Genomic DNA, 101,959 nt, shown 5'->3' on the forward strand with positions numbered 1-101,959 from the left:
TTGCTCCAGTAGCACCCGTAGGTCCTTGCGCTCCGGTTGCTCCAGTAGCACCTGTCGGTCCTTGTGCTCCGGTTGCTCCAGTAGCACCTGTCGGTCCTTGTGCTCCGGTTGCTCCAGTCGCACCTGTCGGCCCTTGTGCACCGGTTGCTCCAGTAGCACCCGTAGGTCCTTGCGCTCCGGTTGCTCCAGTAGCACCCGTAGGTCCTTGTGCACCAGTAGCTCCAGTCGCACCTGTCGGTCCTTGTGCACCGGTTGCTCCAGTGGCACCTGTCGGTCCTTGTGCACCAGTAGCACCTGTATTACCTGTTGGTCCTTGTGCTCCAGTGGCACCTGTATTACCTGTTGGTCCTTGTGCTCCGGTTGCTCCGGTAGCACCCGTAGGTCCTTGTGCTCCTGTTGCTCCAGTCGCACCTGTCGGTCCTTGTGCACCAGTGGCACCTGTATTTCCTGTTGGTCCTTGAGGACCTGTTGGACCTGTAGCACCAAATGTAGTTTGTGTTCCGTCTTCTGCGGTATATGTAAAAGTCCCGTCTGGGTTGGACGTTAATGTCGAGATTGTTTCTGTGAAAGAACCTCCTCCGTTGGATAAGGTAATCGTATTACCACTTTGACTTAAGATTTGTATTTCGTTGGTTGGATCAGCATCTGAATCATTAATTAAGGAAGAAAGATTAACTGCCCCACCATTTTCTAAAGTCAAGATGTTAGTGGTCGAATCGAAACTTAATTGTTGATCATCATTGCCTGTACAAAGGCTGCTCCAGCTATTATTGTTAAACTGGTAGATACAGTTATTATCTGTGTTGTATACTAAAGCTCCATTGAGAGGAGTGATTGCATTCATCTCAGTATTAGTAACTCTGGTCAGAACTAATGCTCTGTTAGAACTTTCTAATTCCATCAAAGAACTTGGGTCTATCAAATTGGGGTTATCACCAACTTTGACTTGTGCCTGGGAGGTAGCTAGAGATAGAAATAAGATGATAAAGAGTAGTTTTATCCTCATATTCATAGTTTATTTGCGGCTTACATTATAATTTAATGAATGGGCCATTACACTTGACGAATGCTTAGTAGGTTAACGTTAATTTCAATTCTTAAATATAAATTGTTAAAGCAATTAAAATCGATTTAACAAAGCAAATATACAATTTTTTCGATAAAATACAATTTTAGTCGATTAAATACGTTAATTCGTCGAATGGATGCGGTGGTTAGTCGCAATTAACTTTCTCTTCTTGTTAAAATTTTAGGAGTTCTAAAGAAATAAGAGATTAAGTTTTTTATTTTATTTAATTCTAATATATTTGCCATCACAAAAGGCGGGAGTAGCTCAGTTGGTAGAGCGTCAGCCTTCCAAGCTGAATGTCGCCGGTTCGAACCCGGTCTCCCGCTCTAGAGCTTCATCTTTATTGATGGAGCTTTTTTTATTTTGTATCTGATCCCTTGTAAATTATTCGGAGTGCTATCTGCCATACTTCCTAGTCCTTAAAAACAATCAACTTTGATGCTAGTATTCTAAAGGGCATTAAAAGAATAACTGTAAGTGCCGTAGCAACTAAATAATGGGTATTTAAATTTAATGCTATGTTGTAAAAGATATTGGCACAGGTATAAAAGAAAAGGATAAAACAAACAAAACGGAATAATTTTTTCTTGTTATGTTTGGTCTTAAATAAATATCTTAACTGAACCATGTATAGGAAGATATAATTGATTCCGTATACTATTATAAAGGATAAGGTTTGATTTACTTCTAACAAGTTTACCATAAATATTAGTCCCAAAAAAACAAATCCATAGCTCAATAGACTGATGAGGATATATCTAAAAGTCAAAGCTTTATTTTCTTCACTGAGTAATTTTTGGAACTTAAACATTTCTTGTAAATTGTTTACAAACCTGTTGGTGGTTCTTTTTCGGCTAAAACTATGGTCCAAGGGATAGGGGATTCGACAGCGATTACCTTTCCGAATTTTTTTTCAATAAGTTTTATGATAGATTTTTTTGACCAGTGATTTAAATGTCCTGGTGTATTGCCGAAGTCCTTTACATATTTCAATCTACACATATTTAAAAATCGCCATAAAGGTTCTCTTGGCACACCCAAGATCAAGTATTTTTGGGATACTCTTTTTATTTCATCTAAGGCAGTTTCAGGATAGTCGAGATGTTCTAATACTTCAAGTAAAAAGATTAATTCTACACTGGAATTATCATATTGAAGTTCGTAAACACTTTCTTGAAAAATATTTAAATCAGGATTATTTCTTTTTGCAACACCAACCAAATTTCCAACATATTCTGAAGCTGTTAAATTGGAAACGAATTGATGAAGCTCGATAGTAGATCTTCCTTCTCCGCAACCAATCTCATGAGCAGATTTAATTTCTGGTATTTTTTTTAATAATTTTTCTACAGATTTGAAATAACTATTTACCAGATATTTTGCAATGAAGCCTTCGTTCTCGTATTTGCCCGAGAAGTCTTCAGTTTCTGGAGTGGCTTTTAATTTGGAGTGGTCTATTTTTTTCAAAACTAGTCTTTTTTGAAATCTGTTTTTGATTGCATTTGATCAAAGATAATTATTTGAAAAATTATTTTGACAAGCGCTCATTGTCCTGAATATCCATCCACATTGCGAACAAAAAGGACTGAAAACCAGAAATAGTTAGAAAAATAAAAATAATCAGGTAGTCTGTTGGAGTCTTTACATTAGGGGTGAAAAAATTATACAACAAGTGGTAAAGGAAATAAGAGTTTATAATTCCTATGAGAATAGCTACCCAATACAAGACGAATAAAGGATGAAAACTTCTGTAGAGATATTTTATGGTTAATCTTTTAAAAAAGCATCGAATTAATAGGAACAGAATGGGAAATGTAACCTTGATGACGCTTAATTTAGATTGTTCTCCAACACCGTAAACAGGTTTTATTTTAACTTCTCTTATGGTACAGAAGGCAATATTAAGTTTTACGAGTACATCGTTTGGCATACCATACCTTTTGTAGATCTTATATAAAGGGATGGAGTTTAATGCATTATTTGACATTGCTGTATATCCACTTTGTGTATCAGAAATCCCCCAGTAACCAGAAACTATTTTTGTAAGAATACTCAATATAGAATTTCCGAAGAAACGTATTCTTGGAATAATCACCCATGCACTTTTATGAATTAATCGATTTCCTTTTACGTAGTCAATGTCTTCGTAAACAACAGGATTACAAATGGACTCTAGTTCATTAGGATCCATTTGACCGTCACCATTCATTACCACAGCACAATCAATATCATGATCTTTACACCATTTATATCCGGTTGCAACCGAAGCTCCTACACCACCATTTTTTAAGTGTTTGATCAAAATGATTTTGTCATTGTCGGGATCTTTGTTGACAATTTCGATAGGAGTAAACTTTTTTACTTCCTCTATGTTTTTTTGATGTACCTCTATATCTGCTTGATTATAGATCGTAGGGGTAATATTCTTTTTGAGATTTGAAGATATTTTAAGAGTTGAGGTATTGTCTCCTTTTAGATATTCCGTAACAACCTCTACGGTATTGTCTTTGGATACATCATCAATGACTATGATACGATCTACGAAATCGGGTAAACTATCAATGACCATAGCTATTTGTGTGCCTTCATTATAGCAAGGAATTACAATAGCGATTGTTTTGTTGTTTAACATTGTCTACTTTTTAATTAAGTGTCAATTTAAGTTGTCTGAAGCCCATTTAAGGTTATTCTTAGCTAATTGGTAATTTGGAGCGATATCTAAAGATTTCTTGCAGGCTTCAAATGCAAGCTTCCATTGTTTCATTTGGTTATGCGCCGAACAGATATTGTTATATGCAAAAGCATTATTTGAATCTATTTCTAGAATATTTCTACACACGGAAATAACCGATTGATATTCCCCTAAATTATAATATTTTAAACTTAATTCTAGTAATTTATTAATATCAGCGTTATGTATTGCCTTTTTTCGATCTGCCTCAATTTCTTGTTTTAATAGGGTGATTTTTGAAGATGTATTTTTTAATAAGCTTTTCGATTGGACATGATTAGGGCTTTTTTTTAAGGCTTGATTTAAGTATTTTTTTGCCTCTACATGTTTATTTCTTTCATATAAATATCTTCCATAAAAATATTCTGGAGTAGGAGAAGATGAATTTAGGTTAATGGCATATTCAAAATGTTCTTTTGCTTTTTGATGGTTGTTTTGAGCGCCATACAAAATACCCATATTAACATGTAGAACATAGTAGTTAGGTTGTATTTGATACGCTTTATTATAGTAATCAAGTGCAAGGTCGTAATTTCCTTTCTCCATCTGACTTAATCCGTAATTCATCAATCCTCGGCCATTTTTTGGGCTTTTAATGGTAACATCTTTCCATAAGGATTCTGTAGACCCCCAGACCTTATTTCTTTGAATGGTTCCATAAGCATGAGCACTAATTACTACCAGAAATAAACCTATGAGAATAGATGCTTTCTTTTTGTTCTGGATCAGCTTATATTTTTCGAATATTGTTAGAAGAGCCCATGGGATAGCTATGAATAAACCTATAAAAGGAAAAAAAGTGCGATGATCGTTGGCGATTTGAAAAAGAGGATTTAATGTAGTAGGTAATGAAGCAATAAAAAACCACGAGATTCCAAAAGAAATAGGTCTTAATTTCTTTTGAAAGGAAGTTTTTATCATGACTGAAACCATTATAAGAATTACAATAAGTCCAGATAAAATACGAAAATCATACCATGGTTTGATGATAGCAACATCGGGATCGGCACTTAAATTAATGGGTAAAATGAAGTTTCCTAGATAATGCAGAGTAACAAAAAACTGGGTGCTAATATATTCAAATCTAGTAATTGTGTAATTTGTAGATACTGTGGCCTCTGGTGTTAGATAGTACTGATTGAATATGAATAAGGAAGTTAAAACTATCGCAGTAGGCGCTACTTTTTTTGAAAATTTAATTAACTTTTTTTTAGTATCTGTTTTGAAATTAGTTAGCAGTGAATGTTCTTCAAATAGTAATATATACATAAATAATATAGGTAAAAACATTACCCCTGTTTGTTTTGTCCATACTCCAATTATGGCAGTTATTAGATACAAATGCCATTTTTTTCCGAAAGGATGTATATATAAAAGTAAAGACATAACTACACAAAGCGTGGAAAAAGAATCAGACCGTGCGCATATATAATTGATGGTTTCTGCATTTGTAGTATGAACGGCAAACCATGCTGTAGACAATAAAGCAGTTATGATTATCCCTTTGTTCGAGGATTCAGAGAGCTTATAAATCTTTTTGATGAGAATGAATACGAGAATAATGAGAACCAAAAACCAAAAAAATATGTGATAGTGAAAAAACTCAGGATTTAAACCACCTCCAAACTTATAGTCCAAAGCATTCATCAATGTTATCATAGGGCGATAAGATCGATTTGCGGGTAAGGAACTAAAAGTGTCGGCGTTGGTAAAGAATTCTGTCCAATTGTCTAAACTCTGAATGGACTCATTTTCGGTAATTGTATGAAAATCATCAAAGAAAAAAGGATTGTCAAAGTGATTTAAATAAACAACAAAAGTCACAATAAGTATTGTAGATAAAGCTACCGTTTGAAAAGTTCGGTTAGTGAAGTTGTTAAACATATACTTTTAAATTGTAAGCGTAATCCTTAATAAATATTGACTGCAATAATTACCAAAAATTATTTGATGTTAGAGTTAGCTCAAGTGAGAAATACTTTTATAGAAGCTAAATATAAGAGTTTTTATGATTTCGTTATGATTTTGAAAGTTCCTTTCTTCTCGGGTTAGTGTATAATCACAAATGGTAGAGAAGGATATATTCATAGTTTTTAGGAATATTTTGTTTATTTAAAAAATAGACAAACCCGTAAGCGTAGTTAGCCTTTCCAAAGCAAACATACCCAATTCAGAGTTGCCTTTGGGATTAAGAGGAGGGCTCCATACGGTTACGGTATATTGCCCAGGGTGTACAGCGGTTATTCCACCTCCAACACCACTTTTACCCGGTAACCCTACTCTAAAAGTAAATTCTCCAGCTTCATCATAGAATCCACAGGTTTGCATGATAGCATTAATTCGTTTTACCTTTTGAGGTGACAGGATTTGTTGTTCATCAGATATTTTTCTACCTTGATTGGCATACATCATAAAAGCCGTAGACAATTCTTTGCAAGACATTTCAACTGCACATTGAAAAATATAAAAGTCCAACACTGTTTCGATATCATTTTTGATATTTCCAAAGGACTTCATTAGGTTCAATAGGGCTGCGTTCCTGTGGCTATACTTTTTTTCAGAATAGAATACTTCTTTATTGATATCTATAGTTGTATTGTTTGTTATGTTATGAATAAAATTGAGGAAGTCTTTTTTAGGATTCTTCAAAAGTGAAATTAGAATATCTGAAATGACCAAGGCGCCCGCGTTGATAAATGGATTTCTGGGAATACCCTGTTCATACTCCAATTGAACAAGAGAATTAAACGGATCCCCAGAGGGCTCGACATCTACACGTTCAAACAAACTATCATCGGTTAATGACATTGCCAGCGTAAGTGCAAAAACCTTTGAGATACTTTGGATAGAAAATCGTTCCTGAGAATTACCAAAATGATAATGCCCGGAGTTGATGCAATACAAATTCATTCCAAATTTATCAGGACTCACTTTTGCAAGTTCAGGAATATAAGAAGCAACAGTACCTGTACTTTTTTTTAAGTTGAGTTCTTCTTGTATTTGATTTAGTATAGCCTGATAATTCATTATTGAGAATTAGTTAAGGTGACTTAGGGAGCTTCCTGGATCAATTTCATAAGGAGTTTTATCCTTTTCAAAAATACGAGCCGTTAGATTTCCTCCCAGTGTAATTTTATCTCCATCTACTTTTAACCAACTTCCTTCTCTTAAACCAACAACTGGTTGTGTATTGAGGTTGTGAAATTCTTTGATACGAGTCTCACGTGTTTCTCCTTTATGAGTAGAGTTGGGGTCCGGATCCAAATAGTGTGGATTAATGTTAAAAGGTACTATTCCCAAAGTTTTTAAACTTGGAGGGTGAACAATCGGCATATCATTGGTGGTTTGCATTGTTAAACCACAAATATTACTTCCTGCACTAGTTCCTAAATAAGGTGTGCCGGACATGACTGCATCTCTAATTAGTGGAATACATTCGTTACGATACAATTGATCTACCAACAAAAATGTATTTCCTCCACCTGTATAAATACCTTGTACATTTTTAAAAGCTTCTTGCGCATCAGAAAACATATGAATGCTAACAATACGTTTATTTATTTTCTTGAAAATATTATTAATACCAATGGTATATTCATCATGGGAGATACCTCCGGGACGAGCATATGGAATGAAAAGAACTTCGTCTCGGCCTTGGTACAATTCTTCTAATGTGTCTAGCAAATATTCTAATGGTTGGCTACCGTGCAGGGCAGAGGTACTAGCGATAATACAATTTGTCATTAGTTTTTCTTATAGGTGGTTTAACTTTTTCTTATAGAGAAATACCGAGGTAAGATAAAAAAATGTAGTATCTTTTTGAAGAAAATTAACCCTGTTTACAATGAAAGTGAAATTAGCCATCCTATTTATCTGTTTAGTAGTTACTCAATCTATTGCGCAAATTACTTCAAGAGTGATGATTGAAGGTAAAATCAGTGCTCCAATCGGTGATGATGTCGAAGGTGTAGTAATATATAATCGTAGTTCTAATAAAGGAACGATTACCAACCAAAAAGGAGAATTTAAAATCAATGCTGGTATTAATGACAAAATAGAGATTGTGGCAATGCAATATCAACACTTTTTAGTATTGATAGACAAAGGAGTAGTCGACAGTAAGAGGTTGAATGTTTTTCTGAATGAATCTGTCAATCAATTAGAAGAAGTAGTCGTTACTCCTTATGATCTATTGGGTAATGTATCTGTAGATGTCAAAAAAATTGGTTTTAGTGAAAGTGGAATAGGAGAGGTTGCTAAAGAAACTTCGACAAGAATTAATGACACTGACTATGATTTTAGACCAGATGAAGTGAGTGCATTAGAAAATAAAGTGTTTTTAGAAGATAGAATGATTAACGGTTTAAACTTTGTCAATCTTTTTAAGTTAGTTTATAATGATAAAGATAATTCAAAGAATAAAAAGAAACCCAAAGATATTGATGTGAAGATGAGAGATATGTACAATGACGATTTCTTCAGAAACTTTTTGGCTCTTGAGATGGATCAGATCAATGACTTTATCTTCTTTGCCGAAGATAATGGGTTGGATAATGCATATTTCGAAACCGGTAAAGAACTGGATCTTCTTCAGTTTTTGGTATATCAAAGTAAATTATACCGTCAGCGACAATAGTTTTGTAACGAACGGATTCAAGTAACGTCTTTTACGTAGCGCTTAGTGGATATTGCACTGGGGCTCTATTTCGTAATTGATGAAAAAAACTATTACTCTTTTTATGCTACTTGTGTTGTCTATTGGTTTTGGGTATGCGCAAATGCTTAAGGGTAAGGTGGTAGCAGATTCAATACAAGGGTATGCGATAAACATTGTTAACTATACAAACTTGAAAGGAACAACCAATGACGAGAATGGTTTTTTCAATATTCCTGCAAACGTTGGTGACTCTGTTGTCTTTTCTTCGGTTCAATACAAAGTAGTTACCCTAAAAGTCAGTAAAGAGGATCTTGATAATGAAAATTTAGAAATTGTTCTATCTGCCAAAGTTCAATTACTTGATCGTGTAAAAGTAAGTAATATTGAGCTGTCTGGATATCTTACTGATGATGTGGGTAAGGTAGAATTGTTACCTTATGTAGATAATAAAATTTTAGGGCTTCCTTTTAGTGATAAACCACAACCTACACAAATAGAACGAAGGATTTATACTGCAAAATCAGGGATTTTGGAAAGGCCTATCAATTATTTGAATGGTACTCTCAAAAAATTAAAAAGAATTAAGGCGCTTCAAGATCTAGATAAGGTAGTACATCAGGGTGAGACCTCTTTTGACACTTCTTTTTTTGTGATCGCTCTGGAGATTCCTGAGGAGTTAGTTACTGATTTTATTTATTATTGCGCAGAGGACGATTACTTCAAAGATTTGTTGGCAAATTCAAAAAAGTTGAGCCTGATGGATTTTTTTAAAGGTAAAGCAGTATTATATCGAGAACACAAAGAGCTGGATTAATTATTTTAAGTACATTTAACCCTTTATAATTTTTTATAAATATGAAAAAGAGCTTAAGTCTTGTGTTCTGTGTTATGGTGATTGCTTTGAGTTCGTTCGTTGCTCATAAGTTTTATGTCAGTGTTACACAAGTCGAATATAATAAAGAACAACAATCACTTCAGATTATTACCAGAGTTTTTATCGATGATATCGAAGAAGTACTTCGACAGCGATATGATGCAAAAATTCAACTAGAGCCAAATGCAGAAAGTCCAAATGTCGATGAATATTTGGAGAAATACTTCGATCAAAAAATCACTTTTATCATTAATGGAGAAGAAAAGCCTTTCGTATTTTTAGGAAAAGAATATGAAGATGATCTGATCCTCTTATATCTGGAAATAGAAAATATAAATAGTTTAGAAACTTTTGAAATATCCAATCAAGTATTAATGGATCTTTTTGAAGAACAACAAAATATTATTCATGTTAAAAATGAAAACATCCGTAAGAGCCTTATCCTAGAAAAAAGAAGGGATACAGGGATGTTAAAATTTAGTGAATAAATCTTTAAGCTTTTAAAAAACAACTATTTTGCAAATCATTTCAATTAACTCAAATTCATTCCAATGAAAAAGATTCTTTTACTTCTTTTGGGGGCTATGATGGTATCTGGGGCCTATGCACAAGACCAAGGGAACGATAGAGGTGCGCGAAGATTAGGGCACACAAATCAAAACAAGTTCAAACAAATGTATGAGGAGTTTGCAACTCCTAATATGTACCGTACAGCTTCTGGTGCACCGGGAGCAGCTTATTATCAGCAGCAAGCAGATTACAAAATGGATATCGAGCTTGATGATAAGAACAAAAAAATAACGGGTAAAGAAACGATTACATATACCAATAATTCACCAGATGATTTAGAGTTTTTATGGGTGCAATTGGATCAAAATATGAGAGCAAAAGATTCTAAAACTCCATTAATACAACCGGATGGAGTGGCAGGAGCAGAACAGCCTGGAACTTTTGCGGCAAAATACCTTGGAGCTCCTTTTGATGGAGGATTTAATATTACTGCAGTAAAAGATGCTAATGGTAGTCCTCTACAGTATACCATCAACGCTACGATGATGCGTGTAGAAATGCCAAAAGATCTTAAGTCTGGAGAGAAATTTGTATTTTCTATCGATTGGTGGTATAACATCAATAACCATGTCCTCAAAAGAGGAAGGTCTGGATATGAAGAGTTTGCAGATGGAAACAGAGCCTATGTAATCGCTCAGTTCTATCCTCGTATGGCAGTTTACAATGATGTAGAAGGATGGCAAAATCACCAGTTTTGGGGAAGAGGAGAGTTTGCATTACCTTTTGGAAACTTTGATGTGAATATTACTGTGCCTTCAGACCATATTTTGGATGCTACAGGAAAATTAACGAATAGAAAAGAGGTTTTCAGTAAGGAAATGATGAGTCGTTATGAAAAGGCTAAGAAATCCTATGATAAACCGGTAATTATTGTAAGCCAGAAAGAAGCTGAAGCAAAGGAAAAATCATTTGCCAGTGATAAAAAAACTTGGAGATTTAGTGCTAAAAATGTTCGGGATTTTGGATTTGCTAGTTCTAGAAGATTTATATGGGATATGATGGCTGTTAAGGTTGGAGGTAAAGACGTAATGGCTGTTTCTATGTATCCAAAAGAAGGAAATCCACTTTGGGAAGACTGGTCTACAAAAGTTGTAGCGAGTACTTTAAAGTCTTACAGTCGAATGACTTTTGATTATCCATATCACAAAGCCATTTCTGTGCATGCAAAAAATCAAGGTATGGAATACCCTATGATTTGCTGGAACTACGGAAGACCAAATCCTGATGGTACCTACAGCGATCGAGTTAAATATGGAATGATGAGTGTGATTATACACGAAGTTGGACATAACTTCTTCCCGATGATTGTGAATAGCGATGAGCGTCAGTGGACATGGATGGACGAAGGATTAAATACCTTTGTGCAGTACGTAGCAGAACAGGATTTTGCAGAATGGTATCCAGAAGCTGTAGCACCACTCAAAAAATATCCTTCAAGAAGAGGTCCTGCACAAAAAATCATTCCTTATATGAGTGGAAACCAGGATTTCTTATCTCCAATTATGACACAATCTAACAATATCCATCAATTTGGGCCTAATGCATATGCAAAGCCTGCAACTGGTTTGAATATATTGAGAGAAACGGTTATGGGAAGAGAGCTTTTTGATTACTCTTTCAGAACATATTCTCAAAGATGGATGTTCAAACACCCAACTCCAGAAGACTTTTTCAGAACAATGGAAGATGCTTCTGCTGTAGATTTAGACTGGTTTTGGAGAGGATGGTTCTACACTACCGATTATACAGATATTGGAGTGGGAGAGGTGAAGAAGTTTGTAGTGTCCAAAGAAGCTACACAACAAGCTAAAGACTTTGCAGCTGCTCGTGGAGTTAGAGTTGAAGATTTTGGGCCATTAGTATTTATGGTAGAAGAAGGTAGTGACGAATACAATACAATTAAGAGTAATGGAAACATTATTGATAATGCGAAGACCTTGAAAGAATATGTAATGGATAACTTCTCTGTAGGAGAAAGAGAGAAATTGAAAGAGCCTAAATATTTCTATGAGGTTACTTTTGAAAAGCCAGGAGGTTTAGTAATGCCATTAATTGTAGAATATACTTATGAGGATGGTACTTCTGAAACGATTACTTATCCAGCAGAAATCTGGAGAAAAAATGACACAAGAGTAAAACGTGCTATAGCTTCAGAAAAGAGTATTACCAAAATAGTGGTAGATCCAAATTTTGAGACTGCGGATATAGATACATCAAATAACAGCTGGCCTCAAAACAATCAAATTGGTAAGTTTGATAAATTTAAAAATAAAGTGAAGGGAAAATAATCCTGAACATAAAATTTTCATAAACAAAGCCATCACTAGTAATGTGATGGCTTTTGTTTTATGGATATTACCTATATTTGTACCCATATGATGACAATACCTTTGTTTATAAGTGGAGCCGAGATTGCCTTTATCGTTTTTATATTGGTAATGGTTTTTGGTGCGGATAAAATACCTGAAATTGCTCGGGGCTTAGGCAAAGGAATGAGAATCGTAAAAGACGCTACAAACGATATCAAAACCGAAATTACCAAAAGTGCAGAAAAGCACGGTATAGATACTGAGATTACTTCTTCTATTACTACAGATATCAAAAAAGAAATCGATCAGGTAAAAGACGATATCGAAGAGATTACCGGCCCGGTAAAACGAAAATTATGATTTTGATTTTCAATCAACTTACATTTTTGATCAATTTTCCTTGTAGATTTTAATTTTTTTTCAAAAAAAATACATTTTTTTTGCCGGTATGATATTTTTAAATATCAATCGGCAAAAGCTCCTGTGTTTATAGGTGTTTCGGGGAAATTTTAGCTTAACAACAAGGTACTATGCGAGCATAATACTGCGTTTTTTATTGCGATAACCGCAAAAAATCAATAAAATATTTAGAATATAATTAATATATTAGGAGTGAAATTAACTAAATGATAAATTTTGATTATTTTTTCGATAATCACAACATAGTAGTTTTTAACACACAAACTCATAAATCTTATTCTAAAAATGAAAAAACTAATCCTTCTAAGTTTTGGACTTCTTTTGGTGTTTTCTTGTTCCAAAGAAGATCCAAATTCAATTATTGATCCCATGGTAGAATCGATCGATTCTCAAAAGATTCTTTCTGTAGACGAAATCAACAAGTATATAGCTAATGAGCTAAAAACCACAGGTGATCTGGCTTGGCGAGATGCACCAGCAATGGTGTTATATAGTGCAGTAATGCATAGTGGCGGTATTTTAAGTGTTGGTTATGGAGAAAAGGGAGAAAGTTTTACTACACAGCAACGCTCCCCCAGATTGAACAGTGCTAAAAATAATATTATAGATATCGTTCAAGGTGCAGAACAGGCTACAAAAGCTAATGTTTTACAATATGAAGATGAGACTTTCAATTTTGTAGACTTTGAGATTTCTAGTTTGGAAACTGTGATTGCTTTACAACAAGCAGATCAAGTACGGTATATAGATACATTCTACACTTCTTATTTGGAACAAAACGATGTGCAACAAAAGGATTTTGGATGTGCACAAAGTGGAGAAAATATCAATGGAAATGATTATCGCGTGATTTCTCCTAATGCATGGTTACCGTGGAATTTTGATATTCATAACGTACCGCAAGCCTGGAATTACAGCACAGGAGCAGGAATTACCGTTGGATTAATAGATACTGGACTTTCTGCGAACCAAAGCTTATTGGGTAGTAATTTCAACGATGGTAGTTCTAATGGAAGATTCGTACAACGTTTTGGAACATATATCGATTCTCCTTGGTGGTGGTCAAATAATGTGGATGGACCAAATGACAGATGTGGTCATGGTACGTCTATGGCCTCAGCTATTGCTTCGCCAAGAAATGATGATGGTATGCCAGTAGGAGTAGCATACAATAGTAATTTAGTGTCTTATAGAGGAACTTCTGATGTAGTCCTAGAAGATTATCATGAGCGCAAAGGAGTTCGTGATGCTTTAAGAGCATTAGGGAATCGTAACGATGTGAGAATCATTTCGATGTCTATTGGATATCCTTGGTCTATCGGTAATGTAAAGGATGCTGTTCGTTATGCATATGGAAAAGGAAAAATGATTATTGCTGCAGGAGGAACATCAACTTCGTTTACCAATTGGTATGGAGTTATTTTTCCAGCTAGCATGAGTGAAACAGTTGCTGTTACAGGAATAAAAGATAATGGGTATAACCGTTGTAGCAATTGTCACGATGGAAATAAGATAGACTTTACTATCGTAATGCAAAGAGCAGGAGATTCAGGTAGAAATGTTCCAGTAGTTGGATTTAACGGTGGAACTAGAAATTATGTTGGAGGGTCTTCGGTAGCTACGGCTACAACAGCCGGGATTGCAGCCTTGGTATGGGCTCGTAACCCTAATATGTCCAGAGCACAAGTGCTGGATAAGTTAAAAAGAGCAGGAGAGTTTTATCCTAGTCGCAATAGCCGATTTGGATATGGAAATATTAATGCACTGAAAGCGGTGCAGTAAGTTGAGCGAGTAATGATTTGTTTTCTGGGTTAGGTCAGAAAAGAAGAGTAAGGCATCTCCTCTTGTACAAGAGGAGATGTTTTTTTTGTATATGTACTCTATAGTACTCGACTTATCGTAAGTCCATCTCGAATTGGAAGCAGTACTGTTTCAATACGAGTATCTTCAACTAATAGTTTGTTGTATTCAAGGAGTGCTTTTGTAGAAAGGTCATCCTCTTCTATAGCTTCTATTACTTTGCCACTCCATAATACATTATCAGATAATATAACACCTCCTGGTTTTATTTTATTAATGATTAATTCAAAATAGAGCGGATAATTCGGTTTATCTGCATCTATAAAAACCAAATCAAATGCTAAATCAATATTAGGTATAATGGTAGTTGCATCACCTATATGTTGATGTATCCGGTTCCCATAGGGTGATAAATCAAAGTACTTACGCTGAAAACTTTCCAACTCTTCGTTGATGTCAATAGTATGTAGTTGCCCATCTTTTTGCATTCCTTCTGCCAAGCAAATTGCAGAATAGCCAGTGTAAGTGCCTATTTCCAGAATATGTTTTGGTGATATAAGTTTAGAAAGCATACTTAATACTCTCCCTTGATAAGCGCCACTCAGCATACGAGGTTGTAAAATCTTTTGATAGGTTTCTCTGGTGAGTTGTTGAAGTAATTCGGGTTCCTGCTGTGTGTGTTGGACCACATAATTGTCCAATTCTTCTGGAATGAAGTGCATATATTAGTTTTTTGTAAAGCTTGATTATGATAATTCATAAAAGGCTTTCTTGTTGTGTATCACTTAGAAAGCCTTTTGTGTATTTAAATGTATTGTTGGAAAAGTTAGGATTAATCCACTTTTATGGTCTCTCCCAAAATTTTGTTTGTTAAGTTTCTTTTAGCTTCTTCGTTATCTCCAAATAACCAATTTAGAACATTGCATTCCCAAATTTCGTCGTATTCTTTTTCATTGATAATATCACGTTCTAAAGCCAAATCCAATATTTTTCCAGGATAAGAAGATTGCGGCTCGCTTTCCATTTCTCCTAGAGGATAGGGATCATCAAGCCCCATAATAACCTGTTTGCTACCCTGTCGTTCTACAGTAAGTTTTAACGAATCTGTATCATGTACCAAAGTGTCAAAATAGATGTTTGGATGTCCTACTGCTTTTCTTGGGTGTTGTTTCCCTTCAAAAAGATCAGGTCTACCATCAAAACCTTGAATACGTCGTCCTAGATTCATTTGCGCCAATTGCCCTCCGTGAGCAAAACAAGTTCTAATGTTTGGGTATCGATTTTGCATTCCGTTTAAAGTATAAAAATGATAGGCATCACCACATTGGGCCAGCATCCATACCAAATGAAAACGCCAGGCTACATTTTCAAGTTTTATCATTTTATCACCATCATAAGGATGTACTTCGATGGCAAGCTTGTATTTGTCAGCAAGCTCAAAAATAGGATCATTTTCTTCATCAAAAATGCATCGCCATTGTCCGATAGAATCCATAAAATGTGTGGGTAAGCATAATACATACATACCCAGCTCTTCTACACAACGTTCAATTTCCCATAGTGCTCCATTAATAAATCCAGGATGTACCACAAAACCACAAGAAAATTTGTCTGGATGATCTCTCTGTACATTTGCGTTGAAATCATTTTGAAAACGCAAAGCGTGCTTCATTTCCTCTAATCTTAAGCCATTTCCATACAATTGCGAGAGATTAAGGACCACCGCATGATCAATCTTGTTTTGTTCCATCCATTCCAGTTTTTCATTCAAGAAAAAGCTGGAATGTGTTACCGGCCGTTTCCAGCCTTTTTGTAACATATATTTTCGCTCATCATCAACCCAAAAAATCTCCTTTTCTTTCATGAACTTCGGAATCTCCTCGGGATAGGGCAGTAAATGCGAATGTCCGTTAATTCTAAGTTTTCGTTTCATCTGTTTGTTATGTTGTTATGTAAGTTATTTGATGAGTTTTTTGCTCATTAGCATGTGTGCATCAGGATTTCTTTTGAGGAGGTTCCATTACCGCTCCACAGTTAGAACAAGTACACTTTTCTTTGTCACTATAGTATTTGTCAAAAATGATAGGCATATCAGTTTCAATATTATCCAAAGCAAACTCCTCTCTGTATAAAGGGGAATTACAGTTTTCGCAATACCATTCTAAAGCATCCATCATGCCTTCACTACGTGGATATTCAATCACTAAACCTACTGTATTGGCACCACGTTGAGGTGAATGTGGTACTTTGGGTGGTAGCAAATAAATATCGCCTTCTTTGATATGAACATCTTTAGGTTCACCATTCTCTATTATTTTTAGTACAATATCTCCTTCTACTTGATAGAAGAATTCTGGAGTCTCATTATAGTGATAATCTTTACGATTATTAGGACCACCAACAACCATGACTATAAAATCTCCATTTTCCCAAACGCATTTATTTCCAACTGGCGGTTTTAACAGATGTCTATGCTCTTCGATCCAGGCTTTAAAATTTAATGGTGAAACTAGATTATTCATAATATTCGTTCGATTTTGTTAAGTATTCCTTTATTAAATGTAAGTATTTTGATTTGTATTTTATAATAACAAATGGTTAACTATAAGGACTTTGTCCTTCCTCCATCAACAGGAACATTAATCCCATTAATATACGATGCTGCTGCAGAAGCCAAAAAAGCAACAGCATTAGCAGTTTCCTCTGGTTGTGCAAATCTTTTGGCCGGAATATCATTCTTCATAGCATTTTCAACTTCTTCGATCGACTTACCAGTTTTTGAAGCTTTGTTCTTAATGATTTGTGATAACCTTTCGGTAGCTGTTGCTCCTGGTAACACATTGTTAACGGTAATACCAAATTGTCCTAACTCATTGGCTAGTGTTTTTGACCAATTCGCGACGGCACCTCGGATTGTATTTGATACACCTAACCCAGAAAGTGGCTGCTTTACAGAAGTAGAAATAATATTGATAATTCTACCATATCCTTCCTTTTGCATTCCCGGAACCAAAGCTTTTACTAAAATGTGATTACATTTTAAATGTTGCGTAAAAGCGCTTTCAAACTCTTGTGTCGTCGCGTCATATATAGGCCCGGCAGCTGGCCCTCCGGTGTTATTGATGAGTATATGATAATTCTTGGTAGTGTTTTTTGTTTTTTCCTCTAAGTCAGAGGGGTTTTGAAAATCTGCAACCAAATAATCATGAGATTGTCCTTGGGCTGTATCCAGTTCTTTTAGCACTTCTTGTAGCTTTTGTTCGTTTCGTGCTACCAAGGTAATATTCGCTCCCAAGTCTGCCAGTTGTAGGGCAGAGGCTTTTCCTATTCCCTGGGTGCTACCGCAGACTAATGCGTTTTTATGGGTAAGATTGAGATTCATCATAGAAACTTCTTATAGTGTTTTTTAATATTGTATACATACGTTTTTAGGTTCCGTAAAGAAGCGTAAGGCTTCAAAACCACCTTCTCTACCGACTCCAGAATTTTTGATACCCCCAAAGGGTGTTCGCAAGTCTCGCATCATCCATGTATTGATCCAAACAATACCGGCGTGGATGTGTTTGGCTAAATACATACTTCGATTTAAATTATTTGTCCATATGGTACTGGACAAACCATAACGAACATCATTGGCCATAGATAATGCTTGTTCATCATTATCAAAAGGTGTGATAGTTACTACCGGCCCAAAGATCTCTTCCTGCATTACGCTGCATTGCGTGGAATTAACTTCTATAACTGTAGGTTGTAAGTAATATCCATTTTCATGGCCTTCAACAGTAACATATTCGCCACCACACAAAATAGTTCCTCCTTCTTCTTTGGCTTTATCGATGTAGGACTTTACTTTTTCGAGGTGGGGTTTAGAAACTAAGGCTCCTACATTGGTCTCAGGGGCTAATGGATCTCCAATTTTTAATGCTTTGGTTTTTTCAACAAAATCGGATTTGAATTGATCATAAATACTCCTTTCTATAAAAATTCGAGAACCGCACAGGCATATTTGTCCTTGATTGGCAAAAGAGGACCTGAGTGTAGTACTTAACATTTTGTCGTAATCACAATCTGCGAATATTAGATTTGGGTTTTTGCCTCCTAGCTCTAGGGATAACTTCTTGAATGCAGGAGCTGCAACTTTTGCAATATGAGCTCCTGTTTTGGTGCCTCCCGTAAAAGAAATAGCTTTGATGTCTGGGTGTTGGATAATAGCTTGACCTGCACTAGTACCCAACCCATGTACAATATTTAAAACTCCATTGGGTAACCCAGCACTTGTACAGATTTCCCCTAATAAAAATGCAGTCATTGGAGTAATTTCACTGGGTTTGGCCACTACAGTGTTTCCCGCAGCCAGAGCAGGCGCGATTTTCCAGGTGAATAAATATAAAGGCAGATTCCAAGGAGAGATACAACCTACTACACCTATTGGGTGCCTCAACGTAAAATTGATCGCATCCAGACCACTGCTTTCGTGAGCTTCGCTTGCAAATTGTGTAATGGCATGTGCAAAAAACTGAAAATTAGATGCTCCCCTTGGGATATCCACACTTTTGGCAAGGCTAAGAGGTTTGCCATTATCTATTGATTCGGCTAGTGCTAGCTCATCTGCTTTTTCATTGATTAAGGTTGCAATTCTGGATAGAATTTCGCTGCGTTGTTGCAAAGTGGTGTTGGACCAATCGGGATATGCTTTTTTTGCCGCCGTGTAGGCCAGCTCAATATCTTCGGTAGTCGAATTAGGAATACGTCCATACACTTCACCAGTGGATGGTTTGTAATTATCTATCCAGTTATCTAGTACAGGAGGGATAAATTTGCCGTCGATATAGTTATGTATTTCTTTCATTCCTTAATTGAATTAACTGAAAATATATTTTAACTGTTCTGCTGTGTGCTTAAGATCTCCAGTATAGGTTTTGATTTCATTTTTGTTAAATCGTGCAGAAGGCCCCGAGGTGCTTATTGCTGCTAAGAACTTTCCATTGACACCAAATACCGGAACTGCAACACAAACCAATCCGATTTCATTTTCTTCCATATCCAATGCAAAACCATTTCTTTTGATGTTCTCGATTTCCTCAATTAACTTTTGGGTATTCGTAATGGTGTTTGAGGTTACTGTTTCCAATTCTAATTGTGCTACGGTTTTATGATAGTCCTGTATACCAAAGGCGAGCATAATTTTCCCCAAACCTGTACAATGCAAAGGTTTTTCGCTACCTATTTGTGAGTTGATTTGCAAATCATGTCTTCCTACCACCTTATCCAAAAAATATACCTTTTGATTTCTGCAAATTGCAAGATGGGCAGTTTCTCCTGCTCGTTTGACCAGCTCTTCCATAAAAGGTCTGGCTTTGGAGATAAAATTTTTATGAATACTTACTTTTTGGCCAAGCTCAAATAACTTTAATCCTAATCGATATTTTTCGTTTTCTGGATTTTGCTGAATTACATTAAGGGCTTCCATAGTGGCTAGCATTCTATATACCGCACTTTTGTTTGTGCCCATTAAACGAGCAATTTCGGTAACCCCCAATTCTATTTTATCAGTAGAAAAACAATCCAAAATCTTGAACGCTTTTTCTACAGAGGTGTTTAGAATTTTTTTGTCTACCGTATCACTCATTTCTTGTGGATTTATGGCGTTGTTGATTAGGCTTGTTTCTTGTACGCTACTGCTTTGATCTCAATGAGCAGGTGCGGGTGAGGTAGTTGGTGAACCGCTACCGTTGTTCGAGTAGGGCCACTGTAATCAAAATACTGTGCATACACCTCATTGTATCCGCCAAAATCATTCATATTTACCAAAAAAGAAGTAATATCAATCACGTCATCTAGACTAGCTCCCTCTTCTGTTAAAATGTCATTGATATTTTCTAACACTGCCTTTGTTTGCGCCTTGATATCTAGGTTTGTTGTGCCAAATTCGTCGACTTCAACGCCCACAAAAGTATTATCTGGTCGTCTGGAGCTTGTTCCAGAAACGTATATAAAGTCGCCCACGCGTTTTACATGTGGGAACTTTCCTCTGGGAGTTGCTTTGCCTTTTACTAGTTTTCCGGTGTTCATTTTTAATGATTGTTTTTTTTAGATTACTTCAATCTGGCTATTTTATCTTCTTCCAGAATTTCATCGGTTTCTTTTTGTACTTGTTGTAGGATTTGTTTCATATCCAGATCCGCATCGATTTCTTTATCAGCAATCAAATTGAGCAGTGCTTTATCTTGGGCCCTACCTATTTTCATTGCTTTTGCATAGCTGATATGTTCGTTGAAAGTAACCATAGAATATTTTGAAGAATATTCCTCTGGAAATGCTTTTTCCAGTTCCATTTCAAGTTTTCTTTTTTCTTTGAAAATAGGATTGGCAACATGGTCTCTCATCTCATAATAGTTGTCTATGGCTAGGTCTGCAATAGCATCGGTATCTTCTTTTCTTGCTTTTTGATACATTTTAAATACAGTATCCCAATCACCTTCGTATTGATCTAGGATCTCATCAAAAACAACCACATCTTCAAAAGAGGCGTTCATTCCTTGTCCATAAAAGGGAACAATAGCATGGGCAGCATCCCCAATCAACAAAGTTTTTCCTTTATAATACCAAGGAGAACATTTTACAGTTCCTAAAGATCCGGTTGGGTTATTAAAAAATTCATTTTTAAGATCCGGAATTAGTGGTAAAGTATCCGGGAATTGAGATTCGAAAAACTCTCGTACTTTTTCAATGGTTGTGAGGTTATTGAAATTATACTCGCCCTCATCATAAGATAAAAATAGGGTCACCGTAAAGCTTCCATCTAGATTGGGTAAAGCAATAAGCATGTACTGTCCTCTAGGCCAAATATGCAGATGGTCTTTGCTGATTTGGTGATTACCCAATTGATCCGCAGGGATTTCTAACTCTTTGTATCCATGAGTTAAAAAGTTCTGTGAATAGCTAAATAAGAATTTCTTCTCTAAATAATAGCTTTTTCGCAATGCCGACCCTGCACCATCAGCTCCAAAAATCACATCTGCATCTACAGTAAATTCTTCTTTGGTGAGATAGCATTGAAATGTTGCTGTGGGTTTTTCGATATCAACACCAATGCATTTTTTATTGAAATGGATGTTTACATTTTCGTGTTTCTCGGCTTCTGTCAGCAATAAAGCATTTAGATCTCCACGAGATACAGAATTGATGTACTCGCCTGTTCTTCCCGAGTAGTTGGAAGCAAAAGTGTTTCCCTCGGTATCATGAATTAGTCGGCCATGCATAGGAATGCATAATGGCAATACTTTGTCTGCAATACCTACCATATCCAAGGCTCTTAACCCGCGATCTGATAGTGCGAGATTGATGGAGCGACCTGCAGAAATATCGGTAGTTCTCAAATCCGGTCGTCCTTCATATAATGATATTTTGTATCCTCGTTGTGCTAGGCGTAGTGCTAACATCGAACCACAAAGCCCTGCTCCAATAATAACAATATGTTCCTTTTTGCTCATTATAGCAATGTTTTTAAAATTTCGGTCATTCGATATACATCTTCAAAAGTATTGTAAAGCGGTACAGGAGCACAACGAATTACATCCGGTTCTCTCCAGTCAGTAATGATATGGTGATCAGTGAGTTTTTGATGTAAACTCTTATCTGCATGTTTCACCTGAATGGACAATTGGCATCCTCGTTCCTCGGGGTTACTCGGAGTAATAATTCGAATTCGATCCGTATCTATTTCGTTGATTAAATATTCAAAATATCCAGTAAGTGCTTTCGACTTTTCTCTTAGGTTACTCATGCCTACCTCTTCAAAAATATCAAGAGAAGCTTTAATAGCGGCCATGGATAGGATAGGAGGGTTGCTGAGTTGAAACCCTTCTGCACCTGGCATCACATCAAACTCTTGACGCATATTAAACCGAGTGTCTTTATTATGACTCCACCAACCTGCAAAACGTTTTAAATCTTTATTATACGCATGTTTTTCATGTACAAATAAACCTCCAAGACTACCTGGTCCGGAGTTTAGATATTTGTAGGTACACCAAGCCGCAAAATCTACTCCTGAGTCATGAAGATTAGGCATGATATTACCTGCACCATGTGCAAGGTCGATACCTACCATACAATTTTTGGCATGCCCTAGGTCTGCAATTTGTTTGAGATCTAGGTACTGACCCGTATAATAATTGAGTCCGCCAATTAATAGCAAAGCAATTTCATCTCCTTGTTCATCCAAAATTGTCTCCAGATCTTCCATCCGCAAAAGTTCCTCTCCTTCTCTGGGTTTCCATTCAATCAATCCATCTTTTGGGTCAAATCCATGGAAATGCAACTGAGATTCTACAGCATAACGATCAGAAGGGAAGGCATCACTTTCTATCACAATTTTGTACTTTTTTGCAGTGGGCTGATAAAAAGAAACCATCAATAAGTGCAAATTGGTAGTCAAGGTATTCATGATCACCACTTCTATAGGTTTTGCCCCCATTATTTTTGCCATACTATCGGTCAAAAATTCGTGATAAGGCATCCAGGGGTTCTTGGCTTCAAAATGACCTTCGACACCAAAATGAGCCCAATCTTTTAATTCTTGCTGAATATATTGTTGTGTGGTTTTGGGTTGTAATCCCAAAGAGTTACCACACATATAGATCCAATCTTTTCCATTACTGTCTTTGGGAATATGGAACTTATCTCTATACGCCGCTAGCTTATCCTTTTGATCTTGTTCTTTTGCGAAATCCAGACTGGATTTTTGTAAGGTAGACATAAACGTGTTTTAATTATTGAAACAGTGTTTCACTAATTTACAAAAATCATTGAGCCCAAAAAAATATTTGGTTTAATTTTTTGGAAAAGAATTGTTAAATACGAATCACTTTACAACTGCAATAATCGTTTACGGTATTGAGTAGGAGTATAACCCATATATTTTTTGAATTGTTTAGAAAAATAGGAAGGGTCGTTAAAACCACATTGATACATAGCTTCTGAAATGCTTGTATCTTCATGATTATCAAAAAACTCTTTGGCTTTTTTTATTCTGAATTCATTCAAAAAGCTAATAAAACTGCGGTTAGTCGTATTCTTAAATAGTCTACAAAATGAATTTGAAGTCAATCCTAGTCGTTGGGCGATTTTCTCTGATCCTATGTTTTCTGCATAATGTGTATTCACAAACTCATATACCGTCGCAATTCTTTCTAAAGAATGGTTACTGATATCTATAAAGGATTTGTTTTTTAAGAGTCGACGTTGATTGTTGGCGACAGAAAGTTGGTAGAGAATATAGACGGTATTAAGAAGTTGTTCTGTAGGATTTTGATTTTTGAGTTTCAAAAATTGATTGGATAGTTTTTTGTGTGTTTCTGAAGAGAGTATAATTCCGTTTTTGGCGGAATCTATAAATTTTGATAATCCATTGAACTCTGGAAAATGAACTAGTTTTTCTTCTACAAAACTCTCTGGAAATTGAATTACAACTTCAACATTTGTTTTGAAATCTGTATTTCCAAATGGCATATGCGGGATATTAGGCCCAAGAAATATTAGTAAACCGTCATCATAGGTCTCTGCGTAGGTATCGAGCTGTACTGTTCCTTTTCCATTTCTTATAAATACCAGTTCATACTCAGGGTGTAAGTGCCAGCTTACAATATTACATTGAGATTTATTCTTGTAATTGTAACTAGCTACTTTTAGTGAGCTGGATTGGTTCAAATAAATTTGTTCGTATAATACTCCCATAAGACAAAATTATCACAATTAGATTTTATAGGTGTGTTTTAGGGATATTTTGTCTTACAATTGGAATAATTTGTTTCAGTAGTCCCTGATTTATGTTTGTAATTTTGAGATAGTTAATCTCAAGGTATGAACTCACTTTTTTTATTGTGTAGTAGATCAAGGTATTTGGCACCAGCAGTGGTGTTTTCTACAATAAATGTTTTGTTCGGTACCTGGGCCATATACATACCTACTATCAAAAATAAGTTGGATATTGATGAAGGGACTTTAGGGGTTGCCATTTTCTTTATGGCATTGGGTACAATAACGATGTTACTTAGCGCTCCAGGGATTATCAAAAAACTATATGTTGGAAAAGCGACGGCCTATGGTATTTTGGGATTGCTTTTGGTATTTCCATTATTATTTGTTGCATCTTCATTTTATATGCTATGCTTTGTGATGTTTTTTGTAGGGATTTTTTCGGGTTTTACAGACATAGCTATGAATACTTTGGTTACCGAAATAGAAAAAGAGGATGGAGTACATATCATGTCTGCTAATCATGGTTTTTTTAGTCTTGGCGGAATGGTAAGTGCAGGGATTGGGACTTTCTTTTTGACTTCAGTTACTTATCCTCTTTATCATGTTCTAGTTGTGGTAGGAATTATGATTATTGTCAATGCGCTACTGGTTCGAAACTATATTCATATCGTCTCTAAAGAGGTCGAAGAGCTTACCTTTAATATTCGTCATTTTATCCCTTTGTTTGGGCTCATTTTAATAGGGTTTTGTGTCATGGCTTCAGAAGGAGCAATTGTAGATTGGAGTGCGCTCTACCTCGAGAAAGTGTCAAAAGCCAAAATTTCCTGGACTGGGTTTGGGTACACCGCCTTTTCTGCAACTATGGCATTAGGGAGGTTTTTAGGAGATGCTATTAGTGCCAAAATAGGCGCAAAACGTACTATTACGTTGGGTACTTTTATTGGAGGACTAGGTTTTGTTATGGTATTACTAGTCAATCCAATAATCGCTATTATCGGATTCGGATTTGTAGGCCTTGGTTTTTCGGTGATTGTTCCCGAATTATTCCGAATAGGAGGTCGAACCGAAAATATCGAAGCTTCTCAAGGTGTTTCTGCTATCGCCGGATCAGGTTTTGTAGGTTTTCTGGTTGGACCTGTTTTACTAGGTTTCTTGGCAGATATGTCTTCCCTACGACTTAGTTTTCTGGCATTGCTGTTGTTTGCTGCAGTATCTTTTGCAACGTCTTTTTTGATAAAGAAATAATCAGCTCTTTTATAATTCTATTCGGTTAGCACTTCAATATTAGAGAAGGACAATGTCCAATTCCCTTCATTTCTTTTATGAGTTTTGGCAATTTTAATACCTTCAAAAGTTTCATAATCTTCCCAAGAGGTAATCAAAGAAGGTTCTTCGCTATTCTGTTGTCTAAACACCCATTCTTTGATTACAAAATCTCCTTCAAAATAAAAATCATAAGCATCTCCAGGAGTATATCCTCCTTGATTTCGATAAATAACGGTTAGTTTTTGCATTTCTTTTCCGCTAATAGGAGCAATGGAGGTCATATAGTGTTTGGTTGCAAAACTCTTTTTGTCCCAAACCAAATTGAAAGGGGCTAATAACCAATATTTATCATTGATAAAACTTTGATCTGCTTTTTGATTTGTACTATCTATTTTGGTGGTGTTATATGTAATCGTGTCTTTGGCAGTGGTCATGGTAACCAAATCTTCTTTCGGTTTCCAACTCCATGAGCGCTCGTAATGAACGGTGTCGCGATCTACATTAAATGTAAATTTTATCTCCCTTACTTTATCCCATTGCTTTAAACCATTGGCAAATGCAATGGATTCTGTAGTCGAATATATTTTGGGCTTGCTGGTAGTCTGTGCGGGTTTTGGATCTCTTACTTCTACATCATCTTCATATACATCGGTTTTCTTGGTTTCATTTTTACAACCAGAAAGAAAAATAGTAAATAACAATAAAATTGATAAATATCTCATGTTTGTTCATTTTCTGGCAAAAATATAAAAAGAAAAACCTTGTTAATCTAGATTAACAAGGTTTTAGAATTTGATATATATGAAATCTACTCTACAGTCAATGTGTATTGTGGAGTTTTATTTAGCGGACAAAAGTAAGTATAAGTACCTTTCTTCAATGTAACGGTGTTTGAACTCTCTGTCTTTCCTTCAGCAACTACTTTGGTTACATAAGCTTCTTTGATGTGATTTTTAGCATCTGCAGCGTCTTTTCCTGCAGGAACTAATACAAATCCAACATCAGTACCAGCATTGTTGTTTGAGATGTTAAATACGTAACTACCTTCAGATAGTTTGATTTCTTTTTGAGTGAACTCTCCTTTAGTTTGCTCTAAAGCTACAGTTTTAACATCTTGTGCTTGTGCAGTAAAGGTAATTGCTAAAATGAATGTGAATAATGTGATTAAATTTTTCATAGTTTTAAAAATGATTAATATAAATGTTTATTGATTTTTTCGTTTTATAAACCTGAAAAGAAGAGGTTGGTTATTTGTATTCTCCTTTTCAGGTCATATTATGTTTGGGGTAACTCTAGTGGTTACTACTTATATTGTTGTAGTTTCTAGCGGTTGTGCTACTGGAAAATCTACAGGAACTTGTGTGGTGCTATGGATATAGTTTGATATGGTTTTATCTCCAACCAAAACAATAGTATCGATTAAGCTTCCTTTTGTGTATCCAGCTGCCAAGAAGTTTTCTACTACTTGTTGATCTGCTCTACCTCTGTTTTCTGTAACATTTTTAGCTAATTTTGCTAACGCATCTAATTTTGCGTCAAAAGAAGCATTACCAGCTCTTAGCTCTAGGATTTGCTCGTCGGTAAAACCGTTCATCTTTCCTATCGCTGTATGTGCAGATAAACAGTAGATACACTCATTTACTTGGCTTACGGCTAAGTTTACTACTTCTTTCTCTTTGGCAGAAAGCGAAGTCTTTGCATTAGAAAAGTTTAAATAGTTTTCTAGTGCAGTATCGCTATGTGCGTAAGTTGCATATAGATTAGGTACAAAACCTAGTGCTTTATTTAAATTGTCAAATATCGCTTGGTTATTAGCGCTTACTTCTTCTCTGGTTGGTACATTAAATGTGCTCATAATTTTTGAATTTTTTTGATTATCTGATGTTTAAATCAGTGTGTGTTGATAATATATTTTATTGCTTTTTGTAATATGAAACAAAGGTCTTTTAATACGCGTTGCAAAAAAATGTTCGTTTTTCCCGACTACTTGTCAAAATTTCCCTTGTTGTTTTTTTTAAGAATTAATTTTTGACAAAAGGTTTTTCGGCATCACAATAAAAATCATGAATCCCTTTTTGCTCACAATGTGTTTTAGGGCTTATTGAATTGATAATTTGCTTTCTTCCTTGTCTGAAAATCTCTATAAGATTAAAGATTGATTTATTTTGAATTCTCATTTGATTATTGATTTAAATTAACAGTACAAAGATGAGGTATATAAGGAGGTAATAAAATGCTGGTTCTTCCCTAAGGCTTGTCAATACTTCCCGGTAATAAAAAAACCTCTGCAAAAGCAGAGGTTTGTAATAAATCGTTTTAATGGTAATTCTTTAAAAGAATTTCACATCTTTTCTGTTGATCCAAAGTATGACGCCGCTTAGTACGAAGGTAATTACCGCAGTAATAAAAAGTACACCGCCATCATTGTTAATTTCAATACCTAATTTGGTCAAATGCATCATTATTGCACCACCAATTATTCCCAACGTTAACATTGCACCGATCCATGTGGTTTTTGGAATAAGCAACAAAATACCGGCAATAAGTTCTGTAATTCCAGTGCCAATTCTTCCGTAAGGTTCTAAGCCTACCTTGGTAAAAATATAGACACTGTCTGGGTGTGCAGTAAATTTAAACCTGAGGGTTTGAATCAAAATTATTGCCACGATAATTCGCAGCAATAGGGGTAACATTTTTTTCATTTGTGGAGTTTGTGTTTACTTTTTTCGCTTCCCTTGTGTTTATAAAACACTTGGTAATGCATCTATTTTCCCATTAAAAGTATTCTTTCTAGAGATAATATACAATTCTTCAAGATTTTTATCTTTTTGAAATTGTTGGATTAACTCTGGAAGGCGATCTCTTAGGAAATCTGCAAAAGCCTCAACGTCAACACTTCTGTTTGCTCCTTTTCGCAATGTTTTTAAATAAGCAACATTCAAAATTTCTAGGTTACTTCTTTCAGAAAGGAACAATAAATAGTCTTTATTTTGCTTTGCATCTCTAATCGCAGACACAAAATGAATTTCATTCTTCGCAATGATCTCTTTGTTATAGTTACTGAAATGGTTGGTGTATACTACTTCCTCTTTTTGATCATTTAGATATACTGTTTCCAATTCATCTTCGTAAGTTACTTGAGCATTGCTAATAGTTATGGTCATTACAAGAAGAGTAGTAATGACAAATCTGATATGTTGTATTGAATTCTTCATGACTTTTATTTTTTACCCGAACTATTTCGGTGGTTGTTTTTGATTGTGATACAAAGTTGGGGCAAAAACTAAAATAATGACATAGCTCTAATTCCTTAAAGCTTGTCAATTTTTCCCTATGCTGGTTCAGGTTTTAATTGTTTTTTGAACTCTGATGGAGAAAAAGAGGTGTGTTTTTTAAACATTCTGCTCAAATGAGACGCATCATCGAAACCAAGTTCATAAGCGATCTCTTTAGCAGTTTTATCGGTGTAAATTAGCAAACGCTTCGCTTCTAAAACGATACGATCATGAATAATCTGTAATGGGCTTTTTTCAAACTTTGCAAAATTGTTGGATAAGGTCTTAGGCGACTTAAATAGCTTATCGGCGTAAAAACCTACCGAATGTTCTTCTCTAAAGTGAAATTCAACCAATGCATTAAATTGTCTGATTAGATCTATTTGATCATCAACCGCGCTAAAATCATTTTGTTGTTTGATTAGACGTGTGGTGGTGATGATAAACCTTGCCATCAACATACGAAGCATTTCTGCTTGTATTGTGTCTACGGTATCTAGTTCTTCTAGGAAGATGTTATGAAATAATTCTAATTTGTCCTGTTCCTTTTGGTCCAGATGTATAGTAGGAATAACACTATTACCATAGAACAAAACTCCCATACAACTTACTTCTTTGTCGTGATCTTTGATACAATAGAATTCCCGGTTAAATTGATATACAATCAAATCGGAACCACTGATATATTTAAAAAACTGATTAGGAGTTAAGACAACAATATTGTTTTCGTCCACAGCAACATCGATACCATCAATCTCAAATACTGCTTTAGAATTCTTCACCCATATAAAAGTATACAGCCCAATAACTTTGGATTGTTTAAAGGGTTGAAGGATTTCTTCGTTGGCCACATTGAGTAAGGCTGTGGTTGAAAATTCTCTAAACTCTTTGATCATACTATAAAGGTCGGATTTTTACTCTTTTCATTACAGTATAGATGTAATAATTTATTGTTAATCTTTATAAGGAATTCTAAATCTCTAGAGATTGGCTGTTTAAAGAAATAGATGTTTAGTTTAATCCTACCATTCCTTGAACAGATTCAAACATTTTTTTTGAATCATAACCGAATCCATCTTTAAAAACAATTTCCATTTCTCGGATATTTTTAGGGTTTTGTTTCAGGCTGCCATTTATAAGAACCAGATCTGCTTTTTTTCCTTTTTCGACAGTGCCAATATCTTTTTGTCTTTCTAGATAAATAGCACCATTTAAAGAACATATTTTGATAGCCTCCTCAATACTAAAACCTGATTCTACTAGTATTTCTACAGTACGCTGATTCGCATATCCGGCTACTGTTCTTCCAGCGCCTGTAGGGTCGGTTCCAGCAACCAAAAGACCTCCTTTGTCATTAAATTGTTTGAGCCATTTTAGGTTTTTCTCAAATCGCTTAATCGCCGAAGAATCTTTGTTTACAACTCTATCATAGCGTTCCTGTATTTTTTCCTGAAATTGAGGTGCCAAAGCTTTTAGACCTCCTCCTGGTACTACCTCATGCCCAGTAAATGGTTCGAAAACCACGGGAGTAGTGGTTATCGCTGTTTTATTTTTGATTAATAGATCGATAAGTGAGTGTATTCTTGGGTCGTCGAGAGGAGCCTGATCCAAAGCTTTGCGAGCTACAAAAGGATCGCAGTGATTTTCTTCCTTATCATTTACAAAATCACTGGACACCATAAATCCGTGCTCCAAATTATCTATACCAATATTTGAAGCTTCACGATGCGTCAAAGAACATAAATGCCCAGTTACTTTTAGTCCTCTTTTATGCGCTTCAGTAACACAAATTTTTAAATCTTCTTTGGTGATATGATTGTAAACCTTAAAAGAAGTAACGCCTCTATCAGCCCAATAATTAACCAATTTGGCGACATCACTTGTCCCATTGATAAAACCGAGTTCAGGTATTTGATATCCTTCACGTTCGATAAAAGGACCGGTAACGTCCATTTTTGGCCCAGTCATTTTACCTTCATTGATCCATTTTTTTACATTAAGATCGGTTTCCGGTTGAATACTTCCGGCTGTTCTCATGGTAGTAACTCCGCCAGCAAGGTATAACCTGGGGAAGGTGAAGGTCATTTGTCCAACACTAAACCAATTTTCAAAAGGTTTAGGATAAAACATGTGCTCATGAAGCATCACTAAACCGGGAATAACTGTTTTATTAGTCCCGTCAATTGCCAGAGCGTTTTCTGGGATTTTTATGGAGTCACTATCTCCTACGGCATCAATAATTCCATTTTTAATGACGATCGTTTGGTTTGATTTTACAGGGGCACCCGTACCATCGATAATCGAAACATTAGTGATTGCTACTAATGAAGAATCGACCGTGATGAATTTTTTTACTTGTTGCGTAAAATCTTGTGCACTAATATGTAGCGAACTAAGGATTAGAGTTAGAAGTACAAATAGTTTAGCTTTCATGATTGACTTAATAAAGTTTAGCAAAGTACTAAGATGCGAAATTCTTTTGAACTACCATTTTTGGTCCATCCAGGCTTGTTTGGTAATACTGAAAACGTTGAAAACTTCGTCTGTTATTTTTTCGAAGGTCATTCCGTTTTTGAGAGCTACTTTTTCAGAACCAATGTTATCGAAATGTACCACAGAAACCAGCGAATCTGCAAAGTTGTTTTCAAAAGCATAATTTTTACATTTCAAAGCAGCTTCGTAAGCATATCCTTGTTTCCAAAACTCTGGTAGTATAGAATATCCAACCTCGAGTCTTTCTTCGTCATCTATGGTTTGGACTAATAATCCGCTTTGCCCAACAAATCGATCAGTTTTTTTATCAATCAGTACATTCATTCCTCCTAATTGTTTGTTATATCTATTATTAGTTTTGTCATACCATGCTTGACAAAGCTGAGAAGGAGATAATTTGGGATCCAAACCAAGGAATTCTGCTACGTGATCCTCTTTGAATAAGTTGGTCCACTCATCAAAATCATTGTCTTGTAATAACCGAAATCGTAATCTTTCGGTTTCTTGGTCTGTGAGCAAATATTTCATTTAAAATAGAATTGTAAATTTTAGTAAAGAAAAGTAAGATGCTTATTGCTCTTTTAAAAGAGATCGTGTTTCTTCGTTAGGTTTTGCATACTGAAATCTATCCAATACCTGTGGTAATGCATAACCATCCAAGCCGATACATGATACTGTTTCAGCTTTGTCCAGTTGCACCCAACCATCAGGATGAATGATTTTTTCGTCCATATATATGTGTTCAATCCCACCAATTATTAATAAAGTATCATTTTCTTTGATATGGTATTCATTAACGTATTTACATCCTAGCTGTATAGGACTGTTTTGTACATAAGGAGCAAAAAAATCGTCAATATAGGCTTCATTAAGGGCGGTTTTGTCAAACTCAGAAACGTCTGCTTCGTATTTTGCTGCAGTATGATGTGCATCTTTAATGAAATCTTTATGGACCTGATTTACGGTAAAGAACCCGGTTTCTTTAATGTTTTTATAGGTGTTTCTGGGAACTGTTGTAGGTCGTAGAACAAAACCCAACATGGGTGGATTACTACCAATATGAATGATAGAATTAAAGATGGCTACATTAGTGTTGTCGTCTTTTCCTTTGGTACCTAGTAGATTACAAGATTTATAACCAGTACAGCTATTGATTAGATTTGCTCTAAATCTGGATGGCATAGCCGTAAGGTCTTGTAAGGTATAGTGATTCATGGTATATTGCAATGTGAGTTGATACTAAAAACTCAAAACTACTGAAAAAGTAAGTACAATCACAAGTTTGCCTGTATCGCTTTTGGGAGACGACAACCAATAAAACATAAAATTCAAGCAATCATGTCGGATACATTTGACAAGTATTTTGAAACCAACAGACAAACCTGGAATGAAAAAGTAAATGTTCATGCGGGTAGTGCATTTTATGATTTGGAGGGGTTCAAAAAAGGAGCAACTTCGTTAAATCAATTTGAAATCGATGCATTAGGAGATGTTTCTGGAAAATCTCTATTACATCTTCAATGTCACTTTGGGCAAGATACGTTGAGCTGGAGTAGGATGGGAGCAAGGTGTACAGGGGTAGATATCTCTGAAAATGCTATCGAATTGGCCAGAAAATTAGCTTCAGAATTAGAACAAGATGCGTCATTTGTATGTTGTAATGTATTGGATACTTCGTCACATGTCAAAGAAGTGTTTGATATTGTATTTACAAGTTATGGAGTGATCGGTTGGCTTCCCGATTTACAACCTTGGGCAAACATGATTGCAGAGCGTTTACGGCCCGGAGGAACCTTTTATTTGGTAGAATTTCATCCTATTGTGTGGATGTTTGATTATCTCCAAAAAGAACCTGTGATACGATATGGATACCATCAAAAGGAAGCAATTTATGAGGAGTATCAAGGAACGTATGCCGATACTGATTCTAGTATGATCAGTAAAGAGTATGGGTGGAATCATGGATTAGGCGAAGTCATTTCATCTTTAACCAAGGCTGGTCTAAAGATTGAGTATCTGCAAGAGCACGATGTATCTCCTTATGAAATTTTTCCAAATCTTATAAAGAATAAAGAGGGGATGTTTGAAATGAGTGAGAAACTCTATCCGCTTTTATTTTCGGTAAAGGCAACCCGTTAACCCACAAGACGCTTTAGCCACTTTAATTTTTTGCTACTATACGGAGCATATTTTAGGTCTAGTTCTACCCAAAATGGTTTCTGAAGCACACTTTTATAATGAGAAAAAGCTTCAAAACCATATTTGCCATGATAGGTCCCGATACCACTTTCTCCAACACCTCCAAAAGGAAGTGTCTGTTCGGTAAAATGCATAACTGCATCATTTACAGCTCCACCACCAAATGAAATTTCATTTAAGATCCTTTTTTTGGTAGCGCTATTTTTGGTGAATACATAAAAAGATAACGGCTTTTCAAATTTCTTTACACTCTCTATGGCTTCATCTATAGTTTCAAAAGTGAGTATGGGCATGATAGGGCCAAAGATTTCTTCCTGCATCACCTTGTCTGTATATGCCACATCAGTTAAAACAGTAGGAGGAATCACTCTTTCTTCTTTGTTTCCTTTACCACCAATAAAGATCTTATCCTCATTGATGAGGTCATTAAGACGATCCAGGTTTTTTTCGTTAATGATTTGAGTATAGTTATCGTTATCGACGTGATAATCTGATTTTTCGATATACTTTTTGATTGCCGCTAAGAATTTGTCTTTTATAGTAGCATCAACTAAAACATAATCTGGAGCAATACAGGTTTGTCCTGCATTGAGATATTTTGCCCAAACTAATCGTTTAGCCGTCATATCGATATTTACATCCTTTGTTATTATTGCCGGACTTTTTCCTCCTAGCTCCAAAGTGACCGGTGTTAGGTGTTTTGCAGCGGCTTGATACACAATTTTCCCTACAGAAACACTGCCGGTAAAAAACATTTTATCAAAACGAATCTCTAGTAATGCTGTGGTTTCTTTTATACTACCTTCTACAACTTTAAACAGTTTTGGATCAAAATTCTGATTGATTAACTGCGCCATTACTTCAGAAGTTCGGGAAGGCACTTCACTTGGTTTTAAAACTACAGTGCATCCCGCGGCAATGGCTGCTATTGCTGGGCAAAGAGATAATTGGTACGGGTAATTCCAGGCACCGATGACCAGAACAGTACCATAAGGTTCGGGAATAATATAACTCTTACCCGGAAGATTAGCCAAACCGGTAGAGGCTCTTTTCTTTTTTGCCCATTTTTTAACCTTTACCAGTGCGAGATCAATTTCATGATAAATAATTGATAGCTCTGTAAGGTAGGTTTCAAATTCGGATTTTTTGAAATCCTGGTATATAGCTTGATAAAGTAGCGTTTCGTTTTGTTTTAAAACGTTTTTTAATCTTTTTAACTCTTGAATTCTGAAAGAAATATTTTTGGTTGCATTCGTATTAAAAAAATTACGTTGCTGATCTACTATTTCTTGATAATTCATATTTCTACTTTTTCAAGGTTTTTATGACTCGCTTTTTCTCGAATTACTTCCTTTTTTGGTGAAGCTTGTTTCTTTTGAAGCTCAAGTTCTCGTTGCATTTCTTTTACAGTAAGAGTACTTCCATCGTGACTCCATCCCGGAGGTCCAAAAATGTACATGAATTTATGATACCAGTTTTTGGATTTTTTGGTGTCATTCCAGATGTCTCTATATTCATGAGTAAGTATTACCCATGGGTTGTAAGAGTTAGGTGCATGTGTTACTCCATATTGTACGTCAATATTTTCGTCTAATTCTTTCCAGGTATTAAACATTTTGTCAAAAATATTGAGAAACCCTCCGTGATTCTTATCCATGTATTCCACATTTTTGGCATGGTGTACTTGATGCATCGTATGTGTATTGAATATCTTTTCCAAAAAGCCAAGCTTAGGGATGTATACTGAATGCAGCTGAAATTGCCATAAAGCTTCAATTCCTAAACACACCACTACCATTTCTGGAGGAAAACCTATTGCAGGCAGCCACATATAGAATAAGGGTTTGTACAAAATAGTAAACCACCCATTGCGCACAGCGGTACCCAAATTAAAATTATCGGACGAATGATGGACAATATGTGCAGCCCAAAGCGCTCTAACCATGTGATTTTGTCTATGAAACCAGTAGTAGGTAAAATCATCTAGTAATTGACAGACTAACCAAACATACCAGGCATATCCAAAGGACTCCCATCCCATAATATTAGTTCGTACACCATCAACCAGTGGATTAAAAAAGTCATACACATAGTTGAAAATAACAATAGCCGAAATAGTTTTGATTAGTGGAGCAAGTAATGCAGATCCTACACCCATAAACAAACTGGCACCTAGATCTTTCCATTCATAGAGATCTTTTTTGCTATGATCATGAGTTTTGCTGTAGGTTAGCTCTAATAAAATCAATCCTAAGAAGCAGGGTACTCCATAGACTAAGGGGTTGGTAAAATCCATTCTTTTTTTGTTCTTATTGAATAAGGGCAGAATATAGTGAGATTTTTTAGCAATTCTTTAACATTTTTGAATGAATTGCTAAAAAGTTGTAGTTTTTTATCATTTTTAACCTGCTTTTTTGTTTTGTTTACCTTTATTTGGCAAAAATTTGCTCTTTATGTTTAAAGGCTTTGAACTCTAAAGCATTTCCACAAGGATCATACAAGAACATGGTAGCTTGTTCTCCTACTTCTCCTTCAAAACGAATGTAAGGTTCGATAACAAAAGTGATATTCTTAGAAGCTAACATTTTGGCCAGGTTTTCCCAAACATCCCACTCTAGAATGATTCCAAAATGGGGTACAGGAACGTCTTTACCGTCAACCTGATTGCTATGCGCTTTTTCTTCCTCAGATTTTGGCTTATAGTGTATCACTAACTGATGTCCAAAAAAATTGAAATCCACCCAGTGATCGCTACTACGACCTTCTTCTAATTCAAAAATATCATTATAGAATTTTCTGGCTTTCTGTAAATCGTCTACAGGGATGGCTAGATGAAAAGGAGATAAAGTATGATTCATAGTAAAAATTGAAGTATTTGTGTTAATCTTTGATGGTATTCCAGATATCGAGGTACATTTTCCACTGGTTGTTTTCTTTTTTCCATACCACCACGTATTTGCCTTGATAACTAATTTCGGTACCATCGGCTCTTTTGTTTTTTCCTTTGTAAATCCCATAATCATGTGCGGTATTATTCAAAATCACGATTTCTTCGGGAATGATTTCGTGTGCAATAGGAGTGTAGCTGTCGGCACCCCCAGACCATCGCTTTTTGATGGTTTCATATCCTTTGATAATAGGCGTGTTATTGGGAAATATTTTGGCATCTTTGGTATACGCATTCGCAATAGCTTCAAAATCTTTCTTTACATACGCAGCGGAAAAAGATTTTGCAGCATTGCGGATTTGGTCTTCATCAGATACCTTCTCAGTATCCTTTCTCTTTATACAATCAATTTTCCAGGTGGGATAAGAAAAGGACTCATTGGTATTTACCCATTCTCCTAACCATTTAAACCCTTCTTCGGTAATATCATAAAAATTGATTTTGTAATATCCCTCCATTCCATTAGGAGCTTTTTGTTCTTTGTACAAAATGATTTTATCATCTTTTTTATTTCCTTCCCAGGCAGAGAGCACCGGAGTAGGACCACTAGAAGAATAATAATGCACGTACCATTTGCTACTATCCTGGATAAATTGACGAATACTACCAGAATGTTTCCCATCTTCTTTTAGTGTTTCATCCTGAACGGCCATTCCGTTCATGATATATTTAAATTCCCAAGTCATTGTATTTGGAGCTGCCCAGGATTGATCTTTGTTTCTGGTTATCGAAGTACAATCACAAATCCCGATCATCGGTTGGAAATCCATAATTTCTTTAGGTGCATCAGGATGAGGTTTTCCAAATGGGTAGGCTTCAGAGGGTTCGTTTTCATATTGCCCCCAACAGGCTATAGAAATCAAACCAACAAATAGTATGATTAGATGTTTCATCGGTTAGCATTTTAAGTGCACAGATGAGTAATTTACTTAATTTATCAGCAAATTGTTTTTAGGAATCAGAAAATTAGGATTTTGTTAACGGCTATTTCTTCTGCGTTTTCTCCTATGGTCGCTGGAAGTATTTCTTTTGGAAGGAGCAGAAGCATTGTTTTTACGGTACATATTTCGTTTTGGCCTTGATTGCTCTTTGTTTTCCTCAAATTTTGAGGCTTCTTCTGTTTTGCTGGAATCCCCTACATCTTTGTTAATGTGTTGCAGTTCCTCTTCTGTAAAATATCTCCACTTTCCGACAGGAACATCCAGAGTAATATTCATGATTCGAATCCTTTTCAGGGATACTACATCATAGCCCAGATATTCGCACATCCGTCTAATTTGTCGATTAAGCCCCTGCGTAAGTACAATTCTAAAAGTAAACTTGCTAATCTGTTCTACCTCGCATTTTCGAGTAACTGTATCCAAAATAGGAATGCCATTTCCCATGCGTTTGATAAATTGAGGATTGATCAATTTATTGACAGTAACTATGTACTCTTTTTCGTGATTGTTACGAGCTCTTAAGATCTTATTTACAATATCTCCATCACTGGTAAGGAAAATTAGGCCTTCACTGGGTTTGTCGAGACGACCAATTGGGAAAATACGTTTTGGATAATTGATAAAATCAATAATATTATCCTTTTCATTTTGAGCGGTGGTACAAACAATCCCTACCGGTTTATTGAAGGCAAGATATACGTGTTTTTCTTTAGGTTCTGTTATAAGATCACCATCAACGCGAACTTCATCATCTACAGCTACCTTGGTTCCCATCTCCGGCACTTTGCCGTTGATAGTAACTCTACCTTGCTCAATTAATTTATCAGCTTCACGGCGAGAGCAATATCCTACTTCGCTCAAATATTTGTTTAGTCTGGTAAGTTTAGCATTTTCCACACGGCAAAGGTAATTATTAAATTCTATTACCGGTCGGATTTTGGCTTTGGATCAAAAAGATGTTTAGCTTTTTAGAAAAGTAATAATCATATCGTCTACTTCTTCGTAAAACAAAGAGTGGCCATAATTTTCGGTGGTGATAAACTGGGATCCTTTCCAACTTTGAGAAATAGCAACGGCTTCATTATAAGGAGCTATATCGTCATATTTGTCATGAATGAGCAATCCTTTTTTATCTATGGAAGTTGCAAATTTTGAAACCGAAAACTCTTCGAAATAGAATCCATATTTGTTTTTAAAAAAGTCATCCAAAGCTTTCATGAATTTTGAAGATAAACGAAGTATTCCTTGAAATTGTCCCATGATTCTTTCTAAATCCGAAGGTGGTGCTAGAATAATGAGTTTATTGATCTCTTGATCAGGATATACGTATTGATGATAAAGTGTTGTCATGCCACCTACCGAATGTCCCATAATATGATCAGGGCGATACAATTCGACCATCTTTTGAAGACATTGGGTGTAAAAAGGAACGCTCAGTATTTTTCCGCTAGAATATCCATGTGCTGGAGCATCAAAAGCAACCACGTTATATCCTTTTTCATGTAATTTCTCAATAATTCGTTTCCAACGATGAGTATTGCTTTCCCATCCGTGTACCACAAGAACGGTTTCTCCCATGTTGGCCCATCTGTAGGACTGTACATAAATGTCTTCTACGGCAATAACGGCATCTTCTGCTTCATCAAGAAAATCTTCTTGTTCTGGTAATACTTTACCTTTTCGAGGGGTACAAAATAGGACGTAGGCCTTATTTAGTGCCTTTTTGGGAGAGAAAAAGAATAATAACTGGAGATACTTTCCAATGAGTAAAGGTGCGTATTTTTTAAATTTTTCTCTCATTCATCTTCTCGATGTACAGCTTCCATAGAAAAAGCAGGAAGACAAATGGCAATATACTCACATTCTTCATCAAATGGGTTAGCATATTGAATTCTTGTATTTTTTTCAATTTTGATGGATTGCCCCGAATGCAATATTACCTTTTCGCCTTCGATGGTAAATTGTTTCTTACCTCTTATGATATAAGTGTATTCATCAAATTCTGGTGTTTGAAAAGGTTCACTCCATCCAGGAGGAGCAATCATATGTGCAATGCTAATTTGCGAATTACCATCGGTAGCCCTTCCAAAATGCTCTTCGATAAGCTTTCCGTCGGTAGTAGGAACAACAAATGGCGTTTTTTGAATATGATATTTTTTACTCATTCTATAATTTTAATGTTCGCTCCAACTAATCCAGAAATGCTTAATCTTTGCAGTGTCGGGAATGTCTGAAACCGTAATTTTGGCGTCCGTCGAGTTTTGAAACGTTACAGGTAATTCTTTTTTATCAATGGTAAAATAGGCCTGAATACTATCCACAAAGATAACTGCTGTGCTTAAGGTATTATTGATTTTTGAAATAGCATAATTATCCTTAATGCTTTTGAAAGTACTTCCCGAAGATAAGCCAGAAGCTGTTTTATATCTGGCGTCTATAACCTGAATGTTCTCTATAGTTGAAGTGGGATCTGACTCGTCTTTGGCTTCGAGTACCAAAAGTTTTGCACCTCCTTTTTCATAAATTTCAATTTCGTTGGATTTGCTCAAAAATTGATTTCCAGCTTTACGATTAGCAATAGAATCATCGGCAAAAATCGAATCTAATTGATTCAACTGTATCTCATTGGTCAGTAACCCAACTCTGTTTTTAGCAATTTCAAACGGGTCTGGTTGAGATTCTTTTTGACATGAGGTCAAAAGGATTAGAAATACGATGATTCCAAAATATTTAGTAGTCATAATTGTGTGAATTGAATAATTATGTATTGTTAACGTAAATTATTTCAATAACTTATTTAATACTCCCAAAGCTCCTCTAATAAAAGTAGCACTGGTTAATACTTTTATTACTGCTTTTTCGGTCGCGCTGGACCTTCTTTGACTAGAGCGAGAACTCGAAGAGCTTCTTTTCAGCTTTTCTCTTTCTTTTTTTGCGGCGGCTTTGGCTTCTTCTGCTTCTGCTTTTTCAATTTTTTCATTTAGCAATTCATAAGCGCTTTCCCGATCAATTTCTTCGTTATACTTACTGCTTAGTTCAGATTTTTTTAGCAATGCTTTCAGCTCGGCAGGTGTCAATATATCCATTCTACTCATTGGTGCTCTAAGCATGGTTGCAGCCAATGGCGAAGGTCGCCCTTTTTCATCAAGAGCCGATACCAGGGCTTCACCAATTCCCAAAGAAGTCAATATTTCTTTGGTATCATAGAATTCTGAAATTGGGTAGTTTTCTGCGGTAAGTTTGATCGCTTTTCTGTCTTTGGCAGTAAAGGCACGAAGCGCATGTTGTACCTTCAAACCTAATTGCCCTAGAACTCCGTCAGGGACATCGGTCGGGTTTTGCGTTACGAAATACAGTCCCACACCTTTGGATCGAATTAATTTTACAATACTTTCGATTTGGTCCATTAAGGCATTCGAAGCTTGTTTAAAAATTAAGTGTGCCTCGTCTAGAAAAATAACTAATTCTGGTCTGTCACTATCTCCTTGTTCAGGAAAAGTACCATAAATTTCAGCTAGTAAACTCAACATAAATGTAGAGAATAACTTAGGCCTATCCTGAATATCGGTAAGTCTGATAATGTTGATAATTCCTCGACCGTTGTCATCTACTCGACACAGATCCTGAACATCAAAAGATTTTTCTCCAAAAAACAGATCGGCTCCTTGTTGTTCTAGTTCTACAATTTTTCTCAAAATGGATCCGGTAGAAGCGGCAGAAATACGACCGTAATCTTTTTCTAGTTCTTTTTTACCTTCACGAGTAGCAAATTGGAGTACTTTTTTGAGATCTTTCAGATCCAGAAGCGGAAGTTTATTATCGTCACAATACTTAAAAATGATCGAAATGATTCCTGCCTGTGTTTCGGTTACATCTAAAATTCTGGATAATAATACTGGTCCAAATTCGCTAATAGTGGCTCTCAGTCGAACACCATCTTGCTCTGATAAAGAAAGTATTTCTACTGGAAAATCTTTGGCTTCAAAAGGAATTTTTATTTTATCATGGCGTTCATCAATTTTAGGGTGACCCGGGCTAGCTGCAGCAATACCACTCAAATCTCCCTTGATATCCATTAATAAAACTGGTATACCTTTTTCGCTCAGGTTTTCTGCTAGAACTTGTAACGTTTTTGTTTTTCCGGTACCTGTTGCACCAGCAATTAACCCATGACGATTTAAGGTTTTTAAAGGAACTTTTACATGTGCATCACCAATTGTTTCTCCATTCAACATGGCAGCTCCCACGGTTAAAAAATCTCCTTTTGTTGTGTATCCTTGATTTATATGATCAAGAAATGCCTGATGATCGCTCATAGTAGATGTAATTTTTGATAAAAATAGGAATCTTAACTTTTCTATTGAAATTATACGCTATTTTTAATCAGAATTAAAGAGCTACAATCATCTACATTAAGACACTACTATGAAAAAAATCATGTTTTTACTTTTAACGACTGTATTATTATGTGCTTGTCAAACTAACACCTCTGAAGCAGTAATTTTTCATGAAACTCATGAGCCCAAGAAGGCAAATGCTCCATTTTCGGACGCGGTACAAGTAGGTAATATGTATTTTTTATCGGGACAGGTAGGAATGGATCATACTTCACGCAAATTGGTGTCTGGAGGCATAGAAGCAGAAACCAAACAAACTCTGGAAAATATTAAAGCAGTGTTAGCACAGCATGATATGGAAATGAAAGATGTGGTGAAGTGTACGGTAATACTGTCGGATATCAAGGATTTTTCTACATTCAATGGGATTTATAAGACTTATTTTCCACAAAAGCCCGCTCGCACTACTTTTGCAGCCAAAGACCTTGCTGTGGGGGCAAAAATAGAGATTGAGTGCATCGCTGTAAAAAAATAGAGAGGATCTCAAGAATCCAATTCAAGTAATTTGATATAATTCTTTTATGTTGTGTACCTTTGCACCCTTATGCAAAAGAGTACACAGGAATTAGTAAATCTGGGAGAAATGCTTCCTTTGATGGAGGAGTTCTACACGATTCAGGGCGAAGGGTACCACAAAGGTACTGCTGCCTATTTTGTTCGTATAGGCGGATGTGATGTAGGATGTCATTGGTGTGATGTAAAGGAAAGCTGGAATGCAGAGCTTCATCCACCTACACAAACCGATCTTATCGTAAACACTGCATTGAAGTATAGTGATGTGGTAGTGGTTACAGGAGGAGAACCTTTAACATGGGATATGACATTGTTAACCAAACGACTGAGAGAAGGAGGAGCAAAAACACATATCGAAACTTCTGGGGCTTATCCGGTAAGTGGTAAATGGGATTGGATTTGTCTTTCACCAAAAAAAGTAAAACTACCGGTAGCTGAGATTTATCCGTTGGCAGATGAGTTAAAGTGTATTGTTTATAATAAAAGTGATTTTGCCTTTGCAGAAGAACAAGCTTCCAAAGTTTCGGAAGACTGTATATTGTATTTACAGCCAGAATGGAGCGTAAGAGAAAAGATGATTCCATTGATCGTTGATTATGTAATGAAAAACCCTAAATGGAAAGTTTCTTTACAAACTCATAAATATTTGAATATTCCATAACAAAAATCCTAGGGAATTACGGTTTTCCTTTTTTTGTTAAAAAATACAAGTAATTGAGAACTATAAGTTTATGGTTAAACCATAGCTATAAGGGAAATTTCCCTTGAACTGTATGTGGCTCGCGAAAGAAAAACCTTACTTCTTATTTTTTCTGTTTCCTTGTACAAACGTATTTTATCCCTTGTTTTAAGTTTTGTAACGAAAGTTTAATTTTTAGTTAACACCAAACTTGACTGCAATCTTTTTGAGTCTTAGCTTTACATAACTATTTTTAAATCAGAGGGCTATGAAACAATTTTACACTATTTTTGGATTACAATTTAAAACGGTAATGGGCTTTATCAGCGAGTTACCCGGTGCATCAAAATATGCAATGCGTAGATAATAATAAGATTTATATCGTACGGTATAAGTCTTATTAATGTCTATGGGTTAAGGCACTATATGTAAGGAGGTTAGTATTTTACTAACCTCTTTTCTGTAGGAAAATTCAATATTTTTTTGTAGGATCTTTTTTATAGACATGCACTTATCGTAGCAATCGTGTGGTTCGTCAAAAAGTCAAAACATACTTTTTAATATCCTTTACATTCTCGAATGGATTAATTAAATTTAATACCAGTTAAATTCTAAATCATTCACACATGGATAAGTTTTTTAGAAATATCTGGTTAGGTATAAAATCTTTTATAGGTTTTATCAAAGACCTTCCTGGAGCTTCTGGTAATGCAATGCGTCATTAGGAGTTCGTAAGAAGCCAGATTTTAAGAATAAACAAAAAGTTTACAAACAAAAATAATGAAGAGACTATCCCCAAATGGTGTAGTCTCTTTTTTTATAAAATTAAAATGTTTTTGGTTGTCAAATTATAGAGTATTTATATACGTTACATCAATTTTGATGTAAAAGAACGATATGTTGAGGGAAAGAAGAAGTTTTACAGAAAAGCTTAAGAAGCATTAAGGGGAAAATACCCCTAAATATTGATTAGTTTGCGTAGGATATTTCTTCAAAAATTAACTTTAAAAATGTTTTATAATGTAGAACGGCGATGTATATAGAAGTATGTCTAAAACTCGTCTTTATAAATGTTAATTTTTTCACCCCCACAGTCAACGGTAGTATCTTTGTTTAACAAATTACAAATCAAAGGATTATGAAGTTATTTTACGGTATTTTGGTAATTGATTTGAAAGCTTTAAAGAATTTCTTGAAGCAATTGCCATCGGCTTGCAGTAATGCAATTCATAGATAATGAATTTTCGAGTTTTTTCGAGAATAGGGGAAAGTGAAGATTACGATTTTGTAAATATATAATTATGGAATTTGGGGAATTCACCCCATTTTCCTTGTAAAAAACGATAGTATTAACCGGGGAAATTATAGTCAATAAAATTTTTTGTGCTTGTTGTCGATAAAATATTCGGTTATATCTAAAAATATTGAAAATTATTGATTGCCAACTAATTGAGTGGTATATTTGTTTAACGTTAATTTAATATAGAGATATGGGGCTATTTTACACTAAATTCAGATTAACCTTTAGAATTGTAATGGAATTTCTAGGAGACTTACCTGGAGCTTCAAGTCATGCAATCCATAGGTAAGCGAAAAAAGAAATCATTATCCTTAATGTGCAAAGGATAATCCAAATCATTAATTTAGGGCATAAATTAAAAAGAAAACAGCTTGATATCTCAAGCTGTTTTTTTATTCGTTATTGTATATAATCTAATGGATTACATATAAAAAGGTACTTCTACGCGAGTTGCATCCCAACCCATAACCATATGATATCCTTTATCTACTTTCTTAAAAGCGATAGAAAATACTTCTAGGGCATCTCCTGACGAAGCTGGTACTTTAATTCTAGCAGCATCCTTTCCTTGATCATAAGAGTATGCACCCCAGCTGTCAAGATCAGAATTTAGAATAATAGTCCATTCTTTGTCACCAGGAATAGTAAATAAAGAGTAAGTTCCTGCTTTTACAGTTTTATCTCCCATTTTTACATCCTGGAAAAACTTGATCTCTGTAGCTTCGTCAGCACCAGTTCTCCATACTTTGTCATATTTTACTAAGTCTCCAAAAATAGTTCTTCCCTTTTTTTGTGGTCTACTGTATACAACTTTAATTTCTGGCTTAGCACTTCTATCTGCTTTTGCATAAGCGATATCCGTTGGACTTTTCTGTAATCCAGCAAATTTTTGGGCATTTACGGTAGATAATGCCCCAATAAACATAATAGCAATTAGTAAGAGTGATTTTTTCATAATTCAAATTTTATTAAAAACAATATAGTCGTAAAGATATACGCGAACTTATAAGCTAAATGTTAATCCAGTCTATAAATTGTGTTAAAAGTTTATTGTGACAGTTTGATAGTGTAATAAGGTAAAATCATAGTTTTAAGTTACATTTTTTATGTTATTTTTAATTTTTTTATTTCATATTGTTATTGTTTTAAGTTTAACTGTTTACATTTTGTTACTATATGCTCACCTTTGGTATGTCATTAATAGAAAAAAGAAAAATTATGTGCGGTATTGTTTGTGCTTTTGATTTAAAGCAAGAAGCTGAGGTGTTAAGACCTCAATTATTAGAAATGTCAAAAAAGATTAGGCATAGAGGACCAGATTGGAGCGGTATCTATGCAAATGATAAAGCTATTTTGGCTCATGAGCGTTTGGCGATTGTAGATCCTGTATCAGGAAAGCAGCCATTGTTTAGTGAAGATAAGAAGTTGATTTTGGCGGCCAATGGTGAAATTTACAACCATAGAGAATTACGTAAACAATTTGAAGGGAAATATAATTTCCAGACAGAGTCTGATTGCGAAGTAATTTTAGCCTTATACAAAGAAAAAGGACCTGATTTTGTAGATGAGCTTAATGGTATTTTTGCTTTTGCTTTGTATGATGTTGAAAACGATTTGTACATGGTAGCTCGTGATCATATGGGGATTATACCATTGTACATGGGGTGGGATAAAAATGGAACTTTTTATGTAGCTTCAGAGCTTAAATCCTTAGAAGGGGTATGTACCAAAATTGAGTTGTTCTCTCCAGGACACTATTTATTTAGTAAAAATACAGAGTTGACTAAATGGTATATAAGAGATTGGACAGATTATGAAGCAGTAAAAGAAAACCAAACCAGTATAGATGAGGTGAGAGAAGCCTTAGAAGCTGCAGTTCATAGACAATTGATGTCAGACGTTCCTTATGGGGTGCTGTTATCTGGAGGATTAGATTCCTCGGTGACTTCTGCAATAGCTAAGAAGTATGCGGATAAAAGAATAGAATCTGATGATGCAGATGCGGCTTGGTGGCCAAGATTACACTCCTTTTCTGTTGGATTAGAAGGATCTCCGGATCTTGCAGCAGCCCAAAAGGTAGCCGATCATATTGGTACAGTGCATCATGAAATTAAATTTACAATTCAGGAAGGATTAGATGCAATAAAAGATGTGATCTACAATCTGGAAACCTATGATATAACCACCATTAGAGCCTCTACGCCAATGTATTTGATGGCGAGAGTCATCAAATCAATGGGAGTAAAAATGGTGTTGTCTGGTGAGGGTGCAGACGAAATATTTGGAGGATACTTATATTTTCATAAAGCACCAAATGCTCAAGAGTTTCATGAGGAGACAGTTCGTAAGCTAAGTAAACTTCATATGTATGATTGCTTGCGAGCTAACAAGTCTCTGGCTGCTTGGGGAATCGAAGGGCGTGTACCGTTTTTGGATAAAGAATTTATGGATGTAGCCATGCGTATAAACCCGCAAGATAAGATGATTAACGGCGAAAGAATGGAAAAATGGGTGATCCGAAAAGCTTTTGAATCCTATCTTCCGGAAAGTGTGGCATGGAGACAAAAAGAACAGTTCTCTGATGGAGTAGGGTACAGCTGGATAGATACTTTGAAAGAAGTGGTAGAAAGAGAAGTTTCTGATGAGCAAATGGCAAATGCACATTTTAGATTTCCTATACAAACCCCTCAAAATAAAGAAGAATTTTACTATCGTTCGATATTCGAAAGTCATTTTCCTAGTGATGTTGCAGCCCTAAGCGTGCCTCAAGAAGCATCGGTAGCTTGTAGTACCAAAATTGCTTTAGAATGGGATGAAGCTTTTAAAAACATGAATGATCCTAGCGGAAGAGCCGTAGCTAACGTTCACGAAGAAGCTTACGAGTCTGTAGAAGCAGTATAAGAAGAAATTGAAGAATTCAGTTTATTTGCTAGCTGAAAGTTGAGTTTAATTGAGAGTATAAAACCCTGAGAAGTGAGTCCTCAGGGTTTTATTTTGATTAATTAATTGTATAATGAAATTGATTTAGTTTCCGCATCTTCCTTGGTTTGCCCATCTAAAATTGCTCTGCAATTCGTATAAGAACCCTTGGTATGTTACTTCGTCTCCTGGGGAGTATCTTCTCGATCTGTTATAAGGCTCCACTCCTTCGCAAATATCAGCCGGATTAGGATTGGTGTTTTCGCATTGTCCAATACGATTCCATCTTGTAAAATCTCTTTCGTATAAAAAACCTTGATAGGTCACTTTGTCTCCAACATTATATTGTCTTCCTCGAACCCATTCTTCGACTCCGGCACAGATGTCGTTATCTCCGCCACCATCTCCACCGCCACCATCACCAGGATATACCTGATTGGTACCAGCAATATCTCCGGCAGACAATCTTGGTTGTCTTCTTGGGTGGGTAGAACCGTCCAAAAGGGTTATAGTTGGTTGACCGTTTTTACTAAATGTAAAAGCTCCGTACATCATGGTAGATTGGATATCAAAATCTCCTATCAATTGTGCGCTGTTACTTTTTCTAAACTGGCTTTCTGCTCCATCCTGAATGTTCTCAAATCTAATGATAACGTGATCATCCCTATCAGATCGGTTTTGCTCGTGAATGTATCCTAATGTATGACCAATCTCATGAATCATTACTACTTCGGTAGTTCTGGTACCTATGTTGATAGTTCCTCGATTACCTGCTACACCTAGAACTGCAGAACCACAATTACAGTTGTTGCCATTACTTCTAATAGTAACATAGTAGTTTTCATTGGTTCTTTCCTTAAAGCGAACATTGGTTTTTGTAGACCACTCTTGCATAGAGTTTCGTGTTACCTCCAATTGGCTCGATGATAAGCTATTGTCTAATACGTAAATAACAGTGTTATTTGGCCATTTACGTACACCACCAGCTAACCCCAGTTTTTGATCTTCGTCTGCACCAGGTTCTGGAGATTTGTTAAAATCTATTGCAGTATCTGTAAGTTGATCTTCTGTAAAGATCACATCATCATGCAGGTACAATCCTTCTCCCAGGTCTTCTACTTGAATAGATTCTCCCAAAAAGAATTTTTCAATAAGTTGAGGTTGTTCTCCTACGGGGTTCGGTAATTCTTCAAAGCTTTCGTTAGAACAGGAAGTCATAAATAGTCCCAGACTAAATAGCGATACCTTTGCTAAATTAATTAGGTTTTTCGTTTTCATTTTAAAGTTTAAATTATGGGTTTGTGTTTTGTTACAGCAGTGATAACTTGATGTTTCCTGCGGTTAGTACAAATCATCAGGTTAAAAAAAATCTAAAAAATGTTAATTATTCATAAGGTCTGAGTATCCGTAAGAGATGAGTGAGTAAGCGTAGATATCTGATGCTTTTTTTATCTTGTAAACTAGATTTTTTATTCTGATTTGAGGATAAATTCGAGGAGCTTAAAGAAATATTAAAATTTTTATAAAACCCGTTTAAGGGTGTTTTTATCGTTTTTAAGAGCTTTTTTTGTTTTTCTGGTATTTATCTTAACTAATTGTTGATAACTCTTTAAATCATCTTTGTGAAAACGCTTTTATCCTTTTAGTGTTTTTTTATCTTTGTTCGTTGACCAAAATTATCATAAAAATAAAGCTGGTTTATGAGCGAAGAACAAAAGAAAAGTAATTATTCCGCCGATAGTATTCAGGCGTTAGAGGGAATGGAGCACGTAAGGATGCGTCCGTCCATGTATATTGGAGATGTAGGAGTAAGAGGACTACACCATTTGGTATATGAGGTTGTAGATAACTCTATCGATGAAGCGTTGGCAGGACACTGTGATACCATCGATGTAACCATTAATGAAGATAACTCTATTACTACCAAGGATAATGGACGAGGGATTCCGGTCGGGATACACAAAAAAGAAGGAGTTTCTGCCCTAGAAGTGGTAATGACCAAGATCGGTGCGGGAGGTAAATTTGATAAAGATTCCTATAAAGTTTCGGGGGGTCTGCATGGAGTAGGTGTATCCTGTGTTAATGCATTATCGGATCACTTGCACGCGATAGTGCATAAAGAAGGTAAAGTGTGGGAGCAAGAATATGAAAGAGGAAAACCTTTATATCCGGTAAAATCAACAGGTGATACCGATTTTAATGGTACAATAGTAACCTTTAGACCCGATCCAACAATTTTCCAACAGACATTGGAATATAATTACGATACTCTTGCTAGTCGTATGCGTGAATTGGCATACCTCAATAAGGGGATTACGATCACCTTGACCGATAAGCGTCACCAGGATGAAGAAGGGAATAATGTATCTGAAATTTTTCATTCTCAAGAAGGACTAAAAGAATTTGTAAGATTTCTTGATACTAGTCGTAGTCCGATTATAGGTGATGTGATTTCTATGGAAGGAGAAAAGAATAATATTCCTGTAGAAGTGGCGATGATCTATAATGATTCATATGCAGAGAATCTTCACTCGTATGTGAATAATATCAATACTCATGAAGGAGGTACACATTTATCTGGGTTTAGGAGAGGACTTACGTCTACACTAAAAAAATATGCAGATTCTTCTGGAATGCTCGATAAATTGAAATTCGAAATTTCTGGTGATGATTTCCGAGAAGGACTTACTGCGATTGTTTCGGTAAAAGTAGCCGAACCTCAGTTCGAAGGACAAACAAAAACCAAATTAGGTAACCGTGAGGTAACTTCTGCAGTATCTCAAGCGGTTTCTGAAATGCTTGAGAATTATCTGGAAGAAAACCCTTCTGATGCTAAAACTATTGTAGAAAAAGTAATTCTTGCGGCACAAGCACGTCATGCAGCCAAGAAAGCTCGTGAGATGGTGCAGCGAAAAAGTGTGATGAGTATTGGAGGGCTTCCTGGAAAGCTTTCTGATTGTTCTGAGCAGGATCCAGCATTGTGTGAAGTGTTCCTTGTGGAGGGTGATTCTGCAGGGGGAACAGCAAAACAAGGTCGTGATCGTATGTTTCAGGCAATTCTTCCGCTTCGTGGAAAAATCTTGAATGTAGAAAAAGCGATGCATCATAAGGTGTTTGAAAATGAAGAAATCAAGAATATTTTTACAGCTTTAGGTGTTACTATTGGAACAGAAGAAGATAGTAAAGCGTTAAACCTATCAAAACTACGATATCACAAAATTGTAATCATGTGTGATGCCGATGTTGATGGTAGTCATATTTCTACCTTGATTTTGACATTCTTTTTCAGATATATGAAAGAGCTTATTGAAGCTGGACATATATATATAGCGGCACCACCTCTATACTTAGTGAAAAAAGGAGCTAAAAAGCAGTATGCATGGAATGATGATCAACGAGATCAAATTGTTAGAGAATTTGGTGAGAATTCCAAAATCCAGCGATATAAGGGTCTTGGAGAGATGAACGCAGAGCAATTATGGGATACAACTATGAATCCTGAATATCGAACGCTGCGTCAAGTTAGTATTGATAATCTTACCGAAGCAGACCGTATTTTCTCGATGTTGATGGGAGACGAGGTGCCACCACGTAGAGAATTTATAGAGAAAAATGCGGTGTATGCAAATATAGATGCTTAGTTTTACAGTTGAGATCTAATAATTAATCTAACACACTAACTATGAAATTTTATAGAACTACGCGCGTCTTTTTGTTGTTCGCGTTTATTTCAGTCATTTCCTATGCTCAATTTCAACAGCCAAGTTCGGTGGTGAAATTGAATGAAAGTGCTAAAGAATTGCTATTGAATGATGTAACCGGTTATATTGTAGTACTAACCGGTAAAAGTTACTCGGGAATAGATACCAGTACCAATAAAAAGGTTTGGGAAAAAGAATTTTCTGCATTTTCATTTATGTCTCAAGTCCTTACAAATGGAGGTATTAGCTTAGACATGTTTTCTTCAGAAAAGACAAAAGTACTTTCTAACGTACAGGATACTCCTTATATGAATATCGATTTGGGAGGCGCTTTTCTAGTGATCAATACATTCAACGGAGAGTTGGTATTTGATTCTGGTAAAGTAAATGGTACTGTAGAAAATATTGGCTTTTTACCAGAGAAACTAGCGTTTCTGATCGATACAGAGCATAATCAACAACTATACGTATCCTTATATTCATTAGAGGATCAAAAAATAGCATGGTCTACCAAAATAGGAGAGAAGTCTTCTTTTTTAAAATGGCTTTTTGATGCACAAGCTAATCGATCAAAAGTAGATGGAGAGTTTGGATATATTCCTAGAGGAAACTCTATTTATAAAATTAACTTGTCGTCTGGTGAGATCGTATGGAAGAGTGATAGCGAAAGAAAAATTTCTGAGTTCCTAATTACAGAAGGTGGAAAAAATATCATTACGCTAGAAAAAGGTAAAGGACTAGGTGGTGCTCTTGGAACAAAACAAAACTTAAATGTTTTGGATCCGCAAACAGGAAAATTTAACTGGGATAAAAGTATCTCGACAAAATCTGTAGCTTTTATTCAAGATTTAGGAGATGAGTTTATCTTTGCGCACTACAACGGATTTAATAAATACAACTACAAGACCGGCGAAAAAGCATGGAAAAAAGATCCTAGAGGGAAAAGGTTTTCTGATGTGATTTTACTGGAAGAAGGATATTTATATACTGCGGGTAACGAAATGTTATTGATCGATGAAAACGGAGAGAAGAAATGGAAAAAATTCATTGAGATCTCCGACAACAAAGAGGATAATGTTTTTGTTCTGCAAAAGATTAAAGGAGATAAGGTAATGTACGTGACCAGTACCTATGCAAATCTTGTGGATATCAAAACAGGAAAGCGTATCTGGAAAAAGAATTTGAAGTTTAACGAGAAAAGACCAACGCAAGTAGCTTATGATGAAGCTACCGATAAGTTTATCGTATATCACGATGAGGAGTTTTTTGCGCTTACTTCTGCTTTAACTGAACGTCCAGACCCTTTAACGGAGTTAAAAATCAAAAAAGAAAAAGATATCAATAATCTTGAGATAAGAGATAAGGGATATTATCTAAGTGGTTTAGGTGAAGTAGCCTATGTTGACAAAGCTGGAAAAGTACTATATCAAAAATTCTATAAAGAACCAGGTGGTTTTGGTAGAGGATTGGCAAAAGTTGGGCTTGGAGTAGCAGCGGTTGGTGCAGATATCGTAGCTAATACCACTTTGGAAACTGTATCTACAGATAGAAATGGAAATACAGTAAGAACCTCTTCTCCTGCTTTTGGTAGTAACGAAAGAGCTGTAGCTGGAGATGTACTTGGTTTTGCAGATGCAGAATTGGCGGTTATCAAAAGAAGATTTGATGCCACTAGAAATTCAGAGAACTTCGGTTTTTTCTTCTCTAGAGAAAAAGATCAGCAGGAAGAAAATGCGAAAGTATTGGTGAAACTAGAAAAGGATACGGGTAAAGAAGTATCTAAGTATCAATTTTCGAATAACAGACCAGAATATACTATCGATGGCTTGACAGGAACTGTATATTATCTATATAAAAATGAAATTCAAGTATTTGAATAAAACTTAAAGATATACATCATAAATATTTGATTAATCCGTTACATGACAAGGTGTAGCGGATTTTTTTTATATTGCAAAGCCTTTAAATCATAATTCATGAAAAAAACCATTCTAATTTTTGTGTTGTTTTTCAATGGCGTTTTGTTTTCCCAAACGGATATTGATCAGATTCTCGAAATTGGTGTTGAAAACGCTCAACGATTTAGTGAAGATTATTTTGCTCCTGCTGGAGAAGCTTTGATAAATGCAATGTCTAATGGCTGGTATACCACTGCGGAAACCAAGAAACTATGGCATTTTCAAGTAGGCTTTGTCGGGAATCTGTCTTTTGTGAGAGAAGATAAACAATCGTTTTTATTTCGTACAGCAGAATATACGGATATAACCCTTCCTGATGGATCTTTTAGTCAATTTGTTTCTTCGGCCTTAGGATCTAATTCTGGAGATATTACAGTGATTATTAATGAGGGTAGTGCATCTCAATTAGAGGTTACATTACCAGACGGTATTGGTAATTCGGATATTGGTTCGGTTCCTAGTGGGTTTTTACAGGGATCAATGGGGTTGATTAAAAGTACTGAGATAAAAGTTAGATTCTTACCTCGTATAAAGGCAGTCGAAGATGCAGAAATCCAGTTGTATGGAGTCGCTTTTCAGCACGAGTTTACAGATTGGATTTTTAGAACCAAACGATGGCCGGTAAGACTTTCTGCTCTTTTGGGATATACCAATGTAAAAGGGTTTTATGATTTGAATGGGGCAGGTGGAGTACCTGGTACCGGGCAAGAAGTAGAGCTCAATTCAAATTCCTGGTTGCTCACAAGTATAGTATCTACAAAAATGCCAATACTTAACTTTTATGGAGGACTAGGGTATTATTTTGGATCTAATGATGCAGATCTTTTAGGAACCTATCAAATACAAAATGGTCCTTTTGCTTCAGTAGAGGTAATCGATCCAATAAGTGTACGAACAAAAACAAAAGGGGTAAAGGCTACATTAGGAGCTAGAGTCGCTTTTGGAGTATTTAATGCTAATTTGGACTATAGCTTTCAGAATTTTAATAATCTTTCTCTTGGACTTCGTTTTGGATGGTAATTTAACTTTTTAATTGTGAATTATTTTGTTAAAGAATTCGTACTTTCGCGACTACAAAATAAATAAGTTTAATTACATCAAAATCATATAAAATGAAAGTTACAGTAGTAGGAGCTGGTGCGGTTGGTGCAAGTTGTGCCGAGTATATAGCCATAAAGAATTTTGCTTCAGAAGTTGTATTGTTAGACATCAAAGAAGGATATGCAGAAGGTAAAGCAATGGACCTTATGCAAACTGCTTCTTTAAATGGGTTCGATACCAAAATAACAGGAACCACTGGAGACTATTCTAAAACTGCTGGAAGCGATATCGCTGTAATTACTTCAGGAATTCCTCGTAAGCCAGGAATGACAAGAGAAGAATTAATAGGAATCAATGCAGGGATTGTAAAAACTGTATCTTCTAGTCTTATAGAACACTCACCAAATGCGATCATTATCGTAGTGAGTAACCCGATGGATACCATGACGTATTTAGTACACAAAACAACAGATCTTCCTAAAAACCGAATTATCGGTATGGGTGGAGCTTTGGATAGTGCACGTTTTAAATACAGACTAGCAGAAGCTTTAGGAGCACCAATCTCTGATGTAGACGGGATGGTAATCGGAGGACATAGCGATAAAGGTATGGTGCCACTTACGAGATTAGCGACAAGAAACAGTGTTCCTGTTTCAGAGTTTATCTCAGACGAGAGATTGGATCAAGTAGCGGCAGATACCAAAGTTGGTGGTGCTACATTGACTAAGTTATTAGGAACTTCTGCATGGTATGCTCCAGGAGCAGCAGTTTCAGGATTAGTACAGGCGATTGCTTGTGATCAAAAGAAAATTTTCCCATGTTCTACTTTCTTAGAAGGAGAGTACGGGCTTAATGATATTTGTATTGGTACTCCAGTTGTTTTAGGTAAAAACGGAATCGAAAAAGTTGTAGAAATAGAGCTTAGCGATGCTGAAAAAGCCAAATTAACGGAAAGTGCTGAAGGTGTGAAGAAAACAAATGGATTATTAGAATTGTAATCATTTCGATCTTCTTACAAGGTTTATAGTAAAAGCTGCTTTGATGCAGCTTTTATTTTTTTATATTTGCCGCATGAGTAAAAAATGGTATTTCGGTATTCTGATGACCACATTTACGCTGCTTATTGCTTTGCAGCGTAATGCCGTAGTACCTAATCAAGAGATCGTTCTCGAATTTGAGACCGTTGATATTACTTCTGTAGAAGCTCAAAACACCATTGCTTTTGTAAAAAAGCAATTACAATCCATTGGTGTTCAAAACACAAGATTATCGCAAGATGCAGAAGCGGGAAAGCTTAAAATCACTTACTACAGCGAAGCTGATGTAGAAGAGATCAAACGTATTTTTTCTCAGGATGAACGTATTGCTATTGATCACTTGCAACTTGATCGTCATAGTAATAACAATGAAACTCCAAGTGATAAAGACGCTAGAGATTATAGTTTAAATGTCTATGAAATCCAGAAAAGTATAGATACGGATACTGGATTTAATGGTGCTGTTATAGTAGAGATTAAACATGCACAACATGGAGATTCAAACGGTTATTCATTTCATGCTCTTAGTACAAGTAACTACAATGACCTTGACCGACAGATCAGGGTAACACAAAAAATATATGCTGTTATTGCTTTTGCGATAGACAGGACTACACGTAAAATCCCTGAAGTAAGAGCCGGACCTTTGGCTTAAAAAACGGAATTTAATACCCCGTAAAAAGTAATCCATAAAGTACAAGAGTACGTCTCGTAGACTTTATGTATCTCATCAACATTGCATAATGGTGATGTTGATCCTATTTAAGAACAATAAATCATCAAATTAAATAATTGTCAAACATAAGAGCATGCGTCTTGAATGCTCCGAACATTTGACCTAAATCATTACACAATGCAAAATAAAGGAGTTGTAAGGATATTTGCGATTTTATTTGGATTGGTTTGTATTTACCAATTATCGTATACATATCTAACTTACACAAAAGAAAAAGAGGCAGAAGCCTATGCCATTCAGAAATACCCAGAATCGGTTGAAAATTACTCGAAACTAAGAGAAGTAGCAGAGAGTACTTACCTTGATTCTATCGGTAAAGAAGAGATCTTTGCAGGAATTTCTTATAACGATGCAAAAGATAAAGAACTAAATAAGGGTCTTGACCTTAAAGGGGGAATCAACGTGATTCTTCAGATCTCTGTAAATGACATTTTGAAAGGACTTGCAAATAACTCTAAGGACCCGTCATTCAACCAAGCACTTTTGGCGACAGACGAGATCCAAAAGAATAGTCAGAATACCTATATCGAGGATTTCTTCACAGAGTTCGAAAAAATACCAGATGCACAATTAGCGTCACCGGATATTTTCGCAAACAAGAACTTAAGTGATGATATCACTTATGACATGACCAATGATCAGGTAAAACCTGTATTAAGAAGAAAAATCGATGAATCTGTAACTTCAGCTTTTGAAGTACTTCGTAAGCGTATTGATAAGTTTGGGGTTACACAGCCAAATATCCAACGTCTTGGAGAATCTGGAAGAATCTTAGTAGAATTGCCTGGAGCAAAAGATGTAGACAGGGTAAGATCATTATTACAGAGTACGGCTCAATTAGAATTCTGGGACGTATATAAAGCTGAAGAGATTTTCCCATTCTTGTTTACAGCAAACAACTTGCTAAAAGAAAGATTAGATAAGACTAAGGAAGAAGTTAAGACTGAAGTTGAGGAAAAAAGCGAAGTAGTTGAAGATTCTACGCAAACTGATACTACAAAATCTGACGAAGATGCGGCAATCGAAGATCTATTGGAAGACGCTGCAGAGGATTCTACCAATGTAGAAGCTCAGGTAAACCCAATATTTGATCTGATGGCTGGCCAAGGAGGTCAAGGAGGTCCTGTGGTATTGTCTGTAGAAAAGAAGAACGCAGATCAAATGATGGCGTATCTTAACGATCCAGAAGTAAGAGCATTATTACCACAAGAGTTACGATATGTAAAATTTGCTTGGGGTAAAGCGGTTAAGGATTCTGAAATTATTGATCTATATGCTATAAAGAGTAATAGAGATAGTACTCCTGAATTAAGTGGAGGAGTAATTACAGACGCGAGACAAGAGTACAACCAGTTAGGTAAAGTAACGGTTACTATGCAAATGGATGGTAAAGGAGCGAAGAAATGGGAAGAAATGACCGGTCGTGCCTTTAGCCAAAGAAGCCAAATTGCAATCGTTCTTGATGATATCGTATATTCTGCTCCAGGAGTTACTACCGGAGCAATTAGCGGTGGTAGAAGTGAAATTACTGGAGAATTTACTATTGAAGAAGGGCAAGATTTAGCCAATGTATTAAGAGCAGGTAAATTACCAGCATCTGCAGATATCATCCAAAGTGAGGTAGTAGGTCCATCTCTTGGACAGGAAGCTATTGATAGTGGTGTAATGTCGTTTGCCATTGCATTGGTATTGATCCTGATCTGGATGATTTTTTACTATGGTAAGGCAGGAGCATTTGCTGATGTTGCATTGGTAGTAAATATCCTTTTCATTTTTGGAGTATTAGCCGGATTAAAAGCAGTATTGACACTTCCTGGTATCGCCGGTATTGTATTAACGATCGGTATGTCGGTGGATGCAAACGTGTTAATCTTCGAAAGGATTAGAGAAGAATTGGCCAAAGGAAAGTCTCAGGTAGATGCCATTAAAGATGGATTTAATAATGCATTATCATCTATTCTTGATGCAAACATCACTACGGGTCTTACGGGTCTGATCTTATTAACTATCGGTACTGGTCCAATTAAAGGTTTTGCAACTACCTTATTGATAGGTATTCTTACATCGTTATTTACAGCGATTTTTGTGACTCGTTTGTTTATTGATGGATATGGTAAGAACGGTAAAGAATTAATGTTTGCTACTGGGGCTACCAAGAATTTATTTAAGAATGTAAATATCAATTTCTTAAAGAAGCGTAAAGTAGCTTACATTATATCAGGAATCATTATTATCGCAGGTGTTGGTTCGTTATTTACCAATAGCCTGGATTATGGTGTAGACTTTGTTGGAGGTAGAACGTATACTGTTCGTTTTGCTAAGGACGTGGTACCATCTGCAATAGAAAAGGATCTTGTGGCCGTTTTCGAAAGTGCACAGGCAAAGACGTTAGGTGCTAAGAACCAGTTAAAGATTACTACCAAATATAAAGTAAACGAGACCGGAGAAGATATTGATACTGAAATTTCGAATAAATTATACGAAGCTTTAAAGCCAAACTTACCTGAAGGTTTGTCTTACGATCAGTTCTCTAATGGAGACGAAGAAAAGCAAGTAGGTATCATGTCATCGATGAAAGTGGGACCAACCATTGCCGATGATATTAAGCAAGCGGCTTTTTGGTCGGTATTAGGATCGTTGATTGTAGTATTCTTATATATCTTATTACGATTTAGAAGATGGCAATTTAGTTTGGGTGCTGTAGCTGCGGTATTCCATGATGTATTGATCGTACTAGGTATTTTCTCATTAACATGGAAATTTATGCCGTTCAACATGGAGATCGATCAGGCATTTATTGCAGCAATCCTAACGGTAATTGGATACTCTCTGAATGATACCGTGGTTGTATTTGATAGGATCAGGGAATTCTTCCAGGAGCATACTTCCTGGCCTTTGGATAAAAATGTAAATGGAGCCTTAAACAGTACGTTAAGCCGTACGTTGAATACCTCGTTAACTACCTTATTAGTACTTATCGCAATCTTCATATTTGCGGTACCACTTAGAGGATTTATGTTCTCGTTAATCATTGGGGTATTGGTAGGTACATATTCTTCGTTATTTATTGCGACACCGATCATGCATGATACGGTAAGCAAAGTGGGTCTTAAAATGAAAGAACCAGAAACTGAAGAGAAAAAGAAAAAATAATTTTCTTCGTCATACACAAAAAACCCATCAATTATTGATGGGTTTTTTTATGTTTATATGTATTTAATCTATTTATTGCTTGGAAAAAGCAATCGAATCTCCTTTTTGTAGGTTCCACTCATCGGTGAGTTGTGCATTGACCTCCAGCACATATTGCGCAGGACCTTCAGAGGGTAGTGAGCGCTCATCCAGCGGTTGTGCATTTTTTTGAATACTTACTATCTTTTGTTTAGCATCGATAAATATGATATCCAATGCAAACTCAGTATTTTTCATATAAAAAGAATGAGGAGACTCATTTGGAAAAATAAATAACATCCCTCGGTCTTTTTGCATAGACTTACGGTACATCAAACCTGTTTGGATTTGATAATCATCATCTGCGATCTCGATATCCAGTTTAGAAATCAGAGTAGGAACGGTGTCCTGAAGGTTATATAGAGAGAGTTCGCCTTCTTTGGTAAAGGTGACTTCTTTTACCAAATTTTTGGTATTCTTCTTTCCATCACCGCAAGAGAAGATGAGCATTGCAGTACTTGCCAATAGTGTATAAAAAGTTGTTTTCATAGGTTGTTTTTATTCTGATTAAAAGTAGATAAAAAAGTTTCAGTACAAAAGTTTATGAAACGGTTTTCTAATCCATGGTATAACTCATTTGACTAAAGCGACTTCTACTTTATGATTCGACGAAAACAACTTCGAATATTTTGGATCTTTTTCAATCATCGATAGTAATTTTTTCTTGATTTCAAATTTTTTCTTCCGCACGTAGGCTTCGGTGTATCCCATGGTATTTGCAATTTCTCGCATTGTTTTACCGCTGAAAAACAGATGAAGCACCCTTTGATTACTGGGGTTTAACTTTCTGAAGTGAGTAAGGTATAATTGTTGTTTTTCGATATAATGTATTTCTGAAATAAGATCATTTCCTTGGTACGGTATATCTTCTAAAAAAGTAGGAGAAGAAATTAGTTTTTTGTTTTCTCGAAGTTTTTTTCTCCATAGGTTTCTGCAAATACCAAAGAAATAGGAATGAATAGAATATTGGGTTTGATCTAATGACAGAGCTGGTTTTTGCAACAAAATGAGTAATGCATCTTGAAAAACATCGTGGGCATCGTCTTCGTTGCCAGAATTTCTCAGCATATATTTCTTAAGAACGGGTAAGTTCTTTTTATAAAATTTTTTAATGATATGATGATCTCCATTTTGAATTCCTTTTAGAATAGATGAGTTGGTGTGGTCAGACATTTTTTGGTGTTGGTTTACTTCAGTTTACTAATCGAGACTGTTAAGGTTGCTCAGCATGATATTGGTATTAAATTAGGAATAGTGGAGCTGTTACGGTATGTATTTTGAGTAGACATACCCTTTAAGTGAGTAAAGGGTATGTCTGATTGAGCAAGAAGTATTGTCAAAAGACAATATACTACCTAATCGTTTTTCCAATCAATTTTCCTTGAAATCATCATAATGGTACCCAGAATTAGGAATAGCCCGATACTGCCTACCAACAAGGCATAACTTTCTAATTGTATGATCACAAAAATGAAGGCATACAACGCGGTGAGAGATAGGCCAATGAATCCCATAAACTTTAGACTTTTCAAAATGGCTTTAGAATACATAGCAATCAGTACAACTACTGCAATACCTGCAATGATATAAGCTTTTAGAAAACTAGAGTGTTCTGAAATCGAAATCAATAAGGTATAGAACATAGAAAGTGCTAAACCGATCATCAAATATTGAAACGGATGAATATTGATTTTACTGATCGTTTGGATAAGAAAGAAAACTAAGAAAGTTAATGCGATTACCAGATATCCATATTTGGTTGCCCGTTCACTTTTTTGATACTCATCGACGGGAATTAGTAGTTTGACACCAAAAGCTGAAGCATTGATTTGTGGGAGTTCACCAAAGAATTCTTGTTCAAACTCTCTATTGATTTGCAAAACTTTCCATTGTGCTTTAAAACCATTTTCTGTGATTTCTTTGGTTTTAGTATCTGGTAAATAGTTGCCATTAAAACTCGGTGACGCCCAATCCGAAGTCATAGCCACATTGGTTTCTCTTCCTACGGGAACAAAGCGCAATTGCTCACTACCATTAATGATAAGATCCATATCAAACTCAACAGTATTTTCCTTTGGGAGTGAGACTTCTTTGATAAATTGAGTTTCAAGGGTATTGGTATAAGAGTTTTGATTGTACTTAGAACGTAACGGGTAACTTTCTGTACCAATATTTAAGGTCAGATTACTTCTAATTCCTTTCAGGTTAGTGGAGTTGATAATCACTGTGGCTTTGTTCCATAAAATATCGTCGGCTTTAATGTCTTTGATTTCAAAATTAGGAACGGTAAAAGAGCCCTTAATTTTCATATCGGCAGTATACACTACAGATTCGTAGATACTTCTTCCCAAAGTTTCAGATTCTATATTGGTCTTTATATCTAAGGTGTTTGGGAAAAAATAAGCGTTATATACTGTAATCAGATTTTCTTGTATATAGGATTTAGTTTTATCATCCCAGGTCTTTGTTTGGCTGTGCACCTGATACGGAACTTTTAGAACCGGGCCGTATAACAATACCTCGTTCCCCCATTTCTGGTTAATTTCTTTTACAACCTCTTCTTGTCGGTAAGATCGTTCACGTATCAAATTTTGGATATACGATAATGGTATTAAGAGTACAAGAATTAATATACCCACCATGAGCATTCGTATTGTTATCGAAGTTTTGATCCATTGTCCGAAAGACTTTTTTTGTTTTTGGGTTTCCATAAAATAATGATTTATAAGTTACAATTGATGTTATCTTTTTTGTTGATAGTGATATATTAATCGATAGGTAATGATGAGGAATCCTCCAAAACCTATAGTAAATGCCCAGGTATTGGTATGTTGAATAGGAAAGAGTATCCTTTTTGCGATATCAGATAGAATTCCTATAGGGTTTTGAAGGATATCCCAACTATTCCAACGCAACACTCGTCCCAGGTAAATTCCAAATCCGCAGAGTAGCAGGATGATGTAAATGATGAAGTGTGTAGTTTTTTTAGAAAATCGTTCTTTCAATTGTTCCTGTATTAAATTTAGAGAGGCAAAGCCAACGATCAAACCGTTTACTGCAAAGGATAATATGAGTAGCACATCAAACCATATTTGTGATAATGTACTCCATCGTATATGTTGTATATCGGTAAGGATGTATGGTGAGTTGGGCAGGAACACCAACCACACCGAAAAACCAATCCAGAAAACAAACCGTCTTGGTTTGCTTATTTTTAGTAAAAAGGCAATTCCGTAAGGAACACACGCCAGAAATAAATTCCAAACCAGAAAAGTGTAGTATAACGAATCCGTTTTTATAATTCGGGTAAGTAATAATAGGCATCCAAAGAGAACTGAGCCTGTAAAACCTTTGATGAATGGTAATTGTTTATAGATAGTTTCCATTAGATAAGGGCATTTTTTAAAGGGTTCATAAATACGATATAGATGTAGCCAATAGTGATTGGGATATTGAGTAAGAATAAACCAATAGTGGTCAGATTTTCTTTGTAATGTTGATGGTTTATAATCAAATTAAAAAGTAAACCTATCAGGGTGATCGAGTTTAGTACCAAAGCGATAAGCACATAAACAATACCTGCTCTGATCACATATCCGGATTGTGAAATGAGAAAAAAGAGTAAAAAAATAGTGCCTAATAATAAGCTGACACTAGCAATAAATAGGGCTTTTTTGTTAACGGGTTGTACGATTTTTATTTTCATATTAAATTTTAAAAGTACTTTGAATTTCAAAGTAAATAAGTAAAAAAATATAGTTATTGTTTCAAAAGTTTTTCGATGGCTTCTACGTGTTTCTTAAAGGCTTCTCTTCCTTTTTTGGTAGCACTATAGCGGGTGTTGGGTTTTCGACCTATAAATGATTTTTCTACCAGAATATATTCTTCTTTTTCTAAGGCTTTAGTGTGACTGGCCAAGTTTCCGTCTGTAGCCCCCAACAATTCTTTTAGCATTTTAAAATCGGCATATTCATTAACCATCAATATCGACATAATACCCAATCGTATTCGATGATCAAACGCTTTATTAATATTGCCTATAATATTTTTCATTGCTGTAAAATGAGATGTAATTCGTGCTTTTAGCGATCATGTTTTAGATAAATCAAGCTTCCGTAAAGAATATGCATCACCCCAAAGCCAAGTACCCAAAACCAAAACCCATACCCCGGAAATATGGCACAGATCAATCCCAAAAGAATTTCAATATAGCCAAGGTATTTTACATTACCAATAGTATACTTTGAGGCATTTACAAGAGCAAGTCCATAAAAAATAAGCATTAACGAACCTGTTAATCCATAATGATTGCTAAATATTTTGATGAGTATATAGATACCTCCCGTAATAAGAGGAATCAAAAAGGCTGACAGTAACCGTTTTGAAGTTCCGTTCCAAAGAGTTTCATTGTTTTTCTTTGCTTTTTGTGTGCTCAAAATAATGGCCGTAACAATACTCAATAAAGCTACGGCAGCAAGATCGATAAGAATGAAGGTAAAGATCTTTCCGTCAAGGATTAGATAATTTCTACCACTTTGGCTAACGAGATAATATGCAATCGCTGCTCCGGCCAAAGCATAGATGCCTGCCATGATTCCGGATAAACCACTTAGAGAAAGAAAACGGGATGATTTATTCATCATATCCTTGATCTCCGTAATGTCTTTTAGATAGTCTTCTGTGCTCATATTTAAAAGTACTTTGAAATACAAAGTAAAATTAAATATTTCGATTATGCAAACTTTTGTTCTCTTAGCAAAGTTTAAAACATACTATTTGGAAGCTCCTTCTTTTGCTAAACGTGTATTTATTTTATCCAGAATATAGGTGGCGTTTTGTTTGTACGACTTTAAGTATTGTAGGTGATTATTGGCCGCAAGGATATTATAAGAAGCTACTCTTTTCCTGTAATCTTCGCTGGTTGCGAAGTAGGAAATCATTTCGGAGGTGTTATTTCCTTGTGTCCAATCTACGAACCAATCATAGGATTTAAAATCTTCAATATTTTTGAGTGATTCATTTTTTAGCATTTCATTACTAGACGATATAAAATCCGAAAAAATGGTATAAAACTGAGTGATATCGGTAGACAAAGAATCTTTTGCATTGGTGCTCTGACCAATAACTCCTTTTAGTTGTTCAAACCCTTTGGTGTTAATGGTTACTGGGGTATACGTAGTGGTTATACTCGGGCATAAGGCGCATTCTTTAAAGTTTTCTATGGAGATTTCTCCTGCAAGAATACGTTTGCTTTCTGCGATCCTATGTTCTTCGATTTTAATATAATTACTTACCATAGTAGTATCTGTGCTTAGATCATAAGTAATGTTTTTTAAAATTCCTTGTAGTTGGCGGTTTTGTTTTCTTGTTTCATTGGCATTATTGATTTGTACCGCAATCAAGATTCCTATAACTACCAAAATAATTTCACCAATGGCATATGCCAGATATTTGAAGATTTTACCTTTTGTCATGGTTGATTTTCTAATTTTTCTGAATAAAGCGATCACGTAGATGTCTGTTTGTTAGCTAAAAATAGAGAAACTTTTTTGGTTTCAATTCATAATTCAAAAATGTACATTTGAAATATGAATCCAGCAGAAGCCTACATCCTTAATCAATCAGAGCCGTATAAGTCAATTTTATTGCATCTACAGGTTATTATTGAAACTACGGTTCCATCCTTGGAACTACTATATAAATATAAGATTCCCTTCTACTACATAGAGAGTAGACCTTTTTGCTATTTAAATGCCTCCAAAGGATATGTCGATCTAGGTTTTTGGAATGCAGGTCATTTGACCAAACATCTGGATCAGATGACTACGGCTGGGCGTAAAGTGATGAAATCCCTACGATATCAAAGTATTGAAGAGATCGATGAGACAATTTTGATTGAGGTTTTACAAGAAGCGTATTCGGTTAAGGATAAAAAATTCTTCTAGTACCAGGTCAAGAGCAAGCAGTTTGATTGTTGGAATAGAGTACGACACCATTTCTAAAAGAAGGATATCGTACTCTGGGAACAGTGTTTTTTATTTTTCCGGAGCTAATATTTTGTAAACTATACCAGCTAGAATAGCACCTACAATTGGGGCGGCCCAGAACAACCATAATTGTTCTATAGCCCACCCACCTGCAAATATGGCTTGACTTGTACTTCTGGCCGGATTCACCGAAGTGTTGGTAACAGGAATGCTAATTAGGTGAATTAACGTAAGACCTAACCCAATGGCTACTCCGGCAAACTTATTGGATGCATTAGAGTGTGTAGCCCCCAAAATAATAATCAAAAACATAAAGGTCATTACAATTTCGGTAACCAGAGCAGAAAGCATAGAATACCCCCCGGGAGAATGTTCTGCATATCCGTTGGCAGCAAAACCTCCGATATCGAATCCTGCTTTCCCGGTAGCGATCACATACAAAATTCCGGCTCCTGCGATCCCACCTAGCACTTGGGCTACGATGTAGGGTAGTAGGTCTTTTTTGTTGAATCTGCCTCCTACTAATAATCCAATAGAAACCGCTGGATTGAGATGGCAACCGGAAACATGACCAATAGCATAAGCCATGGTGAGTACGGTTAAACCAAAGGCGATAGAGACCCCTACAAATCCAATTCCTAGTTCAGGAAATCCGGCTGCAAGAACAGCACTTCCGCACCCTCCAAGTACCAACCAGAGTGTACCAATAAATTCGGCAATAAGTTTTTTCATAATCTGTGTTTTAATGTTGTTGTTACTATATACTTAGGTATTAGTGAAGGTCTTGTATAATAGTATTAAAACAGTGGGTAGGAATACCCGAAAGGTACTAAAAAAAATAATATCCCCTGACCAGATGATTATGAATTACTCCTAAATCAATAAAAAGAAGTGTTATGTTGAATACTTTGTTCAGTAGAAAGTAGCAGAAGCAAAAATTACTTCAACTCATTTACTACTTGTCTTATGGCTACTAGATTACTCAATAGTTTTTCCAGGTGATCTAGGTGTAACATATTCGCTCCGTCGCTTTTGGCATTAGCAGGATCAAAGTGTGTTTCCATAAATAAACCATCTACACCTGTTACCACTCCGGCTCGAGCTATGGTTTCTATCATATCCGGTCTTCCTCCAGTTACTCCACTGGATTGGTTGGGTTGTTGTAGAGAGTGGGTAACGTCAAGAACTGTAGTGCCATATTGTTTCATAGTAGGAATTCCTCTGAAATCTACGATCATATCCTGATAGCCAAACATGGTACCACGATCAGTGATCATTACATTGTCATTCTTACTATCCCGTACCTTTTTGGCTGCGTGTTGCATCGCCTCTGGACTCATAAATTGTCCTTTTTTCAGATTGACGGTTTTTCCCGTGTTTGCTGCGGCTACAACCAAATCTGTTTGACGCACTAGAAAAGCAGGGATTTGTAATATGTCGACATATTGGGCAGCTATAGCAGCATCTTCATTCGTATGGATATCTGTGATCGTAGGAACATCAAACGTTTCACCTACTTTACGAAGTATTTTTAGGGCTTTTTCATCCCCAATACCTGTAAAACTGTCGATTCGACTTCGATTTGCCTTTTTAAAGGATCCTTTAAACACATATGGAATATTCAGTTTGTCGGTAATAGCAACTACTTTTTCTGCAATTCGTAATGCCATCTCTTCTCCCTCGATAGCACAAGGCCCTGCCAGTAAAAAAAAGTTATCGGCATCAAGGTGTTTCAGATTTTTTATGTTTGAAAGATCCATAGGTGTTTTTTAAAAATGCAAAGATAAATCTTTTAAGGTTGTCATTAAAAGTATTATCCAGAAAAGTAATTATGGCATGGGGCTTGATTAAGAAGAAAGCATCAAAACAAAAACACTCTTATGAAAAAAACAATCACAGCAATTTTTTTATTGAGCACTATTTTCTTGTCTGCTCAAAATTCTACAGTGGGGGTAGAAAAGCAACTATTTAAAGTAAACTTATTATTAACACCTGGTTTGGAATACGAAGTTGGGGTATCCAAGAATGCCACGCTTGATTTTAGATTAGGAACTGGATTAGCCTATGTAAAGGTAAATGATGAAGAAGATTATGGGGTTTTCTTAAATTTTGAGGGAGCTTATCGCTATTATTATAATTTCGAAAAAAGAGCGAGTAAGGGCAAGAATACTTCAGGAAACTCTGGAAATTATGTAGCACTCACCACTTTTTTGGCTAGCGGTGATCCAATTATTGGGGATTTGGAAAGTGATACAGATTATATCGGTCAAGTAGGGCCTGTATGGGGTTTTCAGCGCACATACAACTCTGGGTTTAATCTCGGTTTAGAATTAGGATTAGGGTATACCTTTAGTGAAAGCGACTCTTTTGTAGCACCAATTGTTGGTTTCAGATTGGGTTGGGCTTTTGGTAGATAAATCGATATTATAATTTTAAAAATATGGAAGCTTTATGTTTGGTTTTAAACGACTGAGCATAAAGCTTTTTTATTAATTGGATTTTCGTATACAAACTCTAAAAATATCTTGTACCTTTGCAGCCTTAAAAATGAGGCGTTTATGTCAGCTATAAAAAATATTGCAATCATTGCACACGTAGACCACGGTAAAACAACCTTGGTAGACAAGATCATGTACCATTGTCAATTGTTTCGTGAAAACGAAAACACTGGAGATCTGATTTTAGATAATAACGATCTGGAACGTGAAAGAGGGATTACTATTACCTCAAAAAACGTGTCGGTTACCTATAAAGGAACCAAAATCAATATTATTGATACTCCAGGTCACGCCGATTTTGGAGGAGAGGTAGAGCGAGTACTTAATATGGCAGATGGTGTGTTGTTGCTGGTTGATGCTTTTGAAGGTCCGATGCCGCAAACTCGATTTGTACTACAAAAGGCAATTGACCTGGGATTAAAACCATGTGTGGTTGTCAATAAAGTAGATAAAGAAAACTGTACACCAGATGAGGTGCACGAAAAAGTGTTTGATCTCATGTTCGAATTAGGAGCAGAAGAGTGGCAGTTGGATTTCCCAACGGTATATGGTTCTGCAAAGAACAACTGGATGAGTGATGATTGGAAAAACGAAACCAGCAATATAGAACCTCTATTGGATATGGTTATCGAGCATATCCCATCTCCAAAAATTGAAGAAGGTACTACGCAAATGTTGATTACTTCGTTAGACTTTTCTTCATTTACTGGGCGAATCGCAATTGGGCGTTTGCAGAGAGGTGAGTTGACCGAAGGGATGAGAGTTTCTTTGGTAAAAAGAGACGGATCGGTAATAAAATCCAAAATCAAAGAGTTACACACTTTTGAAGGTTTAGGAAGAAGAAAAGTAGAAAAAATCGAAGCCGGAGATATCTGTGCATTGGTAGGATTAGAAGGTTTTGAGATTGGTGATACCGTTGCAGATTTAGAAAACCCAGAAGGCTTAAAAACCATCGCGATCGATGAACCTACAATGAGCATGTTGTTTACGATCAATGATTCTCCTTTCTTTGGGAAAGATGGAAAGTTCGTAACCTCCAGACATATCAAAGAACGTCTTGAAAAAGAATTAGAGAAAAACCTGGCACTTAGAGTTCAAGAAACAGATAGTGCAGATAAGTTTATGGTTTTTGGTAGAGGAGTTTTACACTTGTCGGTACTTATCGAGACGATGAGAAGAGAAGGGTATGAACTACAAATCGGTCAGCCACAGGTAATCATCAAAGAAATTGATGGACAGAAATGTGAGCCAATAGAAGAGCTTACCATAGACTTGCCAGAGCATGTATCAGGTAAAGCGGTAGAAATGGTTTCACTTCGTAAAGGAGAAATGCTAAGTATGGAAGCCAAAGGTGAACGTATGGTTTGTGAATTCTTAATTCCGTCTAGAGGGATCATAGGTTTACGTAATCAATTGTTGACTGCTACGGCTGGTGAAGCAATTATGGCCCACCGTTTCAAAGAATACCAACCCGTAAAAGGAGATATTCCTGGACGTATTAATGGTTCTTTGGTATCTATGGAAAAAGGAACTGCAATCCCATATTCTATTGATAAATTGCAGGAAAGAGGTAAGTTTTTTATCGATCCGGGAGAAGATATATATGAAGGACAGGTTATTGGTGAAAACTCTCGTGGAGATGATATGACGGTAAATGTTACCAAGACCAAAAAATTATCCAACGTACGTTCTGCAGGAGCAGATGATAAGGCAAAGATTGTACCCGCGATCAAATTCTCTTTGGAAGAGGCTCTAGAATATATTCAAAAGGATGAATATGTAGAGGTAACGCCAAACCATTTACGATTGCGAAAAATTTTGCTTACCGAAGTAGAGCGAAAAAGAAATAAAGCAATATAACTATCATATAAAAACCCCAGTAAATACTGGGGTTTTTGTTACAAAAGAAGGCTTCACACATTACCTTCTCATTGCGTATCTGCTAGCTCCGGGCAATTGTCTTAAAAAGCTCTTTAGCGCTGTTAAGTCAATCGTCATAATTCCAATAAAAACTTTCATATCCTTTCCCTTTTAATTAATCCCTATGTATTTGTTTGAAGAACTAAAACTCTTCAAAAAATAGAATACAGTAATCGGGCCAAAGTTTTTAAAATTGAAACTTTTATAGAAACTTTAAGAGTCTGTTCTCAAACCTAATGGTTGATCGAGATACGCTTCTTTTTGTTTTTAAAATATGTCAATTATCGGTGAATTGCATTACTGGATGCACTTGGCAATTCCTTCAAGAAATTCCATAATTTTTTGAAACTAAATAGATGGATAGTGTAGAGTAATTTCATAAGCCTGTTTTTTTGTTATTAAAAATGTCCCCCAAAGAATAGCGTGCTATTCTTTATTTATAAGTGTGCTTTGGGATAAAATGTTACCATAATATTGAAGTATTTAACATTTGCCAAATTATAGCCATTACTTTATAGTTATTACTTTATAGTTATGAAATGATTGGGATGTAAAGTAAAAAATCCCGAGGGGGGTACTCGGGATTTAGAATCGATATTTTGGGGTAAATTGGGGTATGAATCTGGGGGCTAATTCAGTGTTTTGGGGCACTGTTTGGGGCTAATTCTATATTTTGGGGCGAATTGCCATAACATTCATTTCAATTACAATACAAATGTAAGAAACAACTTCGGGGTGCAACTTGTAAAAAACAATAAATTATCGGTAAAATACATTTTTTATACGACAAAATACACAAAAAACAACGGTTTCACATATTTTGAAGTGTGGTTTTTACATAAAGTCTATGGATTTGTAAGAAAATACTGAGGCTTGAAAAGAGGTAGAAATTATCCCTTTCGTTGTACAACTTCAAAAACTTTATTGCCATCGCATTTCAACGTTTTAGAAGGGTACTTTAGTAATAAAGCATAATCATGTGTGGCCATCAAAATGGTATTTCCATTTTTATTGATATCTTGTAAGACTTCCATAACCTCGACTGAAGTTTGTGGGTCCAAATTCCCCGTAGGCTCGTCTGCCAATATCAATTCTGGATCATTAAGCAATGCTCTGGCAATAGCAACACGTTGTTGTTCTCCTCCAGAGAGTTGATAAGGATATTTAAAGTCCTTGGTTTTCATACCCACTTTATCCAAAACATCATCAATTTTGCTGTCCATGGCTTTTTCATCAGTCCATCCGGTAGCTTTTAGAACAAACAAAAGATTTCCTTTTACCGTCCTATCGTTAAGTAATTTAAAATCCTGAAATACAATCCCCAATTTTCTACGTAGAAATGGAATTTGCTTTTCTTGTAGCGTGGGAAGATCAAAATCTACAATGCTACCTTCTCCCTCCAACAGAGGTAAGTCTCCATAAAGCGTTTTCATGAAACTACTTTTTCCAGTTCCTGTTTTTCCAATTAGATACACAAAATCTCCTTTGTTTACTTCAACATTTACATCAGAGAGAATTAGATTTTCACGTTGATAGATGGAAGCATCTTTAAGGTGTAATACCGTATTGGACATAATGAATGATTCTGAATTTATTAAGACTTGATTGGTAAAAGTAAAAAGTTTTCGGATAAAATGGTCAGGTTCAACCTTAGATTTTTACTTCAGTTTTGTGATATAACCCGTTTTTGGGGATTCTTATTTTACAGGATGTCATTTTTTTATCCACTATTTAAAACTACTATAATTCATATTTGTCGATTCCTAGTGTAATTATCTCCAAATTCTTTCGTTATTAGTATGAAGATTAGGCTATCTTTAACACAAAATTTATTCGCGGGAAACGATATTTACCTTTTTGATTGTAATACCTAATTCGATGAACAAATACATCATTTCGATGCTTTTTGTGATTGGCCTGTCTGCACTAACATCTGCACAACAGTCTGCCATTTACACCAATGAGCTGGTGCTCTATAATCAAGCACTTGAATTATATAATAATCGACAATTTCTTGCTGCCCAAAATCTTTTTGATAAGGTCAGAGATATGGTGGATGACGAAAACATTGATGCCGATTGCACCTATTATATTGCCAACTGTGCAGTATGGCTTAATCAAAGAGATGCAGATCAACTCCTTGAAGAGTTTGTAGTTAAATATCCCACTAGTATCAAGCGTAATTCGGCATACTTGGATGCTGCGAATTATTATTTTGATAATGGGAAATATGCGTATGCAAGAAAATGGTATGAAAAAGTAGAAGAAGGGAATCTAAGTCGTAAAGAAAAAGAAAGATTTAATTTTAATAATGGGTATGCCTATTTCAAAATTCAAAGATTTAATGAAGCTAAAAAATTCTTAAGTAGAGTACAAGATTCACCAGAGTACGGGGCTAAGGCCAAATATTACCTGGGATTTATTGCCTATGAAGGAGATAACTATCAAGAAGCAGATCGCTTGTTTGATGAGGTAAAAGATTTGAATGAGTACAATAAGAATCTCTCGTACTTTCAGAGTGATATGAATTTCAAGTCGGGTAATTTTGAAGAAGCAATACGAGAAGGATTAGCGCAACTTCCAAAATCCAAGCCTTCAGAAAGATCAGAATTAAACAAAATCATTGGGGAAAGCTATTTTAATTTGGGAGAGTACCAAAAAGCCATTCCATACTTAAAAGAATACAGAGGTCGTAAAGGGAAGTGGAACAATACAGATTATTACTACCTGGGATATGCCTATTATAAAAATGGAGATTATGCAAGTGCCATTTCAGAATTCAATAAGATTGTCGATGGTCGCAATGCTACCGCTCAGAATGCATATTATCATCTAGCCGAATCATATCTTAATACAGATCAAAAGCAACAGGCTTTGAATGCTTTTAAGAATGCTTCCGAAATGGATTTTGATGCCAAGATAAAGGAAGATGCTATGTATAACTACGGGAAATTAAGTTACGATATTGGTAACTCTTATGAGAGTACTCCTAGTGTATTGCTTAATTTTTTGGATCAGTATCCTAATACCGAATATGAGGAGGAAATGAAAGAACTTCTAATAAGTTCTTATATCACTTCCAAGAATTATAAAGAAGCGATGGATCTTCTGGAAGGAAGTCGAAACTTTGCCGATAAAGAGGTATATCAGAAGGTAGCATTCTATAGAGCTATTGAATTATATGGAGAAAACGACTATAACCAAGCCATCATCTACTTCGATAAATCTTTAAAGCAACCCGTGGATCCAAAATTTGAAGCCAGAGCGATCTACTGGAAAGCAGAGAGTGCTTATTTATTAAATGATTTTGATGAAGCACTTATTGGTTTTAAGGAGTTTGAGAACAGTACGGGGGGATCTACGATATCCGAATATGAGCAATTAGATTATAATCTTGGATACACCTATTTTAAATTAAAACAATATCCTCAGGCTGCAAAACATTTTGAAACCTATTCGAATAATGATAGTGCCGACGAACTTCGACAAACCGATACCTTTTTGAGGTTAGGAGATAGTCATTTTATTTCAAGTAAGTATTGGCCAGCTATGGAAGCTTACAATAAAGCAATCAAGGCAAATGGTCCTGATGCAGACTATGCACACTATCAAAAGGCAATAAGCTATGGTTTTGTAAATAAGAACAATCAAAAGATTAAGGATCTGGAAATGTTCTTGCTACAGTACACAAGATCTACCTATCGTGACGACGCTATGTTTGCGCTAGGAGATGTGTACATCGCAGAAAACAAAATTGATCGTGGTATCCAAGCATATGATCGTTTGATTAGAGAAATACCAAGAAGTTCGTATGTGCCAAAAGCATTGTTAAAACAAGGGCTGGTATTTTATAATGGAGACAAAGGTAATAGCGCATTGTCTAAATTTAAAAGAGTTGTGGCCGATTATCCGGGATCCGCAGAAGCAGTACAAGCAGTAAACACAGCAAGATTGATTTATGTAGACCTGGGCAGAACCGATGAGTATGCTTCTTGGGTAAAGGGATTAAGTTTTGTAAGCGTTACTGATGCTGACCTGGATAATACTTCTTACGAAGCAGCTGAAAAACAGTTTTTGGAAAATAATGAGAGTGCAGCCATCAATGGGTTTGAAAAATATTTGAACGAATTTCCTAACGGTATACATGCGTTGAAGAGTAATTTCTACTTGGCACAGTTACTTTTTAAAAGAGGTGATAAAGATGCTTCGATTCCACATTACGAATTTGTTTTGCAAAGCGATCGAACTGAGTTTACAGAACAAGCTTTAGCGCGTTTATCACAGGTACATCTTGAAAATAGAAGCTACGAAAAAGCCATTCCTGTATTAGAACGACTAGAACAGGATGCAGATTTTCCTCAAAATATTGTTTTTGCACAGTCTAATTTGATGAAGTCTAACTATCAGTTACTCAATTATCAGAAAACAATAGAATATGCCGATAAGGTATTGGCAAACCCAAAAATTGAGAATGATGTCAAGAGCGATGCAAAAATATTTACCGCAAGAGCCGCCCTACAAACCAATGATTTGGTGCGCGCACAAAAAGCGTATAAAGAAGTTCAAAAAATAGCAAAGGGAGAACTTGCAGCAGAATCACTGTACTATGATGCGTATTTTAAAAATTTGAATGCGGATTATAAAAACTCTAACATAACCATCCAAAAACTAGCGAAAGATTACCCTGGATATCGACTTTATGGATCTAAAGGTTTGGTCCTTATGGCAAAGAACTTTTATGGACTTAAAGATGCCTATCAAGCTACCTATATCCTGGAAAGTGTAATCAAAAATTTTGCGGATTATCCCGATGTGGTCGAAGAAGCTACAGAGGAGCTTAAAAAAATCAAAGCCGAAGAGGCAAAAACTAATTCATCCATCCAAACCGAACAGTAATCCTAGTTGTAAAACGATTTGTAGTTTATGATTCCATATTTTAAAAACGTATTTCTTTTTATCTGTATTTTTATGATAAGTGCTATGGTTGTAGCGCAAGAGAAAGAAAAGGAAGATCTTGAAACCGAAAGGGTGGTTATTGTAAAAGCGTATACGCCAACGATAAGCGATGCATTCAAAATTAAATCGAATCCAGAGTTAAATGATTCGGTTACCCAACAAAAGAAACCTATTCGATATAGTATTTTTTCGGTACCTGTAGCTTCTACCTATACACCAGCCAAAGGGAGAGCAGCAAATATAGATCGACCAAAACCTATCAAAATATTTGATAATTATGCCACTTTAGGCTTCGGAAACTTTACTTCAGTACTTGCTGAGTTTTATAGTAATTTTCAAATCAATCGATCTGATAATATAGGACTGTATTTGCATCATAATTCTTCTCAAGGAGGAATCGAAGACGTGGAACTCGATGATAAATTTTATAATACCTCTTTGGATCTTAATTATACCTCGAGAAACAGAGATTATACCTATGGACTAGAGTTTGGAGCAGAACATCAGTTGTACAACTGGTATGGATTACCAGAAACACCTGTGCTTACTCCTGAAGAAATAGCGGCTATAGATCCACAACAAAATTATTTTGGTATAAAACTAGGTGGTAAAGTACAGTTTGATGATTTGTATTTTAAGAAAGCAACCCTCAAATATCGATTTTTTGGAGATGGACTAAGTTCTACAGAGCATCACGTAGTGGCAAAACCTTCGTTTGAGTTTGAAGCAGGAGATTCTCTGATTAATACCAATTTTATAGTAGATTACCTGTCCGGTAGTTTTGATCGAGAATTTGATCCGGCATTACAACTTCCGAATACGTATGGGATTCTTAATCTGGGAGTAAATCCTAGTCTGGCTATACTTAAAGATAATCTTACAGTTAATCTGGGTGCTGCAGTATTTTATAGTATTGATACCGAAAATAGCGATAATGATTTCTTTATTTATCCAAAAATAACGGCTTCATATAGAGTGATAGACGATGGACTCATTGCTTATGGAGGTCTAGAAGGGGATTTAGAGCAGAATAGTTATAGAGATGCAGTGCAGGCTAATCCTTTTGTTTCGCCTACCTTACTTATAGAACAAACCAATAGATTATACGATGCTTATTTTGGATTGAAAGGAAAGATATCTGATGTTGTTAGTTACAATGTTAAAGGAAGTTATCTTTCAGAAGATGAAAAACCACTTTTTGTACATAACCCAAGGGCTTTTATTGCTTTAGAAGGATATGATTATGGTAATTCATTTTCATATCGATACGATGATGTAACTACCTTATCGGCTTATGGAGAACTTAAGTTTGAAATCAACAAAAAGTTTACCTTAGGAGCATCCGCTACCTATTTTAACTACGATACAGAGGATGAACAAGAGGCATGGAATCTACCTGAAGTAGAAGCTTCGGTATTATTAGATTACCAGATCAATAAACAATGGTTTTTGGGTGCACAACTATTTTATGTAGGAGAGCGACAGGATATCGATAATACCGTAACCGCGGTTCCGACTTTACCATTAGCAACGGTTACACTAGATAGCTATTTTGATGCTAATGTAAATGTTGGATATCGATTGAACGATCGATTATCATTGTTTGTAAAAGGAAATAATCTGATAGGAGAAAACTACGAACGTTGGGTAAATTTCCCAGTACAAGGAATACAGTTTTTAGGTGGAGTCACGTATAAATTTGACTACTAGTACAGAGTCCCTTAGTTGGATAATACTAGATTAGGTATAATTTTTGTTATCTTAAAGGAAATTTCGTCCTATGAGAATTATTGTGTTTCTTTTGGTTGCCTTATTTTCATTGTCTGCACTAGCTCAAAAAAACTTCAAACTCTATTATGAAGAGACCGAAAGCGGATTTATAATACTTGCAGATAACGACGAGTATAGTCCGGTATCTGCAAAAATGAACTTCAGGTTAGAAAACCTCACTTCTTCCAACGGAAATAATAAGGTTTTTGTAGTACCTGCCCAAACTAAAAAGCATATCATTACCGAGCTTAATGTTATAGAACGAAGAAAACCTTTAAAACTAGGATTCGAGTCGGCGTATAATCACGGAGATCATACACTCAACACCTACGACAAAGACTTTGAATATCATCTACCTTTTGCCAAAGGAAAAACGTTTTGGCTTTCACAAGGATATAATGGGGCTATTTCTCACCAAAATGAATATGCTCTGGACTTCAAAATGCCGATGAGTACCAAGATTCATGCTGCGCGGGATGCGGTAGTGATAGAGGTACAGCAGAGTTACGAAAAAAGATGTACAACTCAGGATTGTGCCAAGTTCAATAATTATATTTTGGTATATCATAGCGATGGCACTTTTGCAGAGTATACTCATATCAAGAAAAATGGATCCGTGGTAAAAGTGGGAGATAAGATCAAACAAGGACAATTTATAGGATACAGTGGTGATGTAGGTTGGGCTACGGGACCGCATCTTCATTTTGTAGTTTTCTTTCAACGGTTAAAAGAACGAGTTACCCTAAAAACGAAATTCTTAACCGGTAAAGGTAAACAAGCGATTCAGCTTATTGAAAAAGAACAATATACTCGAGACTATTGAGAAACAACGCAGGATATCTACTTGCTTGAAAATGAGTTCTCAATACGCTATACCCCTGTTTTTGGGTGTTTTAATTTCATTGTTTATGGCGTTTTAAGTGCGGATAAACCAAGATATCTTGCAGTATCTAATTGAGGTTTATCAATATTTGAACCTTGTAACGCTATATGTAAGATGAAAAATATCAATTTGAATACCTGGTTTACTCTTTTTGCTTTGTTGTTTATTCTCACTGGGGTTTGTAGTTTACTTCATAATGCTTACGAACAAGAAACCTTGGTTTTTACACCGACCACAACTTTTTTGATGAAATTACACCCTATACTTAATTTGCCAACAAATGGTTTGGGATATAGTGGTTTTGTAAATGGTTTATATGGTATTTTAGGGGGATTGATCATAAATGTGCTATTGTACTCTTTCGCTCTCGAACGCTTTGTTTATGGTTTTAAAAGCTTGTGCAGAAGAGTGATGGTGTTCTAACTCTTTTCATAATATAAAGTCATAGTTTTAGGTCATTCTTATTTTCTTCCCTGTTCAGGTTTACTGATATTTGAATAATCATACCTCTTGGATTCGTATAAAAAATAAAATAAGAGGTAATATTTCATAGGGTGATGACACACACAATATATCAAATGAAAAACGGAGTAAATCAGAACGAACTAATCGTTCAGTTCTTGATATCCGAAGAATTTTGGAATACATCAATTGTAGCAGGATACGAAAGAAGGACTCCTTTTTCGTTTCTTCCAAATTAATAACTAACTAAACCGATTCAATATGATTATTTACGGATGGAAAGCAGCGCATTTACGATCTACACAATCCAAAACGGCAGTGTGCCCAAGTTGTAAAACCCAAGGATCCACTGTCATTAGTGTTTTTAGCAGACATGTCCATATTTTTTGGATACCACTTTTTCCATATGGAAAAACAGGAACTTCGCAATGTCAACATTGTCAGCATACCATGAAGGTCAAACAAATGCCTGAGGAGATAAAACGGGAGTATAAAAACCTAAAGATGGACGTAAAGCCACATATCTGGCAATTCTCGGGGCTGGTATTGATTTCTTTTTTAATTGCGTGGGGAATTTATTCGAGTAAAGAAAATGATAAGAAAAATCTTGAGTATATTGGTGCTCCAAAAGTTGGAGATATCTATGAGTATAAAACTGAAAGTGGATATTATTCATCTCTTAAAGTAGTAAACGTTTCTGCGGATAGTATCCAGGTAGTACCCAACGACTACGAAATAGAGAAGAAGACTGGGATTTATAAAATTGATAAACCGGAGAATTATGGGGAGTTTAGCTATGGATTATCAAAACAAGAACTAAAAGAAATGTTTACTTCTGAAGAAATTTATGAGGTAAATCGATAATTAGGGATATAGAGTATACCAAAACAAACAAATATGATCAAAAAAACACTGGTAATTGCACTCATGGCAGTTACAATTGGTGCTTGTAAAAAGGAAAAGACAGTTACCGAGACCACAGCGCCAAAAACGGATGTAAGTAAAGCGTTTAATGAAATGCTAGACAATTACTACGAAGAAGGTTTAGTGCTTAACCCTGTGCAAGCTACTTTTGCAGGAGATAATCGTTTTAATGACCAGTTTCCGAATCCGCTAGCCGACGAAACCGTAAATAAAGTAAAAGCATATTACACCAAATACAAAGAACAACTGGCTCAGTTCGATGATGCATCACTTTCGGATAGTGAAAAAATGACGAAGGCCATTTTGAAATGGGAATGTGATATTAATCTTGATGCTTTTAACTATAAGAAGGAATATTTTCCTATCGATCAAATGTGGTCGATTAATCTAATGGCGGGACAATTGGCCAGTGGGGCCAGTGCACAACCTTTTAAAACGGTAGAAGATTATAACAATTGGCTACAGCGTTTAGAAGGGTATTTGGCATGGATGCAATCTGCAGAAGAAAAAATGAAAGAGGGAATGCAACAAGGGTATGTGCTCCCAAAGTCTTTGATTGTAAAAGTGCTTCCGCAACTGGAAGCATTGACGGTGAATGATCTGGACAAGCATTTGTTTTATGCACCGGTTAAGAATTTTCCCGAGGAATTTTCTGAAGAAGATAAGAAGCAACTTACCGAAGCGTATAGTAAAATGGTTTCAGAAAAAATCATTCCTGCGTATACTTCTCTGCATAAGTTCATGAGTGCCGAGTATCTGGATGCGGGTAGAGCAAGCTCTGGTATTGCTGATATCCCAGGGGGAAAAGAATATTACGATTATCAAATTAAGTTGTACACTACTACCAATATGACCGCAGACCAAATTCATGAATTAGGATTGTCTGAGGTAGCTCGAATTTTATCCGAAATGGAAAAAATAAAAGAGCAGGTGGGGTACACTGGTGATTTAAAATCATTTTTTAATCACGTACGTAACAAAAAGGAACTAATGCCTTTTACAGAACCACAACAGGTAATCGATAATTTTAATGCGATTCATGATCGTATGAAACCACAGATAGAAAAGTTGTTTGATGTAAAGCCTAAAACTCCTTTTGAGGTGCGTCGTACAGAGGCTTTTCGCGAAAAATCGGCTAGTGCAGAATATAATCCAGGTTCTCTGGATGGTACACGACCTGGTATTTTTTATACTCCGATTCCAGATGTGACCAAATACAATACCTATAGTGATGAGTCTTTGTTTTTACACGAAGCTATACCAGGACACCACTATCAAATTTCCTTAACTCAGGAAAGTGAAGAATTACCAAAATTTAGAAAAACATTATGGTACAGTGGTTATGGTGAAGGTTGGGCATTGTATAGTGAATCCTTAGGAAAAGAACTAGGCTTGTATACCGATCCTTATCAGTACTTTGGAATGCTTGGAGCAGAGATGCATCGTGCTATCCGTTTGGTAGTGGATACTGGATTGCATTCAAAAGGGTGGACCAGAGAACAAGCCATTCAATATTCTTTGGATAATGAGGCTGAGTCTGAAGCTGGGATCATTTCTGAAATAGAACGATATATGGCCAACCCAGGACAAGCTTTATCTTACAAAATAGGACAATTAAAGATTAGAGAACTTAGAGCCAAAGCCGAAAAGGAACTAGGAGATAAGTTTGATATCCGCCAGTTTCATAATGAAGTGTTAGAAACCGGATGTGTGCCTCTTGCTTTGTTAGAGGATAAAATCAATAGCTGGATTGCTAAAAGTAAATAGAAAGATCTTATGAAATAATAAAGGCGCTTGAAATCAGGCGCCTTTTTTTGTTTAGAAACTAGTGTACGCTTTAAGTACTTTTTGCCCTAGCATTTTGGCTGTTGTTAAATACAAAAATTGCTTGGGCTGCGTGGTTAAAAATTCACTCATTAACCATTGCTCCATATCATTAAATATTTCTTTGAACAAGTTAGGGCGATATCGGGTGATTGACCCTAAATAGAAGATGGTCCAATAAATAATCATCTCAGTAGGGTATCGGTGTTGCTTCTGTTTTGAGATATACATTTTGTACCCATCATCACCCACATAATACCAAACTCCTTTATGTATAAGTTGTTGGGATAAGGCGTAATAATCCTGTCGAGTAGGGCTGTATTTATCAATATTCAGTGATTCGATTAAATATGGAACGCCTTCTTCCTTTTCAATATGATATCCCAGTTTTTTTAATGAAGTAATATCTCTACCATCGCATTGCACTCTGGCTTTGATTCCTATTTCTTTACCATCTTTAAAATATAACACATTGGATAGTTTGCAAAAGGATTCTGAAACGCGATAGATCTCACTATAGGCTCTATGAATTCCTACACAGTGTGATAACAGGTTCTTCAGGTTGATTGTGGTATTGGTGTCAATAGTAACTCCATTAAATAATCGATATAATTCTGAAGCCACCTTGATTTTATCTTTTTCAATAGGTTGCAAGGTTACCCCGCTTCGACGAAAAGAATTGTTATTACGCTCGCTAATACCATGGAGGTAGTGAATGTGCTGCCCGTAATTATGTTCCAGATTCAAAACAATCTTGGATAGATTGAGAAACGAATAGTAAAACAATAAGGGTTTGGTATTGAGAGGAGCACTTTCTGCCGCATTGTAGAAGTTTTTGGCCTGTTCTAATAGAGAAAGCAAAAACTTTTTATCGATGTTTTTCTTCTTAATCACATAATCCCAAAATGCCCAAACGTCGGAGATGATTAATTTTCTTTCGTGTCCTAAATAAACAAGATTGGTTTCCTTGGTAAATAAGGGAAACCCATATTTTTCTTTTAATTCTGTCATTTTTAAGCTGGCTCAACTGTTTTGTAAAGCTACTAGTTTTTTGCCAATAAGAATAAAGAAACTCTTTCTAATCAACATAGAAAGAGTTTTCATCTTGAATTAATAATGTGTAGATGGTTAAAACCCTTTAAAGGCTTCTGCATCTTTTATCAAAACCAATATATCATACCTAAATATGGTCTTTTTGAATCCTTCAGAGAAATTTGAATATGCATGTTCTCTCAAGGGTGCTAAGTTTAAAACAAAGTATTTTTTCGTAATGGAAGGTATGAGCTCTTGTATTTCTTTAGGGAACTGTTTCGTATTGTCAAAAGGCACCGAGGATGAAGGAGCAAATGGGTTACCGGTGGCAGCCGTTCCTGTAATGCCCATAACCACAAAATGAACCGAATGCATGTTGTTGATAATGGCCAGTTCGCTGGCTAGATTTGAAATATCGTAGATATTGGTTCGAGTTAGCCCTTTAGCGGCGTGATTCGCTCCCAGTTTAAAAATTACCTTAGGCGTTGGTGTTGTTTTTTGGGCTTCTTTATAGTAACGGGCAAAGTTTTGCTTCATTAATAGCCCTCGTTCGTTATTATTCTTGTAATACTCTTTGGTAATGGTATTGTAGGCATAGATTTCTTTAGTTTTCCAAAGTTGCTTGATAATCTCCATTTCATTTGGATCATCGGTAAGCGATAATAAATGATCATGAGTAGTCTTATCGTATTGAAAAATGTAGGGAGCAGTATAGTCCTTTTGTGCTACGGCTTGTTTGTATGCGATGTCTGCTTTTTCTTTTAGCTCTTCTACTTTGTTTTTTAAGGCTTTATTCTGGGTAGTTCGACTCAAGTAATCAAAGTTTAAACGAAACTGAACCATAAAAGTCTGGTCAATTCCCCAGATATCTCCTCCTTTTGTTACAACATTAGTAAATAGGTCATAATCATCTTCATTGTTGTAAAATGGTATGCTATATGGAAACTCCCTATCTAGATTTTTTGCTTTATCAATAGGAGCTTTTGCGGATGCCATTGCCTTGATCTTTTTTGCTGCAATGGCATCGGTTTCTATACATAATGTTTTGTACTCATAAGATTGTGCTTGGTTGAATAGGAAATTCGTAAACGAACCTACTTCTTTGATGCCATGTTGCTCTCCTACAAATACAAATTGACTGTTTTCTAGTTCTTTCTTGGTAAAGGTGATGAATTTTTCTTCAGACAACTCGTCAATTTCAAAACTGTAATCCAAAAGATTGATTTTGTTTTGAGTATGACCAGATATGGGGAATAATAGTGAGAGGCTAAATACAATAACGCATATTTTCTTCATAAGATGTGTTTTTTGATTGATGAATCAAAATTAGAGAGTTTACCAATCGCTTTTTTTGTAGAAAACCATGAGTAAGGATTAGAGCTATATGAAGAGGTGTTTTTAGAGTGTGAGATTAGATATTTTCCTGATGAAGACAAAAAAAGTACTCGGAATAGGTGCTGTTATAACTCTAAAAGAAGTTGAGAATTAGTATTGATTAGCTATTTTTATATAACTAAAATGACGATATGACTGTACAATCACCCAGATTACCTATAGTTTGGAAACTAGCAATTGTAGTGACCATTGGTGTGGTAATGTTCGGGATTATTGCTATTGGTTCCATGTTTAGAGAACCTCCTGGTTTTAATCCTGTTTTTTTGATATTAAAGCTATTTTTGATATATCTCTGTTTTGAATCGATTGTTCAATTTCAACAAAGAGTGTGGACTAAAAAATTAAATAATGTTTTGATTTTTTTGGGGAGTGTAGTTTTTGGGACAACAGTATATACAGTCTTGTTTTATTTTTACAAATGGTTAGATCATCTTGTTTTACATAGCGAGGTTCCTATGCTGCAGCATATGGTTTTTGCCGCTTTTATAGGTTTAGCTATTTCGGCAATAATCAGTTTAATTCTTATTGCGTCTAACTGGAAAAACCAATATTACTTATCGCAATTAGAGAATGAAGAATTTAAGAGAGAAATAGTAAAAGCAAATTTGGCGATTCTTAAGAATCAATTGGATCCTCATTTTATGTTCAATAATTTTAATACGTTATACTATTTAATCGATGAAAACACTACGCTGGCTCGGCAGTTTTTAGAAAATATATCATCGGTATATCGTTACATTTTGCAGTATAATGATCAAGCATTGATTCCTATATCTCAAGAATACCAGATGGTAAAACAGTATTTGGGATTACTTGAATTGCGATATAAAAGTGCGTTAAGTATCGATATTGATGTGGATGTTGAAATGCTCAAACAAAAAAATGTACCTCCTCTGGTTTTGCAGCAATTGGTCGAAAATGCAATCAAGCATAACAGGATAGATGAATATTATCCTTTGACTATTGGTTTTGAAGTTTCTGAGGATTATTTTACCATAAAGAATAATACGAACCCCAAACGTTTGTCTAAAACTACGGGAACAGGTTTGGACAACATCAAAAAACGATATGGTTTTCTTTCGAATCAAGAAGTCATAGTGATTGAGAATACCGAAGAATTTGAAGTATCTATCCCTTTATTAAAAAGTGAACAATGAAGCGTAACGCTGTACTTATAGAAGATGAAACCGCAGCAAGGGATCATTTTATAAAAACTCTGGCGCAGATTACCAGTGATATCAGAATAATCACATCGATAGCTTCTGTAGAAGATGCAATATCTTGGTTTACCACAAACCCTTCTCCTGATTTGATTTTTATGGATATTCAATTGTCGGATGGGTTATCTTTTGATATTCTTCAAGAGATAGAAATCGAAGTCCCTATCATTTTTGTAACGGCATATGATCAATATGCGATTCAGGCATTTAAAACTACAGGAATTGATTATCTACTAAAACCTATTGTAAAAGATGATCTCGAAAATGCGCTAAACAAGTTTTTTAAAACCAGCATTCAGCCCGATGATGAATTGGGGATTAAGAGTATAGATCTGGTACAAAATGTTAGGGGACACTATGGAAAGAAATACAGAGAACGTTTTTTATTGAAGTCCGGTCAGAATATGATACCTGTTACTATAAATGAAATTGCATACTTCTACAGGGATAAATTGGTTTTTGCCCAACTTTTTGATGGTAGGTCTTTTGTATTGGATTATTCTTTACATCAATTGCAGCATATTTTGGATCCTAAAATATGTATTCGATTGAACCGACAAGTTTTGGTACATATTGATGCCATAAAAGAATTACAGACCACAAAACCAGGGCAATTAAAGATAACACTACAGCCTCAGTTTCACGAAGAAATTTGTTTGAGCCCGGAGCGGTCGAGATACATAAAACTTATTCTGAATGAAACATAAAACTTAGCAGCTATCACTGTAACCGCTAAGCTTTATATTCATTATTAATTTAAAAATATGCATTTGCGATACGTTCTTTGGATTTTTCTAAAGCTACGGCATGAGTTGCTCCCATTTTGGATAATTTTTCAATGGCGTTGCGTACCAATTGTTCGTTAGGGATAGCCGATGCTAGTCCATTTTTGGCAGCAAGTAGTTGTTGGGCTTCTTTCAACTGATCTTCGCTAAGCCTGGCTTTTAATCTAGCCACGGCTTCCGAATATTGTCTGTCAAGTTCCATCCAAGTATTGATATCGATTTTACCTTCTCCCAATTCGTCTGTAAGTGCCGCTTGCAAAGTCTTCATATGTAGGTAATTCCTTTTGTTAATCAATGCAGCATCAAATTTTGCCTGATGTTTAATGTCGTCTATACTTTGTATCACCCGATAGTATATGGCTGTGGTGGTTACTGCTTCGTTTCCAAAAGTTTCGTTGTCTTCAATATTGGTCGAAGAAGCATATAAAAATGCAAATACCCCAGGGGATAGTCGGTTCATAGAAAATGATAGGCTAGTGGCCGATTGAGATGAGGATTTAGCAGCCTGTGCTACTGTATTGACTACATCTACATAGGCTTCGATGGCTTCCGGACTAGTTGCAGGTTTTACCACTGTCGGATCCATTGCTTTGATAGCTGTTTTGAGAGATGAGGTAACTACTTCTGCGATTTTATCCAAACTAAACTGGCTGGTATATTCTGTTTTGATAGCAGAGTTGTAGTCGATTTCTCGAGGGTCTGTGATTTGTGCATCGGATAAATGACTTTCAATTTCAGAAAAAAAGCGTTCTTTATGTGCTCCTTCTTGTGCGATAATCATTGCTTCCAATTTCTCGATTTGTTCTTTTGCCTTTACCGTTTTGTCGGCAACGCGTTGTACTTTTGCTGTTCTACATGCCATGGTTTTAAGTATTTACTTCCTACTCTTTTGGCTTTTCGGATTGCGCCTCGTTGTTTTTAAGTGGTTTCTGAGCTCCACAAATAGAGATAATTTGTGGTTTCAAAAGTATGGTCTCAAGGAAAGGCGAACAAGACCATAAATACTTGATTTCTAATACCGTATTTATACGGATTGGGAGAGATTTATACTGGTGAGGTCTATTTCTTATTAATCAAATATTGGGATACAGAATGATATGCGGGTAAGGAAGTGGGATCTATTTTTGCATTTTTTGCTTCGGGATATGAGGCAAATCGTACAATTGTCATTTCGGCTTTTGGATCTATATAAATGGTTTGCCCATGAACTCCTCTGGCTGCAAAAGCACCATGTTCATTGTGGGTAATCCACCACATATTTCGATAGCTCCAGTTTTTTAAGGAATTGTATGCAGACCTTTTAAAGGCTTCTTGATCACCACCATTCATGATATCTTCGACCACCGAGGCAGGTAGTATTTGTTGATGATTGAAATACCCTTTATTTCGTATCATTTCACCAAACATAGCCGCATCTCTTAGATTGCAATTGTATCCTCCTCCCGCAAATGGAATTCCAGCACTGTCTACCTGATAATATCCATCAAAATGAGTACCCAAAGGTTGCCAAATACGTTCAGACAATAATGTATTCAATTTTTTTCCGGTTACTCTAGAAATGATCCAACCCATCGCATCAGTATTGATGGTTTTATATCCAAAATCTTTTCCATGTTCTCCATTTTTTTGAACGGTAGTCAAGTACTCAAAATAGTTATTTGGTCCAGTATAATTTTTAGGTTTTGATAAGGGGTTTCCCGCTGCAGTAAAAGTCCAGATTTCAGCCTTGGGATCTTCATAGTCTTCACTGTATTGCAATGCGGTAGTCATATCCAGAATTTGCCGTATAGTAGCATCTCCAAAAGCAGAATTGCTAAGTTCTGGGATGTATTCTTTGGCCGTTTTATTTTCATCTAGTACTCCTTCCGCAACAAGAAGGGCTCCCAAGGTACCGGTAAATGTTTTACTCACAGACATTGCTGCATGTATGCCATCGGGTTTCAGTTCGCCGAAATATTTTTCGTAGACAATAACCCCTTTATGAAGAATCAACATACCATCGGTATAATTTTTGGAAAGAGAGGCTTCCCATGTCATGGGTGTATTGCTATTCAAAGGAGTAAATTCAATAGCATCAATGTTGTTATCGATCTTAAGATCGAAATTATATCTGTTCTTATACGCAGCCTGAACTTCGATCGTAGGTAAAAATTGTCGCATATGGCAAACGCTGTACCTCAAAGCTGGAAAGGTAAAAAAACTACCATCGGAAGCGGATATAATCTTACCTTTTTCTGGGGGGAAACCCTGCATCCATTTTAAGGTATTAGGATCAGATTTTTCCGCATTTAAAAACTGCTGTGCATGTAGGGTAAAACTTAGACATAGGGAAAAGAAAAGCAGCGCTAAATTTTTCATGAGTTTACTTTTTGAATTGATGAGGTGTGCGATGATTCATCATTATGGTATTGGTAGAGTTTTGAGCTGAAAATCAATAATAAGATACCCTATATCCATATATCATTGGACCAATTTTTATTATTTAATAATTAATTGTGATTTGTTTAAAGAGATGTGTGGTACAATCAGATTTATCATTAATACATTAAGTAAGCGATAGACTTAATTAAGAAAACCTTAACGATGTCAATTATTGCTTATCCCTATTTTTAGCCTTGAAAATCACAACTCAACTCAATTATGAAAAAGATTCTTTTTTTAGGTGTTAGTACCTTACTCTTCATTTCTTGTCAACAACCGATAGAGGTGGACTTGGTAGTTACTAATGCAAATGTATATACAGTAGACGAAAGTGCTGGCAAAGCCCAAGCCTTTGCGATCAAAGATGGTAAATTTGTAGCTGTTGGTAGTACTGAGGAAATTCTGAATACTTATACATCCATCAAAACCGTAGATGCTGCAGGAAAAACTATCCTTCCTGGTCTTATTGATGCGCATTGTCATTTTTATGGACTAGGGATGCAACAGCAGAAAGTGGATTTGGTAGGCACCAAAAGTTACGATGAGGTTTTGGATCGCATAGTATCATTTCAAAAACAAAAAAATGTTTCCTTCATCACAGGTCGTGGATGGGACCAAAATGATTGGGAAGTACAAGAGTTTCCTACCAAAGAAAAATTAGACAGTCTTTTCCCAGACACACCAGTTGCTGTGCGTAGAGTAGATGGACATGCGATGCTGGTCAATCAAAAAGCATTGGATATGGCTGGGATAACTGAAGCGACAAAGGTACCTGGAGGAGAAGTAATTTTAAAAGATGGGAAACCTACTGGAGTACTAGTAGATACCCCAATGAAAATGGTTGATAAGATTGTGCCAAAACCTACAGTTGAAGAACAAGTGCAAGCCTTAAAAGATGCCGAAAAGATTAACTTCGGATTTGGATTAACTACAGTAGATGATGCGGGGTTAAGTCCAAAGGTGATTGGGATCATCGATAGTCTGCAAAAAGCAGGAGAATTAAAGATCAGAATGTATACTATGGTTAGTAATGTGCCAGAATATGTAGATTACTACCTGAAAAATGGAGTTCATAAAACAAATCGGTTGAATGTGTCCTCTTTCAAGGTGTATGCAGATGGTGCTTTGGGATCCAGAGGAGCTGTCTTGAAACAACCCTATAGTGATAAGCATGATCATCATGGAGCAATGGTTATTGGAGTGGAAGATTTTAAAGCTTTGGCTAAAAGATTAGCAGACTCTCCTTTCCAGATGAATACCCATGCCATCGGAGACTCTGCCAATGCAGTGGTGATGAAAACGTATTATCATGCGCTAAAAGGAAAATCCGATCGCAGATGGAGAGTCGAGCATGCCCAAGTGGTAGCTCCAGAAGAATTTGAGATACTAAACAATAACCTGGTGATGAGTGTGCAACCTACTCATGCAACAAGCGATATGTATTGGGCAGACGAGCGCTTGGGAGAAGAACGTATCAAAGGAGCGTATGCGTATAAGAAACTACTGGAAAAAACGGGAACGATCGCCCTAGGAACAGATTACCCGGTAGAAAATGTGAGTCCGTTCTATACCTTTTATGCTGCGGTGGCCAGAAAAGATCTAAAACAATATCCCGAAGGTGGGTTTCAGAAGGAAGATGCACTTACCAGAGAAGAAACCCTAAAAGGAATGACATTGTGGGCAGCATACAGTAATTTTGAGGAAAATGAAAAGGGAAGTATTACCAAAGGTAAATTTGCTGATTTTGTAATTCTTGAAGAGAATATTATGGAAGTTGAAGAAGATAAAATACCCAATATAGAAGTAAAGGCAACTTATCTCGACGGAGAAGAAGTGTATAGCAAATAGGAGGAGCCCCATTTGCAGCAACAAAAAGCTAGAAACAACCAAATGTTTCTAGCTTTTTGTTTTATATGATGTATTTAGATATTGAATGTCTATGTATTATCGACCTCCATTAGCTCTTAGATCGGCAATGCAAAGTGGATCAAGTACGGGTATCTCATCTCCCAATCCCATCATACCACTGCCAAATTCGATAGCAGCTTCCATCAAGCAACTCTCTACATTGCAATGACCACTATTTTCCGCATCTTCATGAGCAGATTGTAAAGGAGTCCCGATATTGACCAGTCCCATAAGGTGTGCAAATTCATGATTCAGTGTAGCCGTTTCTATACTACTTAACAAAGGAGCACCTGGGCGAGTACTCAACTGTCTCAATGTTCCTTCATAAATAACCATAGATGTATTGCGATAAGCAGATCCCAAAGTCACTTGTTGGTTGCTGTCTTCTTCGTTTCCACCATCGGCAAAATACACGTATACCGTAATCTCATCACCTGCATTAAATATAGATCTTGTGTTGGCCTCGATAGCCGCAATTTCTTGTATAGTAAAAGGAGCTTGATTTGAAGAAGGTACAGAACGCTGATTAATTACAATACCATCAGGCTTAAATAGTCGTTTTTCCAGAAACTGTCTAAAAGCGTTAACAGCGGTAGTCGTAGGTTCAAAACCTTGTACAGAAACCATTTCTACAGTCAAACTATTAAAGTTGGTACTACTCAATAAATCATTAGCAGAGCTACCCAAAGGTTGCTGGTTGCTAGCAGGTATCGCAGCAGTTTCTAGAGAGGTATTGTCATCATCATCAGAACAACTAATTAAAATAAAAGAAGAAAATAATAGATATGCTAAAAGCTTTGTGATTTGCACGAGACTTAGTTTTAGTTAATACTTTGGTTACCTAGATGATGGATATAGATTATGCTTTAAAAAACGCTATAATCCAGATCATGTGACAAAAACATAAATCGCCACAAAGACTATACCATGTTAGGTGTTCAATAAGGTAAACTTGGCTAAATAGTCGTTATTTTCCCCTTCGACTAACAATTCGCACAAAAAGCCATGTGCATTTGCAGCATTTTGTAAGGTGTTATAATCAATGTATAACCAATCAAACCAGTCTGTAGTTAATGCTTTGTAGGTCATCTTGTAACGCATCTCACCATAGTAAGCTGCTGTAGGATCTACCCAAAAACCACCATCTTCATCAGTAAATAAATAGGAAATGTCAGAAGAGTCGATGAGCACTTGTCCGTTAGGAGTCAGAAGTGTTTTGAGGTGAACAAAAAAGCGATCGATCTGATCCAAACGACCAATGATGCCACTTCCATTCATCAAAAAAAGTAGTGTGTCGTAGGTTTTGCCTTTTAATGTGAAGATATCCTGAACCTTTGCTTGTTGTAACCCTCTTTTTTGAGCAATTTCAATGGCCCCTTCAGAAATATCGATAGCTGTAACATCTAGTTTTTTTTCTTCCTGAAGGTAAAGACTATGGCTACCTGCTCCACATCCCACATCCAATACTTTACCATAGGCAAGATCCAATGCCACTTGTTCTATTTTGGGCATATTGGGATACGTTCTAAACAAATAGGGAACAGGAATATAATCATCATCAAAACCCGGAGCGTGCACGGTGATATCTTCAGAATAATTCTGATCATAGTAATCTCTAATCGCTGCTCCAAAGATATCTTTGCTCATAATAGTATAGGATAAAAGGTAAATTGTAATTTTGCTTTATGCAAGAATTCATAGATCAATTACCAAAACTGGCCAAAGATAAACATAACGAAAACAAAAAGTTCTTTGCAAAACTCAAAAAAAAACCACCCAAGAAGTTGGATGAAACGATGCAGGTGTTACATGATGAAGAGTTTGAGCGTACCGATTGTTTAGAATGTGCTAATTGCTGTAAGACTACGGGCCCTTTGTTTACAGACAGAGATGTGGAGCGTATTGCCAAGTTTTTTAGAATGAAACCGCAAAAGTTTGAAGAAACGTATCTAAGAAGAGATGAAGATGGAGATTTGGTATTGCAAGAAGTACCCTGTACGTTCTTGGGTGCAGATAATTATTGTTCGATTTATGAGGTACGACCAAAGGCTTGCAGAGAATATCCTCATACCGACCGTAAGAAATTTCAGCAGATCTCGAATTTGACCTTAAAGAACGTAGCGATTTGTCCTGCAGCCTATAATATTGTTGAGAAGATGAAAGCTATGTTATAATACAAAAATTCCCATGCCTAGTACAAGGCATAGGAATAATTTGGAAGTGTGTCTTTTATTCGTTAATTCGGATGCTTATAATCCTTTTTTTAAGTCTTCGATAGTTTTTGCCATTACTACTCCAGGTAATTTAATTGGAGCTGCAACTTGTGCCAAGAATGTACCTTTTACTTCACCAGTTTTGTAAGTAGTAAATCCGATTCTGTATAAACCAACAGTTAATGCTTTTAAAGGATCGCTAGCTTCACTTTTGTATCTTAAAAGAGAGTTATAACTACTTCCGCTTGGTTGTTTTGGCATTTCACTACTGTCGTCATTCTTAGCTAATGTAGTCCAGTTGGCCGCTTTTACAGCATCTTCGCTAATTTTATCTTTGCTTACAATATCAGAACGTTCTAAAGTAATGTAAGTATCAAAGTAATCGCTAGATCCTGCGTTTTCTGTATATGCAGCAGCTTCAGTAGCTCCTTTGATTTTGGTTTTACCTACAGGAGACATCATTCTAACTCCAAGTTCTGGAGCCACAGCAGGAATCCAAACATAGATATAATAGAATTTTTTCCCCTCTTTTACCTCGTCTTCATTACCAGGAGCTGCATATCCTAAATAAGATACCACATCAGTATAAGGTACTTTGATGGTTTTTGGACCGATCTTCTTTTCAGTTAGACCTCCAAACTTTTTTAGTTTTTGAGCTTGAGCTGCTGTAGAAAAAACTAGGGCAAATGCACTTAATAAAATTAAGATTTTTGTTTTCATAATAGTTGATTTAGTTATGTTTATTGATAATTGGTTAGACACACTTATATGATATAAGTAATTAACAATACTACATATAGACAAATATGAGTTTTTATATAGGTAATAATACCATTTGTTGGTTAACATATTATTATCAATTAAAAAACAAGATGACCCGATTTTATCTTGTTAAATTGTAGTGTTTTTATAAAATCAGATAAATTTCGAGTCATCTATACAACAACAATAGTTCTTTTAGAAATCGATATCGTCCCCAGCTTTGGCTCCTGCAAACTCGGCATTGTATTTTTCCATAAGTTCTCCCATTTTTAATGCCATACGAGTATCCGTTGCCATTTTGGGACTCCAATGAGCTCCAACAGAACCCCAGTCTGTTACTGTAAGCCCATACTCCTGTAAAATAGAAGCGGCATCTTTTCCTTGTGCAGCCCCCATATTTTGATGACACATAATTTTTATGTAAAGCTCAAAATCTTCCATAACATTAGTCAAACTATTACCACTGCTAGTAGTATTGGCTTCAGATTCCTGATTAGTTTCTTGAGAGGCAAACTTTCCTATATTCGAATTTACAAAAGCATCTCCGTATACTTTAGATATAGCAAATGTAGTGTCTTGAGACATTCTCGTATTCCACTCTGCAGATACTTCATCCCAAATGGGTTTTTCGGTTCCAACAATTTGTAAAACTTCTTCAAGATCCATACCTCCAGCAATTTTAGCATTGGCTGCTGCCCAGGTTTCCATATCAATTCCAGAAATAGGGTCCAATAACCCTCCGGCTTCTGCGGCTTCGATATGCGAATCCATTTGGGCGTCTAATTTCGCTTTCTGTTCCTTTAAAAAGTCATCAGCCGCATCATAGGCTTTTTCCTGAGCATCATCGAGTAAGGCTATTCCCCACAAAAAATGTTGTTCATTAGAGAATCCGTATTCTTGAATTTGATCGTTAAACTCTTCCAGATTATCATCTTTAATGTCTTTAATTTCATTAAGAATACTCGTAGCATCATCATGAGAAAGTTCACGAACTTGCTCCGGCATTTCAAATTTTTGTACATATCCATATCTTCTAATACCAATTGGAAATTGGTTGTTGAGATCTACCCAATGTGGCTCACTTAAGTCGGGTTTGTATGGCCAAACATCATGATTCTCGTCTGCATCAAGATCCTGAAAAGACAAATCTGCGCATGGCCATGTGGTATAATCATAGTCATGCCAGTCCATACGGTCTAGTACCATTAAATAATCTCGATATTCGTCTTTGTTTTTTCCAGTTACATTTTGGTATAATTCATTCACTGTACTCATAATATTTAATTTTTAATGATTGATTTTTGTTTTTATAATTGAGATAATATTTCCTGTTTTTTCTGTTTGTACTCTTGCTCATCGATTAATCCTGCATCAAACATTTTCTTTAGCTTTTCAAGTTTTTGCATAAGATCATCTTCTGAAGAAGTATTTTGGTTAGAGGAATTTTGTTGAGGCGAGGAAGTTTGCCCTTGATTGGTTTGATTGTTCATCATGTTACCTAGCATTTGACCCATTCCGAGTCCGGCTCCCATTTGCATACCAAGGTTACCACCTCCTTCATTTTTTGCCATATTTTTTAAGGCTTCGAGTTGTTGGTAATCCTGATAACTAACACCAAGTTCTTTCATCGCTTGAGCTTCGGCGCTCATATCTGCGATTCTACCAATTCTTGTCCTGGTTTCTTCGTCAAAACTGGTACCTTCTATTCTAAAGTCAAGTAATTCGAATCCCAAATCATCAAAAATCTGAATACAGGAATTCTTTGAGAAAGATGCTATTTCATTACGATGTTTGTCAATTTCTATATAGCTGAAAGATGCATTGGCGAGAAAATCACTAATAGGCTGTGTAATTCTGGAAAGTATTACTTTTTGTATCGCTTTGACGGGGTAATAATCATCTCCAGCAATGACATTTGTAAAAAAGTTCACAGGTTTCGTGATCCGGAAAGAAAAGTTCCCAAAGGCGCCTAGTCCTACAGGGAAATTATAAACAGGATCTTTATAGGTTATTGGTGAAGGAGTTCCCCATCGTATATTTTGCATTTCTGCTTTACGGTAAAAGAAGATACCGACTTTGTGAGCAGACTCAAATTTATACATAATGCTTTTGATCGTAGTCCAAAATGGAATATTACCTGTTTTAAGATCATAAAGACCTTCTTTTTCAAAAAAGCCTTTTACTTCTCCTTCGTATACAAAAAGACATCCTTGTCCCGGACCTACAATGAGTTTTGATGCGTTCTTAATTTCGTCCCCATTTTCGGTCCATTTTTCAAAAAGAGTTTCTGGCTTTGGGTGATGCCATTCGATTACCGAACGAAGTTGATTACTAAATGAATTTGACATATCTTTTTTCTTTTATGGATTACTGGTAATTCGTTAAAAAAGCTGTTTTGGCTTTCAGGTCTTTCTCGTATCTGTCTTTATAATCAGGAATAATTTCTATGCGCCTTTTTAGGTAAGCTTCTACATATTTTTGATAATGCATCGCTAACTCTTCTTTGTTATGGACCTCTGAGTCTCTTAGATAATTTTGAAATTTTAAATACTCATAGTGCAGATAATGTGTTAAGCCAGCTTCTTCTCCTAAGGCGTGAACTGCAAAATGTTCAATGTTTCTAGCTTTTGTTCCCGGTTCGAATGTATTTACAGTTTGACAATAGGAACAGATGCTATAATAGGATCTAAAAAAATTATCTTTTACAGGAAGTTTGGCTTGGCATTGTGTACAACAAAAATCTTTGGATAAAATGTCTTTAACTTCTTCTAGTAGTGTTTTTGCGGCTTCCGAAAAAACTTTTACTTCGTATGATTTTAATTGTTGTTCTAATTCGAACCTAAGAGAAAAGCCTTTGTCCCGTTCTTTATTAAAAACTGTCGAGCCAAAATCCACACCGACATCTAAAAATGCATCTTCAACTTTATCCTGCCAGGTATCATCGATTTTGTAAATAAGTTCGGTTGCTTGGGAATAAATTCCTTGCCATGCATTACTGAAAGTAGTTGTTTCGAAATCTGTTGCTTCAAATAACATGGGCAAGACAGCTTCGGTTTTTTTGAGTATTTCTAGAAACCGTTCTTCAATTTTTTTGAGAAAACTATCCCATCGATGTTGGGTATCACTAAAAGACATTATACTATTTGGATTAAGAATTAATAGAATGGATTCCCACAGAAATCACAATATTGAAGATCTGTGTCCTCAGGTCTTGCCGCTCCACAGCTTTTACATTTTTTGGTTTCAAGACCAGCGTCTGTTTCTTCGTACTTTTTGGTGGAAGAGACGGCATTAGCAAGGATATCATCCAATAGACTTCTTTCTTCTTTGGATTTTTTGTTGTTCTTTTTTTGCATCTCTACTTTTTTGAAGTGAATTAAAATGTATAGCCCTTATGTTACCAAGTAAAACATAAGGGCTAGTAGGATCAATTGATCATATTCCAAATGGTATTATAACCCCTTCTTTAGATCAGCAATTGTTTTCGCCATCACTACACCAGGTAACTTGATGGGGGCAGCTACCTGCGCTAGAAAAGTTCCTTTTACTTCTCCAGTCTTATACGTTGTAAAACCAATTCTGTATAGCCCTACAGTAAGTGCTTTTAATGGATCGCTAGCTTGACTTTTATATCTTAATAAAGAGTTGTAGCTGCTTCCGCTTGGTTGCTTTGGCATTTCACTACTATCATCATTACGTTCTAACGTTACCCAGTTCGCACTTTTTACAGCATCTTCGCTGATGTTATCCTTACTGATAATATCTGATCTTTCTAAAGTAACATACGTATCAAAATAGTCTTTAGAACCTGCATTATCCTGGTAAGCCTGAGAAGAAGTAGCCCCTTTTACTTTTGTTTTTCCAACAGGAGACATCATTCTTACTCCTAGTTCTGGAGCTACAGCAGGAATCCATACATAGATATAGTAAAATTTCTTTCCATCTTTTACTTCATCCTCATTTCCTGGTGCTGCGTATCCTAAATAAGAAACAACGTCTGTATATGGTACTTTGATGGTTTTTGGTCCTATTTTCTTTTCTACAGAGCTACCGAATTTTTTTAATTTTTGAGCCTGAGTTGTAACGTTGCTTCCAAAAGCAAGAAGTGCTAGAACAATTAAAATTTTTGTTTTCATTTTTAAAATTTAAAATATTAATTAATAATTGATTAGTTGTTGTTTGCCAGGTATGGCATGATGCTTACAAATACTATAGCAAAGGCTAAAAGTATAAGTCCAATAAAGTGATACCATGGCGTTTTGATTTTGTTCTTTTTGAAATCTTCAAAACTGCTAAGGAGTTCCTGATTTTGAATTTCTTTTTTTTCAAAAGCTCCTTTACAATGGCCACAGACTGTGTACACCTTTTTTCCTATTGGGAAAAATGGTATCCAAAACACATGGACATATTTTTTGTATCCCTGCACCCACATATTGTTTTCAGTTCCACAATGCGGACAAATTCCGTTATCCAGTTTTTGTGGAGCTATGGTCGAAGAACTTGTTCCAAATATGATCATAGTATTAAGATTAATTAGTTGTCTTTACCAGTATAATGTGGTTGTAATAAGGGATGACTAGATGAATAAGAAAGAAGCTACGATCATCCAGGCTCCAACGATAAGTCCTAAAACTCCAAGTTTTCCTTGTTTAGGAGCTAATTTCTCTCTTAGACGTACAGCTTTTTCTTTTGCTGCTTCGTTTTTTGATAAGAAAAATTTATTGATGAGTCCAAAACCTAGCATGAAACCTAAAATAGCTTCAACTACGTTTCCAGCCAATAAAGTAATCCACCAAATAGGGTGTGTAGTCAGCCATCCAATGTTTAAAACAGCAGAGATGATTCCCCATACTCCCCAGAAGCAGAAGACCAATCCGATCCATCCTTGGTAAGGTTCAATTTTTTCTAATAATTCTTTAGCGTTAGGCTTTTTTGCAAGTAATAAAGAAGGTACTGCAATAATACTCAATAAGATTAATGTAATTCCCCAAGTCATAATATATCTATTTAAAGGGTTAGTGATTAGTTTTTGTGTATTCATTAAAGTAGAAATCTTAAATAGACTTCATTTTGTTACTTCAGAATCACATTACAAAGATGAGATAGATTGCTCTCCAGAAAAACACCTTTTCTGGTAAAAATAGCTCCCCTGAAAACAGGGGGATATGGATATTAGTAATTCCCGGTTTCTAGTGATTCCTAAAAAGGAGATAGAGGATAATTTTGTTTTGTAAACTCAAAATGCCAAAATGAATTATGGGAAGTATCAGGGGAAACATATTCATAAAAGGTTTTATACTGCTTTTTAGTATTAGCACCTCGTATGGTCAGGGGTGTCCAGATGTACCAATATCGATTTTAGATGGTACAAATGGTTTAATCATTGAAGGTTTAAATTCGCAAGATGATTTAGGATCTTCGGTGAAAGATGCGGGAGATATAAATAGAGATGGTATAGCCGATATTATTATAGGAGCACCCTTTGTAGATAGTAGTTTAAATGATGTAGGAGAAGCCTATGTCATATTTGGTGAATCTGGAATTTCATTATCATCTTTTGATGTGTCAACCTTAGATGGAACCAATGGTTTTGTCATAAGAGGCACAAATCTAAACGATCGATTAGGGACGTCAGTGAGTAGAGCCGGAGATGTTAACGATGATGGATTTGATGATATTATAGTAGGTGTTATTTCTTCTACAGGTTTAGGGAAAGCCATCATTATTTATGGAACTAACTCTGGATTTTTGCCATTGTATCTGGAATCTAATATTAATGGAACCAATGGAATTATCATTGAGGCTGAAATGACAGCGACTCAATTTGGTAATTCTGTGAGCTATGCCGGAGATATGAATGATGATGGTATTGATGATATAGTGATTAATGCTCCTTTGTATGATGGCGCATTTAGAAATTCAGGACGTTCTTATGTGATTTTTGGAGGCTCATCTATCAATACTATGAGTGTTTCTACATTAAACGGAATGAATGGTTTTTTCATAGAAGGTTTACCACAAAATGACTCTGGTACCCAGACCAAAGTAAGTGATGCTGGAGATATCAATAATGATGGAGTCGATGATATAATTTTAGGTTTTCCGAGGTATGATGAAGGTGGAAATAGAGATACAGGTAGGGTGTGTGTTGTATATGGAAGTAATGTTGTTTTTCCTACTTCGGTTGATTTATCCTCACTAAATGGGACCAATGGGTTTTCTATTCTGGGCGAAGAAGCAGATGCAGCTTTAGGTTTTTCGGTGAGTACCGCAGAGGATTTCAATAATGATGGAATTAAAGATTTTATAGTAGGAGCTCCCAGAAAAGATTATAATACGCTTCGAGATCTTGGAGAGGCTTATGTTGTTTATGGGAGAAGTACATTTTCGTCTTCATTTAGAATTTCAGACTTAAATAACACCAATAGTATAACTATTAGAGGAGATCAAGGGTTTGAGCCCTTTATTGGCTCTGGGTTTAATAATTTGGGGTATGCGGTAGATGGTTTGAACGATGTAAATAATGATGGAATTACCGATATCATAGTCTCTGCAACGGGTGGTGGTGCTGGACATCAAGGAGGAGCATATATTCTTTTTGGTTCAAACGCTCATCCAGGAGTACTAAATGCTGACGATGTTTTTGGAACTGTAGGGTATCAGGTTTTTGAAGATACCAGATTTAGTAGACAGCGTTTTGGTCAATCCGTGAGTAATTTAGGAGATTTTAATGATGATGGTGTTTCAGATTTTGCCGTTGGAGCCATACGTAGTTCTACTAGCTTTGCAGAAAATGGTAGAACTTATGTTTTTTATGGAGAAGCCTTTGATGTTATAGATACAGAAATTCCAACAATAAGTTGCCCTTCCAATCAAGAGTTGTATGCAAATTCAGTATTACCTAATTATGTTTCGTTTCTAATAGACGCTAATGATAATTGTACATACCAAGGTGAGCTTACATTTACCCAAAATCCGCCTCAGGGAACTGTAATCACTAGTAATACTAATGTTACCGTTTTTGTAACTGATAAATCGGGAAATACAAATTCCTGTAGTTTTATGGTTACCATTAAAACAACAACATCTACAATTGAGTGTAATACTTCTTCTTTTTCTGTTAGCGACCTTAATGGAACCAATGGTATTGTGGTATATGGAGAAATGGCAATAGGTCGATCCGGTGGGGGAGAAGGACTTGATGTAGATAATGCTGGAGATATAAATGGGGATGGGGTACAAGATTTTATTATAGGTGCAACGGGAATAGATACCCCTTTTGATGGCCCTTATAATAATGAAAGAATAACAAAGGATGGTTCTGCATACATTGTATTTGGTACAGATTCTGGTTTCCCTCCAAATATTGATTTAGCGCTTTTAGATGGTACTAATGGGTTTATTATACGCAATGATACTCCCTTTAATAGGCAACCCACTACTGGTGTATCGGTAAGTAGCGCAGGAGATATAAATGGGGATGGTATTGATGATATGATGGTGAGTGACCCTTATAGAATAACTGCGTTGGGTTTTGAACTTGGACATACCTATATCATATTTGGTAGAAGAAGTGGTTTTCCGCAAGAGTTCTTTATTTCTACTATAGATGGAACCAACGGATTTACAATTATTGGTGTGGGAAGTAGTGAGAATGCCGGATTTATAATTGATAACCTGGGGGATGTTAATGGAGATACTATAGATGATATTGCGATTATATCTGCTGGTTCTTCTTTTCTTCCTGTTGCAAATAGTTTTGTTGTCTATGGAACAAGATCCGGGTTTCCTGCTGTAATAAGAGTAAACGAATTAAATGGAACAAATGGATTTACTATACAGGACTCCGACGGTACTTCTGGAAGAATTAACCTTTCCGCTGTTGGTGATGTCAATGGGGACAATATTAATGATATTGTCGCCGGTGGATTGGGAAGTAGAAATTATGTAATATACGGTAGTGGCTCCATTCCTTCAATATTAGATCTTCCCACTATAAACGGAATAAATGGTTTTGCTGTTGAATATCCAAGTAGAGACTTATCTTCTCAAGTAGCAAGAACAGGAGATATGAATGGAGATGGATATGATGATGTGGTTTTTGGGTTAGAATTTGTGGTTTTTGGAGGAAATGCATTACCAGCTATTGTAGATGTAAGTGCCTTGGATGGAACCAATGGTTTTGCTTTTGATGGAGTTTCTATTAGAGATTGCGAATATGCTGGGGATTTCAATAATGATGGTATTGATGATTTAATTATTGAACTGTTTAGTACTGTGTCCATATTATATGGTAAAAGTAGTTGGGACGCTTCCATAACGCTTGCTTCTGCATCTGTTGCAACTGTTTCTTTTAGATTAGATTTGGGTAGTGGAAGAAATATTGAGATAGGTCATGCAGGTGATGTAAATAATGATGGTATTGATGATGTTGTTATAGGAAAATATGATACAGCATCTCGGTTTGATGTAGATGCTCCAGCACCAACTGTATTTGTCATTTTTGGCGAGGATATTCCGGACATTACCCCACCTCAAATTACAAGTTGTCCAAGTGATCAAACCTTAAGCACAGGGACTGCTTTACCTGATTATACAGGTTCAGTGAGTGCTACAGATGATTGTGATACTAATTTGGAAATTGAGCAAAGCCCTGAGGCGGGTACAATATTTACTGATAACACAACAGTTACTATTACTGTTACAGACAATAGTGGGAAACAAGACCAGTGTACTTTTGAGGTAAGAACACCGAACCCAGAAGTCAACCTTTCCATTTCTACCAATTCAGGTACGGAAGCAGCAGGTACAGTGATCACAGTGACGGCTACTTCTTCATCAGCTGTGGTGGGCGCTCAGACTATTGATCTTGCAGCTATGGGAGTTGGAATTACAGCTTCAGATTTTACCTTGAGTAATACGACTATTACTATTGCAGATGGTGCAACTGAAGGTAGTGTAACTTTTACGATTGTAGACGATGCAGATGTAGAAGGCACAGAAACGGCAACATTAACGATTAGTAATCCTTCAACTGGTATTAACCTTGGATCGACTACAACACAAGATATTGTGATTACCGATAATGATTCAGCACCTATTCCTGAAGTCAACCTTTCCGTTTCTACCAATTCAGGTACAGAAGCAGCGGGGACAGTGATCACAGTAACGGCGACTTCTTCGTCAGCTGTTGTAGGCGCTCAAACTATTGATCTTGCAGTAACAGGAGTAGGAATTACAGCTTCAGATTTTACCTTGAGTAATACGACTATTACTATCGTCGATGGTGCAACTGAAGGTAGTGTAACTTTTACGATTGTAGACGATGCAGATGTAGAAGGTACAGAGACGGCAACATTAACGATTAGCAATCCCTCAGCTGGTATTAACCTTGGAGCAACTACAGCACAAGATGTTGTGATTACCGATAATGATTCAGCACCTATTCCTGAAGTCAACCTTTCCGTTTCTACTAATTCAGGTACGGAAGCAGCAGGTACAGTGATCACAGTAACGGCTACTTCTTCATCAGCTGTTGTAGGCGCTCAAACTATTGATCTTGCAGCTACGGGAGTTGGAATTACAGCTTCAGATTTTACCTTGAGTAATACGACTATTACTATTGCAGATGGTGCAACTGAAGGTAGTGTAACTTTTACGATTGTAGACGATGCAGATGTAGAAGGCACAGAAACGGCAATATTAACGATTAGTAATCCTTCAACTGGTATTAACCTTGGATCGACTACAACACAAGATATTGTGATTACCGATAATGATTCAGCACCTATTCCCGAAGTCGACCTTTCCGTTTCTACCAATTCAGGTACAGAAGCAGCGGGGACAGTAATCACAGTAACGGCGACTTCTTCGTCAGCTGTTGTAGGCGCTCAAACTATTGATCTTGCAGTAACAGGAGTAGGAATTACAGCTTCAGATTTTACCTTGAGTAATACGACTATTACTATTGCCGATGGTATGGCTGAAGGTAGTGTAACTTTTACGATTGTAGATGATGCAGATGTAGAAGGTACAGAAACGGCAACATTAACGATTAGTAATCCTTCAACTGGTATTAACCTCGGATCGACTACAACACAAGATATTGTGATTACCGATAATGATTCAGCACCTATTCCTGAAGTCAACCTTTCAGTTTCTACCAACTCAGGTA

The 101,959-nt window shown here is 36.0% G+C and carries 94 protein-coding genes and 1 tRNA gene; 33 read left to right on the top strand and 62 right to left on the bottom strand.

Annotation, left to right across the window (positions count from 1 at the left end):
• On the bottom strand, positions 1-1,012 hold a 1,012-nt coding region (locus ACXAGJ_RS22045), incomplete at its 3' end, for a collagen-like domain-containing protein (protein ID WP_474842998.1).
• A gap of 310 nt (positions 1,013-1,322) precedes the next feature.
• Between ACXAGJ_RS22045 and ACXAGJ_RS22050 the strand changes: the two genes are divergently transcribed.
• Positions 1,323-1,395 (top strand) — tRNA-Gly (locus ACXAGJ_RS22050).
• Between the two features lie 499 nt (positions 1,396-1,894).
• Here the strand turns inward: ACXAGJ_RS22050 and ACXAGJ_RS22055 are convergent.
• From ACXAGJ_RS22055 to pepE, 5 genes are all read right to left on the bottom strand, one after another.
• A complete protein-coding gene (locus ACXAGJ_RS22055; RefSeq protein WP_474843000.1) occupies positions 1,895-2,536 on the bottom strand; it encodes a class I SAM-dependent methyltransferase in 642 nt (213 codons plus the stop codon).
• 61 nt (positions 2,537-2,597) lie between these two features.
• Positions 2,598-3,701: a glycosyltransferase family 2 protein gene (locus tag ACXAGJ_RS22060; protein ID WP_474843001.1), complete on the bottom strand. Its 1,104-nt coding sequence runs from the start codon at positions 3,699-3,701 to the stop codon at positions 2,598-2,600.
• Positions 3,702-3,722: 21 nt separating this feature from the next.
• Complete coding sequence (locus tag ACXAGJ_RS22065) at positions 3,723-5,684, bottom strand: tetratricopeptide repeat protein (protein WP_474843003.1); 1,962 nt, start codon at positions 5,682-5,684, stop codon at positions 3,723-3,725.
• 228 nt (positions 5,685-5,912) lie between these two features.
• Positions 5,913-6,827 (bottom strand): glutaminase, encoded by a 915-nt coding sequence (locus ACXAGJ_RS22070; protein ID WP_474843005.1) that lies wholly within the window; start codon positions 6,825-6,827, stop codon positions 5,913-5,915.
• A gap of 9 nt (positions 6,828-6,836) precedes the next feature.
• Entirely contained in the window at positions 6,837-7,544 is a 708-nt protein-coding gene (gene pepE, locus ACXAGJ_RS22075) for a dipeptidase PepE (protein ID WP_474843007.1), read from the bottom strand.
• Positions 7,545-7,644: 100 nt separating this feature from the next.
• On the opposite strand from pepE, the gene ACXAGJ_RS22080 reads away from it, so the two are divergent.
• The 6 genes from ACXAGJ_RS22080 to ACXAGJ_RS22105 all read left to right on the top strand — a co-directional run bounded on the left by ACXAGJ_RS22080 (position 7,645) and on the right by ACXAGJ_RS22105 (position 14,412).
• Positions 7,645-8,436: a carboxypeptidase-like regulatory domain-containing protein gene (locus ACXAGJ_RS22080; protein WP_474843009.1), complete on the top strand. Its 792-nt coding sequence runs from the start codon at positions 7,645-7,647 to the stop codon at positions 8,434-8,436.
• A 79-nt stretch (positions 8,437-8,515) separates the two neighbouring features.
• Positions 8,516-9,271: a peptidase associated/transthyretin-like domain-containing protein gene (locus tag ACXAGJ_RS22085; protein ID WP_474843010.1), complete on the top strand. Its 756-nt coding sequence runs from the start codon at positions 8,516-8,518 to the stop codon at positions 9,269-9,271.
• A 41-nt stretch (positions 9,272-9,312) separates the two neighbouring features.
• The gene (locus ACXAGJ_RS22090; protein WP_474843012.1) at positions 9,313-9,819 is read left to right on the top strand and encodes a DUF6702 family protein; all 507 of its coding nucleotides are present in this window, start codon (positions 9,313-9,315) and stop codon (positions 9,817-9,819) included.
• A gap of 63 nt (positions 9,820-9,882) precedes the next feature.
• Entirely contained in the window at positions 9,883-12,189 is a 2,307-nt protein-coding gene (locus tag ACXAGJ_RS22095; protein WP_474843014.1) for a M1 family metallopeptidase, read from the top strand.
• 87 nt (positions 12,190-12,276) lie between these two features.
• Complete coding sequence (locus ACXAGJ_RS22100) at positions 12,277-12,570, top strand: Sec-independent protein translocase subunit TatA/TatB (RefSeq protein ID WP_474843016.1); 294 nt, start codon at positions 12,277-12,279, stop codon at positions 12,568-12,570.
• Between the two features lie 345 nt (positions 12,571-12,915).
• Positions 12,916-14,412, top strand: a complete 1,497-nt coding sequence (locus ACXAGJ_RS22105; RefSeq protein WP_474843018.1) for a S8 family peptidase — start codon at positions 12,916-12,918, stop codon at positions 14,410-14,412.
• A 98-nt stretch (positions 14,413-14,510) separates the two neighbouring features.
• Here ACXAGJ_RS22105 and ACXAGJ_RS22110 read toward each other — a convergent pair whose 3' ends face one another.
• The 10 genes from ACXAGJ_RS22110 to ACXAGJ_RS22155 form a co-directional block, all read right to left on the bottom strand.
• Positions 14,511-15,152 carry an O-methyltransferase gene (locus ACXAGJ_RS22110; protein ID WP_474843020.1) on the bottom strand — a complete coding sequence of 214 codons (642 nt, stop codon included), beginning with the start codon at positions 15,150-15,152 and terminating at the stop codon, positions 14,511-14,513.
• Positions 15,153-15,262: 110 nt separating this feature from the next.
• Positions 15,263-16,363 carry an amidohydrolase family protein gene (locus ACXAGJ_RS22115; RefSeq protein ID WP_474843022.1) on the bottom strand — a complete coding sequence of 367 codons (1,101 nt, stop codon included), beginning with the start codon at positions 16,361-16,363 and terminating at the stop codon, positions 15,263-15,265.
• Positions 16,364-16,424: 61 nt separating this feature from the next.
• A complete protein-coding gene (locus tag ACXAGJ_RS22120; RefSeq protein ID WP_473285752.1) occupies positions 16,425-16,952 on the bottom strand; it encodes a 3-hydroxyanthranilate 3,4-dioxygenase in 528 nt (175 codons plus the stop codon).
• 80 nt (positions 16,953-17,032) lie between these two features.
• A complete protein-coding gene (locus ACXAGJ_RS22125; RefSeq protein ID WP_474843155.1) occupies positions 17,033-17,812 on the bottom strand; it encodes an SDR family oxidoreductase in 780 nt (259 codons plus the stop codon).
• A 24-nt stretch (positions 17,813-17,836) separates the two neighbouring features.
• Positions 17,837-19,279: an aldehyde dehydrogenase gene (locus ACXAGJ_RS22130; RefSeq protein ID WP_474843024.1), complete on the bottom strand. Its 1,443-nt coding sequence runs from the start codon at positions 19,277-19,279 to the stop codon at positions 17,837-17,839.
• A 12-nt stretch (positions 19,280-19,291) separates the two neighbouring features.
• Positions 19,292-20,059, bottom strand: a complete 768-nt coding sequence (locus tag ACXAGJ_RS22135; RefSeq protein ID WP_474843026.1) for an IclR family transcriptional regulator — start codon at positions 20,057-20,059, stop codon at positions 19,292-19,294.
• Between the two features lie 26 nt (positions 20,060-20,085).
• The gene (locus ACXAGJ_RS22140; protein WP_474843028.1) at positions 20,086-20,502 is read right to left on the bottom strand and encodes a RidA family protein; all 417 of its coding nucleotides are present in this window, start codon (positions 20,500-20,502) and stop codon (positions 20,086-20,088) included.
• A 23-nt stretch (positions 20,503-20,525) separates the two neighbouring features.
• Positions 20,526-21,923, bottom strand: coding sequence for an FAD-dependent oxidoreductase (locus ACXAGJ_RS22145; protein ID WP_474843030.1), 1,398 nt, complete (start codon positions 21,921-21,923; stop codon positions 20,526-20,528).
• Complete coding sequence (kynU, locus tag ACXAGJ_RS22150) at positions 21,923-23,191, bottom strand: kynureninase (protein ID WP_474843032.1); 1,269 nt, start codon at positions 23,189-23,191, stop codon at positions 21,923-21,925. The genes ACXAGJ_RS22145 and kynU overlap by 1 nt, the downstream gene beginning before the upstream one ends.
• A gap of 110 nt (positions 23,192-23,301) precedes the next feature.
• Entirely contained in the window at positions 23,302-24,168 is an 867-nt protein-coding gene (locus ACXAGJ_RS22155) for an AraC family transcriptional regulator (RefSeq protein WP_474843033.1), read from the bottom strand.
• Positions 24,169-24,294: 126 nt separating this feature from the next.
• Between ACXAGJ_RS22155 and ACXAGJ_RS22160 the strand changes: the two genes are divergently transcribed.
• On the top strand, positions 24,295-25,437 hold the full coding sequence (locus ACXAGJ_RS22160) for an MFS transporter (protein ID WP_474843034.1): 1,143 nt from the start codon (positions 24,295-24,297) through the stop codon (positions 25,435-25,437).
• Positions 25,438-25,454: 17 nt separating this feature from the next.
• Here ACXAGJ_RS22160 and ACXAGJ_RS22165 read toward each other — a convergent pair whose 3' ends face one another.
• The 10 genes from ACXAGJ_RS22165 to ACXAGJ_RS22210 all read right to left on the bottom strand — a co-directional run bounded on the left by ACXAGJ_RS22165 (position 25,455) and on the right by ACXAGJ_RS22210 (position 32,441).
• The gene (locus ACXAGJ_RS22165) at positions 25,455-26,180 is read right to left on the bottom strand and encodes a hypothetical protein (RefSeq protein ID WP_474843036.1); all 726 of its coding nucleotides are present in this window, start codon (positions 26,178-26,180) and stop codon (positions 25,455-25,457) included.
• Between the two features lie 86 nt (positions 26,181-26,266).
• Positions 26,267-26,635 carry a cupredoxin domain-containing protein gene (locus ACXAGJ_RS22170; RefSeq protein WP_474843038.1) on the bottom strand — a complete coding sequence of 123 codons (369 nt, stop codon included), beginning with the start codon at positions 26,633-26,635 and terminating at the stop codon, positions 26,267-26,269.
• Positions 26,636-26,764: 129 nt separating this feature from the next.
• Positions 26,765-27,313, bottom strand: a complete 549-nt coding sequence (locus ACXAGJ_RS22175; protein WP_474843039.1) for a carboxymuconolactone decarboxylase family protein — start codon at positions 27,311-27,313, stop codon at positions 26,765-26,767.
• 166 nt (positions 27,314-27,479) lie between these two features.
• Positions 27,480-27,635 carry a hypothetical protein gene (locus tag ACXAGJ_RS22180; RefSeq protein ID WP_170864653.1) on the bottom strand — a complete coding sequence of 52 codons (156 nt, stop codon included), beginning with the start codon at positions 27,633-27,635 and terminating at the stop codon, positions 27,480-27,482.
• A gap of 153 nt (positions 27,636-27,788) precedes the next feature.
• Positions 27,789-28,151 (bottom strand): DoxX family membrane protein, encoded by a 363-nt coding sequence (locus ACXAGJ_RS22185; protein WP_474843041.1) that lies wholly within the window; start codon positions 28,149-28,151, stop codon positions 27,789-27,791.
• Between the two features lie 48 nt (positions 28,152-28,199).
• Positions 28,200-28,673: a hypothetical protein gene (locus ACXAGJ_RS22190; RefSeq protein ID WP_474843043.1), complete on the bottom strand. Its 474-nt coding sequence runs from the start codon at positions 28,671-28,673 to the stop codon at positions 28,200-28,202.
• Between the two features lie 116 nt (positions 28,674-28,789).
• The gene (locus tag ACXAGJ_RS22195; protein WP_474843045.1) at positions 28,790-29,629 is read right to left on the bottom strand and encodes a helix-turn-helix domain-containing protein; all 840 of its coding nucleotides are present in this window, start codon (positions 29,627-29,629) and stop codon (positions 28,790-28,792) included.
• A gap of 115 nt (positions 29,630-29,744) precedes the next feature.
• A complete protein-coding gene (locus tag ACXAGJ_RS22200; RefSeq protein ID WP_474843047.1) occupies positions 29,745-31,166 on the bottom strand; it encodes an amidohydrolase family protein in 1,422 nt (473 codons plus the stop codon).
• A 51-nt stretch (positions 31,167-31,217) separates the two neighbouring features.
• Entirely contained in the window at positions 31,218-31,754 is a 537-nt protein-coding gene (locus ACXAGJ_RS22205; protein ID WP_474843049.1) for a GNAT family N-acetyltransferase, read from the bottom strand.
• A gap of 42 nt (positions 31,755-31,796) precedes the next feature.
• Positions 31,797-32,441 (bottom strand): flavin reductase family protein, encoded by a 645-nt coding sequence (locus tag ACXAGJ_RS22210; protein WP_474843050.1) that lies wholly within the window; start codon positions 32,439-32,441, stop codon positions 31,797-31,799.
• Between the two features lie 123 nt (positions 32,442-32,564).
• On the opposite strand from ACXAGJ_RS22210, the gene ACXAGJ_RS22215 reads away from it, so the two are divergent.
• Positions 32,565-33,365: a class I SAM-dependent methyltransferase gene (locus tag ACXAGJ_RS22215; RefSeq protein WP_474843052.1), complete on the top strand. Its 801-nt coding sequence runs from the start codon at positions 32,565-32,567 to the stop codon at positions 33,363-33,365.
• Here ACXAGJ_RS22215 and ACXAGJ_RS22220 read toward each other — a convergent pair.
• The 9 genes from ACXAGJ_RS22220 to ACXAGJ_RS22260 all read right to left on the bottom strand — a co-directional run bounded on the left by ACXAGJ_RS22220 (position 33,362) and on the right by ACXAGJ_RS22260 (position 41,629).
• Positions 33,362-34,726 (bottom strand): aldehyde dehydrogenase, encoded by a 1,365-nt coding sequence (locus tag ACXAGJ_RS22220; protein WP_474843054.1) that lies wholly within the window; start codon positions 34,724-34,726, stop codon positions 33,362-33,364. The genes ACXAGJ_RS22215 and ACXAGJ_RS22220 overlap by 4 nt on opposite strands.
• Positions 34,723-35,721 (bottom strand): sterol desaturase family protein, encoded by a 999-nt coding sequence (locus ACXAGJ_RS22225; protein WP_073320985.1) that lies wholly within the window; start codon positions 35,719-35,721, stop codon positions 34,723-34,725. Before ACXAGJ_RS22225 ends, ACXAGJ_RS22220 begins: the two co-directional genes overlap by 4 nt.
• 133 nt (positions 35,722-35,854) lie before the next feature.
• Complete coding sequence (locus tag ACXAGJ_RS22230; protein ID WP_474843056.1) at positions 35,855-36,283, bottom strand: VOC family protein; 429 nt, start codon at positions 36,281-36,283, stop codon at positions 35,855-35,857.
• 22 nt (positions 36,284-36,305) lie between these two features.
• The gene (locus ACXAGJ_RS22235; RefSeq protein WP_474843058.1) at positions 36,306-37,265 is read right to left on the bottom strand and encodes a YybH family protein; all 960 of its coding nucleotides are present in this window, start codon (positions 37,263-37,265) and stop codon (positions 36,306-36,308) included.
• Between the two features lie 84 nt (positions 37,266-37,349).
• The gene (gene rluF, locus ACXAGJ_RS22240; RefSeq protein WP_474843060.1) at positions 37,350-38,210 is read right to left on the bottom strand and encodes a 23S rRNA pseudouridine(2604) synthase RluF; all 861 of its coding nucleotides are present in this window, start codon (positions 38,208-38,210) and stop codon (positions 37,350-37,352) included.
• Between the two features lie 63 nt (positions 38,211-38,273).
• Positions 38,274-39,113: an alpha/beta hydrolase gene (locus ACXAGJ_RS22245; RefSeq protein ID WP_474843062.1), complete on the bottom strand. Its 840-nt coding sequence runs from the start codon at positions 39,111-39,113 to the stop codon at positions 38,274-38,276.
• Positions 39,110-39,478: a cupin domain-containing protein gene (locus ACXAGJ_RS22250; protein ID WP_474843064.1), complete on the bottom strand. Its 369-nt coding sequence runs from the start codon at positions 39,476-39,478 to the stop codon at positions 39,110-39,112. Before ACXAGJ_RS22250 ends, ACXAGJ_RS22245 begins: the two co-directional genes overlap by 4 nt.
• A 9-nt stretch (positions 39,479-39,487) precedes the next feature.
• The gene (locus ACXAGJ_RS22255) at positions 39,488-40,054 is read right to left on the bottom strand and encodes a hypothetical protein (protein ID WP_474843065.1); all 567 of its coding nucleotides are present in this window, start codon (positions 40,052-40,054) and stop codon (positions 39,488-39,490) included.
• Between the two features lie 39 nt (positions 40,055-40,093).
• A complete protein-coding gene (locus ACXAGJ_RS22260; protein WP_474843067.1) occupies positions 40,094-41,629 on the bottom strand; it encodes a helicase HerA-like domain-containing protein in 1,536 nt (511 codons plus the stop codon).
• 121 nt (positions 41,630-41,750) lie between these two features.
• Here ACXAGJ_RS22260 and ACXAGJ_RS22265 point away from each other — a divergent pair, with 121 nt between their 5' ends.
• Together ACXAGJ_RS22265 and ACXAGJ_RS22270 are read left to right on the top strand one after the other, a co-directional pair.
• The gene (locus ACXAGJ_RS22265; RefSeq protein ID WP_474843069.1) at positions 41,751-42,185 is read left to right on the top strand and encodes a RidA family protein; all 435 of its coding nucleotides are present in this window, start codon (positions 41,751-41,753) and stop codon (positions 42,183-42,185) included.
• 69 nt (positions 42,186-42,254) lie between these two features.
• A complete protein-coding gene (locus tag ACXAGJ_RS22270; protein ID WP_474843071.1) occupies positions 42,255-42,884 on the top strand; it encodes a 7-carboxy-7-deazaguanine synthase QueE in 630 nt (209 codons plus the stop codon).
• 1,739 nt (positions 42,885-44,623) lie between these two features.
• Here ACXAGJ_RS22270 and ACXAGJ_RS22275 read toward each other — a convergent pair.
• Positions 44,624-45,157: a DUF2911 domain-containing protein gene (locus ACXAGJ_RS22275; protein WP_474843073.1), complete on the bottom strand. Its 534-nt coding sequence runs from the start codon at positions 45,155-45,157 to the stop codon at positions 44,624-44,626.
• Positions 45,158-45,420: 263 nt separating this feature from the next.
• Here ACXAGJ_RS22275 and asnB point away from each other — a divergent pair, with 263 nt between their 5' ends.
• Complete coding sequence (gene asnB, locus ACXAGJ_RS22280) at positions 45,421-47,103, top strand: asparagine synthase B (RefSeq protein WP_474843075.1); 1,683 nt, start codon at positions 45,421-45,423, stop codon at positions 47,101-47,103.
• A 123-nt stretch (positions 47,104-47,226) separates the two neighbouring features.
• Here the strand turns inward: asnB and ACXAGJ_RS22285 are convergent, their stop codons facing one another.
• Positions 47,227-48,399 (bottom strand): M12 family metallopeptidase, encoded by a 1,173-nt coding sequence (locus ACXAGJ_RS22285; RefSeq protein ID WP_474843077.1) that lies wholly within the window; start codon positions 48,397-48,399, stop codon positions 47,227-47,229.
• 422 nt (positions 48,400-48,821) lie between these two features.
• Between ACXAGJ_RS22285 and gyrB the strand changes: the two genes are divergently transcribed.
• The 6 genes from gyrB (at position 48,822) to secDF (ending at position 58,747) form a co-directional block, all read left to right on the top strand.
• Positions 48,822-50,762: a DNA topoisomerase (ATP-hydrolyzing) subunit B gene (gyrB, locus tag ACXAGJ_RS22290; protein ID WP_073321021.1), complete on the top strand. Its 1,941-nt coding sequence runs from the start codon at positions 48,822-48,824 to the stop codon at positions 50,760-50,762.
• Between the two features lie 41 nt (positions 50,763-50,803).
• Positions 50,804-52,702 carry an outer membrane protein assembly factor BamB family protein gene (locus tag ACXAGJ_RS22295; RefSeq protein ID WP_474843080.1) on the top strand — a complete coding sequence of 633 codons (1,899 nt, stop codon included), beginning with the start codon at positions 50,804-50,806 and terminating at the stop codon, positions 52,700-52,702.
• Between the two features lie 96 nt (positions 52,703-52,798).
• Complete coding sequence (locus tag ACXAGJ_RS22300; protein ID WP_474843082.1) at positions 52,799-53,800, top strand: DUF6588 family protein; 1,002 nt, start codon at positions 52,799-52,801, stop codon at positions 53,798-53,800.
• A 92-nt stretch (positions 53,801-53,892) separates the two neighbouring features.
• A complete protein-coding gene (gene mdh, locus ACXAGJ_RS22305; RefSeq protein ID WP_473285784.1) occupies positions 53,893-54,819 on the top strand; it encodes a malate dehydrogenase in 927 nt (308 codons plus the stop codon).
• A 73-nt stretch (positions 54,820-54,892) separates the two neighbouring features.
• Positions 54,893-55,513, top strand: a complete 621-nt coding sequence (locus tag ACXAGJ_RS22310; RefSeq protein ID WP_474843084.1) for a hypothetical protein — start codon at positions 54,893-54,895, stop codon at positions 55,511-55,513.
• A 198-nt stretch (positions 55,514-55,711) separates the two neighbouring features.
• Positions 55,712-58,747 carry a protein translocase subunit SecDF gene (gene secDF / locus ACXAGJ_RS22315; protein ID WP_474843086.1) on the top strand — a complete coding sequence of 1,012 codons (3,036 nt, stop codon included), beginning with the start codon at positions 55,712-55,714 and terminating at the stop codon, positions 58,745-58,747.
• Between the two features lie 72 nt (positions 58,748-58,819).
• Here the strand turns inward: secDF and ACXAGJ_RS22320 are convergent, their stop codons facing one another.
• The 8 genes from ACXAGJ_RS22320 to ACXAGJ_RS22355 form a co-directional block, all read right to left on the bottom strand.
• On the bottom strand, positions 58,820-59,314 hold the full coding sequence (locus ACXAGJ_RS22320) for a DUF192 domain-containing protein (protein WP_474843088.1): 495 nt from the start codon (positions 59,312-59,314) through the stop codon (positions 58,820-58,822).
• An 84-nt stretch (positions 59,315-59,398) separates the two neighbouring features.
• Positions 59,399-59,998, bottom strand: coding sequence for an RNA polymerase sigma factor (locus tag ACXAGJ_RS22325; protein ID WP_474843090.1), 600 nt, complete (start codon positions 59,996-59,998; stop codon positions 59,399-59,401).
• A gap of 182 nt (positions 59,999-60,180) precedes the next feature.
• Positions 60,181-61,536, bottom strand: coding sequence for a cell envelope integrity protein CreD (gene creD, locus ACXAGJ_RS22330; protein ID WP_474843092.1), 1,356 nt, complete (start codon positions 61,534-61,536; stop codon positions 60,181-60,183).
• Between the two features lie 30 nt (positions 61,537-61,566).
• Positions 61,567-62,211 (bottom strand): DUF1361 domain-containing protein, encoded by a 645-nt coding sequence (locus ACXAGJ_RS22335; protein WP_474843094.1) that lies wholly within the window; start codon positions 62,209-62,211, stop codon positions 61,567-61,569.
• On the bottom strand, positions 62,211-62,531 hold the full coding sequence (locus ACXAGJ_RS22340; RefSeq protein ID WP_474843096.1) for a hypothetical protein: 321 nt from the start codon (positions 62,529-62,531) through the stop codon (positions 62,211-62,213). The genes ACXAGJ_RS22335 and ACXAGJ_RS22340 overlap by 1 nt, the downstream gene beginning before the upstream one ends.
• 53 nt (positions 62,532-62,584) lie before the next feature.
• Entirely contained in the window at positions 62,585-62,878 is a 294-nt protein-coding gene (locus ACXAGJ_RS22345; RefSeq protein WP_073321048.1) for a winged helix-turn-helix domain-containing protein, read from the bottom strand.
• Between the two features lie 29 nt (positions 62,879-62,907).
• Complete coding sequence (locus ACXAGJ_RS22350) at positions 62,908-63,513, bottom strand: hypothetical protein (RefSeq protein ID WP_474843098.1); 606 nt, start codon at positions 63,511-63,513, stop codon at positions 62,908-62,910.
• Between the two features lie 84 nt (positions 63,514-63,597).
• The gene (locus ACXAGJ_RS22355) at positions 63,598-64,299 is read right to left on the bottom strand and encodes a DUF6090 family protein (RefSeq protein WP_474843099.1); all 702 of its coding nucleotides are present in this window, start codon (positions 64,297-64,299) and stop codon (positions 63,598-63,600) included.
• A 114-nt stretch (positions 64,300-64,413) separates the two neighbouring features.
• On the opposite strand from ACXAGJ_RS22355, the gene ACXAGJ_RS22360 reads away from it, so the two are divergent.
• Positions 64,414-64,770: a DUF1801 domain-containing protein gene (locus ACXAGJ_RS22360; RefSeq protein ID WP_474843101.1), complete on the top strand. Its 357-nt coding sequence runs from the start codon at positions 64,414-64,416 to the stop codon at positions 64,768-64,770.
• A gap of 90 nt (positions 64,771-64,860) precedes the next feature.
• Here ACXAGJ_RS22360 and aqpZ read toward each other — a convergent pair whose 3' ends face one another.
• Complete coding sequence (gene aqpZ / locus ACXAGJ_RS22365) at positions 64,861-65,544, bottom strand: aquaporin Z (RefSeq protein ID WP_474843103.1); 684 nt, start codon at positions 65,542-65,544, stop codon at positions 64,861-64,863.
• A 206-nt stretch (positions 65,545-65,750) separates the two neighbouring features.
• Positions 65,751-66,572 carry a 3-deoxy-8-phosphooctulonate synthase gene (gene kdsA / locus ACXAGJ_RS22370; protein ID WP_474843104.1) on the bottom strand — a complete coding sequence of 274 codons (822 nt, stop codon included), beginning with the start codon at positions 66,570-66,572 and terminating at the stop codon, positions 65,751-65,753.
• Positions 66,573-66,692: 120 nt separating this feature from the next.
• On the opposite strand from kdsA, the gene ACXAGJ_RS22375 reads away from it, so the two are divergent.
• Together ACXAGJ_RS22375 and typA are read left to right on the top strand one after the other, a co-directional pair.
• A complete protein-coding gene (locus ACXAGJ_RS22375) occupies positions 66,693-67,229 on the top strand; it encodes a DUF3575 domain-containing protein (RefSeq protein ID WP_474843106.1) in 537 nt (178 codons plus the stop codon).
• Between the two features lie 141 nt (positions 67,230-67,370).
• Positions 67,371-69,170 (top strand): translational GTPase TypA, encoded by a 1,800-nt coding sequence (gene typA, locus ACXAGJ_RS22380; RefSeq protein ID WP_073321062.1) that lies wholly within the window; start codon positions 67,371-67,373, stop codon positions 69,168-69,170.
• A 950-nt stretch (positions 69,171-70,120) separates the two neighbouring features.
• Here typA and ACXAGJ_RS22385 read toward each other — a convergent pair.
• Entirely contained in the window at positions 70,121-70,804 is a 684-nt protein-coding gene (locus tag ACXAGJ_RS22385; RefSeq protein WP_473285797.1) for an ATP-binding cassette domain-containing protein, read from the bottom strand.
• A gap of 304 nt (positions 70,805-71,108) precedes the next feature.
• Here ACXAGJ_RS22385 and ACXAGJ_RS22390 point away from each other — a divergent pair, with 304 nt between their 5' ends.
• The 7 genes from ACXAGJ_RS22390 (at position 71,109) to ACXAGJ_RS22420 (ending at position 79,992) form a co-directional block, all read left to right on the top strand.
• On the top strand, positions 71,109-74,126 hold the full coding sequence (locus tag ACXAGJ_RS22390) for a tetratricopeptide repeat protein (protein WP_474843108.1): 3,018 nt from the start codon (positions 71,109-71,111) through the stop codon (positions 74,124-74,126).
• Between the two features lie 27 nt (positions 74,127-74,153).
• Positions 74,154-75,896: a TonB-dependent receptor gene (locus tag ACXAGJ_RS22395; protein ID WP_474843110.1), complete on the top strand. Its 1,743-nt coding sequence runs from the start codon at positions 74,154-74,156 to the stop codon at positions 75,894-75,896.
• A 70-nt stretch (positions 75,897-75,966) separates the two neighbouring features.
• Positions 75,967-76,779, top strand: coding sequence for a M23 family metallopeptidase (locus tag ACXAGJ_RS22400; RefSeq protein ID WP_474843111.1), 813 nt, complete (start codon positions 75,967-75,969; stop codon positions 76,777-76,779).
• Between the two features lie 174 nt (positions 76,780-76,953).
• Positions 76,954-77,262 (top strand): hypothetical protein, encoded by a 309-nt coding sequence (locus ACXAGJ_RS22405; RefSeq protein WP_474843113.1) that lies wholly within the window; start codon positions 76,954-76,956, stop codon positions 77,260-77,262.
• A gap of 155 nt (positions 77,263-77,417) precedes the next feature.
• Entirely contained in the window at positions 77,418-77,540 is a 123-nt protein-coding gene (locus tag ACXAGJ_RS22410) for a hypothetical protein (protein ID WP_474843115.1), read from the top strand.
• Between the two features lie 22 nt (positions 77,541-77,562).
• The gene (locus ACXAGJ_RS22415) at positions 77,563-78,165 is read left to right on the top strand and encodes a hypothetical protein (RefSeq protein ID WP_474843117.1); all 603 of its coding nucleotides are present in this window, start codon (positions 77,563-77,565) and stop codon (positions 78,163-78,165) included.
• Positions 78,166-78,198: 33 nt separating this feature from the next.
• Positions 78,199-79,992, top strand: a complete 1,794-nt coding sequence (locus tag ACXAGJ_RS22420; RefSeq protein WP_474843119.1) for a DUF885 domain-containing protein — start codon at positions 78,199-78,201, stop codon at positions 79,990-79,992.
• A gap of 51 nt (positions 79,993-80,043) precedes the next feature.
• On the opposite strand, the gene ACXAGJ_RS22425 is transcribed toward ACXAGJ_RS22420, so the two are convergent.
• On the bottom strand, positions 80,044-81,060 hold the full coding sequence (locus ACXAGJ_RS22425) for a YaaC family protein (protein WP_474843121.1): 1,017 nt from the start codon (positions 81,058-81,060) through the stop codon (positions 80,044-80,046).
• A 117-nt stretch (positions 81,061-81,177) separates the two neighbouring features.
• A complete protein-coding gene (locus ACXAGJ_RS22430; protein WP_474843123.1) occupies positions 81,178-82,377 on the bottom strand; it encodes a hypothetical protein in 1,200 nt (399 codons plus the stop codon).
• A 230-nt stretch (positions 82,378-82,607) separates the two neighbouring features.
• Here ACXAGJ_RS22430 and ACXAGJ_RS22435 point away from each other — a divergent pair, with 230 nt between their 5' ends.
• Positions 82,608-83,633, top strand: a complete 1,026-nt coding sequence (locus tag ACXAGJ_RS22435; protein WP_474843125.1) for a sensor histidine kinase — start codon at positions 82,608-82,610, stop codon at positions 83,631-83,633.
• The gene (locus ACXAGJ_RS22440) at positions 83,630-84,403 is read left to right on the top strand and encodes a LytR/AlgR family response regulator transcription factor (protein ID WP_474843127.1); all 774 of its coding nucleotides are present in this window, start codon (positions 83,630-83,632) and stop codon (positions 84,401-84,403) included. The genes ACXAGJ_RS22435 and ACXAGJ_RS22440 overlap by 4 nt, the downstream gene beginning before the upstream one ends.
• A 49-nt stretch (positions 84,404-84,452) precedes the next feature.
• On the opposite strand, the gene ACXAGJ_RS22445 is transcribed toward ACXAGJ_RS22440, so the two are convergent.
• The gene (locus tag ACXAGJ_RS22445; protein ID WP_474843128.1) at positions 84,453-85,343 is read right to left on the bottom strand and encodes a hypothetical protein; all 891 of its coding nucleotides are present in this window, start codon (positions 85,341-85,343) and stop codon (positions 84,453-84,455) included.
• A gap of 197 nt (positions 85,344-85,540) precedes the next feature.
• A complete protein-coding gene (locus tag ACXAGJ_RS22450; protein WP_474843129.1) occupies positions 85,541-86,839 on the bottom strand; it encodes a serine hydrolase domain-containing protein in 1,299 nt (432 codons plus the stop codon).
• 282 nt (positions 86,840-87,121) lie between these two features.
• Here ACXAGJ_RS22450 and ACXAGJ_RS22455 point away from each other — a divergent pair, with 282 nt between their 5' ends.
• Positions 87,122-88,750, top strand: a complete 1,629-nt coding sequence (locus ACXAGJ_RS22455) for an amidohydrolase (protein ID WP_474843131.1) — start codon at positions 87,122-87,124, stop codon at positions 88,748-88,750.
• Positions 88,751-88,846: 96 nt separating this feature from the next.
• Here the strand turns inward: ACXAGJ_RS22455 and ACXAGJ_RS22460 are convergent, their stop codons facing one another.
• Positions 88,847-89,620, bottom strand: coding sequence for a hypothetical protein (locus ACXAGJ_RS22460; protein WP_474843133.1), 774 nt, complete (start codon positions 89,618-89,620; stop codon positions 88,847-88,849).
• A 120-nt stretch (positions 89,621-89,740) separates the two neighbouring features.
• Positions 89,741-90,457, bottom strand: coding sequence for a class I SAM-dependent methyltransferase (locus ACXAGJ_RS22465; protein WP_474843134.1), 717 nt, complete (start codon positions 90,455-90,457; stop codon positions 89,741-89,743).
• 38 nt (positions 90,458-90,495) lie between these two features.
• On the opposite strand from ACXAGJ_RS22465, the gene ACXAGJ_RS22470 reads away from it, so the two are divergent.
• On the top strand, positions 90,496-90,984 hold the full coding sequence (locus ACXAGJ_RS22470) for a YkgJ family cysteine cluster protein (protein ID WP_474843136.1): 489 nt from the start codon (positions 90,496-90,498) through the stop codon (positions 90,982-90,984).
• 75 nt (positions 90,985-91,059) lie between these two features.
• Here ACXAGJ_RS22470 and ACXAGJ_RS22475 read toward each other — a convergent pair whose 3' ends face one another.
• The 8 genes from ACXAGJ_RS22475 to ACXAGJ_RS22510 form a co-directional block, all read right to left on the bottom strand.
• Positions 91,060-91,743: a Lipl32 family lipoprotein gene (locus tag ACXAGJ_RS22475; protein WP_474843138.1), complete on the bottom strand. Its 684-nt coding sequence runs from the start codon at positions 91,741-91,743 to the stop codon at positions 91,060-91,062.
• 237 nt (positions 91,744-91,980) lie between these two features.
• Complete coding sequence (locus ACXAGJ_RS22480; protein WP_474843140.1) at positions 91,981-93,060, bottom strand: DUF6620 family protein; 1,080 nt, start codon at positions 93,058-93,060, stop codon at positions 91,981-91,983.
• Positions 93,061-93,092: 32 nt separating this feature from the next.
• Positions 93,093-94,133, bottom strand: coding sequence for an SPFH domain-containing protein (locus ACXAGJ_RS22485; RefSeq protein ID WP_474843141.1), 1,041 nt, complete (start codon positions 94,131-94,133; stop codon positions 93,093-93,095).
• A gap of 19 nt (positions 94,134-94,152) precedes the next feature.
• Positions 94,153-94,920: a hypothetical protein gene (locus tag ACXAGJ_RS22490; RefSeq protein WP_474843143.1), complete on the bottom strand. Its 768-nt coding sequence runs from the start codon at positions 94,918-94,920 to the stop codon at positions 94,153-94,155.
• Between the two features lie 20 nt (positions 94,921-94,940).
• Positions 94,941-95,141 carry a hypothetical protein gene (locus tag ACXAGJ_RS22495; protein WP_474843145.1) on the bottom strand — a complete coding sequence of 67 codons (201 nt, stop codon included), beginning with the start codon at positions 95,139-95,141 and terminating at the stop codon, positions 94,941-94,943.
• A gap of 96 nt (positions 95,142-95,237) precedes the next feature.
• A complete protein-coding gene (locus ACXAGJ_RS22500) occupies positions 95,238-95,921 on the bottom strand; it encodes a Lipl32 family lipoprotein (protein ID WP_474843147.1) in 684 nt (227 codons plus the stop codon).
• A 32-nt stretch (positions 95,922-95,953) separates the two neighbouring features.
• On the bottom strand, positions 95,954-96,304 hold the full coding sequence (locus ACXAGJ_RS22505) for a zinc-ribbon domain-containing protein (RefSeq protein ID WP_474843149.1): 351 nt from the start codon (positions 96,302-96,304) through the stop codon (positions 95,954-95,956).
• Positions 96,305-96,361: 57 nt separating this feature from the next.
• Positions 96,362-96,826 (bottom strand): hypothetical protein, encoded by a 465-nt coding sequence (locus ACXAGJ_RS22510; RefSeq protein WP_474843151.1) that lies wholly within the window; start codon positions 96,824-96,826, stop codon positions 96,362-96,364.
• 215 nt (positions 96,827-97,041) lie between these two features.
• Here ACXAGJ_RS22510 and ACXAGJ_RS22515 point away from each other — a divergent pair.
• A partial coding sequence (locus tag ACXAGJ_RS22515) for a Calx-beta domain-containing protein (RefSeq protein WP_474843153.1) occupies positions 97,042-101,959 on the top strand: 4,918 nt, incomplete at its 3' end.

The organism is Aquimarina sp. AWH4_224 (genome assembly GCF_056160245.1).

Coding starts and splice junctions, on each gene's coding strand:
- ACXAGJ_RS22060 (WP_474843001.1), bottom strand. CDS start 3,701: ATGTTAAACAACAAAACAATCGCTATTGTAATTCCTTGCTATAATGAA.
- ACXAGJ_RS22065 (WP_474843003.1), bottom strand. CDS start 5,684: ATGTTTAACAACTTCACTAACCGAACTTTTCAAACGGTAGCTTTATCT.
- ACXAGJ_RS22070 (WP_474843005.1), bottom strand. CDS start 6,827: ATGAATTATCAGGCTATACTAAATCAAATACAAGAAGAACTCAACTTA.
- pepE (WP_474843007.1), bottom strand. CDS start 7,544: ATGACAAATTGTATTATCGCTAGTACCTCTGCCCTGCACGGTAGCCAA.
- ACXAGJ_RS22080 (WP_474843009.1), top strand. CDS start 7,645: ATGAAAGTGAAATTAGCCATCCTATTTATCTGTTTAGTAGTTACTCAA.
- ACXAGJ_RS22085 (WP_474843010.1), top strand. CDS start 8,516: ATGAAAAAAACTATTACTCTTTTTATGCTACTTGTGTTGTCTATTGGT.
- ACXAGJ_RS22090 (WP_474843012.1), top strand. CDS start 9,313: ATGAAAAAGAGCTTAAGTCTTGTGTTCTGTGTTATGGTGATTGCTTTG.
- ACXAGJ_RS22095 (WP_474843014.1), top strand. CDS start 9,883: ATGAAAAAGATTCTTTTACTTCTTTTGGGGGCTATGATGGTATCTGGG.
- ACXAGJ_RS22100 (WP_474843016.1), top strand. CDS start 12,277: ATGATGACAATACCTTTGTTTATAAGTGGAGCCGAGATTGCCTTTATC.
- ACXAGJ_RS22105 (WP_474843018.1), top strand. CDS start 12,916: ATGAAAAAACTAATCCTTCTAAGTTTTGGACTTCTTTTGGTGTTTTCT.
- ACXAGJ_RS22110 (WP_474843020.1), bottom strand. CDS start 15,152: ATGCACTTCATTCCAGAAGAATTGGACAATTATGTGGTCCAACACACA.
- ACXAGJ_RS22115 (WP_474843022.1), bottom strand. CDS start 16,363: ATGAAACGAAAACTTAGAATTAACGGACATTCGCATTTACTGCCCTAT.
- ACXAGJ_RS22120 (WP_473285752.1), bottom strand. CDS start 16,952: ATGAATAATCTAGTTTCACCATTAAATTTTAAAGCCTGGATCGAAGAG.
- ACXAGJ_RS22125 (WP_474843155.1), bottom strand. CDS start 17,812: ATGAATCTCAATCTTACCCATAAAAACGCATTAGTCTGCGGTAGCACC.
- ACXAGJ_RS22130 (WP_474843024.1), bottom strand. CDS start 19,279: ATGAAAGAAATACATAACTATATCGACGGCAAATTTATCCCTCCTGTA.
- ACXAGJ_RS22135 (WP_474843026.1), bottom strand. CDS start 20,059: ATGAGTGATACGGTAGACAAAAAAATTCTAAACACCTCTGTAGAAAAA.
- ACXAGJ_RS22140 (WP_474843028.1), bottom strand. CDS start 20,502: ATGAACACCGGAAAACTAGTAAAAGGCAAAGCAACTCCCAGAGGAAAG.
- ACXAGJ_RS22145 (WP_474843030.1), bottom strand. CDS start 21,923: ATGAGCAAAAAGGAACATATTGTTATTATTGGAGCAGGGCTTTGTGGT.
- kynU (WP_474843032.1), bottom strand. CDS start 23,191: ATGTCTACCTTACAAAAATCCAGTCTGGATTTCGCAAAAGAACAAGAT.
- ACXAGJ_RS22155 (WP_474843033.1), bottom strand. CDS start 24,168: ATGGGAGTATTATACGAACAAATTTATTTGAACCAATCCAGCTCACTA.
- ACXAGJ_RS22160 (WP_474843034.1), top strand. CDS start 24,295: ATGAACTCACTTTTTTTATTGTGTAGTAGATCAAGGTATTTGGCACCA.
- ACXAGJ_RS22165 (WP_474843036.1), bottom strand. CDS start 26,180: ATGAGATATTTATCAATTTTATTGTTATTTACTATTTTTCTTTCTGGT.
- ACXAGJ_RS22170 (WP_474843038.1), bottom strand. CDS start 26,635: ATGAAAAATTTAATCACATTATTCACATTCATTTTAGCAATTACCTTT.
- ACXAGJ_RS22175 (WP_474843039.1), bottom strand. CDS start 27,313: ATGAGCACATTTAATGTACCAACCAGAGAAGAAGTAAGCGCTAATAAC.
- ACXAGJ_RS22180 (WP_170864653.1), bottom strand. CDS start 27,635: ATGAGAATTCAAAATAAATCAATCTTTAATCTTATAGAGATTTTCAGA.
- ACXAGJ_RS22185 (WP_474843041.1), bottom strand. CDS start 28,151: ATGTTACCCCTATTGCTGCGAATTATCGTGGCAATAATTTTGATTCAA.
- ACXAGJ_RS22190 (WP_474843043.1), bottom strand. CDS start 28,673: ATGAAGAATTCAATACAACATATCAGATTTGTCATTACTACTCTTCTT.
- ACXAGJ_RS22195 (WP_474843045.1), bottom strand. CDS start 29,629: ATGATCAAAGAGTTTAGAGAATTTTCAACCACAGCCTTACTCAATGTG.
- ACXAGJ_RS22200 (WP_474843047.1), bottom strand. CDS start 31,166: ATGAAAGCTAAACTATTTGTACTTCTAACTCTAATCCTTAGTTCGCTA.
- ACXAGJ_RS22205 (WP_474843049.1), bottom strand. CDS start 31,754: ATGAAATATTTGCTCACAGACCAAGAAACCGAAAGATTACGATTTCGG.
- ACXAGJ_RS22210 (WP_474843050.1), bottom strand. CDS start 32,441: ATGAATCACTATACCTTACAAGACCTTACGGCTATGCCATCCAGATTT.
- ACXAGJ_RS22215 (WP_474843052.1), top strand. CDS start 32,565: ATGTCGGATACATTTGACAAGTATTTTGAAACCAACAGACAAACCTGG.
- ACXAGJ_RS22220 (WP_474843054.1), bottom strand. CDS start 34,726: ATGAATTATCAAGAAATAGTAGATCAGCAACGTAATTTTTTTAATACG.
- ACXAGJ_RS22225 (WP_073320985.1), bottom strand. CDS start 35,721: ATGGATTTTACCAACCCCTTAGTCTATGGAGTACCCTGCTTCTTAGGA.
- ACXAGJ_RS22230 (WP_474843056.1), bottom strand. CDS start 36,283: ATGAATCATACTTTATCTCCTTTTCATCTAGCCATCCCTGTAGACGAT.
- ACXAGJ_RS22235 (WP_474843058.1), bottom strand. CDS start 37,265: ATGAAACATCTAATCATACTATTTGTTGGTTTGATTTCTATAGCCTGT.
- ACXAGJ_RS22245 (WP_474843062.1), bottom strand. CDS start 39,113: ATGAGAGAAAAATTTAAAAAATACGCACCTTTACTCATTGGAAAGTAT.
- ACXAGJ_RS22250 (WP_474843064.1), bottom strand. CDS start 39,478: ATGAGTAAAAAATATCATATTCAAAAAACGCCATTTGTTGTTCCTACT.
- ACXAGJ_RS22255 (WP_474843065.1), bottom strand. CDS start 40,054: ATGACTACTAAATATTTTGGAATCATCGTATTTCTAATCCTTTTGACC.
- ACXAGJ_RS22260 (WP_474843067.1), bottom strand. CDS start 41,629: ATGAGCGATCATCAGGCATTTCTTGATCATATAAATCAAGGATACACA.
- ACXAGJ_RS22265 (WP_474843069.1), top strand. CDS start 41,751: ATGTTTTTACTTTTAACGACTGTATTATTATGTGCTTGTCAAACTAAC.
- ACXAGJ_RS22270 (WP_474843071.1), top strand. CDS start 42,255: ATGCAAAAGAGTACACAGGAATTAGTAAATCTGGGAGAAATGCTTCCT.
- ACXAGJ_RS22275 (WP_474843073.1), bottom strand. CDS start 45,157: ATGAAAAAATCACTCTTACTAATTGCTATTATGTTTATTGGGGCATTA.
- asnB (WP_474843075.1), top strand. CDS start 45,421: ATGTGCGGTATTGTTTGTGCTTTTGATTTAAAGCAAGAAGCTGAGGTG.
- ACXAGJ_RS22285 (WP_474843077.1), bottom strand. CDS start 48,399: ATGAAAACGAAAAACCTAATTAATTTAGCAAAGGTATCGCTATTTAGT.
- gyrB (WP_073321021.1), top strand. CDS start 48,822: ATGAGCGAAGAACAAAAGAAAAGTAATTATTCCGCCGATAGTATTCAG.
- ACXAGJ_RS22295 (WP_474843080.1), top strand. CDS start 50,804: ATGAAATTTTATAGAACTACGCGCGTCTTTTTGTTGTTCGCGTTTATT.
- ACXAGJ_RS22300 (WP_474843082.1), top strand. CDS start 52,799: ATGAAAAAAACCATTCTAATTTTTGTGTTGTTTTTCAATGGCGTTTTG.
- mdh (WP_473285784.1), top strand. CDS start 53,893: ATGAAAGTTACAGTAGTAGGAGCTGGTGCGGTTGGTGCAAGTTGTGCC.
- ACXAGJ_RS22310 (WP_474843084.1), top strand. CDS start 54,893: ATGAGTAAAAAATGGTATTTCGGTATTCTGATGACCACATTTACGCTG.
- secDF (WP_474843086.1), top strand. CDS start 55,712: ATGCAAAATAAAGGAGTTGTAAGGATATTTGCGATTTTATTTGGATTG.
- ACXAGJ_RS22320 (WP_474843088.1), bottom strand. CDS start 59,314: ATGAAAACAACTTTTTATACACTATTGGCAAGTACTGCAATGCTCATC.
- ACXAGJ_RS22325 (WP_474843090.1), bottom strand. CDS start 59,998: ATGTCTGACCACACCAACTCATCTATTCTAAAAGGAATTCAAAATGGA.
- creD (WP_474843092.1), bottom strand. CDS start 61,536: ATGGAAACCCAAAAACAAAAAAAGTCTTTCGGACAATGGATCAAAACT.
- ACXAGJ_RS22335 (WP_474843094.1), bottom strand. CDS start 62,211: ATGGAAACTATCTATAAACAATTACCATTCATCAAAGGTTTTACAGGC.
- ACXAGJ_RS22340 (WP_474843096.1), bottom strand. CDS start 62,531: ATGAAAATAAAAATCGTACAACCCGTTAACAAAAAAGCCCTATTTATT.
- ACXAGJ_RS22345 (WP_073321048.1), bottom strand. CDS start 62,878: ATGAAAAATATTATAGGCAATATTAATAAAGCGTTTGATCATCGAATA.
- ACXAGJ_RS22350 (WP_474843098.1), bottom strand. CDS start 63,513: ATGAGCACAGAAGACTATCTAAAAGACATTACGGAGATCAAGGATATG.
- ACXAGJ_RS22355 (WP_474843099.1), bottom strand. CDS start 64,299: ATGACAAAAGGTAAAATCTTCAAATATCTGGCATATGCCATTGGTGAA.
- ACXAGJ_RS22360 (WP_474843101.1), top strand. CDS start 64,414: ATGAATCCAGCAGAAGCCTACATCCTTAATCAATCAGAGCCGTATAAG.
- aqpZ (WP_474843103.1), bottom strand. CDS start 65,544: ATGAAAAAACTTATTGCCGAATTTATTGGTACACTCTGGTTGGTACTT.
- kdsA (WP_474843104.1), bottom strand. CDS start 66,572: ATGGATCTTTCAAACATAAAAAATCTGAAACACCTTGATGCCGATAAC.
- ACXAGJ_RS22375 (WP_474843106.1), top strand. CDS start 66,693: ATGAAAAAAACAATCACAGCAATTTTTTTATTGAGCACTATTTTCTTG.
- typA (WP_073321062.1), top strand. CDS start 67,371: ATGTCAGCTATAAAAAATATTGCAATCATTGCACACGTAGACCACGGT.
- ACXAGJ_RS22385 (WP_473285797.1), bottom strand. CDS start 70,804: ATGTCCAATACGGTATTACACCTTAAAGATGCTTCCATCTATCAACGT.
- ACXAGJ_RS22390 (WP_474843108.1), top strand. CDS start 71,109: ATGAACAAATACATCATTTCGATGCTTTTTGTGATTGGCCTGTCTGCA.
- ACXAGJ_RS22395 (WP_474843110.1), top strand. CDS start 74,154: ATGATTCCATATTTTAAAAACGTATTTCTTTTTATCTGTATTTTTATG.
- ACXAGJ_RS22400 (WP_474843111.1), top strand. CDS start 75,967: ATGAGAATTATTGTGTTTCTTTTGGTTGCCTTATTTTCATTGTCTGCA.
- ACXAGJ_RS22405 (WP_474843113.1), top strand. CDS start 76,954: ATGAAAAATATCAATTTGAATACCTGGTTTACTCTTTTTGCTTTGTTG.
- ACXAGJ_RS22410 (WP_474843115.1), top strand. CDS start 77,418: ATGAAAAACGGAGTAAATCAGAACGAACTAATCGTTCAGTTCTTGATA.
- ACXAGJ_RS22415 (WP_474843117.1), top strand. CDS start 77,563: ATGATTATTTACGGATGGAAAGCAGCGCATTTACGATCTACACAATCC.
- ACXAGJ_RS22420 (WP_474843119.1), top strand. CDS start 78,199: ATGATCAAAAAAACACTGGTAATTGCACTCATGGCAGTTACAATTGGT.
- ACXAGJ_RS22425 (WP_474843121.1), bottom strand. CDS start 81,060: ATGACAGAATTAAAAGAAAAATATGGGTTTCCCTTATTTACCAAGGAA.
- ACXAGJ_RS22430 (WP_474843123.1), bottom strand. CDS start 82,377: ATGAAGAAAATATGCGTTATTGTATTTAGCCTCTCACTATTATTCCCC.
- ACXAGJ_RS22435 (WP_474843125.1), top strand. CDS start 82,608: ATGACTGTACAATCACCCAGATTACCTATAGTTTGGAAACTAGCAATT.
- ACXAGJ_RS22440 (WP_474843127.1), top strand. CDS start 83,630: ATGAAGCGTAACGCTGTACTTATAGAAGATGAAACCGCAGCAAGGGAT.
- ACXAGJ_RS22445 (WP_474843128.1), bottom strand. CDS start 85,343: ATGGCATGTAGAACAGCAAAAGTACAACGCGTTGCCGACAAAACGGTA.
- ACXAGJ_RS22450 (WP_474843129.1), bottom strand. CDS start 86,839: ATGAAAAATTTAGCGCTGCTTTTCTTTTCCCTATGTCTAAGTTTTACC.
- ACXAGJ_RS22455 (WP_474843131.1), top strand. CDS start 87,122: ATGAAAAAGATTCTTTTTTTAGGTGTTAGTACCTTACTCTTCATTTCT.
- ACXAGJ_RS22465 (WP_474843134.1), bottom strand. CDS start 90,457: ATGAGCAAAGATATCTTTGGAGCAGCGATTAGAGATTACTATGATCAG.
- ACXAGJ_RS22470 (WP_474843136.1), top strand. CDS start 90,496: ATGCAAGAATTCATAGATCAATTACCAAAACTGGCCAAAGATAAACAT.
- ACXAGJ_RS22475 (WP_474843138.1), bottom strand. CDS start 91,743: ATGAAAACAAAAATCTTAATTTTATTAAGTGCATTTGCCCTAGTTTTT.
- ACXAGJ_RS22480 (WP_474843140.1), bottom strand. CDS start 93,060: ATGAGTACAGTGAATGAATTATACCAAAATGTAACTGGAAAAAACAAA.
- ACXAGJ_RS22485 (WP_474843141.1), bottom strand. CDS start 94,133: ATGTCAAATTCATTTAGTAATCAACTTCGTTCGGTAATCGAATGGCAT.
- ACXAGJ_RS22490 (WP_474843143.1), bottom strand. CDS start 94,920: ATGTCTTTTAGTGATACCCAACATCGATGGGATAGTTTTCTCAAAAAA.
- ACXAGJ_RS22495 (WP_474843145.1), bottom strand. CDS start 95,141: ATGCAAAAAAAGAACAACAAAAAATCCAAAGAAGAAAGAAGTCTATTG.
- ACXAGJ_RS22500 (WP_474843147.1), bottom strand. CDS start 95,921: ATGAAAACAAAAATTTTAATTGTTCTAGCACTTCTTGCTTTTGGAAGC.
- ACXAGJ_RS22505 (WP_474843149.1), bottom strand. CDS start 96,304: ATGATCATATTTGGAACAAGTTCTTCGACCATAGCTCCACAAAAACTG.
- ACXAGJ_RS22510 (WP_474843151.1), bottom strand. CDS start 96,826: ATGAATACACAAAAACTAATCACTAACCCTTTAAATAGATATATTATG.